The organism is Mesorhizobium sp. USDA 4413 (assembly GCF_056280365.1).
The window spans coordinates 451,955-562,427 of sequence record NZ_JBVPRP010000001.1; the positions used below are offsets into that span (position 1 = coordinate 451,955).

Annotated in this window: 110 protein-coding genes, 1 tRNA gene and 5 pseudogenes (2 of these 116 cut by a window edge); 58 read left to right on the plus strand and 58 right to left on the minus strand. The window is 64.8% G+C overall.

Annotation, left to right across the window (positions count from 1 at the left end; all coding sequences use genetic code 11):
• Positions 1-1,739, minus strand: a pseudogene (locus ACVMIM_RS02270) (NAD-glutamate dehydrogenase) (it extends 3,033 nt beyond the left edge of the window).
• A gap of 128 nt (positions 1,740-1,867) precedes the next feature.
• Between ACVMIM_RS02270 and ACVMIM_RS02275 the strand changes: the two are divergent.
• Together ACVMIM_RS02275 and ACVMIM_RS02280 are read left to right on the plus strand one after the other, a co-directional pair.
• On the plus strand, positions 1,868-2,431 hold the full coding sequence (locus tag ACVMIM_RS02275; RefSeq protein ID WP_476110137.1) for a peroxidase-related enzyme: 564 nt from the start codon (positions 1,868-1,870) through the stop codon (positions 2,429-2,431).
• Positions 2,432-2,671: 240 nt separating this feature from the next.
• Positions 2,672-2,995 (plus strand): YciI family protein, encoded by a 324-nt coding sequence (locus ACVMIM_RS02280; protein ID WP_041004438.1) that lies wholly within the window; start codon positions 2,672-2,674, stop codon positions 2,993-2,995.
• 10 nt (positions 2,996-3,005) lie between these two features.
• Here ACVMIM_RS02280 and ACVMIM_RS02285 read toward each other — a convergent pair whose 3' ends face one another.
• The gene (locus ACVMIM_RS02285) at positions 3,006-3,617 is read right to left on the minus strand and encodes a LysE family translocator (protein ID WP_476110138.1); all 612 of its coding nucleotides are present in this window, start codon (positions 3,615-3,617) and stop codon (positions 3,006-3,008) included.
• A 673-nt stretch (positions 3,618-4,290) separates the two neighbouring features.
• Between ACVMIM_RS02285 and ACVMIM_RS02290 the strand changes: the two genes are divergently transcribed.
• Positions 4,291-4,914 carry a DUF1062 domain-containing protein gene (locus ACVMIM_RS02290; protein ID WP_476110140.1) on the plus strand — a complete coding sequence of 208 codons (624 nt, stop codon included), beginning with the start codon at positions 4,291-4,293 and terminating at the stop codon, positions 4,912-4,914.
• A 50-nt stretch (positions 4,915-4,964) separates the two neighbouring features.
• Here the strand turns inward: ACVMIM_RS02290 and typA are convergent, their stop codons facing one another.
• Positions 4,965-6,794: a translational GTPase TypA gene (gene typA, locus ACVMIM_RS02295; protein WP_041004432.1), complete on the minus strand. Its 1,830-nt coding sequence runs from the start codon at positions 6,792-6,794 to the stop codon at positions 4,965-4,967.
• Positions 6,795-7,008: 214 nt separating this feature from the next.
• Between typA and ACVMIM_RS02300 the strand changes: the two genes are divergently transcribed.
• A complete protein-coding gene (locus ACVMIM_RS02300) occupies positions 7,009-7,278 on the plus strand; it encodes a hypothetical protein (RefSeq protein ID WP_476110141.1) in 270 nt (89 codons plus the stop codon).
• Positions 7,279-7,490: 212 nt separating this feature from the next.
• On the opposite strand, the gene ACVMIM_RS02305 is transcribed toward ACVMIM_RS02300, so the two are convergent.
• Positions 7,491-9,065 carry an alkaline phosphatase D family protein gene (locus tag ACVMIM_RS02305; RefSeq protein WP_476110143.1) on the minus strand — a complete coding sequence of 525 codons (1,575 nt, stop codon included), beginning with the start codon at positions 9,063-9,065 and terminating at the stop codon, positions 7,491-7,493.
• 265 nt (positions 9,066-9,330) lie between these two features.
• Positions 9,331-10,614 (minus strand): MFS transporter, encoded by a 1,284-nt coding sequence (locus tag ACVMIM_RS02310; RefSeq protein ID WP_476110145.1) that lies wholly within the window; start codon positions 10,612-10,614, stop codon positions 9,331-9,333.
• 78 nt (positions 10,615-10,692) lie between these two features.
• Here ACVMIM_RS02310 and ACVMIM_RS02315 point away from each other — a divergent pair, with 78 nt between their 5' ends.
• The 7 genes from ACVMIM_RS02315 (at position 10,693) to ACVMIM_RS02345 (ending at position 19,158) form a co-directional block, all read left to right on the plus strand.
• Positions 10,693-11,301: a TetR/AcrR family transcriptional regulator gene (locus tag ACVMIM_RS02315; protein WP_476110147.1), complete on the plus strand. Its 609-nt coding sequence runs from the start codon at positions 10,693-10,695 to the stop codon at positions 11,299-11,301.
• 44 nt (positions 11,302-11,345) lie between these two features.
• The gene (locus ACVMIM_RS02320; protein ID WP_476110149.1) at positions 11,346-11,936 is read left to right on the plus strand and encodes a hypothetical protein; all 591 of its coding nucleotides are present in this window, start codon (positions 11,346-11,348) and stop codon (positions 11,934-11,936) included.
• A gap of 103 nt (positions 11,937-12,039) precedes the next feature.
• Positions 12,040-14,112: a 3-hydroxyacyl-CoA dehydrogenase NAD-binding domain-containing protein gene (locus ACVMIM_RS02325; RefSeq protein WP_476110151.1), complete on the plus strand. Its 2,073-nt coding sequence runs from the start codon at positions 12,040-12,042 to the stop codon at positions 14,110-14,112.
• A gap of 331 nt (positions 14,113-14,443) precedes the next feature.
• Complete coding sequence (locus ACVMIM_RS02330; protein ID WP_476110152.1) at positions 14,444-15,469, plus strand: BMP family protein; 1,026 nt, start codon at positions 14,444-14,446, stop codon at positions 15,467-15,469.
• A 172-nt stretch (positions 15,470-15,641) separates the two neighbouring features.
• On the plus strand, positions 15,642-17,162 hold the full coding sequence (locus tag ACVMIM_RS02335; protein ID WP_476110154.1) for an ABC transporter ATP-binding protein: 1,521 nt from the start codon (positions 15,642-15,644) through the stop codon (positions 17,160-17,162).
• Positions 17,162-18,217: an ABC transporter permease gene (locus ACVMIM_RS02340; protein WP_476110155.1), complete on the plus strand. Its 1,056-nt coding sequence runs from the start codon at positions 17,162-17,164 to the stop codon at positions 18,215-18,217. The genes ACVMIM_RS02335 and ACVMIM_RS02340 overlap by 1 nt, the downstream gene beginning before the upstream one ends.
• Positions 18,214-19,158, plus strand: coding sequence for an ABC transporter permease (locus ACVMIM_RS02345; RefSeq protein ID WP_476110156.1), 945 nt, complete (start codon positions 18,214-18,216; stop codon positions 19,156-19,158). The genes ACVMIM_RS02340 and ACVMIM_RS02345 overlap by 4 nt, the downstream gene beginning before the upstream one ends.
• Positions 19,159-19,373: 215 nt before the next feature.
• Here ACVMIM_RS02345 and ACVMIM_RS02350 read toward each other — a convergent pair whose 3' ends face one another.
• Complete coding sequence (locus ACVMIM_RS02350; protein ID WP_476110158.1) at positions 19,374-20,141, minus strand: SDR family NAD(P)-dependent oxidoreductase; 768 nt, start codon at positions 20,139-20,141, stop codon at positions 19,374-19,376.
• A 35-nt stretch (positions 20,142-20,176) separates the two neighbouring features.
• Positions 20,177-20,746: a hypothetical protein gene (locus ACVMIM_RS02355; RefSeq protein WP_476110159.1), complete on the minus strand. Its 570-nt coding sequence runs from the start codon at positions 20,744-20,746 to the stop codon at positions 20,177-20,179.
• A 250-nt stretch (positions 20,747-20,996) separates the two neighbouring features.
• Between ACVMIM_RS02355 and ACVMIM_RS02360 the strand changes: the two genes are divergently transcribed.
• The gene (locus tag ACVMIM_RS02360; RefSeq protein WP_476110161.1) at positions 20,997-21,146 is read left to right on the plus strand and encodes a hypothetical protein; all 150 of its coding nucleotides are present in this window, start codon (positions 20,997-20,999) and stop codon (positions 21,144-21,146) included.
• 151 nt (positions 21,147-21,297) lie between these two features.
• Positions 21,298-22,236 carry an LLM class flavin-dependent oxidoreductase gene (locus ACVMIM_RS02365; protein ID WP_476110163.1) on the plus strand — a complete coding sequence of 313 codons (939 nt, stop codon included), beginning with the start codon at positions 21,298-21,300 and terminating at the stop codon, positions 22,234-22,236.
• Positions 22,237-22,255: 19 nt separating this feature from the next.
• Here ACVMIM_RS02365 and ACVMIM_RS02370 read toward each other — a convergent pair whose 3' ends face one another.
• A complete protein-coding gene (locus ACVMIM_RS02370) occupies positions 22,256-23,164 on the minus strand; it encodes a sigma-70 family RNA polymerase sigma factor (protein ID WP_476110165.1) in 909 nt (302 codons plus the stop codon).
• Complete coding sequence (locus tag ACVMIM_RS02375) at positions 23,161-23,487, minus strand: antibiotic biosynthesis monooxygenase family protein (protein ID WP_278049997.1); 327 nt, start codon at positions 23,485-23,487, stop codon at positions 23,161-23,163. Before ACVMIM_RS02375 ends, ACVMIM_RS02370 begins: the two co-directional genes overlap by 4 nt.
• A 273-nt stretch (positions 23,488-23,760) precedes the next feature.
• Between ACVMIM_RS02375 and ACVMIM_RS02380 the strand changes: the two genes are divergently transcribed.
• A complete protein-coding gene (locus tag ACVMIM_RS02380) occupies positions 23,761-23,952 on the plus strand; it encodes a hypothetical protein (RefSeq protein WP_476110167.1) in 192 nt (63 codons plus the stop codon).
• Here the strand turns inward: ACVMIM_RS02380 and ACVMIM_RS02385 are convergent.
• Positions 23,915-24,589 carry a cysteine hydrolase family protein gene (locus tag ACVMIM_RS02385; protein WP_476110169.1) on the minus strand — a complete coding sequence of 225 codons (675 nt, stop codon included), beginning with the start codon at positions 24,587-24,589 and terminating at the stop codon, positions 23,915-23,917. The genes ACVMIM_RS02380 and ACVMIM_RS02385 overlap by 38 nt on opposite strands.
• A 284-nt stretch (positions 24,590-24,873) precedes the next feature.
• On the opposite strand from ACVMIM_RS02385, the gene exbB reads away from it, so the two are divergent.
• The 11 genes and pseudogenes from exbB (at position 24,874) to ACVMIM_RS02440 (ending at position 36,999) form a co-directional block, all read left to right on the plus strand.
• Positions 24,874-25,851: a tonB-system energizer ExbB gene (gene exbB, locus ACVMIM_RS02390; protein WP_476110170.1), complete on the plus strand. Its 978-nt coding sequence runs from the start codon at positions 24,874-24,876 to the stop codon at positions 25,849-25,851.
• A gap of 5 nt (positions 25,852-25,856) precedes the next feature.
• Entirely contained in the window at positions 25,857-26,351 is a 495-nt protein-coding gene (gene exbD, locus ACVMIM_RS02395) for a TonB system transport protein ExbD (protein WP_476110171.1), read from the plus strand.
• Complete coding sequence (locus ACVMIM_RS02400) at positions 26,348-27,325, plus strand: TonB family protein (RefSeq protein ID WP_476110172.1); 978 nt, start codon at positions 26,348-26,350, stop codon at positions 27,323-27,325. The genes exbD and ACVMIM_RS02400 overlap by 4 nt, the downstream gene beginning before the upstream one ends.
• Positions 27,326-27,527: 202 nt before the next feature.
• Positions 27,528-28,622: a transporter substrate-binding protein gene (locus ACVMIM_RS02405; RefSeq protein WP_476110174.1), complete on the plus strand. Its 1,095-nt coding sequence runs from the start codon at positions 27,528-27,530 to the stop codon at positions 28,620-28,622.
• Positions 28,619-29,221: an ANTAR domain-containing response regulator gene (locus ACVMIM_RS02410; RefSeq protein WP_476110176.1), complete on the plus strand. Its 603-nt coding sequence runs from the start codon at positions 28,619-28,621 to the stop codon at positions 29,219-29,221. The genes ACVMIM_RS02405 and ACVMIM_RS02410 overlap by 4 nt, the downstream gene beginning before the upstream one ends.
• A 19-nt stretch (positions 29,222-29,240) precedes the next feature.
• A complete protein-coding gene (locus ACVMIM_RS02415; RefSeq protein ID WP_476117071.1) occupies positions 29,241-30,107 on the plus strand; it encodes an ABC transporter permease in 867 nt (288 codons plus the stop codon).
• Positions 30,108-30,120: 13 nt separating this feature from the next.
• Positions 30,121-31,041, plus strand: coding sequence for an ABC transporter permease (locus ACVMIM_RS02420; protein ID WP_476110178.1), 921 nt, complete (start codon positions 30,121-30,123; stop codon positions 31,039-31,041).
• Positions 31,042-31,092: 51 nt separating this feature from the next.
• A complete protein-coding gene (locus tag ACVMIM_RS02425) occupies positions 31,093-32,736 on the plus strand; it encodes an ABC transporter substrate-binding protein (protein WP_476110179.1) in 1,644 nt (547 codons plus the stop codon).
• A complete protein-coding gene (locus ACVMIM_RS02430; RefSeq protein ID WP_476110181.1) occupies positions 32,726-33,670 on the plus strand; it encodes an acetamidase/formamidase family protein in 945 nt (314 codons plus the stop codon). Before ACVMIM_RS02425 ends, ACVMIM_RS02430 begins: the two co-directional genes overlap by 11 nt.
• Before the next feature lie 8 nt (positions 33,671-33,678).
• A complete protein-coding gene (locus tag ACVMIM_RS02435) occupies positions 33,679-35,487 on the plus strand; it encodes an ABC transporter ATP-binding protein (protein ID WP_476110182.1) in 1,809 nt (602 codons plus the stop codon).
• A 101-nt stretch (positions 35,488-35,588) separates the two neighbouring features.
• Positions 35,589-36,999: pseudogene (locus tag ACVMIM_RS02440) on the plus strand (multicopper oxidase family protein).
• A 126-nt stretch (positions 37,000-37,125) separates the two neighbouring features.
• Here ACVMIM_RS02440 and ACVMIM_RS02445 read toward each other — a convergent pair.
• Together ACVMIM_RS02445 and ACVMIM_RS02450 are read right to left on the minus strand one after the other, a co-directional pair.
• Positions 37,126-37,305: a hypothetical protein gene (locus tag ACVMIM_RS02445; protein WP_476110184.1), complete on the minus strand. Its 180-nt coding sequence runs from the start codon at positions 37,303-37,305 to the stop codon at positions 37,126-37,128.
• Positions 37,306-37,410: 105 nt separating this feature from the next.
• Positions 37,411-37,587, minus strand: coding sequence for a hypothetical protein (locus ACVMIM_RS02450; protein WP_476110186.1), 177 nt, complete (start codon positions 37,585-37,587; stop codon positions 37,411-37,413).
• 253 nt (positions 37,588-37,840) lie between these two features.
• On the opposite strand from ACVMIM_RS02450, the gene ACVMIM_RS02455 reads away from it, so the two are divergent.
• Positions 37,841-40,876 carry an AsmA family protein gene (locus ACVMIM_RS02455; RefSeq protein WP_476110188.1) on the plus strand — a complete coding sequence of 1,012 codons (3,036 nt, stop codon included), beginning with the start codon at positions 37,841-37,843 and terminating at the stop codon, positions 40,874-40,876.
• 186 nt (positions 40,877-41,062) lie between these two features.
• On the plus strand, positions 41,063-41,395 hold the full coding sequence (locus ACVMIM_RS02460; protein ID WP_476110190.1) for a hypothetical protein: 333 nt from the start codon (positions 41,063-41,065) through the stop codon (positions 41,393-41,395).
• 131 nt (positions 41,396-41,526) lie between these two features.
• Here ACVMIM_RS02460 and ACVMIM_RS02465 read toward each other — a convergent pair whose 3' ends face one another.
• Together ACVMIM_RS02465 and ACVMIM_RS02470 are read right to left on the minus strand one after the other, a co-directional pair.
• On the minus strand, positions 41,527-41,970 hold the full coding sequence (locus tag ACVMIM_RS02465; protein WP_040996560.1) for a lipid-binding SYLF domain-containing protein: 444 nt from the start codon (positions 41,968-41,970) through the stop codon (positions 41,527-41,529).
• A gap of 177 nt (positions 41,971-42,147) precedes the next feature.
• Positions 42,148-42,223: transfer RNA gene (locus ACVMIM_RS02470), tRNA-Ala, on the minus strand.
• Positions 42,224-42,447: 224 nt separating this feature from the next.
• Between ACVMIM_RS02470 and ACVMIM_RS02475 the strand changes: the two genes are divergently transcribed.
• Both ACVMIM_RS02475 and ACVMIM_RS02480 read left to right on the plus strand, forming a co-directional pair.
• A complete protein-coding gene (locus tag ACVMIM_RS02475; protein WP_476110192.1) occupies positions 42,448-42,750 on the plus strand; it encodes a YggT family protein in 303 nt (100 codons plus the stop codon).
• Positions 42,750-43,061 carry a DUF167 family protein gene (locus ACVMIM_RS02480; protein WP_476110193.1) on the plus strand — a complete coding sequence of 104 codons (312 nt, stop codon included), beginning with the start codon at positions 42,750-42,752 and terminating at the stop codon, positions 43,059-43,061. Before ACVMIM_RS02475 ends, ACVMIM_RS02480 begins: the two co-directional genes overlap by 1 nt.
• A 3-nt stretch (positions 43,062-43,064) precedes the next feature.
• Here ACVMIM_RS02480 and ACVMIM_RS02485 read toward each other — a convergent pair whose 3' ends face one another.
• The 3 genes from ACVMIM_RS02485 to ACVMIM_RS02495 are packed head-to-tail and all read right to left on the minus strand — an operon-like array spanning position 43,065 to position 45,794.
• Entirely contained in the window at positions 43,065-43,946 is an 882-nt protein-coding gene (locus tag ACVMIM_RS02485) for a MurR/RpiR family transcriptional regulator (protein ID WP_040996492.1), read from the minus strand.
• 7 nt (positions 43,947-43,953) lie between these two features.
• Positions 43,954-45,021 (minus strand): ABC transporter ATP-binding protein, encoded by a 1,068-nt coding sequence (locus tag ACVMIM_RS02490; protein WP_476110195.1) that lies wholly within the window; start codon positions 45,019-45,021, stop codon positions 43,954-43,956.
• Positions 45,022-45,023: 2 nt separating this feature from the next.
• On the minus strand, positions 45,024-45,794 hold the full coding sequence (locus ACVMIM_RS02495) for an SDR family NAD(P)-dependent oxidoreductase (RefSeq protein ID WP_476110197.1): 771 nt from the start codon (positions 45,792-45,794) through the stop codon (positions 45,024-45,026).
• Between the two features lie 173 nt (positions 45,795-45,967).
• Between ACVMIM_RS02495 and ACVMIM_RS02500 the strand changes: the two genes are divergently transcribed.
• From ACVMIM_RS02500 to ACVMIM_RS02515, 4 genes are all read left to right on the plus strand, one after another.
• Positions 45,968-47,200 carry an ABC transporter substrate-binding protein gene (locus ACVMIM_RS02500; RefSeq protein ID WP_040996489.1) on the plus strand — a complete coding sequence of 411 codons (1,233 nt, stop codon included), beginning with the start codon at positions 45,968-45,970 and terminating at the stop codon, positions 47,198-47,200.
• A 105-nt stretch (positions 47,201-47,305) separates the two neighbouring features.
• Entirely contained in the window at positions 47,306-48,175 is an 870-nt protein-coding gene (locus ACVMIM_RS02505; RefSeq protein WP_476110199.1) for a carbohydrate ABC transporter permease, read from the plus strand.
• Positions 48,172-48,999: a carbohydrate ABC transporter permease gene (locus tag ACVMIM_RS02510; RefSeq protein ID WP_476110201.1), complete on the plus strand. Its 828-nt coding sequence runs from the start codon at positions 48,172-48,174 to the stop codon at positions 48,997-48,999. The genes ACVMIM_RS02505 and ACVMIM_RS02510 overlap by 4 nt, the downstream gene beginning before the upstream one ends.
• A gap of 19 nt (positions 49,000-49,018) precedes the next feature.
• Positions 49,019-50,533, plus strand: coding sequence for a M81 family metallopeptidase (locus tag ACVMIM_RS02515; RefSeq protein ID WP_476110203.1), 1,515 nt, complete (start codon positions 49,019-49,021; stop codon positions 50,531-50,533).
• Between the two features lie 87 nt (positions 50,534-50,620).
• Here the strand turns inward: ACVMIM_RS02515 and ACVMIM_RS02520 are convergent, their stop codons facing one another.
• The 6 genes from ACVMIM_RS02520 to ACVMIM_RS02545 form a co-directional block, all read right to left on the minus strand.
• Complete coding sequence (locus ACVMIM_RS02520) at positions 50,621-52,669, minus strand: M3 family metallopeptidase (protein ID WP_476110205.1); 2,049 nt, start codon at positions 52,667-52,669, stop codon at positions 50,621-50,623.
• An 84-nt stretch (positions 52,670-52,753) separates the two neighbouring features.
• Positions 52,754-53,170 (minus strand): nuclear transport factor 2 family protein, encoded by a 417-nt coding sequence (locus tag ACVMIM_RS02525; protein ID WP_278049971.1) that lies wholly within the window; start codon positions 53,168-53,170, stop codon positions 52,754-52,756.
• Positions 53,171-53,179: 9 nt separating this feature from the next.
• On the minus strand, positions 53,180-53,821 hold the full coding sequence (locus ACVMIM_RS02530) for a carbonic anhydrase (protein ID WP_040996483.1): 642 nt from the start codon (positions 53,819-53,821) through the stop codon (positions 53,180-53,182).
• Positions 53,822-53,966: 145 nt separating this feature from the next.
• Positions 53,967-54,728 carry a DUF429 domain-containing protein gene (locus tag ACVMIM_RS02535; protein ID WP_476110207.1) on the minus strand — a complete coding sequence of 254 codons (762 nt, stop codon included), beginning with the start codon at positions 54,726-54,728 and terminating at the stop codon, positions 53,967-53,969.
• Positions 54,725-55,609: a pyridoxal kinase PdxY gene (pdxY, locus tag ACVMIM_RS02540; protein ID WP_476110209.1), complete on the minus strand. Its 885-nt coding sequence runs from the start codon at positions 55,607-55,609 to the stop codon at positions 54,725-54,727. Before pdxY ends, ACVMIM_RS02535 begins: the two co-directional genes overlap by 4 nt.
• A gap of 12 nt (positions 55,610-55,621) precedes the next feature.
• Complete coding sequence (locus tag ACVMIM_RS02545; protein ID WP_476110211.1) at positions 55,622-55,873, minus strand: hypothetical protein; 252 nt, start codon at positions 55,871-55,873, stop codon at positions 55,622-55,624.
• A 219-nt stretch (positions 55,874-56,092) separates the two neighbouring features.
• On the opposite strand from ACVMIM_RS02545, the gene ACVMIM_RS02550 reads away from it, so the two are divergent.
• The 5 genes from ACVMIM_RS02550 to ppa all read left to right on the plus strand — a co-directional run bounded on the left by ACVMIM_RS02550 (position 56,093) and on the right by ppa (position 59,864).
• A complete protein-coding gene (locus tag ACVMIM_RS02550; protein ID WP_278049965.1) occupies positions 56,093-56,737 on the plus strand; it encodes a LemA family protein in 645 nt (214 codons plus the stop codon).
• A gap of 203 nt (positions 56,738-56,940) precedes the next feature.
• Positions 56,941-57,756, plus strand: coding sequence for a TPM domain-containing protein (locus tag ACVMIM_RS02555; protein WP_476110213.1), 816 nt, complete (start codon positions 56,941-56,943; stop codon positions 57,754-57,756).
• Positions 57,757-57,762: 6 nt separating this feature from the next.
• Entirely contained in the window at positions 57,763-58,401 is a 639-nt protein-coding gene (locus ACVMIM_RS02560) for a TPM domain-containing protein (RefSeq protein WP_476110215.1), read from the plus strand.
• Between the two features lie 297 nt (positions 58,402-58,698).
• Positions 58,699-59,208 (plus strand): GNAT family N-acetyltransferase, encoded by a 510-nt coding sequence (locus ACVMIM_RS02565; protein WP_040996476.1) that lies wholly within the window; start codon positions 58,699-58,701, stop codon positions 59,206-59,208.
• Between the two features lie 122 nt (positions 59,209-59,330).
• Positions 59,331-59,864 (plus strand): inorganic diphosphatase, encoded by a 534-nt coding sequence (ppa, locus tag ACVMIM_RS02570; RefSeq protein WP_040996475.1) that lies wholly within the window; start codon positions 59,331-59,333, stop codon positions 59,862-59,864.
• A gap of 60 nt (positions 59,865-59,924) precedes the next feature.
• Here the strand turns inward: ppa and ACVMIM_RS02575 are convergent.
• The 4 genes and pseudogenes from ACVMIM_RS02575 to ACVMIM_RS02590 all read right to left on the minus strand — a co-directional run bounded on the left by ACVMIM_RS02575 (position 59,925) and on the right by ACVMIM_RS02590 (position 64,382).
• A pseudogene (locus ACVMIM_RS02575) lies at positions 59,925-60,874 on the minus strand (ABC transporter permease).
• 3 nt (positions 60,875-60,877) lie between these two features.
• On the minus strand, positions 60,878-61,855 hold the full coding sequence (locus ACVMIM_RS02580; protein ID WP_476110217.1) for an ABC transporter permease: 978 nt from the start codon (positions 61,853-61,855) through the stop codon (positions 60,878-60,880).
• A 1-nt stretch (position 61,856) separates the two neighbouring features.
• Complete coding sequence (locus ACVMIM_RS02585; RefSeq protein ID WP_476110219.1) at positions 61,857-63,320, minus strand: sugar ABC transporter ATP-binding protein; 1,464 nt, start codon at positions 63,318-63,320, stop codon at positions 61,857-61,859.
• Between the two features lie 45 nt (positions 63,321-63,365).
• Positions 63,366-64,382, minus strand: a complete 1,017-nt coding sequence (locus ACVMIM_RS02590) for an ABC transporter substrate-binding protein (protein ID WP_040996471.1) — start codon at positions 64,380-64,382, stop codon at positions 63,366-63,368.
• Positions 64,383-64,575: 193 nt separating this feature from the next.
• On the opposite strand from ACVMIM_RS02590, the gene ACVMIM_RS02595 reads away from it, so the two are divergent.
• The 7 genes from ACVMIM_RS02595 to ACVMIM_RS02625 all read left to right on the plus strand — a co-directional run bounded on the left by ACVMIM_RS02595 (position 64,576) and on the right by ACVMIM_RS02625 (position 73,545).
• Positions 64,576-66,987, plus strand: coding sequence for a glucan 1,4-alpha-glucosidase (locus ACVMIM_RS02595; protein WP_476110221.1), 2,412 nt, complete (start codon positions 64,576-64,578; stop codon positions 66,985-66,987).
• Positions 66,988-67,035: 48 nt separating this feature from the next.
• Positions 67,036-68,049 carry a phosphogluconate dehydrogenase (NAD(+)-dependent, decarboxylating) gene (gnd, locus tag ACVMIM_RS02600; RefSeq protein WP_476110223.1) on the plus strand — a complete coding sequence of 338 codons (1,014 nt, stop codon included), beginning with the start codon at positions 67,036-67,038 and terminating at the stop codon, positions 68,047-68,049.
• 13 nt (positions 68,050-68,062) lie between these two features.
• Complete coding sequence (gene zwf / locus ACVMIM_RS02605; RefSeq protein WP_476110225.1) at positions 68,063-69,439, plus strand: glucose-6-phosphate dehydrogenase; 1,377 nt, start codon at positions 68,063-68,065, stop codon at positions 69,437-69,439.
• 17 nt (positions 69,440-69,456) lie between these two features.
• The gene (locus ACVMIM_RS02610; protein ID WP_476110227.1) at positions 69,457-70,161 is read left to right on the plus strand and encodes an ROK family protein; all 705 of its coding nucleotides are present in this window, start codon (positions 69,457-69,459) and stop codon (positions 70,159-70,161) included.
• A 207-nt stretch (positions 70,162-70,368) separates the two neighbouring features.
• Positions 70,369-70,830: a Ros/MucR family transcriptional regulator gene (locus ACVMIM_RS02615; RefSeq protein WP_476110229.1), complete on the plus strand. Its 462-nt coding sequence runs from the start codon at positions 70,369-70,371 to the stop codon at positions 70,828-70,830.
• 225 nt (positions 70,831-71,055) lie between these two features.
• Positions 71,056-72,156, plus strand: coding sequence for an aminotransferase class I/II-fold pyridoxal phosphate-dependent enzyme (locus tag ACVMIM_RS02620; RefSeq protein ID WP_476110231.1), 1,101 nt, complete (start codon positions 71,056-71,058; stop codon positions 72,154-72,156).
• Between the two features lie 147 nt (positions 72,157-72,303).
• Positions 72,304-73,545 carry an MFS transporter gene (locus ACVMIM_RS02625; RefSeq protein ID WP_476117073.1) on the plus strand — a complete coding sequence of 414 codons (1,242 nt, stop codon included), beginning with the start codon at positions 72,304-72,306 and terminating at the stop codon, positions 73,543-73,545.
• Between the two features lie 105 nt (positions 73,546-73,650).
• Here ACVMIM_RS02625 and ACVMIM_RS02630 read toward each other — a convergent pair whose 3' ends face one another.
• The 7 genes from ACVMIM_RS02630 to hemC form a co-directional block, all read right to left on the minus strand.
• Positions 73,651-73,881 (minus strand): hypothetical protein, encoded by a 231-nt coding sequence (locus ACVMIM_RS02630; RefSeq protein ID WP_476110233.1) that lies wholly within the window; start codon positions 73,879-73,881, stop codon positions 73,651-73,653.
• Between the two features lie 96 nt (positions 73,882-73,977).
• Positions 73,978-74,694 (minus strand): glutamine amidotransferase, encoded by a 717-nt coding sequence (locus ACVMIM_RS02635; RefSeq protein WP_476110234.1) that lies wholly within the window; start codon positions 74,692-74,694, stop codon positions 73,978-73,980.
• Between the two features lie 18 nt (positions 74,695-74,712).
• On the minus strand, positions 74,713-75,192 hold the full coding sequence (locus ACVMIM_RS02640) for a tellurite resistance TerB family protein (RefSeq protein ID WP_476110236.1): 480 nt from the start codon (positions 75,190-75,192) through the stop codon (positions 74,713-74,715).
• Between the two features lie 32 nt (positions 75,193-75,224).
• The gene (locus tag ACVMIM_RS02645; protein WP_476110238.1) at positions 75,225-76,802 is read right to left on the minus strand and encodes a heme biosynthesis HemY N-terminal domain-containing protein; all 1,578 of its coding nucleotides are present in this window, start codon (positions 76,800-76,802) and stop codon (positions 75,225-75,227) included.
• 10 nt (positions 76,803-76,812) lie between these two features.
• On the minus strand, positions 76,813-78,288 hold the full coding sequence (locus ACVMIM_RS02650) for a COG4223 family protein (RefSeq protein ID WP_476110240.1): 1,476 nt from the start codon (positions 78,286-78,288) through the stop codon (positions 76,813-76,815).
• A gap of 104 nt (positions 78,289-78,392) precedes the next feature.
• Positions 78,393-79,166, minus strand: a complete 774-nt coding sequence (locus tag ACVMIM_RS02655) for a uroporphyrinogen-III synthase (RefSeq protein ID WP_476110241.1) — start codon at positions 79,164-79,166, stop codon at positions 78,393-78,395.
• On the minus strand, positions 79,108-80,031 hold the full coding sequence (gene hemC / locus ACVMIM_RS02660) for a hydroxymethylbilane synthase (protein WP_476110243.1): 924 nt from the start codon (positions 80,029-80,031) through the stop codon (positions 79,108-79,110). The genes ACVMIM_RS02655 and hemC overlap by 59 nt, the downstream gene beginning before the upstream one ends.
• A gap of 227 nt (positions 80,032-80,258) precedes the next feature.
• Here hemC and tsaD point away from each other — a divergent pair, with 227 nt between their 5' ends.
• From tsaD to ACVMIM_RS02690, 6 genes are all read left to right on the plus strand, one after another.
• A complete protein-coding gene (gene tsaD, locus ACVMIM_RS02665) occupies positions 80,259-81,344 on the plus strand; it encodes a tRNA (adenosine(37)-N6)-threonylcarbamoyltransferase complex transferase subunit TsaD (RefSeq protein ID WP_476117074.1) in 1,086 nt (361 codons plus the stop codon).
• Entirely contained in the window at positions 81,341-82,369 is a 1,029-nt protein-coding gene (locus ACVMIM_RS02670; protein WP_476110245.1) for an NAD(P)H-dependent glycerol-3-phosphate dehydrogenase, read from the plus strand. The genes tsaD and ACVMIM_RS02670 overlap by 4 nt, the downstream gene beginning before the upstream one ends.
• 17 nt (positions 82,370-82,386) lie before the next feature.
• A complete protein-coding gene (locus ACVMIM_RS02675) occupies positions 82,387-82,683 on the plus strand; it encodes a YciI-like protein (RefSeq protein ID WP_476110247.1) in 297 nt (98 codons plus the stop codon).
• A 93-nt stretch (positions 82,684-82,776) separates the two neighbouring features.
• A complete protein-coding gene (locus ACVMIM_RS02680; protein ID WP_224531891.1) occupies positions 82,777-83,202 on the plus strand; it encodes an EVE domain-containing protein in 426 nt (141 codons plus the stop codon).
• A complete protein-coding gene (locus ACVMIM_RS02685) occupies positions 83,157-83,855 on the plus strand; it encodes a class I SAM-dependent methyltransferase (RefSeq protein ID WP_476110249.1) in 699 nt (232 codons plus the stop codon). The genes ACVMIM_RS02680 and ACVMIM_RS02685 overlap by 46 nt, the downstream gene beginning before the upstream one ends.
• A 50-nt stretch (positions 83,856-83,905) precedes the next feature.
• Entirely contained in the window at positions 83,906-84,331 is a 426-nt protein-coding gene (locus ACVMIM_RS02690; RefSeq protein WP_476110251.1) for a DUF1761 domain-containing protein, read from the plus strand.
• Positions 84,332-84,345: 14 nt separating this feature from the next.
• On the opposite strand, the gene gcvA is transcribed toward ACVMIM_RS02690, so the two are convergent.
• On the minus strand, positions 84,346-85,272 hold the full coding sequence (gcvA, locus tag ACVMIM_RS02695; protein ID WP_476110253.1) for a transcriptional regulator GcvA: 927 nt from the start codon (positions 85,270-85,272) through the stop codon (positions 84,346-84,348).
• A 130-nt stretch (positions 85,273-85,402) separates the two neighbouring features.
• Between gcvA and ACVMIM_RS02700 the strand changes: the two genes are divergently transcribed.
• A complete protein-coding gene (locus ACVMIM_RS02700) occupies positions 85,403-85,663 on the plus strand; it encodes a hypothetical protein (protein ID WP_476110254.1) in 261 nt (86 codons plus the stop codon).
• 83 nt (positions 85,664-85,746) lie between these two features.
• Here the strand turns inward: ACVMIM_RS02700 and ACVMIM_RS02705 are convergent, their stop codons facing one another.
• Positions 85,747-86,343, minus strand: a complete 597-nt coding sequence (locus ACVMIM_RS02705) for a L,D-transpeptidase family protein (protein ID WP_476117076.1) — start codon at positions 86,341-86,343, stop codon at positions 85,747-85,749.
• Positions 86,344-86,429: 86 nt separating this feature from the next.
• Here ACVMIM_RS02705 and ACVMIM_RS02710 point away from each other — a divergent pair, with 86 nt between their 5' ends.
• On the plus strand, positions 86,430-87,113 hold the full coding sequence (locus ACVMIM_RS02710; protein ID WP_040991447.1) for a response regulator transcription factor: 684 nt from the start codon (positions 86,430-86,432) through the stop codon (positions 87,111-87,113).
• Between the two features lie 249 nt (positions 87,114-87,362).
• Positions 87,363-87,819, plus strand: a pseudogene (locus ACVMIM_RS02715) (Crp/Fnr family transcriptional regulator).
• Between the two features lie 81 nt (positions 87,820-87,900).
• Here ACVMIM_RS02715 and xth read toward each other — a convergent pair.
• The 7 genes from xth to tesB all read right to left on the minus strand — a co-directional run bounded on the left by xth (position 87,901) and on the right by tesB (position 96,086).
• Positions 87,901-88,707, minus strand: coding sequence for an exodeoxyribonuclease III (gene xth / locus ACVMIM_RS02720; RefSeq protein WP_476110257.1), 807 nt, complete (start codon positions 88,705-88,707; stop codon positions 87,901-87,903).
• 98 nt (positions 88,708-88,805) lie between these two features.
• A complete protein-coding gene (locus ACVMIM_RS02725) occupies positions 88,806-89,483 on the minus strand; it encodes an outer-membrane lipoprotein carrier protein LolA (RefSeq protein WP_476110259.1) in 678 nt (225 codons plus the stop codon).
• Positions 89,484-89,777: 294 nt separating this feature from the next.
• The gene (locus tag ACVMIM_RS02730) at positions 89,778-92,450 is read right to left on the minus strand and encodes a DNA translocase FtsK (protein WP_476110260.1); all 2,673 of its coding nucleotides are present in this window, start codon (positions 92,448-92,450) and stop codon (positions 89,778-89,780) included.
• Positions 92,451-92,657: 207 nt separating this feature from the next.
• Entirely contained in the window at positions 92,658-92,933 is a 276-nt protein-coding gene (locus ACVMIM_RS02735) for a hypothetical protein (RefSeq protein WP_040996551.1), read from the minus strand.
• Between the two features lie 324 nt (positions 92,934-93,257).
• A complete protein-coding gene (locus ACVMIM_RS02740) occupies positions 93,258-94,586 on the minus strand; it encodes an ammonium transporter (protein ID WP_442920233.1) in 1,329 nt (442 codons plus the stop codon).
• Positions 94,587-94,635: 49 nt separating this feature from the next.
• A complete protein-coding gene (locus ACVMIM_RS02745) occupies positions 94,636-94,974 on the minus strand; it encodes a P-II family nitrogen regulator (RefSeq protein ID WP_006327120.1) in 339 nt (112 codons plus the stop codon).
• A 248-nt stretch (positions 94,975-95,222) separates the two neighbouring features.
• Positions 95,223-96,086, minus strand: coding sequence for an acyl-CoA thioesterase II (gene tesB / locus ACVMIM_RS02750; protein WP_476110263.1), 864 nt, complete (start codon positions 96,084-96,086; stop codon positions 95,223-95,225).
• A 103-nt stretch (positions 96,087-96,189) separates the two neighbouring features.
• On the opposite strand from tesB, the gene ACVMIM_RS02755 reads away from it, so the two are divergent.
• Positions 96,190-97,467, plus strand: coding sequence for a ubiquinone biosynthesis hydroxylase (locus ACVMIM_RS02755; RefSeq protein WP_476110265.1), 1,278 nt, complete (start codon positions 96,190-96,192; stop codon positions 97,465-97,467).
• 72 nt (positions 97,468-97,539) lie between these two features.
• Here ACVMIM_RS02755 and ACVMIM_RS02760 read toward each other — a convergent pair whose 3' ends face one another.
• From ACVMIM_RS02760 to ACVMIM_RS02770, 3 genes are all read right to left on the minus strand, one after another.
• Entirely contained in the window at positions 97,540-98,070 is a 531-nt protein-coding gene (locus tag ACVMIM_RS02760; protein ID WP_476110267.1) for a hypothetical protein, read from the minus strand.
• 114 nt (positions 98,071-98,184) lie between these two features.
• Positions 98,185-98,541, minus strand: a complete 357-nt coding sequence (locus tag ACVMIM_RS02765; protein ID WP_278049928.1) for a YciI family protein — start codon at positions 98,539-98,541, stop codon at positions 98,185-98,187.
• Between the two features lies 1 nt (position 98,542).
• Positions 98,543-98,764 (minus strand): hypothetical protein, encoded by a 222-nt coding sequence (locus ACVMIM_RS02770; protein WP_476110269.1) that lies wholly within the window; start codon positions 98,762-98,764, stop codon positions 98,543-98,545.
• Between the two features lie 252 nt (positions 98,765-99,016).
• On the opposite strand from ACVMIM_RS02770, the gene ACVMIM_RS02775 reads away from it, so the two are divergent.
• Positions 99,017-99,442, plus strand: coding sequence for an OsmC family protein (locus tag ACVMIM_RS02775; protein ID WP_124998336.1), 426 nt, complete (start codon positions 99,017-99,019; stop codon positions 99,440-99,442).
• Positions 99,443-99,658: 216 nt separating this feature from the next.
• Here the strand turns inward: ACVMIM_RS02775 and ACVMIM_RS02780 are convergent, their stop codons facing one another.
• From ACVMIM_RS02780 to ACVMIM_RS02810, 7 genes and pseudogenes are all read right to left on the minus strand, one after another.
• Complete coding sequence (locus ACVMIM_RS02780) at positions 99,659-100,285, minus strand: YceH family protein (protein ID WP_476110271.1); 627 nt, start codon at positions 100,283-100,285, stop codon at positions 99,659-99,661.
• Positions 100,286-100,516: 231 nt separating this feature from the next.
• Positions 100,517-101,297, minus strand: a pseudogene (locus ACVMIM_RS02785) (succinate dehydrogenase iron-sulfur subunit).
• The gene (locus tag ACVMIM_RS02790; RefSeq protein WP_476110273.1) at positions 101,297-101,731 is read right to left on the minus strand and encodes a DUF3052 domain-containing protein; all 435 of its coding nucleotides are present in this window, start codon (positions 101,729-101,731) and stop codon (positions 101,297-101,299) included. Before ACVMIM_RS02790 ends, ACVMIM_RS02785 begins: the two are co-directional and overlap by 1 nt.
• A 2-nt stretch (positions 101,732-101,733) precedes the next feature.
• A complete protein-coding gene (gene sdhA / locus ACVMIM_RS02795; protein ID WP_476110274.1) occupies positions 101,734-103,569 on the minus strand; it encodes a succinate dehydrogenase flavoprotein subunit in 1,836 nt (611 codons plus the stop codon).
• 4 nt (positions 103,570-103,573) lie between these two features.
• Entirely contained in the window at positions 103,574-103,969 is a 396-nt protein-coding gene (gene sdhD, locus ACVMIM_RS02800) for a succinate dehydrogenase, hydrophobic membrane anchor protein (protein ID WP_476110276.1), read from the minus strand.
• Positions 103,969-104,391: a succinate dehydrogenase, cytochrome b556 subunit gene (gene sdhC, locus ACVMIM_RS02805; protein ID WP_278049921.1), complete on the minus strand. Its 423-nt coding sequence runs from the start codon at positions 104,389-104,391 to the stop codon at positions 103,969-103,971. The genes sdhD and sdhC overlap by 1 nt, the downstream gene beginning before the upstream one ends.
• Positions 104,392-104,618: 227 nt before the next feature.
• Positions 104,619-105,137 (minus strand): hypothetical protein, encoded by a 519-nt coding sequence (locus tag ACVMIM_RS02810; RefSeq protein ID WP_476110278.1) that lies wholly within the window; start codon positions 105,135-105,137, stop codon positions 104,619-104,621.
• Between the two features lie 361 nt (positions 105,138-105,498).
• Here ACVMIM_RS02810 and ACVMIM_RS02815 point away from each other — a divergent pair, with 361 nt between their 5' ends.
• A complete protein-coding gene (locus ACVMIM_RS02815; RefSeq protein ID WP_476110279.1) occupies positions 105,499-105,855 on the plus strand; it encodes a hypothetical protein in 357 nt (118 codons plus the stop codon).
• Positions 105,856-105,972: 117 nt separating this feature from the next.
• On the opposite strand, the gene ACVMIM_RS02820 is transcribed toward ACVMIM_RS02815, so the two are convergent.
• Positions 105,973-107,169, minus strand: coding sequence for a GGDEF domain-containing protein (locus ACVMIM_RS02820; RefSeq protein WP_476110281.1), 1,197 nt, complete (start codon positions 107,167-107,169; stop codon positions 105,973-105,975).
• 160 nt (positions 107,170-107,329) lie between these two features.
• Here ACVMIM_RS02820 and ACVMIM_RS02825 point away from each other — a divergent pair, with 160 nt between their 5' ends.
• A complete protein-coding gene (locus tag ACVMIM_RS02825) occupies positions 107,330-107,635 on the plus strand; it encodes a hypothetical protein (RefSeq protein WP_040996388.1) in 306 nt (101 codons plus the stop codon).
• A gap of 62 nt (positions 107,636-107,697) precedes the next feature.
• Here ACVMIM_RS02825 and leuC read toward each other — a convergent pair whose 3' ends face one another.
• The 4 genes from leuC to ACVMIM_RS02845 all read right to left on the minus strand — a co-directional run.
• Complete coding sequence (gene leuC / locus ACVMIM_RS02830; RefSeq protein WP_278049917.1) at positions 107,698-109,107, minus strand: 3-isopropylmalate dehydratase large subunit; 1,410 nt, start codon at positions 109,105-109,107, stop codon at positions 107,698-107,700.
• Between the two features lie 68 nt (positions 109,108-109,175).
• Positions 109,176-109,346 carry a hypothetical protein gene (locus ACVMIM_RS02835; protein WP_476117456.1) on the minus strand — a complete coding sequence of 57 codons (171 nt, stop codon included), beginning with the start codon at positions 109,344-109,346 and terminating at the stop codon, positions 109,176-109,178.
• Positions 109,347-109,506: 160 nt separating this feature from the next.
• Complete coding sequence (locus ACVMIM_RS02840) at positions 109,507-110,157, minus strand: class I SAM-dependent DNA methyltransferase (protein ID WP_476110284.1); 651 nt, start codon at positions 110,155-110,157, stop codon at positions 109,507-109,509.
• Positions 110,158-110,351: 194 nt separating this feature from the next.
• Positions 110,352-110,473 carry the end of an amino acid ABC transporter permease gene (locus ACVMIM_RS02845; RefSeq protein WP_040996383.1) on the minus strand. Its footprint extends 691 nt past the window's final position, so the window shows 122 of its 813 coding nt (coding positions 692-813); its start codon lies off the right edge, out of view — the gene reads right to left on this strand; the stop codon is at positions 110,352-110,354.

The following is a 110,473-nucleotide window of genomic DNA, read 5'->3' on the forward strand; positions in this document are numbered from 1 at the left end:
GATGACGCGAAAGCCGATATTTTCCAGCACCGGCACGCGCCGCGACAGGGCCACCGGACTGCCGAAATGGTAGATCTTCAAAGCCGCCTGGTGCGGCTTCTGGTCGGCATGGCGGTAATAATCGATGGCGATCGGATTGTCGGCGCTTATCTTCGCGATGCGTCCGGCGTCGGCAAGTGCCACGGCGGCCGAGAAGGTGTCGCGATAGCTTTCGGGAAAGCGCGCCGCGATCGCCTTCAGGGCCGGATCGCTCCCGGCCGCCTCCGCGGCTTCGGAGAGCGCGTCCTCCCAGGTCCGCACGATGTCGCGGATAGCCGCTTCGATCGTCGACTGCTCGACCTTCGGCGTCTTGCCGCCGGAACGGCCGATGATGAAGTGCACGCGCGCCAGCCCGCCTTCCGGGAAGGCCGGGTAATAGGCCGACAGCCGGCCCTCGAACACGGTCTTGAGATAGGTGCCGACCTTCTCGCGCACGACGCTGTCATAGCGGTCGCGCGGCACGAAGACGAGGATCGAGACGAAGCGGTCGAACTGATCGACGCGCAGCCCAGTGCCCTGACACGCGGCCGCTCGATCAGCCCAAGAATGGCGCTGGCATGCTTGCGCAGGATGGGAACGGAAACCTGGAACAGCTCGTCGCGTGGATAGCTTTCCAGCACGTTGATCAGCGCCTTGCCCGAATGGTCGTTCGGACTGAAGCCGGACTTGGCGATGATCGTCTCCGCCTTCGAGCGCAGATAGGGGATCTTCATCACCGAGCGCGTGTAGGCGGTCGAGGTGAATAGGCCGACGATGCGCAGCTCGCCCGCCAGCGCGCCTTTCGACGTGTAGGTCTTGACGCCTATGTAATCGAGATAAATGCGCCGATGCACCGACGACTTGGCATTGGCCTTGGTGACGATCAGCGGCTCTGGCCCGTGCAGGAAGGCGCGGATCTCCGGCGTCGTCGTCACCGCTTCGGTGCCGCGCCTCAGCACCAGCACATCGGGGTCCGACAGGATGCCCATGCCCGGTTTGTCCGCGCGCTCCAGATTGCCGCTTTCCTCGCCGCCGATATATTTGAACTCGCGCATGCCGAGGAAGGTGAAATTGTCGTCACGCAGCCATTCGAGGAAGGCGATCGCCTCGGCGACGCTTTTCTTGTCGAGCGGCACGGCCGAATAGCGGAATTCGGAAATCGCCTGGTCGAGGCGCGCGAGCATGCGCTTCCAATCGACGACGGCGGCGCGGACCTGCGAAAGCGTCTTGCGCAGCCGCTCGGTGAGGCTCTTCGCCTGCTCGGCGGTCAGTCGCGGGATATGCACATGGACGACGCTCAGCCGGTCGTGGCTGACATCCTCCTTGCCGCCATCGCCGAGAATCTCGACGACGCCGGCTTTGCCGTGGCGGACGGTAACGATCGGATGGGTGACCAGCGTCGGCTCGCCGCTGGTTTCGGTGATTTCGCCAAGGATGGAATCGAACAGGAACGGCATGTTGTCGTTGACGACGGTGATGACCGTGACCGGCCGGCCGCCGCAGACAACGCCGGAATCCGCCTCGACGGCCACGACGCTTTCGCCCTTCCTGTGCTCGGCGACCGCTTGGGCGGCGAGCTCGCCGGCGCGCTCGAGGTCGGCCACGTCATAGGCCGCGATGTCCTCGGCGGGTGCCCGGGCCAGCAGATAGTCGACAAGCCTTGCGGGTTTTTCCTCTGCTTTCGCGGCCGCTTTCTTCGGCTTGGATTTAACGCTGGCCATGACGCTCAGTCCCTCCCGTCGTATGCTTTTGCGACTATGGTAGCCAGATGAGCGCTGTTTGGCGACAAAGGTTTGACGACGCTTTAAAAAATTCGAACCGACGCCATCGGCCTGCGAGGAGAGACCATATGACCGGCAAAATAACCGCTCTTGACCTTGTCCAGGCGGAGCTCAGCGATGCGACCAAGGCCTATTTCGACAAATGCCGGGAGAAGCTCGGCCTCGTGCCCAATGTGCTTCTGGCCTATGCTTTCGACGAGAAGAAGCTGCGCGCCTTCACGGATATCTACAACGACCTGATGCTGGGCGAGTCCGGCCTGTCCAAGCTGGAGCGCGAGATGATCGCGGTGGTCGTCTCCTCGATCAACCACTGCTTCTATTGCCTGACGGCGCATGGCGCGGCGGTACGCCAGCTGTCGGGCGAGCCGGCGCTGGGCGAGATGATGGTGATGAATTTCCGCGCGGCCGACCTGTCGGGCCGCCAGCGCGCCATGCTCGAATTCGCGGTCAAGCTGACCGAGGAGCCGGCCGGGATCGTGGAAGCCGACCGCGCCGCCTTACGCCAGGCCGGTTTCTCCGACCGCGACATCTGGGACATCGCCTCGACGGCCGCCTTCTTCAACATGTCGAACCGGGTGGCCGCCGCCGTGGATATGCGGCCGAACCCCGAATATCACGCCATGGCGCGGTAGAGGCTCCTGGCCTTACATTAGCACTAGCGAATTTTTCATTGCCCACCGCACCGTTTGGTCCGATGATCAGGGTTGCGGCACGCTCATATCCGGGATTTCGGCGCAGCCGCATATCCAAGATTGCAGCGTAGCTGCATATCCAAGATTGCGGCGGAGCCGCATATCGGGTTGCGGCATCGCTGCACATTGCAAGCGGCGTAGCCGCATGCCGGTTCGACGCCGCCGATAAGGGAGGAGAACATGGCGAAATTTCTCTATGTCTATCACGGCTCCGGCAAGATGCCGACCGATGACGCGGAACGCAAAGCGGCAATGGATGCCTGGACCGGCTGGTACGACAAGCTCGGCTCGGCCGTGGTCGACGGCGGCAATCCGGTCGGCATGTCGAAGACGGTGCTGCCGGGCGGCAGGATCGAGAACAATGGCGGCAGCAACCCGACCGCCGGCTATACCATTGTCGAAGCCAGGGACATCGACGACGCGGTCGCCAAGGCAAAGGATTGCCCGATCCTGATGGACCCCGCCTTCAGCGTCGAGATCGCGCCGATCATCGAAATGATGTGAGACCGGCCGCTTATCGCGCGGCGATCGCCGCGGCCGCGCCCGCCATCGTCGTGGCGCTGACGCGGTTGGCGATCTTCATGGCGCGCTTGCTCTTGAGCAGCCGGCGCGCCTGCGAAGCAGCCAGCACCCAGGCGAGGTCGATGACGACCAGCACAATAGCCATGGTCAGCGTCAGCTCGACCCAGCCGATGACGCTGACCGAGGCAAGGTCGATGATAGTCGGCAGCAGCGCCAGATAAAACATCATGATCTTCGGGTTGCCGAGCGTCACCGCCATGCCGGCGAAGAACAGTTTCAGGGCTGAATCCTCGCGCGGCATCTCGCCTTCCTTGGCCTCGACCGGCGCCGTCCACATCTTGAACGCCAGATAGGCGAGGTAGGCGACGCCTACCCATTTCACGGCGACGAAGGCGTAGTGGAAGGTCTGCGCCACGACGGCCAGCCCGAACACCGCCAGCGACAGCCAGACGGCCTCGCCGATCCACATGGCCAGCAGGAAGGGGAAGACGTCGCGGAACCCCTTCGAGATCACCCGCGCCACGAGTGCTGCAATGGACGGACCGGGCGAGCCGGCGGCGACGAACAAAGCGGCGGCGAAGATCAGCAGCGAGGCAAGATGCATGGGGCGTTTCCTACAAGACAGAGAAGAAAAGATAGCCGATCGGATTAGATTTGACACGCCCAGCAGGCGCGGTCGTTGTTCAAGGCGCCAGTAACTGCCAACGCCGGCGCTGCCCCCTCGTCCGCCCTTCGGGCACGTTCTCCCCGTAAGCGGGGCGAAGGGACGCTCTCATGGCTGCTTTCGCCAATCGCCAGCGTTGCGGGAAAAGCGCCGGCGTCGCGGCCAGCTCTCTTCTCCCCGCTCGTGGGGAGAAGGTGCCGGCAGGCGGAGGAGGGGCAGCGCCGACGCCGACAATTCCTGCTCTTGCCGTCCCCTTGAGCCTTCGCTACAAGACCCGTCCTTACCCATTTTCGAGCATCGCTTTGCCACAGTAACCGCCGGTCTCGCCAACTCCTCTGAGCGCACCGCAGGCGCAGCCATTGGCGCGTCTGCTCTATTTCACGTGTTCTTCAGACGGCGGTTCGAGACCGGTTTGGCATTGCTGAGCCGCTGTCGTGCGCAGTCCGCGCCGACCGCCTGGCACCACCAACACAGTCTTCGCCACGCCGTGCCCCCCAAAGAGCATGATCCCGAAAAGTGGTATCCGGTTTTCGGAAAAGATCATGCTCAACAAGAAAGGGCATCTCGGATATCGCCGGCCTGACGGACTTCCCGACGGGAAGGGCCTGCCGGCATGTCTACCTTGCATGTCCATTGGACGATCGCGCCCGCAATCGCGCCTCGACCTCTCATCAACTGCAACCGCTGCGGCGGCCTCAGATCATACCGATGCAGCGAGAAATTCCGCGTCAACGCCAATGGCAAACGCATCGACGTGTGGCTGATCTACCGCTGCGTCGACTGCGACAATTCCTGGAATTTCGCCATCCTGGAACGGCGAACCCGCCGCGACATCGAGCCGGCGCTGTTTACGGCGCTCGAATGCAACGATCCGGCGCTCGCGCACCGCTTTGCCTTCGATGCCGCCGCGCTGCGCAACAGAGCCGGGCGGGTCGAGGAATTTGCCGACGTCACGGTCGATAAGGCGCTGCTGGACGGCGAACCCGGACAGGCGAGCGCGCTCCGGCTCGAGCTTCGGCTCGAGGGCGCGACGGCTTTGCGGCTGGACCGCTTGCTTGCCGGCGAGCTCGGCCTTTCGCGGTCGAGGCTTCGAGCCCTGGAGGACCGAAGGCGGCTGACCGTCGAACCGGATGGCGCCAGGACCTTGCGCAAGCCGGTGCGCGACGGCGTGGCGATCCATATCGATCTGGCCGGGGAGGCGGATCGCCGCGCTATCTTGTCGGCCGCGTGCCGCTGAAAGAAAAAGAGGGAGCGGACGCTCCTCTTTTGAATCCTTCTCTGAAAAACCTACGCCGCGCCCATCACCTTGGCGGCCTTTTCGAAACGCTTGCGCTCGTTCGGGTCGAGATAGAGCTTGCGCAGACGAATGGTCTTCGGCGTCACCTCGACCAGCTCGTCGTCCTGGATCCAGGCCAGCGCCCGCTCCAGAGTCATCCGGATCGGCGGGGTCAGCTTCACCGCCTCGTCCTTGCCGGCGGCGCGGATGTTGGTGAGCTTCTTGCCCTTGAGCACGTTCACTTCGAGGTCGTTGTCCCTGGAGTGGATGCCGATGATCATGCCCTGATAGACCTTGACGCCCGGATCGATGATCATCGGGCCGCGGTCTTCCAGGTTCCACATGGCGTAGGCGACGGACTCGCCCTGCTCGTTGGAGATCAACACGCCGTTGGTGCGGCCGGGCAGCTCGCCCTTATAGGGCTCATAGGCGAAGAACAGCCGGTTCATCACCGCGGTGCCGCGGGTGTCGGTCAAAAGCTCCGACTGGTAGCCGATCAGGCCGCGCGTCGGGGCGTGGAAGACCAGACGCTGGCGGTTGCCGCCGGACGGGCGCAGCTCGACCATCTCGGCCTTGCGCTCCGACATCTTCTGCACGACGACGCCGGCATGCTCCTCGTCGACGTCGATGACGACCTCTTCGACAGGCTCCAGCAGCTGGCCGTCATCGCCCTTCTGCATGACGACGCGCGGCCGCGACACGGCGAGCTCGAAGCCCTCGCGGCGCATCGTCTCGATCAGCACCGCGAGCTGCAATTCGCCGCGGCCGGAGACGAAGAAGGAATCCTTTTCGGCCGATTCCTCGATCTTGAGCGCGACATTGCCTTCTGCCTCGCGCAGCAGGCGGTCGCGGATGACGCGGCTCGTCACCTTGTCGCCCTCGGTGCCGGCAAGCGGGCTGTCATTGACGAGGAAGGACATGGTCACGGTCGGCGGGTCGATCGGCTGCGCATGCAGCGGCTCGCTGACGGCTGGGTCGCAGAATGTGTCGGCGACGGTGCCCTTCGACAGGCCGGCGATGGCCACGATGTCGCCCGCTTGCGCTTCCTCGATCGGCTGGCGCTCAAGGCCGCGGAAGGCGAGGATTTTCGAGATGCGGCCGGCCTCGATCTGCGTGCCGTCGTGATGCAGCACCTTGACTGCCTGATTGGGCTTCAGCGTGCCGGACTCGATGCGGCCGGTGATGATGCGGCCAAGGAAGGGATTGGCCTCCAGGATGGTACCGATCATGCGGAACGGGCCGGGATGGACGGTCGGCGCCGGTACATGCTTGACGACGAGGTCGAACAGCGGTGCGAGGCCCTGATCCTTCGGGCCTTCCGGATTTTCCGAGACCCAGCCGTCGCGGCCCGAACCGTAGAGGATCGGGAAGTCGAGCTGCTCGTCGGTGGCGTCGAGCGCGGCGAAGAGGTCGAACACCTCGTTGACCACTTCGACATGGCGGGCGTCCGGACGGTCGATCTTGTTGATGACGACGATGGGACGCAGGCCCACTTTCAGCGCCTTGCCGACGACGAACTTGGTCTGCGGCATCGGGCCTTCGGCGGCGTCGACGAGCACGATTGCCGAATCCACCATCGACAGGATGCGCTCGACCTCGCCGCCGAAATCGGCGTGTCCGGGCGTGTCGACAATGTTGATGCGGGTGCCCTTCCAGTCGACCGAGGTCGCCTTGGCCAGGATGGTGATGCCGCGCTCTTTTTCGAGGTCGTTGGAATCCATGGCGCGCTCTGCGACGCGCTGGTTGTCGCGGAAGGCGCCGGACTGTTTCAGGAGCTGGTCGACCAGGGTGGTTTTGCCATGGTCGACATGCGCGATGATCGCGATATTGCGGAGGTTCATGTGTTTGGTCTCGGGAACGTTGCAGGCGGCAGGCTTAAAAAGCGCCGCCTTTTTCGGTTGCGCGGCTCATACAGGGTTTTTCGCAATTGCGAAAGGGGAGGCCCGCCCCCAAATAAACGGTCACTGATTCTTAAACGTCTTGGTGTGAAATGATTCTGTTAACCAAGGCGGAACCTTTGAGGGGCCGGGCAATTTCATGTTCATGACCGATCAGATGTCCAGATTGCGTCCGGTTTTCGCGTGGGCAGCGCTTGGCGTGCTGCTTGCGGCTGGCGTTGCGCAGTCGGCGACGGCTCTGCGAGAGAGCAGTTCCATCCAGCCGCCCGACACCAGGACCGCGCAGCAGATGTTCGCCGACGCCCCTGACGGCGTCGACCCGATCGTCACTGGCCCGGTCAGCGCCGCCTTCAAGCAGCGGCAGAAGGACGCCAACTGCGACACCGCGGTCTGGCCGAACGTTCCCCGGGCTTGTTATCCGGACTAACGCCCTCATCGCCTTTGAGTTCTGAGCCGCCGCGATGCTTTCTCACGGCGCAGACCTTGTGACTCGGGGCCTACGGGTGTTGAGATTCAGGTCAGGCCGAGCCGAGGACGATGGCTTCCGAGAACCGGAGCGGAGCGTACGTTAAGTACGTGAGCACCGGAAGCGCAGGAAACCATCGTTCGCAGGCCAGCATCACTTGAATACAACGCAGCCTAAGCCGACCGCACCGGGTCGAGCGTCACCTTGTAAAGCTCGTTGTCGTCGCGATCCATCAAGCGCACCGTCAGCTGCTCCGTGGCGCCGGAAATATCGACCAGCCCGAAAAACTGCAGCCCGGCCGACGGCGGCAGGTTCTGGCCCTGCTCGGCGGTCGGCGCCTTGATGAATTTCAGCTCCGGCCCGAAGGTCATGTCGAGGTCATTGGGGCCAAACGTGCCGGCATGGATCGGGCCGGAGACGAATTCCCAGAACGGGTTGAAATCCTGGAACTGCGCGTTGTCGGGGTTGTAGTAATGCGCCGCGGTGTAGTGCACGTCGGCGGTAAGCCACACCGTGTTGGTGATGCCGGCATTCTTGATGAAGCGCAGCACATCGGCGAATTCGAGCTCGCGGCCCTTCGGCGCGCCATTGTCGTTGTTGCTGACGGCCTCGAAACCGACCTTCTTCGCCGCGTCGTCCCAGACGACCAGGCTGAGCGGCATGTCGGCGGCAATGATCTTCCAGGTCGCCCTGGAATTGGCCAGCTCGCGCTTCAGCCATTTGGACTGCTCCTCGCCGATCATGCGCGACTTCGGCGTCAGCGTTTCGTCCAGATTAGGACCGTTGGGGCCGCGATAGGAGCGCATGTCGAGGAAGAACACGTCGAGCAGCGGCCCATGCGAGATCTTGCGGTAGACGCGGCCCGGCTCCGACGGCTCGTAGCGGATGGTGGTCATCTCATGGAAGGCGCGCGCCGCCCGGGCCGCCAGCACATGGATCGACTTCTCCTTGTAGCGGTTGTCGGCGGTCAGGTCCTTCGAGTCCGACCAGTTGTTCAGCACCTCGTGGTCGTCCCACTGGTAGAAGGTCGGGCAGATGGCGGAGAGGGCGAGAACGTGCTTGTCCATCATGTTGTACTTCCACTGGTCGCGATACTCGTCCAGTGTCTCGGCGACCTTGCGCTTGCCGTCGATCATGACGACGTTCTTCCACTTGCCGCCGCCGGGCAGGTCGACCTCGTCCTTCAGCGCGCCGTCGGCATAGATCGTGTCGCCCGAATGCAGGAAGAAGTCCGGCGTGTGCTTGGCTATGGTCGAATAGGTCTTCATGCCGGTCTCGTCGATGCCCCAGCCCTGGCCGGCAGTGTCGCCCGACCAGGCGAAGCGCACGTCGCGCTTCGACGACGGCGCGGTGCGGAAGCGGCCGACGATCGGCTCGGAGACGGCATTGATGTCGGAAAGATCGGCGGCAATCATGCGGTAGAAGATGTCCTGGTCGGAGGCGAGGTCGGTGAGCAGCCGCTTCACCGTGTAGTCGCTGGCGGGCGACGTATCGAGCGCAGCCAGCCGCGTGGCATTGGCGAAGCTTTCGGTGGTCGACACTTCATACATCACGCGCGCCGGGCGATCGGTGCGGGTCCAGACCATGCCCGACGTCGCGTCGACGTCGCCGGACTGGACGCCGTGCGTGAAGGCCGGGCGCTGATTGGCGCGGGAATAGTAGGGCAATGCCAGTCCAGTGGCGCCGACAAGGCCGAAGGCGCTTGCCGAGGTGACGAAAGCGCGGCGGGTAAGGGAAAGCTTGTTCATGGCGGTCTCCGGATGGCTTTGAACGGGACCGCCAAGCTCTCGCCTCAATGTTTCAGGCGCATATCGGAACCATGAAGTTTTGATAACAAGCCACAGAACTGTGGAGGCTATCACCTACGCCGGAAGGCGCGTCGAGATTCGGGTCAGGACGAGCCGAAAACGGCGGTCTCCGAGAACCGGAGCGGAGCGTACTTAAAGTACGTGAGCACCGGAAGCGCAGGAGACTGCCGTTTGCAGGCCGGCCTCACCCGAATATCGACACGCCTTAAGCCGCCTGCGGCTCCGGCTCGAACGCCGGCCTATCGGTGTTGATCAGCAGCGAGATACAGGCCGCCGCGATGCCCGTCATGCCGGCGATCAGGAAGGCGAGCTCGTAATTGCCCTGCAGCTCGCGCATCGTGCCGCCGAAGGCAGCGGCAGCCGCCGCGCCCACCTGGTGGCCGGCCACGATCCAGCCGAACACGATCGGCCCGCTGCGGTCGCCGAAAGCCTCGTTGGCGAGCCTCAATGTCGGCGGCACGGTGGCGATCCAGTCGAGCCCATAGAGCACGGCGAAGATGACCAGGCTGGTCGCCGAGAAGCCGGAATAGGGCAGGTAGATCAGCGACAGGCCGCGCACTGCGTAATAGACGCCGAGCAGCTTGCGGGGATCGAAACGGTCGGTCAGCCAGCCGGACAGCGTCGTGCCGATCAGGTCGAAAATGCCCATCATCGACAAGAGCCCGGCCGCCTGCACCTCGCCGATGCCCATGTCGCCGCAAAAGGCGATGAGATGGGTGCCGACGAGGCCGTTGGTGGTGAACCCGCAGACGAAGAAGGTGGCGAACAGGTACCAGAACACTCGGGTAGCCGCCGCGCGGCGCAGCGTGGTCAGCGTATGCGCCAGGAAATTGCCCTGCGATGCGGGTGACACCGGCGGTATGTCGTCGGCATCGGCGCCGTAGCGAACCTGGCCGATCGAGGCGGGACGCTCGGGCACCAGCAGGAAGACGAACGGGATCAGCGCGGCCGTGGCAAGCGCCACGGCGATCGCCACCGGCTTCCAGCCGCCGCTTTGGGCCAGCGAGGCGATGACCGGCAGGAACACCAGCATGCCGGTGGCGCTGGAGGCCGACATCAAGCCCATCATCAGCCCGCGATTGGTCTTGAACCAGCGGTTGACGATTGTTGCGCCGAGCACGCTCGCCACCGCGCCCGAACCGATGCCGGAAAACACGCCCCAGGTGATGAAGAGATGCCAGGGTTGCGTCATTAACAGGCTGAGCGCCGTCGATCCCGACATCACCGCCAGCGCGCCAAGTAGCGTGCGGCGCAGCCCGATGCGTTCCATCAGCGCCGCGGCGAACGGACCGGTGAGGCCATAGAGCAGGATGCCGATGCTGGCCGCCCAGGAGGTCACGTCGCGCCGCCAGCCGAAGCTTTCCTCCAGCGGAACCATCATCACCGAGGGGGCCGAGCGAAGCCCTGCCGCGATCAAAAGACAAAGAAAGATGACGGCAACCACCACGAATGCGTAGCGCTGGCCAAACGGACGGGACTGGGCTATCATGTTACTGACCGGTACGTTGCAATGCGATAGCACCATACATACGTACCGGTCAGTAACATTGTCAAGCGAGTTGTTTGCATGTCATCGGACAATAAAATTGAAGCGTCGTTGAGCGCCGCGCCCGCCCCCAAAGCGGCGGACAAGATCCTGGACGTGGCGCGCGACCTTTTTTATCGCGAGGGCATCCGGGCGATCGGCGTCGACGAGATCGTCAAGCGCGCCGGCGTCACCAAGCCGAGTCTCTACCGCAGCTTCCCGTCCAAGGACGAGCTTGCCGCCTCCTATCTGCGCAAATACGACCGTGAATTCTGGGAACGCTTCGACGAGGCCGTCGATGCGCATCCCGGCGATCCGCGCGCGCAGATCATCGCTTTCCTGACCCGCGTCGGCAAACGCACGCAAAGGCCTGACTATCGCGGCTGCGGCATGACCAACGCGGCGGTGGAATATCCCGAGCGCGGCCATCCCGCACGGGTGGTGAGCGAAAACAACAAGCAGGAATTGCGCCGGCGCCTGCGCGCCATGGCGGCGGCGATGGGCGCCGCCGATTCCGACACGCTGGGCGATGGCCTGCTGCTGCTGATCGAGGGCGCGTATATCAGCGGCCAGCTTTTCGGTCTGGGCGGCCCGGCGGCGGCGGTTGCCCGTAACGCCGACCTCTTGATCGAAGCCAGCTTGAAGAAATAGCAATTGAAGCTACGCTTCCGGCAACCTGAACGGAGTTGCCAACGATGCGTGCTCTCGTCATCCCCCTTGCCCTCGCCGGTTTCTGCCAGGCGGCCCAGGCCGGCGACATCTCCAGCGCCTACACCGATCTCGACTGGAAGAAGGATTGCGTGACCTATGCGCAGGCCGCGGAAGGCGACGGCGACTGGGCGAGCCTCGTCTGCTCCGGCTATCGCGGCTACCCGGTGCTGATCGGCTACGACGACGCACGCGAATCCGTCTATTATGGCTTTCCGTCCGACGACATGACCGCGGTCTGGGAGAGCTTCACCGCCTTCAACGGCTCCGGCCCGAAGGTGGAATGGCACATCGAGACCAATGGCGATGTCGCCATTCCGTTCGCCGCCATCCATCGCCGCTCGGTCAGCAACCCGGAAGACGAGAAGAAATCGATCGAGGTGCTGGTCGTCGCCAAGGTGGCGCAGCCGGAAGAGCACCAAGGCTGCACGATCGGCCTGGTTTTAGCCACGGGCAACGCGCAGGCCAATGACCTGGCGCGCAAGCTTGCCGACGAGAAGGCGAAAACCTTCGCCTGCGGCAAGGACAAGCGCGAAGTGATCGGCGACGTTCCGCCCTTCGGTCGCGTGGACAACTGACCGCTCCCGGTCAACCATTGGGCCAGGGCCGGATCGGGTTTCCCATTGGCCGGCGGGCCTAGTAAACCCTTCAGCGGTTGCAGCCGTTCTCGGGAGGTTACGCTTGTCCAGTTCTGTCAGCGTCGCGAACGAGAACGGCGTGGTGGTGGTCACCATCGACAACCCGCCGGTCAATGCGCTGAGCTTTCATGTCCGCAAGCCGCTTTATGACGCGCTTGCCGCGCTGCGCGACGATCCTGCCGCGAGAGCGATTGTCATCGCCTGCGCCGGGCGCACCTTTGTCGCCGGCGCCGACATCACCGAATTCGGCAAGCCGATCGCGCAGCCGGAACTGCGCGCCATCGTCGCTTTACTAGAAACCATCGCCAAGCCGACCGTCGCCGCCATCCACGGCACGGCGCTGGGCGGCGGGCTGGAGCTGTCGCTCGGCTGCCATTTTCGCGTCGCGGATGCCGGTGCAAAACTCGGCCTGCCGGAAGTGAAGCTAGGCCTTCTGCCGGGCGGCGGCGGCACGGTACGTTTGCCGCGCTTGGTCGGCGCCCTGAAGGCGCTCGGCATGATCGTTTCCGGAACGCCGATTTCGGCCGGCGACGCAAAGACGGCCGGTCTTGCCGATGCGGTTGTTGACGGTAATCTATTGGAGAAGGCCGTTCGTTTCGCCCGCGAAATGGCTGATCGGGGTGGCCCGTTCGTGCCGGTGCGTGACCCCGATGACCGCCTGGCCGAGATCGATCTTGTCGCTTTCGAAGCCCAAGCCGCCGGTCTGGCCAAAAAAGCCCGCGGGCTGGAAGCCCCGCTTGCTTGCGCGGAGGCCGTGCGCAACGCGATCACCTTGCCTTTCGACGAGGCGCTTGCCGCCGAGCGGCTACTCTTCCAGAAACTCGTTTCCGGCGACCAGTCGCGCGCGCAGCGGCACCTGTTCTTCGCCGAGCGCGAGGCGGCGAAGGTGCCCGGCAACGACCTGCAGAAGCGCCGGATCGAACGCGTCGGCATCATCGGCGCCGGCACGATGGGCGGCGGCATCGCCATGGCCTTCGCCAATGGCAGCCTCCCTGTGACTTTGCTCGAGACCAGCGAGGAGGCGCTGCGGCGCGGCCTGGCGACCATCGAGAAGAACTATGCCGTCTCGGTCAGCCGGGGCTCGTTGACGGAAGAGGCGAAGCAGCAGCGGCTCGGCCTGTTCAAGGGCAGCACCGACTATGCCGACCTCGCCGATTGCGATTTGATCGTCGAGGCCGTGTTCGAGGACATGGCGGTGAAGAAGGAGGTGTTCGGCAGGCTCGATGCAATCGCCAAAGCCGGCGCGATCCTCGCCACCAACACCTCCTATCTCGATGTGAATGAAATCGCCGCCTCGACCTCGCGTCCAGGTGACGTGCTCGGCATGCATTTCTTTTCGCCGGCAAATGTCATGAAACTCCTTGAGATCGTTCGCGCCGAAAAGACGGCGCCCGAGGTGCTGGCGACGGTGACCGATCTCGCCCGGCGCATCGGCAAGGTGGCGGTCGTCGTCGGCGTCTGCCACGGCTTCGTCGGCAACCGCATGCTGGCCGCGCGAGGTTCAGAAAACGAGTTCCTCCTGCTGGAAGGCGCGACGCCGAGCCAGGTGGACAAGGCATTCACCGATTTCGGCTGGCCGATGGGACCGTTCCAAATGGGCGACCTTGCCGGACTCGACATCGGCTGGCGCAACCGCAAGGCGCGCGGCCAGACGGCGGTGATTGCCGATACGTTGTGCGAGCAGGGCCATTTCGGCCAGAAGACCGGGCGCGGCTGGTATCGTTACGAGAGCGGCTCGCGTGAGCCGGTTGCCGATCCGGAGGTCGAGGCGCTGATCCGGGCGAAGGCGGAGAAACTCGGGATCGCCCGGCGCGAGATCGGCGCCGACGAGATCATCGAGCGCACGCTCTATCCGCTGGTCAACGAAGGCGCGAAGATTCTCGAGGAAGGCATCGCCGCGCGCGCGTCCGACATCGATGTCATCTGGGTCAACGGCTACGGCTTCCCGATCGGCAAGGGCGGGCCGATGTTCTGGGCAGCGCTTGAGGGCGGGCCCAGGATCGTCGAGCGGCTGGAGCATTGGCACCGGCAAACGGGACGGCCGATCTTCGAGCCGGCGCCGGCGTTGAGGCGGTTTGCCGAGACGGGATCGTGGGAGGGTGCCGGCGCCCGGTAATTTCGTCATTCCAGGGCGAAGCGAAGCGGAGACCCTGGAATCCATGCCGTTTCGTCAAACGAAGAATACAACGGTGCAGAGCAAGCGTTGGCACAGCCGTCGATCGTTCTGCACCGTCGCGGCTCTCGAATGTCACGGCATGGATTCTATGGTCTGCGCGCGTCGCTTCGCTCCTTGCTCCGCCATAGAATGACGAAGATAAGGATCGCCCATCCGTCGTCGCCACCAAATTTGACCATGTGGACAAATCTCAGGCGCCGTTCCATAGTTCTGGGCGTCTGACATTTGGAACGGCCGGCTCGACACGGCTGTCGAACAGAGGGGCACTTCAATGGAAAACCAACATAGCAAAACACAACGCGCCGGCCTGTCGCGGCGCAACGTGCTGGAACTCGGCGCGCTTGGCCTCGCGGCCACCGTGCTGCCTGGCGCGGCCGTCGCCAAGGACAAGAAGCTGAAGGTGGCGGCGATCTTCGCCACGCCGATCGAGGAGCCGTGGGACAACCAGATCCATGTTGCCCTGCAGAAGGCCGAGAAGGAATTGGGCATCGAATACAAATGGTCGGAAAAGGTGCAGACCGCCGACTTCAGCCGCGTGATGCGCGAATATGCTCAAGGGGGCTATCAGTTGGTGCTGGGCGACGCCTTCGCCGCCGAGCGCGAATCGCGCCGCACGGCCAAGCAGTTCCCGAAGACCGCGTGGCTGTTCGGCTCCGGCGCCGGGCCGGCCGAACCCAATTTCGGCGTCTTCGACAACTGGATCCACGAGCCCGCCTATCTCTCTGGCATGATCGCCGGCAAGATGTCGAAGTCCGGCACGATCGGCGCCGTCGCAGCGATGGGCATCCCGGAAGTGAACCGGCTGGTCAACGCTTTCTTTGCCGGCGCCAAGGAGGTCAACCCGAACGTCAAGAAGAAGGTCGCCTTCATCGGCTCCTTCTTCGATCCGCCCAAGGCCAAGGAAGCGGCCGTGGCGCAGATCGATGCCGGCGTCGACGTCATCTATGCCGAGCGCTTCGGCGTCATCGAGGCGGCGGTCGAGAAGAAGATCTACGCCATCTCCAACATGTCCGACCAGTCGAGCCTCGGCCCTGATACGGTCATTACCGGGCCGGTTTGGGACATGTATCCGACGGTCGAGCAGGCGATCAAGCTGGTCAAGGCCGGCGTCTTCACCGCGCAGGACTATGGCGATTTCTCGCGTATGGCCAAGGGCGGCTCCTATCTCGCGCCCTACCATAAATTCGACAAGACGCTGCCGGCGGACGTCAAGGACCTGGTCGAGAAGAAGAAGGCCGAGATCCTGGAAGGCAATTTCCGCGTCGACGTCGACGAGAACACGCCGGTTTCGGATTGACCTTTACCCTCCCCCTTGTGGGGAGGGTCGATCCGCGAAGCGGAGCGGGGTGGAGGCCTTAGACGCCGCACCCCCGCCCCGTCTCACAATCTCCGCTTCGCTGCGATCGTGAGCCGAGCCTCCCCACAAGGGGGAGGGTAAAGAATCGCGCCATTCTCACTGGGATTCACCCTTGTCCGCCCCACTTATCGAAATGCGCGGCATCACCAAGAGCTTCGGCGCCGTCAAGGCGAACGAGGGTGTCGATCTCAGCGTCGCGCCCGGCGAAATCCTCGGCCTTTTGGGCGAGAACGGCGCCGGCAAGACGACGCTGATGAACGTGCTGTTCGGCGCCTATGCGCCGGATGCCGGCGAGATCCTGGTCGAGGGCAGGCCGGTCGCCATCCACAATTCGGCCGACGCGCTCGCCGCCGGCATCGGCATGGTGCACCAGCATTTTCACCTCGCGCCGCGCCTCACGGTGCTGGAGAACCTCTTGATCGGCATTCCCGGCAAATCCGGCCGCATCGACCGTGCGCGCGGGCTTGCCCGGCTCACCGAAATCAGCCGGCAGTACGGGTTGAGCCTCGATCCGAACCTGCCGGTGTCGGCCCTGTCGGTCGGCGAACAGCAGCGGCTGGAGATCATCAAGGCGCTGTTTCGCGGCGCGAAGCTTTTGATCCTCGACGAGCCGACGGCGGTGCTGGCGCCGAGCGAAGTCGACGGCCTGTTCGCTGCCTTGCGCTCGATGGCGGCGCAAGGGCTCGGCATCATCTTCATCTCGCACAAGCTGAACGAAGTCAGGGCGCTTACCCATCGCTGCGTCGTGCTGCGCCGCGGCAAGGTCGCCGGCCGCGTCGACCATCCTGCGGAAACCACCTCGGCGGAAATGGCAAGACTGATGTGCGGCCATGAGATCGTGCCGCCGGTCAAGGAGGCTTCGACGCCCGGCGCTTCCGTGCTGACGCTCGACGGCATTTCCACCACCGGCCATGCCGGCACGCCGCTGCGCGAGGTTTCGCTGTTCGTCCGCGCGGGCGAGATCCTCGGCATCGCCGGCGTCTCCGGCAACGGCCAACGGGCGCTGGCCGATGTAATTTCCGGCATGCTGGCGCCCAAGACCGGCACGATGACGATAGCCGGCAAAAAGGTTGCGCAATTCTCGCCGCGCGAGCTGCAGGCGCTGGGCCTCGGCCGCATCCCGGAAGACCGGATGACGACCGGCCTGGTCACCAACCTGCCTTTGGCCGATTCCATGGTGCTGCCGCGCATCGGCACCGAGGCCTTCAGCCGCAAGGGCTTGCTCAACCCGGCAGCGATCCGCGCTTTCGCCGAAGCGCAGATCGAAGCCTATGACATTCGCTGCCCCGGCCCGATGGTGCGCGCCGGCGCGCTCTCCGGCGGCAATCTGCAAAAGGCGCTGCTGGCGCGCGAGCTCGCCTTCGATCCCAAGGTGCTGATCGTCTCGCAGCCGACGCGCGGCCTCGACATCGGCGCCGCCCGCTTCATCCACGAAAAATTCCTGGGCATGCGCGCCAAGGGCTGCGGCATCATCGTCATAGGCGAGGACCTTGAGGAATTGCTGATGCTCTCGGATCGCATTGCGGTGATGTATGAGGGCCGCATCGCCGGCACGCTTCCCAGCGCGGACGCCACTGTCGCTAGGCTCGGCCTGATGATGACCGGCGCCGGGCACACCGGGGAGGCGGCCTGATGTTTCGCCTCGAAGCCCGCACGTCGACGCCCGCCTGGTTCAACCTGGCCCTCCCGCTCATCGCGATCGCCGCCACCCTGGTGCTCTGCAGTGGACTGATCGCCGTAGCCGGCGCCGGCGTCGTCGAAGCCTATGGTGTCATGCTATCCGCCTCGCTCGGCGACAGCTATGCCATCACCGAGACGTTGGTGCGCGCCGCCCCGATGATCTTCACCGGCCTGGCGGTGGCGATCGCCTTCCGCGCCAAGTTCTGGAACATCGGCGCCGAGGGCCAGCTGCTCGCCGGCGCGGTGGCGAGCTGCTTCGTCGGCGCGATCCCGATGCCGGGCTACCTCGCCATGCTGTTGATGGCGCTGGTGGGCGCGGCTGCAGGAGCGCTCGTCGCGCTGGTTCCGGCGACATTGCGCGTCAAATTCAAGGTCGACGACGTGGTCAGTTCGCTGCTGCTCAACTCGGTCATCTATTACGCGCTGATGGCGCTGATCGAAGGGCCGTGGAAGGACACCTTCTCCGGCTACCCGATCTCGCCGCCGATCGAGGATTCCGCCAATTTCCCGGTGCTGATCGAAGGCACAAGGCTGCATCTCGGCGTCGTCGTGGCGCTGATCGCGGCGCCGCTCTGCTGGTTCCTGATCGCGCGCACCACACTCGGCTTCCGCATCCGCGTCACCGGCGAGAATCCGGAAGCCGCCCGCTATGGTGGCATCAACGTGCAGCGCGTGCTCATCTCCACCGCGCTGCTCTCCGGCGCGCTGGCGGGCTTGGCCGGCGTCGGCGAGGTCGGCGGCGTGCACTTCCAGGTGATGAGCGACATCTCGCCGGGCTACGGCTATTCCGGCATCGTCGTCGCGATGCTTGCCAGGCTCAACCCGCTCGGTGTGGTGCCGGCGGCGATCTTCCTGGCCGCCGTCATGACCGGTGCCGAAGCGATGTCGCGCGCCACCGGCGTGCCCGCTTTCCTGAGCGACGTCATCCAGGGCACGGCGCTGCTTGCCATGCTGGTGGCGCTGCTCTTCACAGCCTACCGCATCCGCCGCGTAGGAGCCTCTGCATGAGCGCGGTGTTCGAACAGATCTTTCAGGTCGGCTTCCTCGCCGCCATCATCCGCATTGCCACACCGCTCGCCGTCGCCACGCTGGGGGAAATGTTTTCCGAGCGGGCCGGCGTGCTCAATCTCGGCATCGAAGGCATCATGCTGTTGTCGGCGATGGCCGGGTTCACCGCAGCGAGCTTGAGCGGCAGCCTATGGCTGGGCGTGCTGGTGGCGGTGCTGGTCGGAGCCCTCATGGGCGCGCTGCATGCGCTGTTCACCGTGGCGCTGGGCCTCAGCCAGCATGTCTGCGGCATCGGCGTGACCTTGTTCTGCTCGGGTCTCGCTTATTTCCTCTACCGGCTGATCTTCGGCCAGCAATCGGTGCCGCCGAGCATCGGCGGCTTCAAGCCCGTGCCGATCCCGCTGCTCGCCGACATTCCGATCCTGGGGCCGGCCGTGTTCAACCAGTTCACGCTGGTCTATCTGGCCATCATCGCCGTCCCGCTCGCCGCCTTCGTGCTCTACCGCACGCCATGGGGGCTCTCGGTGCGCATGGTCGGCGAGAACCCGCGCGCTGCCGATTCCGCCGGCGTCAGTGTCATCGCCACGCGCTTCCAGGCAGTGATCCTCGGCGGAGCGCTGATGGGGCTCGCCGGCGCCTTCCTCACCATGGCGCAGTTCAACGCCTTCACCTTCGGCGTCGTCTCCGGGCGCGGCTGGGTGGCGATCGCCCTGGTCGTGTTCGGCCGCTGGGACCCCTGGCGTTCGGCGGGCGCCGCGCTGCTCTTCGCCTTCGTCGACGCGCTGCAGCTCAGGATGCAGGCGAGCGGCCTCGGCCACATCCCCTACGAAGCGTTCCTGATGCTGCCCTTCATCTTCACCATCGTCGCCATGGCCTTCATGTCGCGCAACGCGGTCGCGCCCTCGGCGCTGCTGAAGCCGTTTAGAAGGGAAGAGCGGTAGTGCCCGTTCCTCTCCCTCCGGAGGGGGGAGAGAGGTGGCGCTGCGAAGCAGCGACGGAGTGGGGGAACCACCTGGCAACCGCCGCCGACGGACATCGAAGGGGGCCGCGGCGCGAGAATCTCCCTGCGCCGCGTCAAGGGGCGACCCCCCACTCCGTCGAGCTGCGCTCGACACCTCTCCCCCGATCGACGGGGGAGAGGAAAGGGCGCCAGGCCTCAAATCGCCGTGAACGCGTTGTCGACGAACAGATGCGCGCCATTGACGAAGCTCGATTCGTCGCTGGCCAGGAACAGGGCGGCCTTCGCCACTTCCTCCGGCTCGCCGATGCGGCCCTGCTGCGCGGCCATCGCAGCGTCCGAGACGTCCACGCCGAGCTTGCCGAGATCGGCCACCTCGCGCAGTCCGTGCGGCGTGCGGATGAAGCCCGGGCAGACAGCATTGCAGCGGATGTTGCGGTCGCGGAACTCCACCGCAATGGCGCGCGCGAACATGTGGCAGGCGCCCTTGGTGGTGTCATAGAGCACTTCGTTCGGCGTCGCAGCCACGGCCGAGATCGAGGAGGTGCAGACGATCGAGCCGCCGCCGGCGGCAATCATGCCGGGCAGCACCGCGCGCGTCATCAGGAACATCGAACGGACGTTGACGGCATGCAGCCAGTCCCACTCCTGCAAGGTCGTATCCAGGAACGGCTTGATGACGATCGTGCCGGCATGGTTGAACAGCACCGTGACCGGGCCGAGCTTTGCGGTGGCCGCCTTCACCGCCGCCTCGACCTGCGCCTCGTCCGAGACATCGGCCACGAAATGCTCCGCTATATGGCCCCGCGCCCGGATCGCCTCGGCGGTCTTGCCGGCCGCTTCGCCATTGCGGTCGATGATCGCCACCTTGGCGCCTTCGGCGGCAAACAATTCCGAAGCCGCCCCGCCCATGCCCGTCGCGCCGCCCGAAATGATGGCGACCTTGCCCGCCAGCCTTCCACCCATGTTGCTCTCCGCCCTATTCCTGACGATGTGGGATGTTAGTCGGCTTCGACAACGCGGCAAGCTCGAAAGCCAAAGACCCTACTCATTTTCGCCGCCCGCAGGGCTTGCGTCAGGCGGTCGCTCAAGAAAAAAATTCGGATCAACGGCGGACTCACCCACAGATCGGGCCCGTCGAACACCGATGGACTGACAGCAACCTCATCGTCATGCATCTTCATGCTTTTGTCGCCAAGCACCCTTACCAGCGGAGAATGCTCGGGCAGGAAAGTATCTTTCCGCTCACCGATGTTGAGACAAAAATATTCTCCCTCCACCGGCGTGTGGCGATCATGCTGGAAGAGCTTGATCGGATAGAGAGAGGAATGGCCGAGATCGAAGCGCCGCAGCACGTCGGCGCAGGCCGCCGAAACCACCACTGCGCCCGCAGCAAGCACGAGATCCGCCTGTTTCTTTTCTTTCTTGTCCGGATACTCGGCGAAAATCTGCTTCGGGAAATGCTCGGCCGACATCCGTTCGCCTGCCTCGTTCAACTCGGCCATCTGGCCCAGGTTCATTCCCGTCGGCAACGGATCGGCGGTAAACCCTTTGATGCGTGACGAGTCCATGAAGGCCCTGCTGGCCCAAACCCTTGCATTCTGAGACTTCAGCATATGCAGCGGTAACCCCCCAAGTTCCAGCGCAGGCAACTTCGTCTTAAAGCGGACCAAGCCGAAAGGCAAAGAAGCCCGTAACCTGAGGTACTGAAAAACCCGTCCGGCCCCACTTCGTAGAACATCGTTCCAAAAATCGCCGAAAAATAGCACTCGACAAAGTCTACTATCTTTATAGATTAATGGTCGCGACGGAGGATCGACCATGTCCTGCATTCAGAACGCCCAACGCAAAGGTCAGAGGCTTTCCGCCGACCAGAGCTGGAGGCCCGCCTATGGCGGCACGTTCGCCTACCTCGTCTTTGCGCTTGCCTTCGTATTCACGGCTGCCGTCGTTTTCGGGATCATCCCCTGACCGGATCGGGGGCCAGGGGTCCCGCCGTCCAAAAATCCGAGTTGAGTAATTGGAGCTGAAGACCGGCCACGGGTCGGCGGCTGTCGCGCGCCGGCGAGATGGATCTATTCGGGCTCGGAGCGGGGCGCCCAACGTGATGGAGGAGATGGCAATGCCGATCGAGTTCACGCATGTTCCAGGCAAGCCTGCCAATGGCAGCTTCTTCTATGATTTCGCCGAAACCGCGACCAAATTGTCGCTGATCGAGGACGCCGGTTTCCGCAAGCTGGTGGTGGACGATCCGGCCGGCCTGCTCACCAATATGGACATCGCCGCGCAGACGCTCGACCGCACGGGCTCGCTCGAGGTGGTGCTGACGCATTGGGCCGGCGTGATAGAGCCGATCGAAGCGGCAAGGCAGCTCGCGGCGCTCGACCGTCGGGGCGGCGGCCGCCTCTCGCTTCGCATGCTGAGCGAGCCGCTGGAAGACAGCGATGGCGAGGCGCGGCCGGTCGCCCACGGCGTGGTCTGGCAGCGCATCGACGAATATCTGGTGCTGTTGAAGCGCTTGTGGTCGAACGACACGCCCTTCGACCATGAAGGCGCCTTCTACAGCGTCCGGGGCGGCTTCGTGCCGCGCAAGGGCCCGCATGGCGCCGATCTGGCCATTCGGCTCGGCGGCCAGTCGGGCACCGCGCTGAAGGTCGCCGGCCGGCACGCCGATGTCTTCGAGCTGGCCGCCGGCTCACCCGGCGAGGTGAGGCAACTGATGGAGCGCGCGCGCCGCGCCGCCGCCGAGCACGGCCGCGCCGGCAGGCTGCGCTTCGCGCTGCCGGTACGCATACATCCGGACGGCTGGACCGGCGCCCCGGATCACAAGGCTGTCGAGATCGCCGGGCCGCCGGCGCGGCTCGCTCTGACGCTTTTGCCTTATGCAGCGCTCGGCATCGAGGAGTTCATGATCGGAGGCATCGACTGCCCGGGCGAGATCGCCCGTATCGGGCGCGAGACGATTGCGCTGGTCGCGAATTCGCTGGCGCGCCGCGAGGCCGAGATTCCGCGGCCGGGAATGCTTGCGTCCCGGCCCTTCTCTGATATCCACCCTTGCTGACACCGATTAAGCCCTACGGCTAGGATGAGTAATCCAGGCCGTCCATCACGTAATCCGCGAACAGGAAGTCGCGGATGCCGGCGATCCGGCCGTTCTCCCAATCGATGAGGATGAAATAGCGCGGCGGCCCGTCCGGACGTTCGGGGCTGGTGACCAGGATGGCGGGCCGGCCTTCGACAAGTCCGGTCTTGAAATGCCAATGCGTTTCGTCGGCATAGCGGCCGAAATAATTGCCGACATATTCCTTGCCGTCGGCGCGCAAGCGGTTGACCAGCTCCAGCTTGACGTCCTCGGCCAGCAGGCCGCGCAAGGCATCGAAGTCCCGGGCGTTGAAGGCGGCCACATAGTCGCCGAGGCGGTGCATGTCCTGCCGGTCGAGCGCCGGGCGGGGCGGCGCCATGCTGGGTGCGGCCGCCAGCTTGCGCAGGTTCTCGCGACCCCGCTGCAGCGCGCCCTTGATCGCCGTGTCGGAGGTTTCGAGGATTTCGCCGATCTCCTCCAGGCTGTTTCCGAGCACGTCCTTCAGCACGACCGCGCACCGTTGCGCCGGCGGCAATTGCATCAGCTCGGCCAGGCTCGCCTCGGCGGCGATGCGCGCATCCAGCGCCGAATTCTCGTCGGCGATCGTATCGATCTCGACCTCGCTTTCGCGCCCCCGCAGGCGGGTCCGCTTGCGCAGGAAATCCAGCGCCGCATTGTGCGCGATGCGGAACAGCCAGGGTTCGGTCTTGTCGGGCATGTCGCCATTCCTGATCGCCAAGAAGCCTTTGGCCAAGGCTTCCTGCAGGATGTCTTCGCCATCGATGACCGATCCGACCATCCGCGACGCGTAGCGGTGCAGCTTGGCCCTCAGGCCGGCGGCCTCGCGCTCGAAGGCGCGAAGCCTGGTTTCGGTGGCCGCAATCGACTGATCCTGCGAACCGGTCACGCGTCCCCCTGGCTCTCTACGCCGCCCGTATGGGAATAGGTGGTGTGGCCCATCATGCTCTCGCCGGCGGCCAGCTCGACGACGCTCTTCATGTAATCGGCGAAGCGGGGATCGCTGCGGAAGGCCGCGATATCCTCCGCCGAACGCCATTGCGAGATGTTGGCGACCTTGCTGCCGTCGCCGCCGACGATCACGGACGACGACAGCGAGCCCGGCTGCTTGCTGAAGAAGTTCCTCGTTCCCTCGGCGAGCGTCTCGGCAAGTGCCTGCTGCTTGCCCGGCTTGGCGGTGAAGACGTTGATCAAGGTCACTGTGGTCGACATGGCTTGGCTCCGTTTGTCCTGATGGCGGAGGCCGTCGCGGCTCTCGCACCCGTTACGACCCTCAAGACGAAGCCGGAACCGAAAACGGAACGGTGCATGCAAAAAGAATTTTCGGCAATCGATCAAATGTCGCGACCGGAAGCTGCCATGGACCTATCGGGCGGCCCGTGCATTCAGAAAAAAATTTCTCCTCACCATTCCAACAGCCATCCCTGTTTCGTCTTGGTGAGTGCGCCGGGCTTGTGACGCCGGCATCAACCAAGGGGAAAGCAAATGTCGATCCTGTCATCCATCGGGCGCATCGCGACCGAATATGCAGCAACCCGTGCCCGCTACCGGGCAGCGCGGACGCTTTATCTGCTGCCGCTCGACATCCGCAAGGATATCGGCTGGCCGGAACTCGGCGATCCGCGCGATCCCGAGGTCGTCAGTCCGCCCCGTCCGCGAGTCGTGATAGCGCGGTGATGACGGCCGCCGACTCCGCCAGCGCGCCAAAGACGCCGTCCTCGACCGTCACCATATGCAGGGCGGCCTCGTGAGCCCTTTGGTCGCCGCTGGCGCAGGCGTCCGAAATCGTCAGGCACTGGAAGTTGCGGTCGCAGGCCTCGCGCAACGTGGTGTGCACAGAAACATCCGTCGTGCAGCCGGTGAACAGGAGGTGCGTTATGTCCCGCGCGCGCAAAACGAGCTCCAGGTCCGTATAGGTGAAGGCGCTGTTGCAGGTCTTGTCGATGATAATGTCCTGCGGCGTCACGTCGACATCTGCGGAGATCTGGAAGCCCGGGCCGGAGCGCAGCAGGATATCGGTGCCGTCGAGGCCGGCCCGCTTGCGGCGCCATTTTTCGTAAGGCGTCATGTCGGCCATGTCGGCGCGGTAGCCTTGCCTTGTGTGGATGATGGTGAGTCCAGCGGCGCGTGCCGCGCCAATCAGCCGGTTGACCGCCGGCAGGATGGCTCGCAGCGGCGAAGGATCGTAACCCTTCCTGGCGAAGTAGCCGTTCGGCGACAGGAAATCCTCCTGCAGGTCGATCACCAGCAGCGCCGTGCGCTGCGGTTCCAGCCTGCCGTCATAGGGAAAGTCGAAGGGTGTCGCCTTGATCATCGGTCGCCTGCTTTCGAGCGATCCGGAAAAAGTGCATAGCGGTTTTCCGTCCGCAATTGCACACAAAGCTAAAATTGGTTGCTCCATGCGCAGCGTGTCCAGCAACCGACCTGCGGTCCAGGCCCGCAGCGTACCCGAGCGGGTATCGTAAATTGTTGAGCCGCATAGTCATCTTTATAGTTGACTCGCAATGTCATGTTTCATAGTCAACCGGCATGGCCGCTTGGCGTCTTTATGGTATGCCCGGCGGCCACCGCATTGCGATGATGAAGCGAGGACGAGCCTTGTCCCGGAACGGTCTTTTCGCGGCGCTGGCCGCGTCCCTCATTCTTTCCACCGGCATCGCCAAGGCACAAGAACAGCCTGCGACGCAGGCCCAGCAGTCGGCCGCACCCGCCGTGCAGGCTCCGGTCGAGCCGGCTCCGGCAGCGCAGGCACCGGCTGCTCCAGTTCCGCAAACATCGGCGGCGCAGGCGCCCGCTCCCACGCCGGCGGAGCCAAGCGTCCAGCCGGCTCCGAACGGCGCCACGGGCGAAGGGCCTTCCATCTCGCTGACCCTGCCGTATGACCTGTCGCCCTGGGGCATGTTCATGAATGCCGACATCGTCGTGAAGGCGGTCATGGTCGGGCTGGCCTTCGCGTCCCTGGTCACCTGGACGATCTGGCTCGCCAAGTCGCTGGAGGTCTTCGGTGGCAAGCTGAGAGCCCGCCGCGCCGCAGATGTCATCGGCAATGCCGCGACGCTGATGCAGGCCGGCCGGGAACTTGGCCACAGCGGCGGTCCGGGCGCGCTTCTGGTGCGGGCAGCGGAAGAAGAACGGGCGCTTTCGGCCGGCGCGCTCAACCATGCTTCGGGCGACGGCCTGAAGGAGCGCGTCGCCTCCAGGCTTTCGCGGATCGAGGCGGCGGCGTCCAGGCGCATGTCGCGCGGCACCGGCCTGCTCGCCACCATCGGCTCGACGGCGCCCTTTGTCGGCCTGTTCGGCACCGTTTGGGGCATTATGAACGCTTTCATCGGCATCTCGCAGGCGCAGACCACCAATCTGGCGGTGGTGGCGCCGGGCATTGCCGAGGCGCTGCTTGCGACCGCGATGGGCCTTGTCGCGGCCATTCCGGCGGTCGTCATCTACAACGTCTTCGCCCGCTCGATAGCCGGCTACAGGCAGATCCTCGCCGACGCCTCCGCCGGCGTCGAGCGGCTGGTGAGCCGCGACCTCGATTTCCGTACGGTGCCGCCGGCAGCGGCGATCGCGGCGGAGTAGCGGCGATGGCGGCGCGCATTCGCGAGACTTCCGGCGACGATCTCGAGGAAAGCCACGACATCAATGTCACGCCGTTCATCGATGTCATCCTGGTGCTTCTGATCATTTTCATGGTCGCGGCGCCGCTCGCCACCGTCGATGTCGATGTCGACCTGCCCGGATCCACCGCGACGCCGGCGCCGCGCCCCGAGACACCTTTGTTCCTGACGCTGAAAAGCGATCTCACGCTGGCGATCGGCAATAACAGCGTGCCGCGGTCGGCCTTTGCCGGGGTGCTCGACAGCCGCACCAAGGGGGACAAGCAGACGCGCATCTTCCTGCGCGCCGACAAGACCGTGGGCTATGGCGAGCTGATGGAGGTGATGAATCTTTTGCGCGCCGCCGGCTATCTGAAGGTCGCGCTGGTCGGCCTCGAGAGCGCCGGCGGGCAGGCTATGCCAGGAACCGCTGCGACCGGCGCGAACACCGCCTCGGCGCCGGGTGGAAGCGGGGCGCCATGACCGTCACCGCTCTTTCCCAGCCGCGCTTCGGCGCGCGTGAGGCCGGTCTGTGGACGAGCGCGGCCGCGATCATCCTGGCCGCGCATGTGGCGGTCGCCTATGCGGTGCAGAATTTGAGTTTCGCCGACATGCCCGATGGCGGCCCGCCGCCGGCGCTGGCGGTCGAGATGGCGCCGCTGCCCGTCGCGCCCGCCGTGCCGGAAGAGAAGGCGATGCTGGACACGGTGACGCCGGAGCCGCCCGATGCAGCGGAGGAGACGGTAAATCCTGTCGACGTAAAACCGGTGACTGATCCGGCGCCGGTGGCGGAGCAGGCAGAGCCCGTCACCGAACGGCCGTCCGATGCCGACGATGCGCAAGAGGCTGAGGAGGCTCCTCCGGCAACGGTTGCGGCGCTGAGCGAGCAGCCGCCGCTGGACGAGGTCGTGCCCGATCCTGTTGAGGCGATCGCGCCCGATGTCGCCATTCCGCTGCCGCAGCCGAAACCCGTGGAACCGACGATGAAGGCCCAAAAGCCCCTCGAACCCAGGAAAAAGACCGAGAGGAAACCGGTCGAGAAGCCGAAGGAACGCATCAAGAAGGAAAAGGCGGCGCCACCGAAGGCGACGATCACCGCCAGCATCGACGCCAAGACGGCGGCGAAGGCCGCGGCGCCACAGTCCTCGAACGCGGCGCCCCGTTCGAGCGTCAGCCCGTCACGCTGGAACTCCAGCCTGGCGGCGTGGATCAGGCGGCACACCCGCTATCCGAGCGCGGCGCGCTCCAGGCGGGCCGAGGGCACGCCGAGCGTGACCTTCACGGTCGACACCTCCGGCCGTGTGGTCTCGGCCAGGCTGGCGCGATCCTCGGGCGACAGCGATCTCGACCGCGCCGCGCTCGGCGCACTACAGGGCGCGTCGGTGCCGGCGCCGCCGGCCGAACTCGGCGCGCGCGTCACACGCACGGCGCCGTTCGTGTTCAGCCTGCGGGACTAGAGCAGTTCCAGGAAGAGTGTGGAACGGTGAAACGCTCCTAGAGGGCGCGTCCGGCCGCTCAAACTTTCGGGCTTGACTGATGGACGGTAGGGAATAGGGTAGCCAACGAAAATACCGGCTTTGGTTGCCGGGCGGCAACAATGCCTCGTATGCCACGCCTGCCGGCGCTGGCTGCGGGGCCTTTTTCGTTTTGGGACATCGTTTGAAACGGCGTATCGAGATCGGCGTCCTCTATTCGCGGTCGGGGAGCTACCAGCTCATCTCGGATGCCTGCCGCGCGGGCGCGGCGCGGGCGATCGCCGACATCAATGCCGACCGCCAACACGATATCGAGCTCGTTCCGGTCGAGCGCGACCCGCAAAGCAACGCCGACCGATATGCGACGCTCTGCGAGGACATCTTCCGGACCAGCAGCGCCCGCCATGTGATCGGCTGCGTCACCTCCTGGAGTCGCAAGGAGACGATTCCCGTGCTGGAGAAGGCGGGCGGCATGCTCTGGTATGCCTGCCCGTATGAAGGGTTCGAGGCCAACGAGCACGTCGTCTACATGCATGCCTGCCCGAACCAGCATCTGGTGCCGTTGATGGCCCATGTCGCGCCCCGCTTCGGCGCCAACGGCTTCCTGCTCGGCTCGAACTACATATGGGGCTGGGAGATGAATCGCGTCGCGCGCGACCTGATCGCTGACGCCGGGGGCAAGGTGCTCGGCGAACGCTATCTGCGCATCGGCGAGACCGACGTGTCGCGCCTGATCGACGAAATCCGCGTCACGCGGCCGAATTTCATCCTCAACAACCTGATCGGCACCTCGTCCTATGCCTTCCTGGCCGCATATCGCGAGCTGGGGCGCGAGGATGCGGCCTTTAAGCCTGACGCCTGCCCGGTGATCTCGTGCAATCTCACCGAAGGCGAGCTGCCGGCGATCGGCGAAACGGGCAAGGGCCATCTGTCGGCCGGGCCCTATTTCGCGCCGCGTCCGGCCGCCTTCGCCTCGTCCTTCGAGGCCTCCGCCTATGCCTCGGTGCAAGTGATGGCGGATGTGCTTTCCGGCGATCCCGATGCCGGTCCCGCCGAATTCTCGAAAGCCTTCGCCGAACGCCGCTTTGCGACGCGGCTGGGGCCGATCGCCATCGACCCAAACACCCAGCATGCGACGCTGCCGGTGCTCATCGGGCGCATTGCCGACGGCTTCTTCGAGGTGGTGAGCCGCGAGGAAGAGGTGGCGCCCGATCCCTATCTCTCGCGCTACGATCCGGCCAAGACCTTCGGCCATCCGCGGCTCAGGGTGGTGTCGTGAGCCGCGCCGCGCGCATCCCCAATCTCGGCGGCGCCAAGGCCTTCGTGCTGCATCGTCCGCACACCACGGTGCAGGCGATCACCCGGCAATTGTCGGCGATCGGCCTCGAGGCGGCCGAGTGCTGGCCGCATCTGCCGGCGGAGGCGCTGGCGGCGGATTTCGTCTTCTTCGACGCCGATCTCGGCTTCGACGAGCAGTTCCCGTGGAAGCCCGGCGAGGCGCCGATGCCGCTGGTGGCGCTGATCGGCTCGGAAGCGCCGGGCCGCATCGAATGGGCGCTGTCGCACAATGCCGACGCGCAATTACTGAAACCGGTGGGCACCGCCGGCGTCTATAGCGCGCTGCTCATCGCGCGGCAAAGCTTCGAGGCGCGAAAGCGGCTTGCCGGCGAGATCGCGGCGCTGCGCCAGCGCGTCGGCGAGCGCCAGACCATCGTGCGCGCCGTCGCGGCCCTCTCGAAAGGCAGCGGCGACGACCGCGCCTACGCGCAGCTCAGGTCGCTGGCGATGAGCTGGCAGATCAGCGTCGAGGAAGCGGCGCGGCGCATCGTGGCGATGACCGAAGCGGAGGACGGCGATGACCAATCCCATCGCGCCTGACCTTCCGGCGGCCGGCCGGATGCCGGCAAAGCCGCGCGCCGGCGTCTGGCGCCGGCTGGTCAAGCGGCCGCTGGCGCTGCTCGGTCTCGTCATCGTCGCCATCGTGCTCGCCGGCGCCATCCTCGCGCCATGGCTGACCGGCTACGATCCCAACGAGCAGATGTTCGACGGCCTGACGCTTGAAGGCTCGCCGCTGCCGCCGAATGCCAAATTCTGGCTGGGCACCGACCTGCTCGGCCGCGACCTCCTGACCCGCATCCTGTTCGGCGCCCGCACCTCGCTGATCATCGGCATCGTCGCCAATGGCGTGGCGCTCCTGATCGGCACGCTGGTCGGCGTCACGGCGGGTTATTTCCGCGGCTGGATTGGCAGCGCGCTGATGCGCTTCACCGACCTGATGATGGCCTTCCCGGCGCTGCTGCTCGCCATCTGCCTGGCGGCGGTGTTCGAGCCGAGCCTCTGGATCGTCGCCATGGTGATCGCGCTGGTCAATTGGGTGCAGACCGCGCGCGTCATCTACACCGAAACCTCCTCGCTGTCCGAGCGCGAGTTCATCGACGCCGAGCGCACCATAGGCGCGAGTGCGCCGCGGATTCTGATCCGCCACATCCTGCCGCATCTCCTGCCGACCATCATCGTCTGGGGCACGCTCGGCATCTCGACCACGGTGCTGCTCGAAGCCACGCTCAGCTATCTCGGCATCGGCGTGCAGCCGCCGACGGCGTCCTGGGGCAACATCATCTTCGAGAACCAGACCTATTTCCAGGCGGCGCCCTGGCTGGTGTTCTTCCCCGGCGCTGCGATCCTGGCGCTGGCGCTGGCCTTCAACCTGATCGGCGACGCATTGCGCGACATCCTCGACCCGACGCAGAGAGGGCGGGAATAATGGGGAGCCGGTCATGATCGCCTATCTCGGCCGCCGGCTCATCCAGTCGCTGCTCATCCTGCTCGGCGTCTCGCTGATCACCTTCGCGCTGCTCTATCTTTTGCCGGCCGACCCGGTGCGCCAGATCGCCGGGCGCAGCGCCACGCCCGAAACGGTGGAGAACATCCGCCGGCAACTCGGCCTCGACCAGCCCTTCATCGTCCAGTACTGGCACTATCTCAGAAGGCTCATCGGCGGCGATCTCGGCCGCTCCTACATCCAGCGCTCGGAAGTCACCGAGCTGATCGTCTCGCGGCTGCCGGCGAGCCTGCTTCTGATGGTCGGCGCCATCCTGTGCGAGCTCACGATCGGCCTCACCATGGGACTGATCGCTGCCGTCAGGCGTGGCAGCGCCACCGACCAGACCTTGATGGTCGCCTCCTTCGTCGGCGTCTCGGCGCCGCAATTCGTCGTCGGCCTGCTCCTGCTCTACGTCTTCGCCGTCAGGCTCGGCTGGTTCCCGATCGGCGGCTACGGCAGTTGGCGCCACCTCGTGCTGCCTTCGCTCACCATGGGCATTCTCGGCGCCGGCTGGTACGCGCGCATGATGCGCTCGTCGATGATCGACGTGCTGCGCCAGGACTATATGCGCACCGCCCGCGCCAAGGGCCTGGCGCGCGGCGCCATCCTGTTTCGCCATGCGCTGCCCAACGCCATCCTGCCGGTCGTCGCCATGATCGGCATCGACATCGGCGTCTTCATGGGCGGCATCGTGGTGGTCGAAAGCGTGTTCGGCTGGCCCGGCATCGGCCAGCTCGCCTGGCAGGCCATCCAGCGCGTCGACATCCCCATCATCATGGGCGTCACGCTGGTCTCGGCCTTCGCCATCGTGCTCGGTAACCTTCTGGCCGACATCATCGCGCCCTTCATCGATCCCAGAATTAAACTGAGATGAGCATCAAGCTGAGATGAAAATGAAAAACAACCAGAGAAAGGGAACACTGACATGAGACGTTTTCTGGCATCCACCGTGGCCGCGTCGGCGCTTGCGCTGATGCTCGGCATGGCCAGCGCGCGCGCCGACGACGCGGTCGACCCGAACATCAAGCAGGGCGGCGCCATCACCATCACCTACAAGGACGACGTCGCCACGCTCGATCCTGCGATCGGCTATGACTGGCAGAACTGGTCGATGATCAAGAGCCTGTTCGACGGGCTAATGGACTATGAGCCCGGCACCACCAAGCTCAAGCCCGACCTCGCCGAGAGCTACGAGATCTCGCCGGACGGCAAGACCTTCACCTTCAAGCTGCGCCACGGCGTCAAGTTTCACAACGGCCGCGAGATGACAGCCGACGACGTGAAATACTCGCTCGACCGCGTCACCAATCCGAAGACGCAAAGCCCGGGCGCCGGCTTCTTCGGATCGATCAAGGGCTATGACGATGTCGCCGCCGGCAAGGCCGACAGCCTCTCCGGCGTCACCGTGGTCGATCCCTATACGGTGAAGTTCGAGCTGACCCGGCCGGACGCCACCTTCCTGCATGTCATGGCGATCAACTTCTCGCATGTCGTGCCGAAGGAGGAGGTCGAGAAATACGGCGCCGACTTCGGCAAGCATCCGGTCGGGACCGGCGCCTTCAAGCTCGCCGAATGGACGCTCGGCCAGCGCATCGTCTTCGAGCGCAATCCCGATTACTGGCACAAGGGCCTGCCGCATCTCGACAAGATCACCTTCGAGATCGGCCAGGAGCCGATCGTGGCGCTGCTGCGCCTGCAGAAGGGCGAGATCGACGTGCCCGGCGACGGCATCCCGCCGGCCAAGTTCCAGGAGGTGATGAACGATCCCGAACAGAAGGCGCGCGTCGTGGTGGGCGGACAGCTGCACACCGGCTACATCACCATGAACACCACCATGGCGCCCTTCGACAACGTCAAGGTGCGCCAGGCCGTCAACATGGCGATCAACAAGGATCGCATCGTCCAGATGATCAACAACCGCGCGGTGCCGGCCAACCAGCCGCTGCCGCCCTCGATGCCCGGCTACGACAAGGCCTATAAGGGCTACGCCTATGACGTCGCCAAGGCCAAGGCGCTGCTGGCCGAGGCCGGCCATCCCGACGGCTTCGCGACGCAGCTCTTCGCAATGAACACCGATCCCAATCCGCGCATCGCCCAGGCGATCCAGCAGGACCTGGCGGCAATAGGCATCAAGGCCAGCATCCAGTCGCTCGCCCAGGCCAACGTGATTGCCGCCGGCGGCGACAAGGCCGGCGCGCCGATGATCTGGTCGGGCGGCATGGCCTGGATCGCCGACTTCCCGGATCCGTCCAACTTCTACGGCCCGATCCTCGGCTGCGCCGGCGCGGTGCCGGGCGGCTGGAACTGGTCGTGGTATTGCAACAAGGACCTCGACGCCAAGGCCGCCGAGGCCGATTCCGTCGTCGATCCGGCCAAGTCCGCCGATCGCGAAAAGATGTGGAGCGCGATCTACGACAAGATCATGGAGGACGCGCCCTGGGCGCCGGTCTTCAACGAGCAGCGCTTCACGCTGAAATCAGCCCGCATGGGCGGCGCCGACAACCTCTATGTCGACCCGGTCCATATCCCGATCAACTACGACAATGTGTATGTGAAAGATGTGCAGTAACTGCGACTACACCATCCACGGGCGCCATCACCATTTCGGCTGGGACAATTCCTTCGTCCCGGCCGAGCGGGTGGCGCCCGGTTCGACCATCGAGTTCCAGTGCCTGGATTCGTCCGGTGGGCAGCTCAAGGCGGACAGCACGGTCGCCGATGTCGCCAAGCTCGACTTCGCCACCGTCAACCCGGTGACCGGGCCGATCTTCGTCGAAGGCGCCGAGCCGGGTGACGCGCTGAAGGTGACGATCGAGATGTTCAAACCGTCCGGCTTCGGCTGGACGGCGAACATCCCGGGCTTCGGCCTGCTCGCCGACGACTTCAAGGAACCGGCGCTCAACATCTGGAAATACGATGCCGCCTCGCTCGAGCCCGCGCTCTTCGGCAAGAACGGGCGCGTGCCGCTGAAGCCGTTCGCCGGCACGATCGGCAACGCGCCGGCTGAGATGGGGCACCATTCGGTGGTGCCGCCACGACGCGTAGGCGGCAATCTCGACATCCGCGACCTCGCCGCCGGCACCACGCTCTATCTGCCGGTGGAAGTGGCGGGAGCGCTGTTCTCGGTCGGCGACACCCATGCCGCGCAGGGCGACGGCGAGGTGTGCGGCACAGCGATCGAAAGCCCGATGGACGTGGTTATGAAACTCGACCTGGTGAAGGACGCGCGGCTGAAGACGCCGCGTTTCATCACGCCCGGCCCGGTGACGCGCCATCTCGACGCCAAGGGCTATGAAGTGACGACAGGCATCGGACCCGACCTGATGACGGGGGCCAAGGAGGCCGTCAGCCAGATGATCGACCTGCTTGCCGGCCGCTACAAACTCGACCCCGTCGATGCCTATATGCTGGTCTCGGTCTGCGGCGATCTCCGGATCAGCGAGATCGTCGACATGCCGAACTGGGTGGTGTCGTTCTACTTTCCGCGCTGCGTGTTTGAATGAGCGCAGGCGTGGTCGACGAACACGCATATGCCGCTGCAGAGGTGGCCTTGGGGCCGGTGCTCGAAATCACCGGCCTCTCCGTCGGCGTGCGCGGCGACGATGGCGAGCGCGAGGTGGTGTCCGGCCTGTCGCTGTCGCTCAAACGCGGCGAGACGCTGTGCATCGCCGGCGAGTCCGGTTCCGGCAAGTCGATGACGGCGCTGGCGATCATGCAATTGCTGCCGCAGCCGGCCGGCCGCATCGTTTCCGGGACGATCCGGCTCTTTGACAAGGATCGCGGCGCCGTCGAGCTGACGGCCCTCGACGAGCGCCGCATGCGCGACATCCGCGGCGATCGCATCGCCATGATCTTCCAGGAACCTATGACCTCGCTCAATCCGGTGCTGTCGATCGGCCGGCAGCTCACCGAATCGATCGAGGCGCATACCGGTCTTTCCCATGCCGAGGCGCAACGGCGCGCGGTCGAGGCGCTGAAGGCGGTTCGCATTTCCGAAGCCGAAAGCCGGCTGAAACAATTTCCGCACGAATTGTCGGGCGGCATGCGCCAGCGGGTGATGATCGCCATGGCGCTGGCGCTCGAGCCCGACGTGCTGATTGCGGATGAGCCCACGACGGCGCTGGACGTCACCGTGCAGGGCGAGGTCCTTGAGCTGCTGCGCGACCTGCAGCGCCAGCACGGTACCAGCGTCATCCTGATCACCCACGACATGGGCGTCGTTGCCGAAATGGCCGATCGCGTCATCGTCATGCGCAATGGCCGCATGGTCGAGGAAGGCGCCACCGCCGATATTTTCGCGAGGCCGCGGGCGGCCTACACGCAAGAGCTCCTCGCGGCGGTTCCGCGCATCGGTGCGGGCGCGGGGCGGCGAAACACGGCCGAGGCCGAGCGCGCGGCCGGGCAGGACAAGGTGGCGGTGGTGAACGACCTCCATGTCCGCTTCGACCTGCGCGGCGGCTTCTTCGGCCGCGTCAACCGGCGGGTGCATGCGGTCGAAGGCGTCAGCTTCTCGATCGCGCCGAACGAGACGCTGGCGCTGGTCGGCGAATCCGGCTGCGGCAAATCTACCACCGCCAAGGCGCTTGCCGGCCTGGTGCCCTATACCGGCGGCGTGACGATCGGCGGCCGCGAGCTCTCCGGACTTGCCGGCGACGCGCGCAAGGCGGTGCGGCGCGACGTGCAGATGGTGTTCCAGGATCCTTACGCCTCGCTCGATCCGCGCATGCGCGTCGGCGATCTGGTGGCCGAGCCGCTGCTCATCCACGGCATCGGCTCAAGGCAGGAACGCCGCGAACGCGTGGCCGCCTTGTTCGAACGGGTTGGCCTGTCGCCGGGACAGATGGAGCTTTATCCGCATGAATTCTCGGGCGGCCAGCGCCAGCGCATCTGCATCGCCCGGGCGCTGGCGCTCAGGCCGAAGCTGATCATCGCCGACGAGAGCGTGTCGGCGCTCGACGTGTCGGTGCAGGCGCGCGTGCTCGATCTGTTGAAGGAATTGCAGCGCGAGTTCGGCGTCGCCTATCTCTTCATCTCGCACGACATGGCTGTGGTCGAGAACATCTCCGACCGCGTCGCCGTCATGTATCTCGGCCAGATCGTCGAGATCGGCAGTCGCGACCAGGTCTTTTCCAACCCCCGCCATCCCTACACGCGGCGGCTCATCGAGGCAGTGCCGGTTCCCGATCCGTCACGGCGGCGCACCCGCTTTGCCCGGCTCGATCGCGAAATTCCGAGCGCGACCCGGCGGATTGGCGAAACCGTGCCGAAGCTGCTGCTGAAGGATTTCGGCGGCGGACATCTCGCCGCCGTTGCAGATTGACAGGCGTCCGGAGCGGCGATCTGCCCTTTTCGGGAACTGTTTCGGGAACGGCGCGAATGGTGATAAAGCCTGACGCAGCCACTCATCTATTCGGGAATCCAATGCCGGCCCTCACACGCCGCAAACTCCTGCTAGGCGCCGGTGCGGCCGGTGCGGCCGGCATCGGCCTTTCCGCTGCCGGCAAATTTGCCGGCTGGGCGGCGCCGAAGCCCGAATCGCTAATTCTGAAGACCGCGAGCATCGAGGCGCAACTGATGGAGGGCGCGCCGACGAAGAATGTGCTGACCTATGGTGAAGCGGGTCCGCCGCCGGTAATCCGGATGAGGAAGGGCGAGCCGTTTGCCGCACGTTTGATCAACGGCATCGACGATCCGACGACCATCCACTGGCACGGCATCCGCGTTCCCAACAAGATGGACGGCGTGCCGTTCATGGTGCAGCCCTACGTCTATCAGGGCGACCATTTCGACTATGCCTTCACGCCGCGCGACGCCGGCACCTTCTGGTACCATCCGCATTGCAACACGCTGATCCAGATGGGTCACGGCCTCACCGGCGTGATCGTGGTCGAAAACGATCGTGGTCGAAAACCCGAACGATCCGGTCTTCGACGTCGAGATGGTCGTCAACCTGCGCGACTGGCGGCTCGGCGACGACGGCCAGTTCATCGAGCCGTTCAGGCCGCGCGACGCGGCCAAGGCCGGCACCTTCGGCACGGTGCGCACCGCCAATTGGCAAAGCCAGCCGCAATATGACGCGCCGGCCGGCGGGCTGGTGCGGCTGCGCGCCGCCATCACCGACGTAACCCGCATCTATGCCTTCCGCGTCGACGGCGCCGAGGCGGCGGTCATCGCGCTCGACGGCAACCCGGTGCCGCAACGGTTTACGCCTGATGCCTTGCAGCTTGGACCCGGCCAGCGGCTGGAGCTTGCCATCCGCATGCCCGACGAAGAGGGCGCGATCGTCAGCCTGCGCGATGTCCGGGGCACCAAGCCGAAAATCCTGGCGACGCTGCGTTCGGTCGGCAAATCGCTGAAGCACGATCTGCGCGATCTCGGCCCGCTGGAAGCCAATCCCGTGGCGGAAGTCGACCTGACCAGCGCCACGCGGATTCCGCTGGCGCTGAGCGCCACGGCGGAAAACGTCGCGGCCGACAGCATTTGCGGCTCGCTCGGCTACAGTTTCTGGGCGATCAACAAGGTGCCGTGGCCCGGCGACACGTCCGACCCGACCGCGCCGCTCGCCGAACTGAAGCTCGGCCAAAGCTACATCATCGACATGGAGAACCTCACGCCGCACGCGCACCCGATCCATTTGCACGGCATGAGCTTCAAGGTGCTCTCGTCATCGACTAGGGCAGTGCAGCCGCTTGTCTCCGACACTTATCTCATCCAGCCCGACGAGAAGGTGCAGCTCGGCTTCGTCGCCGACAATCCCGGCGACTGGCTGCTGCATTGCCACATCATCGAGCACCAGAAGACCGGCATGACGAGCTATTTTCGGGTGGTGTGAGCGCATTGGCGCAGCAACTCCAGGAAAAGTGTGAGCGGTTTTCCGTCCGGAATTGCGTAAAAACCAGGGAGATAGAGTGATTCGCCGTTTCCTTGAAACGGTGAAACGCTCTAGGACTCCGCCGTGTCAGCGTCCTCCGGGGTGAATGGCGCCGGGTTCCTTTTCGGAGGCCTCGGCCGAAACACGCCGCCCCATATCTCCGCGGGTTTCGGGCGGCGGCGCATCCATCAGGTTTTTGACCTTGGCATTGTTGTGCGCGTGAATGACCGCGCGGCTGAAATGGAGCAGGATTCCAAGCACTGACATTGGCATTTCCTCCATTGAGATGGCTGACATGTCGCTGTCGTATGGCGTGGCGGATCTGGATCAGGAAAAGCCCCTCGCCGCATTGGAACGAAGGGCATGGCTCGCTCAACGCGTGCCGGCGAAGACGATCTGCGCGAGCCGCGCCTTTTCGCGCGTGCCCGGCGCCGCCTCCCAGCCGATATCCTTCTGCAGCTCGGGCGACAGGCTGTTCATAAGGCTTCTGGCTTCGGCGTCGTTATGCTGGCGCATGATGGAGCGGCCGAGATTTCCAAGCATGGACATTTCGCATTCCCCTGTTCCGTTGAGACGGCGTCTGCGCCGTCGGATACGGAATGAATGCGCCCGGTCCGTTTCGCGGCAATGGCGTGGAGGAGAGCCGATCGTTTCCAAACGCGCGGGCTTCGAAACATTTGCATCCGAATGGCTTGGCTATGAGGGCCCGCGGCGAAGCCCGTGATTCGGCAGGATTCAGTCGGGCGCCGGAAGCATGTATGTTTAACGATACTGATTCTTCCGATCATTTTGGCTGGTCGATGTGAGAAAAATCGTCGCTGCACTCACCGTAGCTGTTGTTCTTGTCGTCGGACTGCTCTTCCTTCTGCCCGCTCTTGTTTCAATCGACTGGGTTCGTGCCGAATTGAGCCGGCAACTGTCATCCGCGACCGGAATGACAATTCGGCTGGACGGACCTGTGAGATTGTCGCTGCTGCCCAAGCTAGCGGTGGTCGCGGACGATATCTCGCTCTCGACCGCCACGGGCGACATCGCGATATCCGCTCCGCGGTTCTCGACGTCGATAACGCTGTCGTCGCTTTGGTCGAAAAAGCTTGAGATACAGTCCGTCGCGCTGGCGGATCCGGCAATCGCGCTCGAGGCTTCGGCAAACGCGGCGTCGCCTGCGGAACCGAAGGATGTTCAGGCTGATCCCTTCGCGGCGATTGTCGATACGCTCGAGCGGCTGGCGATCAACCAAGTGACGATAACGAACGGCACCCTTACTTCAGGCGCGTCGGCCGGCAACGCCACAGCGACGGCGATCGACGCCGATCTGAGGGTTCCGGACCTCGACCGGGAGGTCTCGTTTTCGCTGGCCGGCACCAGCGGCGGCCGTCGCATTGAAATGAGCGGAAGCCTTTCCGCCCTGCGGCCTATCCTGAAACGGCTGCCGGCCCAGATCGCCATCGAGGCGCGGCTCGACCCGGCGCCGGTTGCCAAATTCTCTTCACTGCATGCGAGCGGAGAGATTCAGCTCAACGGCGACGGCAGTTATCAGATCAGGGGCGGAAAGTTCGATGTCGGCGACCAGAGCTTCCAGATGGACGCGCTCTTTCAGCCCGGCGCGAGGCACCGCTTCTTCGCCGACCTGGCGGCGAAGCGTGTCGATATCGACGCCTTGAGCGATATCGGAAAGGGTGGTTCCAGCGCCGGCAAGGATTCGGCCGGCTCCGGCGAGCCCGACCTAGCCATGCTGTCTGCTTTCGACGCCGACATCAGCGTTGCGATCGACGAACTGGTCAGCGGCAAGATAAGGGCTTCCGACGTCCAACTCGCCGCAACGCTGCGGGACGGGCATCTCGAGGCAAGGCTGGAGCACTTTGGCCTCGACGCGGGAAACCTCACAGCGAAAGCCTCGACGACTGTCGCTGAAACACCTCCCACCATACGGGGCAATATTGCGAGTTCAGGGCTCGACATCGGCTCGATAGCGAAGCTTGCCGGACAATCCGTGCCGTTGTCCGGCAAGCTGACCGCCGATATGGGGTTCGCTTTTCGCGGACTCACGGCGCAGCGCATCCGCAGCAGCGTCAATCTGCAGGGAACGGTCGGGATCAGGCAAGGCAAGCTTCCGCTTGCAGCACTTGCCGATGCCCGAACGGCCGACGACATCACCGGGCTCAATCTTGACGCGAAGGTTCACGATATCGGCAAACCGGTCGATGTGATGGGCAAGCTCGCCTGGCGGGGACAGGCCGTGACGTTCAAGTCCCAGGTCGCGCCCGCATCCTTTCTGGCCGGCGGCTCCGTTGCCGATGCATCCGGCCCGATCAGCCTTTCGGTTTCCTCCAAATACCTCGAGGGCAGCATAAGCGGCGTTGCCGGCGGCAGCGGCACGTTCAAGGGTCAGGTTTCAGTCACATCGGTCTCGGTCGACAAGCTCATGCAATGGCTGGGACAAGGCGCTTCCCCCGGTCTGCAAGATTTTGCCTTCAAAGGCGAGGTGGACGTCGGGCCAGGGCAGCTTTCCTTTCAGAAAGCCGCTGTTGCCTTGAACGGCGTCAAGGCATCGGGCCAGGGCTCGATGAAACTTGGGGAGCCGCTCAACATCCGGACGTCGCTCAAATTCGCGAAGCTTGACTTCGCGGCGTTCGCCGGCGGCGGCGCGGCCGGGGCGGGCGGTAAGCAGAAGCCGAACGGCGCCACCGACGCGCCGGTCGATCTCTCCTTCCTCAAGGGAATTGATGCCAAGGTGGATATCCAGGCCGACAAGCTCGGCTATGGAAAAGTCTTCGCCGGGCCGGTGGCGACCGCCCTGACGGTGGCGGATGGGAAGGCTCACCTGACCGTGCCGCAAAGCCCCTTCTACGGCGGCACAATTGCCGCGGAAATGACAGCCGACGGCTCCGGCGACGCCGCTTCCCTGGACCTGAACACGGCGATAGCCGGCGCGGCCGCGGCTCCCTCGCTCCATGATGCAGCGGATTTCGACCGCATCGAAGGAACGCTCAATGCAACGGTCGCGGTTTCAGGTTCGGGAAAGACCACGCACTCGCTCGCCCGTTCCCTCGGCGGCAAGGCGGCGGCAAAATTCAGCGACGGCGCCTTCCGCGGCATCGACATAGCGGAGGTCTACAACAATTTGGTCGGGCTGCTTGCCAGTGGCTTCAAGCAGGATCAGGCCAAGAAGACGACGTTCACCGAGCTCGGCGCCTCATTCGGCATCGCGAACGGCGTCGCGCAGACGACGGACATCAGCCTGCTGGGCCCGCTGGTGCGAATGGACGGCTCGGGCAAGATAGACCTCGCCGACCAGACGCTCGACATCCGCCTCAACCCGCGCGTCGTTGCCTCGCTTGCCGGGCAGGGAGGCGACGTCTCCGTGAAGGGCATCGGGGTGCCGATCGTGGTTCAAGGCCCGCTGTTCGCGCCACGCGCCTATCCGGACCTGAGCGCATTGGCTAAAGACCCGCAGAGCGCGCTTGACATGTTGAACCGCTTTGGGCTGCCGACCGGGAAACTCAATCTCGACAAGCTGATCCCCGGCCAAACGGGCTCGAACGGCGACGGTTCCGGCAAGGGAGCGGCGGATCTGATCGGCGATCTTCTGCGCAACGCCGAGCCCCGGCCCAAAGCGCCGCCCGCAGCTCCGGAACCCGCCGTGGCGCCCGACAATGGCAATGCGGAAAACGCTGCGCCGCCGCCAACAAGTTCGGACACCAGCGGCGAGACCGAAGCCGAGGCCGCCACGCCGGCGGCCGAACCCGCTCCCGCCGACGCGCAAGCCGCTCCTGCCTCACCCGAAACGCCGAAGAAAGGGGAAATAGACACGCTTCTCGATCAGTTGGCGAACTAATTCCCGACACGGGGATTAGACAGCGGTCGCTCTCGTGACCTTAGCCTGACGGCTTCGGGCATGCCGGCGTAGCATATGATCTAACGCTCATATGTGCGGCCGAAAATCAAAGTGATCTCGGCCGCCGCAAATCGCCCCCAATCAGGACGTTCTTCCGGCCTTAATCTGCACAGATAGGAGAGGCCGATGAAATTGTCCGTTCTTGCCCTTGCCGGGACCATGCTGGCGGTAGTGCCTGCGGTCCAGGCGGCGCCGATGATCGGGGTGCCGGCCAGAAATAGCCTGGTGCAAGAGGCGCATGTCACATGCGCTTATCTGACCGAGGATGGCTATTGCGTGCGGCCGCACAAGAAGCACAAATACTGGAAGCGCCACCACTACCACCGGCCCGTTTACCGCACCTATGAGCCGCAGCCGGACGAGTATTACTGGCGCTATCAGCGTCCGAGGCCGATTATCCGGGTCGTTCCCGACTACCCGCCGCGGGACGAAGACAATTGGGATGATTGGGACGATTGAGGCCCCTGAGGCCGAAACCAGCCTTTCGCGCGCCAAGCCGGCTGCTTGCGCGCCCCTTGCCTCCCGCGGCCGGCATCCGGCGCCCAGGCAGCGCGTTTTTGCCGGCCCATCTTAAGCGGGCGATGCGCCTTCTACCGCTTCAGCGCAATGCTCATTCCGCTGAGATCGGCATTGACCTGCAGGCCGACCTGCCTGCCGGTGAGCTCGAGCTGGGCGCCCTTGTCATTGGTCATGACGATCACCTGGGCGCCTCTGCCCAGCGCGCCGCCGCCGCCGGCCGCGCCGTAGACGCCCGTCACATCGCTGGCGCGCCGGATGTGCCGCACCCTGCCCTGGAAATAGGTCTTGGACGCGCCGAAGGCGAGGCCGCCCGAGATGCCGCCGATGGAGATCGGATAACGTTTGCCATGAAAAGTCAGCGTGCCCTCCCCGCCGGAGCCGCCGATGAAGAAGGCCGCCTTGTAGACGGAAAAGCGGATCGTGCCGCTGTCGGCATGCGCGGCGCTGGTAATGCTCACGCCCGCGGCCGCGATTGCCGCGATCGCGACGGAACGGAATTTGGATGAAATCTGCATGATCGAAACCTCCTCGGGCATCGCCGCTTACCCAGCCGGCCGGGGCATATCAGCTTCAAAACTATAGCTGAACCGTCTTGCCCCGCCATTGGTTCCAAGCACGCGGCCCGAAATCCTGCGGTCACGAAATGGCGAGCGGGGGAGGCCAAAACCCAATGAGCACATGCTCGTGCTGGCTGGTGGAGCTGAGGGGGATCGAACCCCTGACCTCATCATTGCGAACGATGCGCTCTCCCAGCTGAGCTACAGCCCCGTTCCAGCGGATGGGCTTGTATCGGTCGTGGCCGTTTCATGTCAAGGCGAAAGACCGGGCGAAAGACGGGCCGGCCACAAGCGCCGTGGCCGGGCGGGCCTTGCCTGCTCGCCGCGTCCGCGGGCCTGCCCGCACACCACGGGCGTTGCCTGCACGCCAAGCCCTGCGGGCCTTGCCCGCACGCCAAGCAATGGCTACATGTCGGCGACAATTTGGAGACCGGCATGATCGCCCTCATTCAGACCATCGTCATGGCGCTTGATATCTATTGGTGGATCATCATCGCCTCGGCGATCTTTTCCTGGCTCTACGCGTTCAATGTCGTCAATTCGCGCAACCAATTCGTCGGCAGCGTGGGCAACATGCTCTATCGGCTGACCGAACCGGCGCTGCGCCCGATCCGCCGCTTCATGCCCGATCTTGGCGGCATCGACATTTCACCGATCATTCTGCTTCTGATCATCTTCTTCATCCGGCAGCTCCTGATCACCACCGTCTGGTCCTGGGTGGTGGTGGCCGGCGGCTGATGGGCTCGCCGTTTCGGCTGCGCGAGAACGGCATCGACCTCTTCGTGCGGCTGACACCGAAAGCCGCGCTCGACCGGATCGACGGCGTCGAGACCGCCGCCGACGGACGCAGCCATCAAAAAGCGCACGTGCGCGCCGTGCCGGAGAACGGCGCCGCCAACACGGCGTTGGAGCGAATGCTGGCCAAGGCACTGGGTGTGCCCGCGTCGGCCGTTTCGGTGGCCGCCGGCGGCACCTCGCGGCTGAAGACGCTGCGGGTCATAGGTGAGCCGGCCGCGCTCATGAAAAGCGTCGAGGCACTTTCCAAGTAGCCTTCAATCCCCCAGCGGCAGCTTCGGGTCGTCCACCTTCAGCGTGTTCACACTCTGCTTGATGCGGCGCAGGTTCTCCAGCACCTTCGGCCCTCGCGATTCCGCGACCGTGGTGGCGATCATGTCGACGATGGCCAGAAGCGCGTAGCGCGACGAGGTCGGCTTGTAGATGTTGCCGTCTTCGACCGGCTGCAAAAAGATCACCGTGTCGGCGACCTTGGCCAGGGCCGAGTCCGGCGCCGTGATGGCGACGGTGGCGGCGCCATATTGCTGGGCGACCTCGACGGCTTCGATCACCGAGCGCGCATAGCCCGAGACCGAGAAGGCAAGCAGCGTCGTCTCCGGCGTCGCGACGGCGGCATACATGCGCTGCAGCTGGCCGTCGGTCTGAGCGAGCGCCGAGAGACCCAGCCGGAAGAGCCGGTTCTGCATCTCGGTCGCCATCATCGAGGAAATGCCGCCGGAGCCGATGCAGAGCACATTGCCGGAAGCGGCGATGCGCGCAGCGACATCCATCAGCGTCGTCATGTCGAGATTTTCGCTGGCGCGCTGGATGGCGGCGATCGCCGCCTCGGTAATCGCCGAGGCGATGCGCTGCTCGCGCGCGTCGCGGCTGAGCGGCTCCGGCGACAAATATTGCCCGCCGATGGCGATCGCCTGCGCCAAATAGAACTTGAAATCGCGCAGGCCCTCGCAGCCCAGATTGCGGCAGAAGCGAGTGACCGTCGGCTCGCTGACGCCGACGCGCGCGGCGATCTCCGAGATCGCCGCCTTGGAGGCGAAATCGAGGTCGGAAAGCACCAATCCGGCCAGCCGGCGGTCCGACTTGGTGCCGTCCTGCGACATCAGTTGCAGGCGGGTGATGATGTCGGCCGGGCTCTTCATCGTCTTCTCACAGCGGCAGGCCGGTCGCCTTGTCGAAGAGATGGATGTTGCGCGGGTCGACGCTCACCGGCAGCCGGTCGCCCGGCTTCACCTGCAGCCGATCGCGGAACACGGCCCGCACCGTGTCGTCGCCGACGGAGCCGTAGACATGGGTTTCCGAACCGGTCGGCTCCACGACATCGACCTTGATGGCGAGGGCATCGTCGCCGGCGTCGACGACGAAATGCTCGGGCCGGATGCCCGCCTCGACCGTCTCGCTGCCGGAAGCAGCCGTGCCGGAAAGCGCCAGGCGGCCGCCGCCGCTGGTCTCGAACCAGGACTTGGCTCCGGCGGTCTTCAGCGCGCCGGAGACAAAGCTCATAGAAGGCGAGCCGATGAAGCCGGCGACGAACTTGTTGGCCGGCCTGTCGTAGAGCTCCAGCGGCTGCCCGACCTGCTGAATGCGGCCGCGGTCCATCACCACGATGCGGTCGGCCATGGTCATGGCCTCAATCTGATCGTGGGTGACATAGACGATGGTCGATTTCAGCCGCTGGTGCAGCGCCTTGATCTCGGTGCGCATCTGCACGCGCAATTGCGCGTCGAGATTGGAGAGCGGCTCGTCGAACAGGAACACCGACGGCTCGCGCACGATGGCGCGGCCCATGGCGACACGCTGACGCTGGCCGCCCGACAACTGCCTTGGATAGCGATCGAGATAGGAGAAGAGGTTAAGCACGCCCGAAGCCTTCTTCACCTTGTCGTCGATGGCGTCACGAGTCTCGCCGCGGACCTTCGGGCCGAAGCCGATATTTTCCGAAGCCTTCAAATGCGGGAACAGCGCATAGGACTGGAACACCATGGCGATGTTGCGCTTTTGCGGCGGCAGGTCGTTGGCGCGCGTACCGCCGATGACGAGGTCGCCGGAGGTGATCGTCTCCAGCCCCGCCAGCATGCGCAAAAGCGTGGACTTGCCGCAGCCGGACGGGCCGACCAGCACGACGAACTCACCGCTTTTGATTTCCAGGTTGACGTCCTCGAGAATTTTGTGCTGGCCGAAGGATTTCGACAGGTCGCGGAACTGGACGTCGGTCATGGTCACGTACCCAATATGTCGTCGATGAAAGGCAGGTAGCCTGCCGTCAGTCCGGCATCCACGGGCACCACGGCACCTGTTATGCCGGAAGCGCGGTCGGAGGCAAGGAAGGCCACCGCTTCCGCCACTTCCGAAGCATTGACGATGCGGCCGAGCGGATAGAGTCGCTTCAGCCGGCCGAGGATTTCGGGGTCCTTAGCCAGACGATGGTCCCAGGCGGCGGTGCGGATCGAGCCTGGGCACACGACATTGGCGCGCAACCCGCTGCGGCCGAGCTCGACGGCGATCGATTTGGCATAGGCGTTGATGCCGGCCTTGGCGGCCGCATAGGCCGGATTGCCGAAATGCGCGATGGCGTTGACCGAGGAGATGAAGACGACGCTGCCCGAGCCGCGCTTGGACATCGCCTTGATCAGCGGATCGGCGAAAGTCATCACGCCGGTCAAATTGAGGTCGAGCTCCTGCTCTATTCTGTCCGCCGTCAATGCTTTCAGTGTCTCGGCGCGCGTCCAGCCGGCATTGTTGATCAGGATGTCGGGAACGCCGTCTCTGTCGAGCAATGCGGGGATCGCCGCTTCGATCGAGACCCGGTCGAGCAGGTCGAAGACGTGGCGCGAGGCGATATGCGGACTGGCCAGTGCCTCCACCGACTGGTCGCAGCCGACGACGCGCGCGCCGCGCCCGGCCATGAGCTCGACGATCGCCGAACCGAGGCCGCCGCCGGCGCCGGTGACGACCACGGTCTTGCCCTCGAACTCGGCTGTCGAACCCACGCTATGCGCTCCTCCACCCCTCATTTTGAGCCACTAAGCTAGCCAAGCAAATGTAATTAAGCAACATGATTATCCGCTTGCATGGCGCGGAATCATGGATAATGTAGGAAAGTAACATAAATCCTGCGCACATAAGAGTCAGGCGCCCACGGGGCATCAATGGGAGAGATCAGATGAGCCTTGCGAAATGGACTGTCGGCCTGTTGGCCGGAATGAGCATGCTGGCTTTTGCAGCACCAGCCGATGCCGGCGAGGTGCGCGTCACCGTTGCCGAATACAGCGCCAAGACCGGCCCCTACTTCGAAGAGGTGAAGAAGGAATTCGAAGCGGCCAATCCCGGCATCACCATCAAATATGAAGTGGTGCCGTGGGACGTGCTCTTGCAGAAACTCACCACCGACATCACCGCCGGCACCAATGCGGACCTCTCGATCATCGGCACGCGCTGGCTGATCGACTTCGTGCAGCAGGATGTCGCCGAGCCGCTCGACAGCTACATCACGCCCGAGTTCAAGGACCGCTTCATCGACACCTTCCTGCAGCCCTCGATCATGGACGGCCACACTTACGGCTTGCCGATCGCCGCCTCGGCGCGCGCCATGTATTACAACAAGGAGCTGTTCGAGAAGGCCGGCATCGCCAAGCCGCCGGCCACCTGGACCGAGCTGCAGGAGGACGCGCGCAAGATAAAGGCGGTCGGCGCCTTCGGCTATGGCCTGCAGGGCAAGGAGATCGAGACCGACGTCTATTACTACTATGCGATGTGGTCGTTCGGTACCGAGATCCTCAACAAGGATGGCACGTCCGGTTTGGGCACGCCCGGCGCGCTCGAGGCAGCCAAGCTCTACAAATCGATGATCGACGAGGGCCTGACGGAACCCGGCGTCACCTCCAATAACCGCGAGGACGTGCAGAACCTGTTCAAGCAAGGCAAGGTCGGCATGATGATCACCGCGCCCTTCCTGTCCAACCAGATCAAGGAAGAAGCGCCGAAGCTGAAATACGGCGTCGCCGCCATTCCGGCCGGGCCGACCGGCGCGCGCGGCACTTATGGCGTAACCGATAGCATCATTATGTTCAAGAACTCCAAGAACAAGGACGAGGCCTGGAAGCTGCTCGATTTCCTGTTCACCAAGGAGCAGCGCGCCAAGTTCACGCAGGGCGAAGGCTTCCTGCCGGTGAACAAGGAAGAGGCGAAGATGGACTATTACGTCAACAACGCCGACCTCGCCGCCTTCACCGCGTTGTTGCCCAACGCCCGCTTCGCGCCGGTCATCCCGGGCTGGGAAGAGATCGCCCAGATCACGTCGGACGCCATGCAGAAGATCTATCTCGGCAGCGCCACGCCGGAAGCGGCCCTGAAGGATGCGGCCGACAAGGCGAACGCGGTGCTGAAGAAGAAATAAGGGCGTATCTCCCTGCGCCCGTGGCGCGCTCCACTTCGTCGGAGCGCGCCACATCTTTCGGCCGGTGCAAAGCCATCTTCACTGCAACACGGTGCCATCCAGCCGATGCAAAGCCGGATCCTGCCCTACCTGCTGACGCTGCCCAGCCTGCTCCTGGCGGCGGTGGTGATCTTCTGGCCGGTCTGGGACCTTGTCCAGATATCGACGCATGATGTGAATCGCTTTGGCCAGCTTCGCGAATTCAGCGGCCTGACTAATTTCTCGGCGCTTGCCGCCGACCCGGATTTCGTCGCCGCTCTCTGGCGCACCGGGCTGTGGACGGTGCTGGTCGTCGGCGGCGCGCTGCTTCTGTCTATCCCGGTGGCGATGATCCTCAACATGGATTTCTACGGACGCGGCCTCGCCCGCGTCATCATCATGTTGCCCTGGGCGGTATCGCTGACCATGACCGCGGTGGTCTGGCGTTGGGCGCTCAACGGCGAAAGCGGCATGCTGAATTCGGCGCTGATGAAACTTGGGCTTATCAGCCAGAACATCCAATGGCTGGCGAGCGCCGAGACCGCCTTCCCGATGCAGGTGCTGATCGGCATCCTGGTGACGGTGCCGTTCACCACCACGATCTTCCTCGGCGGCCTGTCCTCGATCCCCGACGATCTCTATGAGGCGGCCGCGCTCGAGGGCGCGACGCTCTTGCAGCAGTTCCGCGAGATCACCTTTCCGTTGCTGAAGCCGTTCATCAACATCGCCATCGTGCTCAACACTATCTATGTCTTCAACTCCTTCCCGATCATCTGGGTGATGACTCAAGGCGGGCCGGCAAACTCGACCGACATTCTGGTCACACATCTCTACAAGCTCGCCTTCCGCATCGGCAAACTGGGTGAGGCTTCCGCCGTGTCGCTGGTGATGTTCGCCATCCTGCTCGTCTTCACGATGATTTATGTGCGCCTGGCCATGCGAGAGCAGCGCGCATGAGAAACGGCAAGATGAAACGCACAATCATCGCCTGGCTGCTGCTTCTGCCGCTGATCATGGTGACGATCTTTCCCTTCGCGGTGATGTTCCTCACCGCGGTCAAGCCGCGGCCGGAGGTGCTCTCACCGACTTGGTGGCCGAGCGAGTTTCACTGGTCGAACTTCGCCGACATGTGGGTGGCGACCGGTTTCGGCCGGGCGCTTGCCAATTCGCTCTATGTCTCGGCGCTGGCGACGATCGGCGCCATCCTGATTTCCGTGCCGGCAGCCTATGCCATGTCGCGCTTCCGCTTTGCCGGCTATGGCGCGTTCCGCCAGTTCCTTCTGATTTCGCAGATGATCTCGCCGATCGTGCTGGTGCTCGGCCTGTTTAGGCTGATGGCCGCCTGGGGGCTGGTCGAAAGCCCGACGGCGCTCGGCTTCATCTACATGGCCTTCAACGTCGCCTTCACCGTCTGGATGCTGCAGAGCTATTTTGACACCATCCCGCGCGACCTCGAGGAAGCCGCTTGGATGGAGGGGGCCGGCCGCTGGCTGACGCTGCGCAAGGTCTTCCTGCCCCTCTGCCTGCCGGCGATCGCGGTGACGGCGATCTTCACCTTCATCAACGCCTGGAATGAGTTCGTGGTCGCGCTCACCATGCTGCGCAGCCAGGAAAGCTACACGCTGCCGATCCAGGTTTTCTCGCTGGTCGCCGGCCGCTATACGATCGAATGGCACCATGTCATGGCGGCCACGCTCTTGGCGACGCTGCCGGTAGCGATCCTCTTCATCTGGCTGCAGCGCTACCTCGTCCGCGGACTGGCGCTCGGTGCCGTCAAGTAGCAGCAATCACGGAGTTTTCATGCGCGTCTTCACCGCCTCGCTGGCGACGGAAACCAACACCTTCTCGCCGGTGCCGACCGACCGGGCCTCCTTCGAGATGGCGTTTTACGCCGGTCCGGGAAAACATCCGGAAACGCCGACGCTGTGCTCCTCGCCGATCGTGGCTTTGCGCAAGCGGGCGGACAAGGACGGGCTGACTGTCATCGAAGGCACCGCCACCTGGGCGGAACCCGGCGGCCTGGTACAGCGGCAGACTTACGAGGCGCTGCGCGACGAGATTCTCGACCAGCTCAAGGCCGCCTTGCCGGTCGATGCGGTGATCCTTGGTCTGCATGGCGCCATGGTGGCGCAGGGCTATGACGATTGCGAAGGCGACCTGCTGGAGCGTGTCCGCGCCGTCGTCGGCCCGAATGTCGTGATCGCCTCCGAGTTCGATCCGCACAGCCACCTGACGCCGAAACGTGTGGCGGCCTGCGATGTCATGGCCTATTTCCTCGAATTCCCGCACACTGATTTCTACGAGCGCGGCGAGCATGTCGTCGAGCTCGGCCTCGCCGCGGCGCGCGGCGAGATCAAACCGGTGATCTCGACCTTCGACTGCCGTATGATCCAGGTGCTGCCGACCAGCCGCGAGCCGATGCGTTCGTTCGTCGACAGGATCAAGGCGCTGCATGGCAAGGACGGCGTGCTGTCGGTGTCGGTCATCCACGGCTTCATGGCCGCCGATGTGCCGGAGATGGGCACCCGCATCCTGGTCGTCACCGACAACGACAAGGAAAAGGGCGACCAACTCGCCGAGACGCTGGGACGCGAGCTCTATGCGCTGCGGGAAAAAACGGCCATGACGATGCTGTCCGCCTCGGCCGGTATCGAGCAGGCGCTTGCAGTGCGCTCGACGCGCAAGGACAAGCCGGCGGTGATCGCCGACATCTGGGACAATCCGGGGGGCGGCGTGCCGGGCGACGGCACCACCGTGCTGCGCGAGTTGCTTGCGCGTGGCGTGACGAAGGTCGGCGTGGCGACGATCTGGGATCCGATCGCGGTCACCTTCTGCCACGCCGCCGGCGAAGGTGCGGTCATCGACCTGCGCTTCGGCGGCAAGGCCGGTCCTCAAGCCGGCGAACCGATCGACGCGCGCGTCATCGTGCTGAGGGCAGTCAGCGAAGGCTGGCAAAGCTTCGGGCCGAGCCGTGTGACGCTAGGCCCATCGGCGGTGGTGCGGATCGAAGGCACCGAGGTCGACGTCATCTTGAACACCAACCGCACCCAGACTTTCGAGCCGGATGTCTTCTCCAACATCGGCATCGATCCGCTGTCGAAAGACGTCCTCCTGATCAAGTCGACCAACCATTTCTACGCCGGCTTCGCGCCGATCGCCGCCGAGATCATCTATGTGGCGGCGCCGAGTTCCTATCCGAGCAACCCGGCGGTGACGGATTACAGGAAGCTGAACCGGCCGATCTGGCCGAGGGTGGCGGATCCTTGGAGCACTTCCCCTTCTACCCTTCTGGGAGAAGGTGGATCGGCGCGATAGCGCCGAGACGGATGAGGGGTGTTCCAGCGGAGTGAGACGCTGGCGTTCCGTCGCCTTCTCCCCACAGGGGAGAAGGGGGAAGCTGCGCTACACCAGCCCCCTCTTCACCATCATCGCCTCAGGCGAAGGCATCTTGCCGCGGAAGGCGGTGTAAAGCTCCTCCGGATCCTTCGACCCGCCCGCGGCATAGATGTTCTTGCGCAGCCGCTCGGCGAGTTCCGGATTGAAGGCATCGCCCGTCTCCTCGAAAGCCGAGAAGGCGTCGGCGTCGAGCACTTCCGACCACATGTAGGAATAATAGCCGGCTGAATATCCGTCGCCGGCGAAGACATGGCCGAAATGCGGAGTGCGGTGGCGCATCGCGATCGTGTCCGGCATATGCAGTCTTTCCAGCGTCTCGGCCTCGTAGCGAAGCGGCTCGGCAGGCGCGTCCGGCCGCGCGTGATAAGCCATGTCGATCAGCGCTGAGGCGGTGAACTCGACCGTGGCGAAGCCGGCGCCGAAGGTGCGGGCGGCGAGCATCTTGTCGAGCAGCGCCTTCGGCATCGGCTTGCCGGTCTTGACGTGCAGCGCATGCTTTTCCAACACCGCCGGCACCGTCAGCCAATGCTCGTAAAGCTGCGAGGGCAGCTCGACGAAATCGCGGCTGACAGAGGTGCCGGAGACCGACGGCCAGGTGACGTCGGACAGCATGCCGTGCAGGGCGTGGCCGAACTCGTGGAACAACGTCTTCGCCTCATCGACCGACAGAAGCGCTGCCTCGCCGGCTGGCGGCTTGGCGAAATTCATGATGTTGTAGATCACCGGCTTGGCGCCTTGGCCGAGCTTGTAGCCGGACTTGAGTGCGCTCATCCAGGCGCCGGAGCGTTTGGAGGGCCGCGCGAAATAGTCGGCCAGGAAGAGGCCGCGTTCGCTGCCATCGGCATTCTTCACCACGAAGACGCGCGCATCGGGATGCCAGGCGGCAATGCCCTTCTTTTCCTCGAAACTGATGCCGAACAGGCGTGTCGCCACATCGAAGCAGGCCTCGATGACACGCTCGAGCTGCAAATATGGCTTCAGCTCAGCCTCGTCGAAAGCGAATTTCTCGGCGCGCAGCTTCTCCTGGTAGAAGCGCCAGTCCCAGGCCGCGAATTTCTCGTTGCTGCCAGCTTCCGCCGCCAGCCGCTCCAGTTCCTTCTGGTCGGCGGCCGCTTTCTCCAGCGCCTTTTCCCACACCGGATCGAGCAGATCGTGCACGGCCTTCGGCGTCTTCGCCATCGTGTCGTCGAGCTTCAGCGCCGCGAAGGAATCGTAGCCCAGGAGCTTCGCCTTCTCGGCGCGCAGCTTCAGCATGTCGCGCACGACATCGGTGTTGTCGGAGGCGCCGCCATTCTGGCCGCGCATGATGAAGGCTTTGAACGCGATCTCGCGCAGGTCGCGGCGCTCGGAGAAGGTCGAGAACGGCTCGTAGATCGAGCGCGACAGCGTCACCGCATAGCGGCCTTTCTGGCCGCGCATCTCGGCCGCTTCCGCCATGGCGCTCTTCAGGAAGTCGGGCAGGCCGGTAAGATCGGCCTCGTCGAGGAACAGCGCCCAGTCGCGCTCGTCGGCGAGCACGTTCTGGCCGAATTTGGTGCCGAGCGAGGAGAGCTCCTCGTTGATGGCCGCAAGCCGCTTCTTGCCTTCGGCGTCGAGCTTCGCGCCCGACCGGACAAAGCCCTTCCAGGTCTTCTCCAGGACGCGCAGCGTTTCGGGATCGAGCTTCAGGCTGTCCCGCCGCTGGTAGAGGTCATCAATGCGGGCAAACAGCTTCTCGTTCATCGAGATCGCCGAGAAATGCCTGGACATCTTCGGCGAAACCTCACGCTCCATCGCCTGGATGGTGTCGTTGGTGTGGGCGCCGGCGCGGCACCAGAAGATCGACGAGACATGGTCGAGCGGCTCGCCGGCGAGTTCCAATGCGGCCAGAGTGTTCTCAATGGTCGCCGTCTCGCTGTTGCCGGCGATCGCGTCGATCTCGGCCTGATGCGCCGCAAGCGCCGCGTCGAAAACCGGACCGAAATCATTGTCGCCGATGCGCGAGAAATCCGGCAGGCCGAGCGGCCCCTGCCAGACGGTCAGCGGATGGGCGGCGAGGTCGACGGTTTTTGACATGGGCGAATCCAACAGGGAGTTTCGATAGGCGGAGGGCAGCCCCGATGTAGGGCGGCGCCGCGTGCAGCGCAACTCAGGCTCGCCTCAATAGGCGCTGCAGTCCTGCGCCACCGCCGTCTGCGTGCTGGCGATAATGCGGCCGCCGGCGACGGTGAAAGTCTCGCGCATCAGCGTGTCGTTGCTCGGAAAATCGTAGCAGGCGAGCACCGTGGTCTCACCGTTCTCGCTCTTTTCGATGCGATGACGTATCGCCGCGCCTGCGACCGCGCCCTGCCATTCGTCGATCGAGGCGATGAAATCCTCTTTGGTCTGGACGACGCCGATATCGTCGAGCTTCATGCGCACGTCATCGGCAAGCAGGTCGGACAGTTCGGTGCGGTCGGCGACCAGCAGCGCCGAATACCAGCGGTCGATGATGGCGCCATCATCGGAGCTGGCGCGGACGGTTGTCGATAGCAGCAACGCCGCCGCAAGAAAGCTCCTCCACCGGTTCCGGTGCATCACCCCTCCTTAGAGCTCGGGCCGCTCGAAATCGCCGGTTTCCTTGTTCATCACCCACAGCTCCCCGGTCGAGATGTCGAACCATGCGCCGTAGAGCGAGAGCTTGCCCTTGCCCTCGAGGATCGAGACGCAGGGAAAGGTCCTGAGATTGGCGATGGAGTAGCGGACGGAAATACGCTCCAGCGCCGTCTGGCGCTCGGTTGCCGTCATCATGGTGCTGGAGGCCACGGTCTCGGCGGCCGGCGCGATCAGGCTCATCCATTTGCCGATGAAGTCGCCGGGCGACAGCGGCGAGGAATTGGTGTCGAGCGCGGCACGGATACCGCCGCAGCGGCCGTGGCCCATCACCACGATGTTCTTGACCTTCAGGCTCTGCACCGCGAATTCGAGCGCGGCCGAGGTCGAGTGGTATTCGCCGTCCGGCTCGTAGGGCGGCACCAGATTGGCGACATTGCGCAGCACGAAGAGCTCGCCGGGACCGGCATCGAAGATCGCTTCCGGCGCCGAGCGCGAATCGCAGCAAGCGACGATCATCGTCTCGGGCGCTTGGCCCTCGCGCGCCAGCGAGCGGTAGCGCCCGCTCTCGGTGAGGTAGCGGCCATTCATGAAGTTGCGGTAGCCGGTGATCAGGTGCTCGGGCAGATGCGGCATGGCGGCGGAAGCCTTTCCGGGTTTGAGGCGGCAAGGTCGTGGCGATCGGAATGCCTGTAGCGGCAAAAGCCCGCCGCGAGCAATGCAGAATTGTCGGCACTGGCGACAAAGCTATGCATCAAGCGGCAAAAACAATGATTCGATGTCAGGCCCAGATAGCGACCGGGATGCCGAAATGGTCCACCAGCGGCGGATCGGGCGAAGGCAGCGCTTCGCCCCTGGCGATACGTCCGGCAATCAGCATCATCGCCGCCGCATCGAGCAAGTCGTCACTCGCAGCACCCCGTGGCGGCGCCTGATCGAGGAAGCGCTTCTCGTAGCCATGCCGGCAAAGCAGCGCCTTGCGCTCTTCCATGCCGGCCGGGTTGACCGCGCCCTTGATCTTCTTCGGCAGCGCCATCGCCGCGCCGCCGTTCAGCCGGCAGAAGGCGACCTCAGGATGGGATTCGAATATGCGGTGACGCAATTCCGGCCTTGCGATCAGCAAGGCGTCGATCTCGCGGATCTTCGAAAAGATCCCGAAGGCCTGGATGGAAACGCCGCGCCGCGGATCGGAGGTCTCCATCGCCACCGCGCTTGCGCGCCGATGCGCTTCATACCAGGCCTCGACGGTGGTGAAGTCGCTGGTGTCGGCATAGAGCGCCGCGCGCGAGGGGATGGCGAACACGCTCGATTGCCGCGCCCCGAGCAGCGGCCGCACCAGCGCTTCCGGCCCGCGGCCGCCCTTGCGCGAAAAATCCGGCAGGCCGATCGGCATGTCGACGGCGATGGTGGCATCGGGCAGCGCATCGAGCAGCGCCTGGAAGCTCGGAAAGACCGTGACCGACGGCGCGGCGTTTGCTTCCCGATGGACGGCGATCCAGCCGGCCTTGCAGCCGTCGACGCCGGCCAGCCCACCTGGCGTCACGCCCGCTTGTCCCGCCCGGGATGGAGCAGATGGCGCAGCTGCACCATGGCCATGGGATGCGAAAGGCTCTGCGCGTCGGTTTCGAGCTGCAGCTCGTCGCCGCCGCGCTTGGCTGTGCGGGCGAGTATCTCGTAGACGGCGGCGGTGGTCGATTGCAGCGCCTTGACCGGCGGCTGGCCGGAGAGAACGCGCGCCAGATAGACCGCGGCCGTCAGGTCGCCCAGCCCGTTCGGCGGCCTCTCGATCACGCGGTGCTCGGCAAGCAGCGCCTGGCTGCCGTCGAGCAGGAAATTGCCGGTGCCGCCGGTCATCATCGCCGGCGCCGAGGTCACCAGCATGGTCGACGGCCCGGCATGAAGCGCGGCCGCCGTCACCGTCTTGATGTCGGGCAGCGGCGCGCCCGCCATCCATTCCAGCTCATAGCGGTTGGGCGTCGCGATATCGGCGATCGGCATCAATCTGTCGCGCATGGCGACGGCCGTCGGCTCGGGCACGTAGAGCCCGCCGGAATCGCCCATCACCGGATCGCAGACGTAAAGCGCCTTCGGCGTCTTTTCCTTGACGGCGGCGACCAGCGAGGCGACCGCCTCGGCCTGGCCCGCCTCGCCGAGATAGCCCGACAGCACGGCCCGCACCTCGCCCAGCCAGGGCGCCCGCTCGAGATCGGCCATCAGCGCCTTGAACTGGTCGAGCGGCGGCACGATGCGGGTTGCGCGGCTGTGCCCCGGATGCCAGGGCAGAATGACGGTGGGCACCGCCCAGACCGGGAAACCAAGCGTCTCCAGCGCGAACACCGCCGCGCGGTTGCCGACAGAGCCGCGGGCGACATGGCTGGAGATGACGATGACCGCGCGCGGCGCGTCGGTTTTTTCTGCATTCATGGAATCTGAATCCTAGCCGCCACGCGTGGCGGCATACACCAGCCAGACCAATAGCCCAATGGCTATGATGACGCCGAGCGTTCGGCCAATGCGGGTTCCCCAATATTCGATAGGATCGGCGCGGTCGGCGTCGGCGGCGGTTACATGCTCGCGCGCATGCTTCGCCGTGCGGCTTATGAACGAAGCGCCGCCCGGCGCCGTCTCGCGCGCCACGCGTTCGAGGATGCGGCGCGATTCGGTCTCGTCGTCCCGGCGCTCGGCCATGGCAATTGCCCTTTCCTGCCCACAGCTTAGAGTAATTCCGGGAAAAGTGCGAAGCGGTTTTCCAGCCGGAATTGCGTCAAACCAAAAAAGGCGGAATCTCGTTCGCTCGATCATTCACAGTGGCTCGCGCCAGGGCGGGAATCGGGTCATCGACCGGACATTTTCTTACGCGTGGATTGTGGTAATGCTTCGCGTGCAACTTCTGTCGAGGGACCATTCATGATCACCGAGCGCCTCTCACTGTCCTCTCCTTTCCGCAGCCTCCCCGCCTTCCTGATGATGGTTTTCGTGCTGCCGCTGCTTGCCGGCTGCGGCTATAACACCATCCCGACGGCCGAGGAGAACGCCCATGCGGCCTGGAGCGAGGTGCTCAACCAGTATCAGCGCCGCTCCGACCTGATCCCGAACCTTGTCGAGACGGTCAAGGGCTATGCCTCGCATGAGAAGGACACGCTCGACGCGGTCGTTCAGGCGCGCGCCAAGGCGACACAGATCACGGTGACACCGGACACACTGAAGGATCCCGAAGCGCTGAAGAAGTTCCAGGACGCTCAGGCTGGCCTGACCAGCGCGCTGTCGCGGCTTATCGCGGTGTCGGAAGCCTATCCCGACCTCAAGGCGAACCAGAATTTTCTCGCGCTGCAGGCTCAGCTCGAAGGCACCGAGAACCGCATCGCAGTGGCGCGGCGCGACTACATCCAGGCGGTCAGGGACTACAATCTGACGCTGAAGACCTTCCCCTCGGTGCTGTGGGCGACCTTCTGGTTCCGCGGCAACCAGCCCTTCGCGAACTTCACCGTCGAGGAGGACAAGATGCAGGTGCCGAAGGTCGATTTCGGCACGGGCACCAAGCAGGGCGGGTGAGAGGCTCGGCTGAAAATTAATCGAGCTTGCAGGCCTTGAGTTCCTTCACACCCTCCTCTGTCCTGCCGGACATCTCCCCCGCAAGGAGGGAGATCGGGCATCATCTCTTCTTTTGCCAATTTTCGGCGTCCGAAGGAGCGGGCCGGCGGCGAAGCTGTCAATTTCCCCCCTTGCGGGGGAGATGGCCGGCAGGCCACAAGGGGGTGCGCCGAAGCGCCTTCGTCGGTGTTTTGCTCGCCCTTTTCCTCCTCCCCCTCGCCGCCCTCGCCGCCGACCTACCTGCGCTGACCGGCCGCGTCGTCGACAATGCCGGCATCATCGATGCCGGCACGCGCGCGGCGCTGACCCAGAAACTCGCCGATTTCGAAACCAAGGGCTCCGACCAGATCGTCGTCGCCACCATACCCAGCCTCGGCGGCGAGGAGATCGAGCCTTACGCCAACCGGCTGTTCCGCTTCTGGAAGCTCGGCCAAGCCAAGGAAAACAACGGCGTGCTGCTGCTGGTGGCGCCGAACGACCGCAAGATGCGCATCGAGGTCGGCTACGGGCTGGAAGGCACGCTGACCGACCTGCACACCAAGCTGATCATCGAGAACGACATGGTGCCGGCCTTCCGTGCCGGCGACTTCTCCGGCGGCATCACCAAAGCCGTCGACGACATGATCATGGTGCTGGAGGGCAATCCCGAGGAATTGGAGGCGCGCGGCAAGCGCAACGAACAGGCGCCGTTCAACTCCGACGACCTTTTCTTCGCCATCTTCATCACCATCTGGGCGCTGATTTTCTTCGGCGGCATCGCGGTGACGGTGCTGCCGCCGATCTTCGGCCAGAAGATCGGTCCCGGCCGCTATCGCTGGCTCGGCATGACTTTCGATCAGAACCGTCGCTCCTCCTCCGGCGGCTGGTCATCGGGTGGCGGAGGCTGGTCGTCAGGCGGCGGAGGTTGGTCCTCCGGCGGCGGCGGATTTTCCGGCGGCGGCGGCTCGTCGGGCGGCGGCGGCTCTTCGGGAAGCTGGTGAGGCATCATGGCAACGCGACCGATCAGCGCCGAGGACCATGACCGCATCGCCGAGGCGATCCGGACGGCCGAGTTGAAGACCGACGGCGAGATCTACTGCGTCGTCGCTCGAGTCAGCGACGGCTACTTCTTTCCGGCCGCTTTCACGGCGACGATCGGCCTGTTCATCGCCAGCCTTGCCGTCGCCTACGGGCTGGAAAGCTTGTGGCTGACCATCCGGCTGCCGCATTTCGTGCTGGCGCAGCTGCTGGCCTTGGCTTCGGTGTTCGCCCTGCTCTGGTTCCTGCCCGCCTTGCGCATTCATTTCGTGCCGAGACGGCTGCGCTATCAGGCCGCGCACGCCAATGCGATGAAGCAGTTCCTGGCCCGCAACGTCCATCGCACAAGCGCGCGCACCGGCGTGCTCATCTTCGTCTCCATCGCCGAGCGCTATGCCGAGGTCGTCGCCGACTCAGGCATCGACGCCAAGGTCGGCCAGCATGTCTGGGACGGCGTCGTGCGCGACCTGACGAAACACGCCGGGGACGACCGGTTGGCGCACGGCTTCATCAAGGCCATCGAATCGGTCGGCGCGGTGCTCGCCGAGCATTTTCCGGTCACCGAAGGCGACACCAACGAACTCGACGATCATCTGGTCGAAATCTGACGAGTTCCCGCATTGGGATTTTGACCGGTCGACTCTGTCTGCATTGGCGGCATGCCTTGGAGATTGGCCGAAACGCCCATCGCGATCGTCATTCTAGGGCGGAGCAGGAGCGAAGCTCCGTCGCGAAGACCCTAGAATGACGACGTTGGGGCGGCTTCAACAGTCCCCGGCGTTTCCGCCGATTTCACCGAAATGAAGGCCTCGTCGTCAGAAGCGCCTTTCGCCTGTGCGAAAGCGTCGAGGCCTGTTGGGGGGACTCTTTGCAATCGGACGAGGCGGGTTTATGGTTAACCAATCATGAACACGCTCACGATCGATATCAGGAAGGCAGAACCGCGCGACGCGAGCGCCATCGCCGAGGTGCACCAGCAGGCCTGGCGCGGCGCCTATTCGGGCATCATCCCGCACCGCACGCTGACCTCGATGATCAACCGTCGCGGCGTCGACTGGTGGGCAAACGCGATTCGCCGCGCGACCACCGTGCTGGTGGTCGAGATCGGCGGAACGGTCGCCGGCTATGCCACGATCGGCAAAAACCGCGCCCGCGAGCTCCGCCAGCAGGGCGAGATCTACGAACTCTATCTGCGGCCGGAATATCAGGGCATCGGGCTTGGCAGCCGGCTGTTCAAGGCGGCCAAGGCCAGGCTCGCCGACCATGGCCTGCGTGGCCTTGTGGTGTGGGCGCTGGAAGACAATCACAACGCCTTGGCCTTCTATGCCGGCAATGGCGGCCGCGATATCGCCGAAGGCGTCGAGGTCTTCGAGCAGAAGGCGCTGAAGAAAGTGGCTTTCGTCTGGAATGACTAACCTCGCCTAGGTTACAATCCATCACAAACTGTGCGCTTCCATGGGCGTTCAGTGCTATTCGCCGCATTGCACCATGACGCTTCGCCCGCTATCGGTCTTGCAATCGAGAGAGGGATTTAGCCATGCGTATCGAAGCCGTGCCCACCGGGAAGAACCCGCCGGACGACATCAACGTCATCATCGAGGTGCCGATCGGCGGCGAGCCGATCAAGTATGAGATGGACAAGGAAGCCGGTACGCTGTTCGTCGATCGTTTCCTGCACACCTCGATGCGCTATCCCGGCAATTACGGCTTCGTGCCGCACACGCTGTCGGGCGACGGCGATCCGATCGACGTTCTGGTCTGCAACACGCGCGCGCTGGTGCCGGGCTGCGTCATCAATGTGCGGCCGATCGGCGTTCTGATCATGGAAGACAATGCCGGCCAGGACGAGAAGGTGATCGCCGTCCCCTCGCCCAAGCTGACGCTGCGCTACGAGAACGTCACCGAATACACGCATCTGCCCGAGATCACGCGCCAGCAGGTCCAGCACTTCTTCGAGCACTACAAGGATCTCGAGCCCGGCAAATGGGTCAAGATCGAGGGCTGGCACGATTCCAAATACGCCAAGAAGATGATCGTCGACGCGATCGCCCGGGCCAAGGCGGCCAAATAGGGGTTGTTGTTTGTCGCAATTCCGGACGGAAAACCGCTTCACACTTTTCCTGGAATTGCTTTAGCGCACCGCCTTCTCGCCGCCGGCCGCGGTGATCACACCGACAATGATCAGCCCGGTCAGCACCAGCCGCACGCCGGCGCTGACGCCGAATGTGTTGAGCATGGTGAGCAAGAGCACCAGGAACAGCCCGGCGCCCCAGACGCCGGGCACATTCGCCTTGCCGCCCGCGACCGAGGTGCCGCCGATGACCACGACCGCGATCGAGGCCAGCAGATATTCGTTGCCGATGTCGACATTGGCGCCGCGGAAATAGCCGGCAAGCAGCGCCCCGTCTATGCCGCCCAGCGCGCCGCACAGCGTGTAGGTGAGGAAGCGGATGCGGCCGACATGGACGCCGGCGAGCCATGCGGCGCGGATGTTCTGGCCGATCGCCAGCACCGAACGGCCATAGATCATGCGCTGCAGCGCAAGTGCCGCGCCGATGGTGAAGATCACCGTCAGCATCGCCAGCACGGGGATGCCCAGCACCTGCCAGTTGGTGAAGTCGGCGAAGCCCGGCGGCGGCTTGATCTGCAGGCCGCGGCCGTAGCTGATGTCGACCGACTGGATGATGAAGCTTGCCGACAGCGTCGCGATGATCGGCGGGATGCGCAGCGCCCAGATCAAGAGATAGTTTATGGCGCCGATCGCCGCGCCGGGCAGGCGAGTGCTGCGAGCAGCCCGACGAGGATCATGGAATCGCTGCCGCCCATCACCTTCATGGCGACCGCGCTGGCCAGCCCGATATTGGCCGGCAGCGACAAATCGACATTGCCGGGTCCCAGCGTGATGACGAACATCTGGCCGATGCCGACGATGACCGTGAAGACGGCAAGCGAAAGCGCTGCCGTGACCATGCCGCCGGCACCGTAACCGCCCGTGAAGGCAACGGTTGCCAGCCAGACGACGAGCGCACCGGCGAAGGACCAGATCCAGGGTTTTTCGAGCACCATCCGAACCGAAGTCATCGCTCACCGCTCCCTGCGGCTGATCAGCACCCGCGCCGCCAGCACGATGATCAGGATCGCGCCGTTGGCGGCCACCTGCCAGTCCGGCGGAATGTGCATGAAGGTCAAGAGCGGCGAGGCGGCCAAAGCCAGCGTCAGCGCACCGATGACCGCGCCGATCGGCGACACGCGCCCGCCCACGAACTCGCCGCCGCCGAGGATGACGCCAGCGATCGAGAGCAGCGTGTAGCCATTGCCGATATTGGCGTCGGCCGACGTGGTGATGCCGATCAGGGCCATACCGGAAAGCACGCCGAACAGGCCGGTCAGCGCGAACAGCACAATCTTGGTCCTGAGCAGTGACCAGCCGGCGCGCCGCAGTGCCGCGGCATTGCCGCCCGAGCCGCGCAGAATGACGCCGTAGGAGGTGCGCATCAGGCCGAAATGCACGACCGCGGCGATCAGCAACGCGGCAAGGATCGGGAACGGGATGTAAGGCGGCTTGAAGGAGATGATTGCCAGCAGCCAGTCCGGCGCCTTGCCGCCGGGCTTGGGTAGGATGAGGATGGCAAGCCCCTGCCAGACGAAGCTCATGCCGAGCGTCACCACGATCGACGGCAGATTGCGCAGATGGATCAGCGCGCCGAGCAGTGCATAGACGCCGATCGAGCCGAGCAGCACGAGAATGCCCAGCAGGGGCGCCTCCCTCAGCCATGTCGCGGTGACGCAGCCGACGAAGCCGACGAAAGTGCCGATCGAGAGATCCAGCTCATTGCCGGCGATGACGAACATCTGCGCGATCGTCGCCAGCGCGATCGGGATCGCCAGGTTGAGCATCAGGTTGAAGCCGAAATAGCTGATGGCGCGCGGATTGAGCCAGGCGATCGCCATCAGCACCAGCGCCAGCGACAGCGCCGGCAGCAGGCTGCGCAGCATGCGCGCCCGCGCCGCGCTGCCGCGCGGCGAGGTTCTGGGGACCGTGCCGGGAGCGAGCGCGGTCATCTCAGGCCGCATCGCCGAACGAGGACTGGATGATCTTTTCCTCCGTCAGTTCGTCGCGCCGCAGATTGGCGACGATGCGGCCGTTCTTGAAGACATAGACATGGTCGCAATTGTCGAGCTCTTCGGTCTCGGTCGTGTACCAGAGGAAGGTTCGGCCCTTCGCGGCCTCCTCCCGCACGAGGTCATAGACTTCGAGCTTGGTGCCGATGTCGACCCCGCGCATCGGATCGTCCATCAGCACGATCTCGGCGTCGGAGCCGAGCGCGCGGGCAAACAGCGCCTTCTGCTGGTTGCCGCCCGACAGCGAATAGATGTTGTTGTTCATGTCGGGTGTGCGGATGCCGATCTTCTTCTTCCAGAACTCGGCGAGCTCGGCCTCGCGTTGAGGGGAGATCAGCAGACCCTTGCGCAGCCTGGCCAGCGAGCGGATGCCGATATTCTGCGCGATCGACCATTGCGAAAAGATGCCGTCCGACTGGCGGTCGCCGGCGACCAGCGCGACGGGCGCGGTGACCTCGATGCCGGCCTTGGCCCGAGAGGCGGCCGAGAAGATCGCCAGCAAAAGGTCGGTCTGACCGTGACCGGCAAGCCCGGCAAGGCCGATGATCTCGCCGGCGCGGGCGACAAGCTCCTTGTCGTCCTGCTGCCTGGCCGGGCGCGCGCGAACCCTGAGCGCGCCGGCCTCGATTTTCCGGGCTTCGGCCGCGGCCTTCTGATGTCCTTCGGCGCCGCCCATGGCGGCGACCAGTCTGTCGCGGTCAAAAGCGCTCGCGGCATCGGCCGCAACCACCTTGCCGTCGCGCATCACCACGATGCGGTCGGCGTGCTGCAGCACCTCGCCCAGCACATGCGAGATCAGGATGCAGCTGCCGCCCTGCTCGACGAAGCGGCGCACGAAGGATAGGAGCTGGCCTGCGGTATGCGCGTCGAGCGAGGAGGTCGGCTCGTCGAGGATGACCAGATGCAGCGGCTCGCGGGTCAGCGTGAAAGCGCGCGCCACCTCGACCATCTGGCGCCGGCCGATCGACAGGTCGCCGGCGATGTCGTCCGCCGAAATGCCGTGGCCGGGGAAGATCTCGTCGAGCTTGGCGCGGATGAGATCAGCGGCCTTGCGCCGCCAGCCGAAGCCGGCAAGCGAGGGATGGTTGATGCGGGTGTTCTCGGCGACGCTGAGATTGGGGCAGAGCGACAGCTCCTGGAAGACGCAGCGTATGCCGAGCTCCAGCGCCCGCGCCACCGAATAGCTCGCCTCCTGATTGCCGCGCACCGCGATCTGCCCGCCATCCGGCCGCAGCGTGCCGGCCACCATATGCATCAGCGTCGACTTGCCGGCGCCATTGTGCCCGACCAGCCCGACGCATTCGCCGGCGCCGACATGGAAGTCGACGCCGTTAAGCGCCCGAACGGCGCCGAAATGTTTTTCGGCGCCGTTGAGCCTGACGATATCCGCAATAGCCTGAAGCATCCTCAACTTTATCCGGTTGCCGATGCGGCTGGCAATGTCGCGCCGCTATTGCTTGATGTTGGCCTTGATGGCCGCGATGGCGTCTTCCTGCGTGTATTCATGCGTGGCGACGCCACCTTCCTTGATCTTCGGCAGCGCGGCTTCGAAATCGTCCTGGGTGAAGGCAAGATACGGAACCAAGAGGTCGTGCGGCACGTCCTTGCGGCCGTCGAGCACCTGCTGCGCCACCCAGAAGGCGAGCGTCGACACGCCGGGCGCGATCGAGGCCGACCAGGTCTGGTAGCCGTCCTTGTCCTTCTGCTCCTTCCACCACTTCAACTCGTCCTGCCGGTTGCCCATGATGATGGTCGGGCGCGGCTTGCCGGCGGCGGCGAAAGCTTGCGCCGCGCCATAGCCGTCACCGCCCTGGTCGACCACGCCGACGATCTCTGGCAGCGAAGGCAAGATGGTCGCCACCGCCTTTTGCGCCGTGGTCTGGTCCCAGTCGCCGGTCACGGAACCGACTATCTTGAACTCGGGATGGGCCGCGACGCCTTCGAGGATACCGGCGTGGATGGCGTCGTCGATCGAGGTGCCGGCGAGCCCGCGGATTTCGAGCAGGTTGCCGCCCTTCGGCTGGAACTTCGCCATCTGCTCGACTTCCTGCTTGCCCATGTCCTTGAAGTCCACGACAACCCGGTAGGCGCAGGGCTCCGTCACGATACCGTCGAAGGAGACGACGACGATGCCGGCGTCGCAGGCCTGCTTGATGGCGCCGTTCAGCGCATCCGGCGAGGCGGCGTTGATGACGATGGCGTCATAGCCCTGCAGGATCAGGTTCTGCACCTGCGCGGCCTGCGTCGGTACTTCCTTGTCGGCGGTGGTGAAGACGTCCGCCGCCGCGACCACCTTGTCTTCGACCGCCTTCTTGGTGACGATGGCGTAGCTGTCGAGCATCGCCTGGCGCCAGGAATTGCCGGCATAGTTGTTGGAGAAGGCGATCTTCTTGCCGCTGGTGTCGGCGAGCGCCGTGCCCGAGGCGAGCATCGCCGCGAATGCACTTAAAACGAGCAGTTTCTTCATATTTTTCCTCCCGGGGTTGCTGATCTTAATGGATGGTCGTAACGCGAATGCCTGTTTTTTATCTATTGTCAGACAAATTCAGACGAACCGCAAGCTGTCAACTGCAAAGCATTGGCACTGCCCGATCAACTTGCGGTGCGACGATTGAAAAGACGGCGACTCCTGGTCTAGGAACGCGGCAGGAGGCCAATGCATGGCAGTGACGCCGACCGTTGCTCAAGGCGCGCCCGGAATTCCCGCACGCTGGACGTCAAGCGCCAAGAGCGGCGTCGGAACCGCCCTTTCGGCAAAAAGCCCGCTCTGGTTCACAACCAGCCACGGCATCCTGAACGAGATCTATTATCCGCGCCTCGACAGCGCCTGCACGCGCGACCTGGGGCTGATCGTCACCGGTCCCGGCGGCTATTTTTCCGAAGAGAAGCGCGATGCGGCCCACACTGTCGAGTCTTTCGAGGACGGGGTGCCTGGTTACCGGCTGACCAACATCGCTTCCGATGGGGCCTACCAGCTCGAGAAGCGCATAGTTACGGACTCCAAACGGCCTGTGCTGCTGCAGGAAACCAGTTTCACCGCGCTCAAGGGCCAGGCGACCGACTATCGCGTCTACGCGCTGCTTGCGCCGCATCTCGTCAACGCCGGCATGGGCAACACGGCGTGGATTGGCGAGCACAAGGGGCAGCGCCTTCTCTTTGCCACCGGACGTGGCGTCTCGCTGGCGCTTGCCTCCTCGTTGCCTTGGCGCGCCTGTTCGGCCGGCTATGTCGGCTTCTCCGACGGCTGGCAGCAACTGCACGATAGTGGCGCGCTCGATCCTTCCTGTCATACAGCCGAAAACGGCAATGTCGCACTCACCGGCGAGATCGGCTTTTCGACCGGCAGGACGGTTGCTTTGCTGGCGCTCGGCTTCGGCGCTTCACCCGAGGAAGCCGCCGACCTTGCCCTTGGAAGCCTGAAACAGGGCTTCGAGCCGGCGGCGAAGACCTATGTCGACAATTGGCGGGCGTTCCAGGCAAGGCTGGAAAAGCTCGACCGCCGCGCCGCTTCCGGTCTGAACTCTTACCGCGCCAGCACGGCGGTGCTGGCGACGCATCTGTCGATCGCGCGGCCCGGCGCCGCCGTCGCCAGCCTGTCGATCCCCTGGGGTTTCAACAAGGGCGACGACGATCTCGGCGGCTATCATCTCGTCTGGCCGCGCGACCTGGTCGAGACGGCCGGGGGCTTCCTCGCCGCCGGCGACGGCAGGCAGGCGCTGCAGATCCTCACCTATCTGCGCTCGATCCAGCAGCCGGACGGCCACTGGCCGCAGAATTGCTGGTCCGACGGCACCGCCTATTGGCCCGGCATCCAGATGGATGAATGCGCCTTTCCGCTGCTGCTTGCCGACGCCCTGCGCCGCGCCGGCCATCTGCCGAAGTCGAAGCTCGCCGACTTCCTGGCGATGATCGAGAACGCGGCCGCCTATGTCGTGCGCAACGGCCCGGTCACGGGCGAGGATCGCTGGGAAGAGGATGCGGGCTACAGCCCGTTCACCCTGGCCGTGGAAATAGCCGCATTGCTCGCAGCCGCCGACATGCTCGACGCCAGCGGCAAAAATGAGCCGGCAAACTATCTGCGCGAGATCGCCGATTGCTGGAATGATCAGATCGAGCGCTGGACCTATGTGACCGGCACGGAGGCCAGCACCAGGGCGGGAATCGAGGGATATTATGTCCGCATCGCGCCGCTCGACGACGGCGGCGCCGCCTCGCCGAAGGACGGCTTCGTTCCGATCAAGAACCGGCCGCCTGGCGACACCGACAAGCCGGCCGAAGCCATCATCAGCCCGGACGCGCTGGCGCTGGTGCGTTTCGGGCTCAGAGCCGCGGACGATCCGTGCATCTTGAACACTGTCAAGGCGATCGACGCCGAACTGCGCTGCGACCTGCCGCAAGGCCCGCTCTGGTACCGCTATAACGGCGACGGCTATGGCGAGCACGAGGACGGCGCGCCTTTTAACGGCACCGGCCGCGGAAGGCCGTGGCCGCTGCTTGCCGGCGAGCGCGCCCATTACGAGCTGGCCGCCGGTCGCAAGGACAAAGCCGCGCAGCTGCTGGAGATCTTCGAGCGCTCGGCCGGCGTGGGCGGTCTCCTGCCCGAGCAGGTCTGGGATCGCCGCGACATGCCGGAGCGCGAATTGCGACTGGGCGCCCCTTCCGGCAGCGCCATGCCGCTGGTCTGGGCGCATGCCGAGCATATCAAGCTGTTGCGCTCGCTGCGCGACGGCGCCGTCTTCGACCTGCCGCCGCAGGGCGTCGAACGCTACATCAAGGGCAAGACGGTCTCGCCGCTGCGGATCTGGCGCTTTAACCACAAGGTCCGCTCCATTCCGGCCGGCAAGACGTTGCGCATCGAATTGTCGGCGCCCGGAGTCGTCCATTGGAGCAGCGACAAATGGCTGACGGTGCAGGACAGCAAGACGGTGGAGAACGCATTCGGCATCCATCTGGTGGATTTGCCAGTTAACCGCCTGGAGCCGGGAACCACCATCGTCTTCACTTTTTTCTGGCCCGAGGCGATGCGTTGGGAGAATGTCGACTTCAGCGTCGGCATTAACGCTCAATCGTGATCCGGCAGGGCCATACTTCTCCTTCCTCAAGCAATCGGGATGAAAACCATGCAGATCGGAATGATGGGACTGGGCAGGATGGGCGCCAACATGGTGCGGCGCCTGATGCGCGACGGCCATGAATGCGTCGTCTACGACATCAATTCGGCAAGCGTTGCCGGCATGGTCAAGGACGGCGCCATTGGCGCGGCCTCGCTGGAGGAATTCGTCGCCAAGCTCGCCAAGCCGCGCTGCGCCTGGCTGATGCTGCCGGCCGCGATCACCGGCAAGATCGTCGACCAGGTCGCGGCGCTGATGGAGCCGGGCGACATCATCATCGACGGCGGCAATTCCTATTACCGTGACGCCGTCGACCAGGCGGCCAAGCTGGCGGTGAAGGGCATCAACTTCGTCGATGTCGGCACCAGCGGCGGCGTCTGGGGCCTGGAGCGCGGCTATTGCCTGATGATCGGCGGCCCCGACGAGGCGGTGAAGCATCTCGATTCGGTCTTCGCCACGTTGGCGCCCGGCGCCGATGCGGGCGCCAACCCGTCCAAGGATGCCGGCACGGCGCCCTTCGGCTATCTCCATTGCGGCCCGAGCGGCGCCGGCCACTTCGTCAAGATGGTGCATAACGGCATCGAATACGGCGTCATGGCCGCCTATGCCGAAGGCATGAACATCCTGAAGTCGGCCAATGCCGGCAAAAGGCAGCGCACCGCGGACGCCGAGACCAGTCCGCTCGAAAGCCCGCAATACTACCAGTTCGACATCGACCTGCCGCAGGTCGCCGAGGTCTGGCGGCACGGCAGCGTCATCGGCTCCTGGCTGCTCGATCTCACCGCCGGCGCGCTGAAGAACGACCCGACGCTCGCCCAGTTCGGCGGCCGGGTCTCCGATTCCGGCGAGGGCCGCTGGACGCTGAAGGCGGCTATCGACACCGGCGTCCCGGCCCCTGTGCTGTCCTCCGCGCTGTTCGACCGCTTCTCCTCGCAGGGCGAATCGCAGTTCGCCGACAAGCTTCTGTCCGCCATGCGCTATGCCTTCGGCGGCCATGTCGAAAAGCCGATGACCGGCGCGTGAGGGGAGAGACTGCATGAGCCAGGAGAGGTCGGACACGCTGGTGCTTTTCGGAGCGACCGGCGACCTTGCGCATAAGAAGATTTTCCCGGCGCTCTACCAGATGGTCGCCAAGGGGACACTGACCGAGCCGGTGATCGGCGTCGCCTTCGAGCCTTGGGAGCTGCCCAAGCTGGTGGACCGTGCGCGCGACGGCATCGTCACCGCGCTGGGCGCGGTCGACGACAAGGTGTTCTCCAAGCTCGCCTCGCTGCTGCGCTATGTCAGCGGCGACTACCGCGACAGCGCGACCTTCGAGAAGCTGAAGACGGCGCTGGGTTCCGCGCAGCGGCCGCTGCACTACATGGCGGTGCCGCCGACCATGTTCGAGACCGTCGTGCAAGGCCTGGAGCAGTCCGGCACCGCGCGCGGCGCGCGGCTGATGGTCGAAAAGCCCTTCGGCCATGACCTGCAGTCGGCGCGCTGGCTGAACCGGGTGCTGCATCTGGTCTTCGACGAACAGTCGATCTTCCGCATCGACCATTATCTCGGCAAGGAAGCGATCCAGAATCTGCTCTATTTCCGCTTCGCCAACTCCTTCCTGGAGCCGATCTGGAACCGCAACTTCGTCGAAAGCGTGCAGATCACCATGGCCGAGGATTTCGGCGTCGAGGGCCGCGGCAAATTCTATGACGAAGTCGGCTGCATCCGCGACGTCATCGAGAACCATTTGCTCAACATTCTGCTGCTTCTGGCCATGGAGCCGCCGGTCGGCCGCTCGGCCGACGACCTGATCGACGAGAAGGTGCAGGTGCTGCGCGCCATTCGCACGCTGACCAAGGACGATGTCGTGCGCGGCCAGTTCGACGGCTATCTGGCCGAGCCGGGTGTCAGGCCGAACTCGCCCGTCGAGACCTTCGCTGCGGTGCGCTTCTTCGTCGACACCTGGCGCTGGCAGGACGTGCCTTTTTTCATCCGCGCCGGCAAGAACATGCCGGTGCACGCGACCGAAGTGATCGTGCGACTGAAGCGGCCGCCGCTCGACGTCTTCGATCCGATCAAGCCGGGCGACGCAAATTATGTGCGCTTCCGCATCGACCCGCAGGTGGCGATCTCGATCGGCGCCCAGCGCAAGGTCGCCGGCGACGACATGATCGGCGAGCAGGTGGAACTGACCGCGCTGGATGACACCAAGGGCGACATGCCGCCCTATGAGCGGCTGATCGGCGACGCCATGAACGGCAACGGCCAGCTCTTCACCCGCCAGGACGCCGCCGAGCTTGCCTGGCGCATCGTCGGTCCGGTGCTCGGCGACACCACGCCGCCGGCGATCTATGCGCCCAAGACCTGGGGACCGGCCGACGCCATGAAAGGTTTCGGCCCGCCGGACGGCTGGATCAATCCGACCAAGTAACTTCCGGGGAGGACGGAATGGCGAAGGCAGCGAAGAAAGCCGCGGCAAGCAGCGATCCGGTCGTGCTCGCCATCGATGTCGGCGGCTCGCATGTGAAAATCCTCACCAGCGCCGGCGGAGAGATGCGCCGCGTCGCGTCCGGACCGAGCCTCACCCCCGAGCAGGTCGTCGCTTCGGTCAAGAAACTGGCAGAGGGCCTTGACTACGACGTCATCTCGATGGGCTATCCCGGCCCCGTGCGCGACAACAAGCCCTCGCTCGATCCCTTCAATCTCGGCAAGGGCTGGAACGGCTATGATTTCACCGCCGCCTTCGGCAAGCCGGTGAAGCTCGTCAACGACGCGCTGATGCAGGCGATCGGCAGCTATGACGGCGACCGCATGCTGTTCCTCGGCCTCGGCACCGGCCTAGGCGCCGCCATGATCATCAAGAATGTCGGCCAGCCCATGGAGCTTGCCCATCTGCCCTATAAAAAGGGAGCGACGTTCGAGGATTACGTCGGCGAACGCGGCCTAGTGAAGCACGGGAAAAAGAAGTGGCGCAAATACGTTTTCGACGTGGTCGACAGGCTTCGCGCCGCCTTGCAGCCGGATTATGTCGTGATCGGGGGCGGCAATGTCGACAAGCTCGATGAATTGCCTGAAAAATCCCGGCGCGGCGACAACACTCGCGCTTTCGAGGGCGGATTTCGTCTATGGCGCGACAAGGCTCTGATCATCTGATATTGTTACATTTCAGTATAATTGTTCAAAACACCGTGTATTGACGCGACAAAACGTTGCGTCGGGCAGATTTGCCGACTAGGAATTCGCCGGCCTGCGGCCCCTGCGGCTTTTCAGAATTCGCCAACAACGCTCGCAGCGCTTTGATTTACACACAGCGAAAGCCGGATCGGTTTCGCGGCCTTGCGGCAGAAATGGAGGGACTACGTGGACGAGGACATCAGCACAGCCAAGGAAGTCGACCTGCTCGAGCTCACCGCTCACATCGTATCGGCCTATGTCGCGAAAAACCGCCTGCCCGCTTCGGACCTGGGCGGACTGATCGCCAGCGTCGCCTCATCGATCGGCGGGATCAGCCAGCCGGTGGAACCCGCCGCGCCCCCGCCGGTCCCTGCCGTCAATCCCAAGCGCTCGGTGACTCCGGACTACATCATCTGCCTCGAGGACGGGAAGAAGTTCAAATCGCTGAAGCGCCATATCGGCGTGCATTTCGGCCTGACGCCCGAAGCCTACCGCACCAAATGGGGCTTGCCGGTCGACTACCCCATGGTCGCGCCCAACTATGCGGCCTCGCGCTCGCAGCTCGCCAAGTCGATCGGCCTTGGCCGCAAGGCAGAACCCGAGCCGGCGAAACCCACCAAGGGCAGGAAGGCCAAGGCGCCCGCCTGAAATAACCCGCCTGCACCAATGGTTTAAGCAAGCCTGCCGAGGAATCCGCCTTGGCAGGCTTCCTGCTTTTATGGCTTGGATATGGCGAGCAATTCCAGGAAAAGTGTAAAGCGGGTAGGCTCGGCGCCTCGCCGTAGCCTTCCGTCCGGAATTGCGTAAAAACAAGAAATGGAGCGATTTGCCGTTTCCGCGAAACGGCGAGGCGCTCCAACGGGGGAACCGGCCATGAATTATGCCAGGATGCTGATCGAGGTGGAAGCGCCGGAGGAATACGGCTACGACCGCATCCGCTACAACCTTTCCGAAAGCTCGATCGCCGACCAGAAGCTCTCCGACATCGGTCTGGCGCTGCCGGACCTCACCTTGTTCTATGGCGAGCATCGCGGCGACAAGAACTTGCGGGCGCTGATCGCCGCGCAGGACCGGGGCCTTTCCCCTGACGATGTGCTGGTGACCGCCGGCGCGGCCGGCGCGCTGTTCATCATCGCTACCGCGCTGCTTTCGGCCAGCGACCATCTCGTGGTGGTGCGGCCGAACTACGCCACCAATATCGAGACGCCCAAAGCAATCGGCTGCGCCATCTCCTATGTCGATCTCGATTTCGACCAGGGCTTTGTTCTCGACATCGAACGCGTGAACGCGGAGTTGCGGCCGAACACCAGGCTGATCAGCGTCACCTGCCCGCACAACCCGACCGGCGCGATGATGACGCGCGCCGATCTCGACGCGCTGGTTGCGCTTGCCGACAGCCGCAAATGCCGCCTGCTGGTCGACGAGACCTATCGCGACCTCTCTTATGGCGAGCGCCTGCCCGCAGCAGCCTCGCTCAGTCCCAACGCCATCAGCGTCTGCTCTCTGTCCAAGGCCTTCGGCATTCCGGGCATCCGCATAGGCTGGCTGCTGACCCGGGATCCGGAGCTGCAGGAAACTTTTCTCGCCGCCAAGGAGCAGATCGGCATCTGCGGCAGCGTCATCGACGAGGCGATCGCCCGCACCGTGCTCGAACGCCGTGATCCCTTCCTGGCCTCGCTCCTGCCGGACATGGCCAGGCGCCGCGACATAGTGCAAGGCTGGATCGACGGCGAGAAGCTGGTCGATTGGGTGCGGCCGCAGGGTGGCGTCGTGGGGTTCCCGCGGCTCAACGTCGATGCTGGCTTCGACCTCGACCGCTTCTACACCAGGCTGCTGGAGGAGCACGGCACCTATGTTGGCCCCGGCCACTGGTTCGAGATGCCCAAACGCTTCTTCCGCCTCGGCTTCGGCTGGCCGACGGAAGCGGAACTGCGCGGCGGGCTGGCGGCCATCTCGGCCGCGGTGAGGGGCTGAGTCGGTTTCACGGCAAAAAATTCGATTTCTTTGATCCAGCGCGGATTTTTTGCGCGCATGGCAAGACGAACTGGGCTAAGGGTTGCGGCCGGACCAGCGCCCACCGTGGAAGTGCCCCGCCGGCCATTGTCGCAACGGGGCCCTCGAATCATGACCGTCGAAGCAACGTCACCAGACCAGCGCTACGCCGCGTTCCGGCACCGCCCCTTCCTCAGCTACTGGACGGCGCGCTTCCTCACGACATTCGCCACCATGATCGTGTCGGTCGCCGTCGGCTGGCAGGTCTATGACCTGAGCCGCGATCCGTTCGACCTCGGCATTGTCGGCATCGTCCAGTTCCTGCCTTCGCTGCTTCTGGTCCTGGTCACCGGTGTCGTCGCCGACCGCTTTGGCCGCCGGCTGATCATGACGCTGGCGACGCTGGTCGAGGCCGGCTGCGCCCTGGCGCTGCTGCTTCTGACGCTGCGCGGCCTGAGCAGCCCGCTGCCGATCTTCATGGTGCTCGTGATGTTCGGCATTGCGCGCGCCTTCTACGGCCCGGCTTCGTCCTCGCTGTTCGCCAATCTCGTGCCGCAGGAAGACTTCGCCAACGCGATCGCCTGGAACTCGTCGGCCTGGCAGACGGCAACCATCGTCGGCCCGGTCGCCGGCGGCCTGCTCTACGGCATATCGGCGGAAGTCGCCTACGCCACCGCCGCCGTGCTGATGCTCGCCGCCGCGCTGCTCATCTTCACCATTCCCAAGCCCGCCCAGCAGACGGCCACCGACAAGCCGACGATGCAGACGCTGTTCGCCGGCTTCGGCTATATCTGGGGCGAGAAGATCGTGCTCGGCGCGATCTCCCTCGACCTCTTCGCCGTGCTCCTGTCCGGCGCCTCGGCGCTGCTGCCGGTCTACGCACGCGACATATTGGAACTCGGCCCCTGGGGTCTCGGCCTGCTGCGCTCGGCGCCCGGCATCGGCGCCATCTGCGTCGCCGTCTGGCTCGCCGGTCATCCGATCCGCGACCATGCCGGCAAGATCATGCTGGGCTTCGTCGCCTTGTACGGCGCCTCGATAGTGCTGTTCGGCCTGTCGACCATCACCTGGCTGTCGATCGTGGCGCTTGCCCTGCTCGGCGCCACCGACATGTTCAGCGTCTATATCCGCGAGACGCTGATCCAGCTCTGGACGCCTGACGATGTGCGCGGCCGCGTCAACGCCGTCAACCAGGTCTTCGTCGGCGCCTCCAACGAGGTCGGCGAATTCCGCGCCGGCACCATGGCAGCGCTGATCGGCACGGTTCCTGCCGTGGTGATCGGCGGCATCGGCGCGATCGCGGTCGCCGGATTGTGGGCCTATCTGTTCCCCGCGCTGCGGCAGGTAAGGCATCTCAACAGCCGCAACTGATTGGGCGGTGGATCAGGCCGACGGCACGCATCGGCCGCCATGGAGTACGGGGCTTGTAGCTAAGCTACGATGGCACCGACGCGGAAGCTCAGGTCGGGAGCAAATTTACTCCGAAAAGCTCACGCTCACGCCGCGCTGCCGGAAATATGCCTGCATCAGCTTGCGGCCGGCGCGGTTGTTCTGCACCAGCCTGGCCGGATCGAACACCGCCTGTTTCTTCCCCTCTCGTGCCAGCACGGCCTTGAGTGCCGCGATATGCGCGTCGAGGTCGGCATTGTCGGCTCGGAGTGAGGCATAGATATTTTCGGTCGCCTCGGCCACGGTCAGTTCGCTCACAGCTGTCGTCCTTTGATTGTTCGGGCGGCGCCTTAGCACAGATTCGCGGCTCCGCCGAGACCGACGCGACGCCGCTCAGGGCAATCGGCTTTTGCTCTATCCCACAGCTGGCCTGCCGAAGATCACCTGCAAGAACTCACCCAGCCAGCGCTTGAGGTGCATGTCCCAGATCAGCCTGCCGCCGAGATGGTCGCGGCCGGGCTGGGCGCCGGGCAATTCGAAGCGATGCGCGCCGCGCACCACCCAGCGCTGCATCATCACCCTTGTCAGCTCACCATGGAACTGGATGCCCCAGGCATTCTCGCCGTATCGAAACGCCTGGTTAGGATAGGTTTCCGCCGTCGCCAGCAGCGTCGCATCCTTTGGCAGCGAGAAGCCTTCGCGATGGAACTGGTAGACCATCTCCGGCCAGTGCAGCAGTTTCTTGCCGGCCTCGGTCGCTTTGATTGGATACCAGCCGATCTCGACCAGTCCTTCGCCATGGCCCTCGACCTTGCCGCCGAGATGGTTGGCAAGCATCTGCGCGCCGAGGCAGATGCCGAGGAACGGCCGGTTCTCCTTCAGCGGGATTTCCAGCCAATCCGTCTCGCGGCGCACGAACTCGTCTTCGTCATTGGCGCTCATCGGCCCGCCGAAGATGACCGCGCCGGCATGACCATCCAGCGTGCAGGGCAATTCGTCGCCCAATGGCGGCCGGCGGATGTCGAGATCGAAGCCTTCTTCCAAAAGCATATGGCCGACGCGTCCGGGGCTCGACGTCTCCTGATGCAGCACGATCAGGATTTTTGGTCTCGGCCTCGGTCTGGGTGGCATGGAAGGCGAAGGGTCCTGTTATTCGTCGCTCGACTTGCCCTTGGCGCCGGGCACCTCGGCCGCCGCCTTGCGGCGCGCCTCGATGCGGTCGCGGCGCTCGACGCCGATCAGCTCGGCGACCCGCCAGACGGTGTTGTCCTCGAGCTCGTCAAGCTCGCCATCGGCATAGACGATTTCCCACATCAGACCGATGAAGGCCTTCCGCGCCTCGGTGTCGAGGTGACGCTTGAGCACGCTGGTGAAGGCGTAGAGGTCGATGGCCTCATTGTCGGCGCGCTCGCCGGCTGCCGCCAGCGCATCGAGCTCCTCGCCGCTCACCGAATAGGTCTCGGCCAGGATCTGCTTGAACCGCTCCCATTCGACGTCCTGGCGCACGCCGTCGGCATTCATCACATGGTAGAGCAGCGCCGAGGCCGCGACGCGCGGATCATCGGCGCTCGGCTTGGCTTCGCGACCTGCCGGCAGATCCCTCAGGAAGGACAATACGCGCTCGAACATCGATGTTTTTTCCCTGCCCACCAAACCCGGCCTCAAAACAAACGAAACCGGCGCGGCGATTTTTCCGGTTGTTCTTCCGGCGCGACACCCGGATCGTCCGGCAGAGGCGGCAGCTCCGGACTCCGCCCATTGGTTCCGGGCTCGCCGACGGCTTCCGCAACGGCCGCGTCCTTCTCGCCGCCATTCGCCGGCGCCGGGGACGGCTTCTCGGCCGCAGCATCGGCAACGATGTCGATCGCCTTCTCGGCGACAGGCTGGACAGGCGGCGCAGCGGTGATCGCCGGCACCACAGCATCCGCGTCGCTGTCGATCAGCTGGCCGAGCCGCTCCATCGGCGCGCGCCAGGTGAAGGCGTCGAGCTTGCCGGTGACCGGCGACACCGGCGCCCAGCGCTCGGAGATGACGCCGTCGGCCACCCAGGCCGGATCGCGCGGCGCGCGCACCGCTTTGGATAGCAGCTGCCGCACCTTGCCCTGGTCGCCGGTCTCGGCCTCCTCTATGTCGGCGAGCAGAAGATAGGCGCCCTCGCGGCGATCCATGCGGATCGCTGCCTCCGCCTCGCGCCGCGCGGTGGCGAAATCCTGCGCGTCGAGCGCCGCGCGCGCCACGGCCATCGACGATTCGGCATGGTTCTTCTTCAATTCCTGCAGCTTCTTCGCCCGGTTGAGGCGGTCGAGCACGGCGTCGCCCGGCCTTGCATGGGTGTAGAGCTCGGCGATATCGGGATGCGGCTCGGCCTTCCAGGCGGTCTCCAGGATCTTGGAGCCCTTGCGCACGTCGTTTTGCCGGATGACCAGATCGGCGGCGATGACCGCCGCCGGCGCGAAATCGGGCGCCAGCTTGTTGGCTTCGAGTGCCGCCGTGCGGGCGGCGTTCGGGTCGCTGTCGACCAGCGCTTGCGCCTTGGCGGTGAGCAGCACGGCGCGGCGGCGGTTGGCCGCGTCGCGCTCGATCTGTTTGGTCGATTTCTGCGCCTCGACCAGCTTCAGCGCGCCGTCCCAGTCGCCGCGTTCGGTCAACTCTTCGAGGGTCGATTCCGCTGCCCAGGCAAGCTGCGGCGCCACTGCGGCCGCGCGGCCGGCATAGTGGCGCGCGGCATTGCGGTCGCCGAGCCGCTCGGCCTCCAGATAAAGCCCGCGCAGGCCGAGCAGCCGCATCTCGGGATCGTCGAGCATGCGCTCGAATTTCTCCCGCGCGCCCTCATGATCGCCTTCGAGCAGCGAGGCCTGCGCGTCGAGCAGGTTGATGAGCGGCTCCCGGTCGGAGCTGATCAGCTTGGCCGCTTCCTTGGCCTTCTTGCGCGCCAGCGCGCCGTCACCGGCGCCGGCGGCGATCATGCCGGTCGACAACGCCTGATAACCACGGTCGCGGCGGCGCACGCGGAAATAGCGTGAGATCGTGTAAGGGCTGTTCCACAGCGACTTGATCAGCCACCAGACGATCATCACCGCGGCGACCACGGCGACGATTGCCACCGCCGCAACCATCAGTGTGACCTGGTATTGGTAGCCGTTGAAGGTGACGATCATCTCGCCCGGACGGTCGGCCAGCCAGGCAAAGCCCAGCCCCAGCGCGAAGACGACGGCGAGGAAGACGAGGAGGCGGATCATCTTGTCGTCCTCACGCCTTCGTCGCGCCGGCAATCAGCGCTTCGAGCTGCTTTTCGACCTCGAGCCGCGCCTTAAGTTTGCCGGCAAAATCGGCGCCGGCGCCCTTCGCGGCGTCGGGCAGCGTGTCGTATTCGCTGAGGGCCTTGGCATAGTCGCCCTGGTTGACCGCCACTTCCATACGGGCCACGGTTTCCGGGACGCCCTTGCCTTCAATGGCGCCGACCGGGCGCACCTTGACCAGCGATTCCGCGCTCGACACCAGGCTCTGGAAGAAGCCGGCATTCTGGTCGACGGGCTTTGCCGCCTCGACCATGGCATTGGCGGCGGCATCGGCCTCCGAAGCGATGGTGGCGCGGGTCGGCACGCCCTTCTCGGCATAGGAGCGCAGCGCAGCGAGTTCCGGCGCGTCCGGCGCGATCGCCGCGAACGTGTCGAGCTCGGTCGCGAAGGGCGCGCCGCGGTCGAGTGCCGACTTCAGCGCCGACGCGGCGATCGCCAGCGCGATCTTGGGCTGCGAGGCCTGCGCTTCGACCTTGCCGGAAAGCTGCGACATGGACTGCTCCAGCGCCGCGATCCGGCCGTCCTCGGCCTTGGCCGCGTCGGCGGTCGACTTCACCAGCGCGTCGAGCCCGGCGATCTTCTCGTTGAGCGGGCCGAGATCGACGGGCGCCGCATTGCCGTTCTTCCGCAGCTCGGCGACGGCCGTCTCGATCTGGCCGACCTTGTCGACGAGCGCCTTGAGCGCGGAGGCGTCGCCGCTCTGCCCAGCCGAGGATTTCAGCGCCGCGACATCGGTCTTGACCTGCTCGAGCGCCGAGGAAAGACCATCGACCTTGGCCGAGGCCCCGCTGTCGCCGCTTTCCTTCAGCGCCGCGATTTCGCTTTTCAGCGAAGCGATCTCGCCATTGACCCCATCGAGCGATCCTCCGTTCGATCCCGGCGCGCCAATCAGTCCGACGGCCTGCAAAAGGCCGGCGCCGGCAAGCGCGATCACCCCGCCGATGACGCCTGCGGCGATGGCGTTGACGCCGGTTCTGCGCGGTGGCTGCGGCACGCGGTCCTCGCCCCATGTCTCACTTCGCGTCTCGCTTGGCTTCGTGGTGGAGGCGCCGGCGCTGGCCGTGGAGGCATCCTCGAGATTGTAGTCGAAGCCCTTGGGCTGGCTCTTCGATGCATCGGAACCGCCGGGATATGGCTTTTCCGGCTCGTCCTTGCCGGTCTCGGGCTTGTCGGCCGTCGCCTGGGCGGCGTCGCTATGCTCCCAAGGCTCGATATCGGCCTGCTCGGCATGGATCGGCTCTTCCGGCGCTTCCGGCTGCGAAGCAGCGGCCGCCTCTTCCGCCTTCGCCTCGTCGGTCTGCGCGGTGCTGGCCTCGGCCTTGGCGGCATCCTCGTCGGTGATTCGCGAGACGGCGCCGGGCTCGAGTTCGATGGTCGCCGGCTCGCGCCGGGTCTTCGAATGCCGCATCTTCGGCGTCTTGACCATGCTTGGGCTCCGCAAATTGGCTTGAGGATGGATCAACGGGTCAGAGCGTCAGGATGCTCTAGCACATCACCAAGCGGTGAAAAGGGGCGGTGTGATGACGCGGCTCAGCCGGGCAGCGACAAAAGGGCCAGCAACGCATCTTCCTCGGGTTTGGATGCGATGCGAACCCTGTTACCGGCAACCCTTTCCATCGGCCCCCCAACCCGGGCAGAGAGCGCCAGGAATTCCGTTTTTGCAAAGAGATGCCCCAGCGTCGGCCGCGCCATCAGGCCGACCAGCACCGTGCTGGCCTTGGCCGAATAGAGCAGCGCGGCATCGATCGATCGGCCCGACAGGCGGTCGGCCACCTCTGCATCGCCATAGTCGATCGCTGTTGTGTCGTAGGTCTCGATCGCCTGGACATGCACACCCGCCATCGCCAGCCGCTGCTCGAACACCGGGAAGCGGACGCGACCGCATAGATAGACGATTGCCTTGCCGGCAAGATCGCCTGTGATGGTGTCTGCCAGCGCCTCCGCATCGCCCGGACCCTCCGTGACAGCGAGAAATCCCGCCACGCGGCAGGCTTCGGCCGTCCTTTTCCCGACCGCGTGGCAAGGCAGGTCCGCAAGCGCCGCGACCAGCGCTTTCGGTGCATGCCGCACCGCATTGGCGCTGGTGACAGCGACCGCGACGGCATCGCCGCCGATGCTCGCTTCGACTGGCAATGCGCTCGTCTCGGTTAAGGGCAGCAAGACCGGCTGGAATCCTAGGGCTTCGAGGCGTCGTGCCGTGAGCGACGCGCCAGGCTCCGGCCTCGTCACCAGGACGCGGACCATATCAGGCCCAGCCGTCGAAGAATTTAGCGCCGGCCCTGGCGCGAACTGTGCGGGCGGCATCGAGGCCGATCTCCGCCGCATCCGCAGCCTCGCCTTCCAGCCGGACCTCATGCGATTCCGTGCCGTCGGGCGAGATGATCAGCCCGGCGAAGGAGAGTTTTTCGCCGGCTACCGTCGCATGACCGGCGATGGGCGTGCGGCACGAGCCGTCAAGCGCGGCCAGGAAGGCGCGCTCGCAGGCGAGTGCCTGGCCGGTCGGCACATGATGGATCGCCGCCAGCATCTTCTCGACGTCGCGGTCGCCGATGCGCGTTTCGATGCCGATCGCGCCCTGGCCTGGCGCCGGCGGAAAACCCTCGAGCGCCATCAGGTCGGTGACGACATGTTCGAGGCCAAGCCGCTTCAGCCCGGCATAGGCGAGGATGGTGCCTTCGGCGACGCCTTCGTCCAGCTTGCGCAGCCTGGTCTGCACATTGCCGCGGAAGATCACCACGTCGAGGTCCGGCCGCATGCGGCGGAGCAGCGCCTGGCGCCGCAACGACGACGACCCAACCGTGGCGCCATGCGGCAGGTCGGCGATCCGCTTCACCTTCTTGCCGATGAAGGCGTCGCGCGCGTCCTCACGCGGCAGGAAGGTGGAAAGCTCCAGCCCGTCGGGCAGCACCGTCGGCATGTCCTTCGACGAATGCACCGCCATGTCGATGCGGCCGTCGAGCAGCGCCTCCTCGATTTCCTTGGTGAACAGGCCCTTGCCGCCGGCTTCCGAGAGCGGCCGGTCCTGGATGCGGTCTCCGCTGGTCGAGATCGGCACCACCTCGAACGCCTGCTCGGGTAGGCCATGCGCCTGCATCAGCCGCGCCCGCGCCTCATGCGCCTGGGCCAGCGCCAGCGGGCTTCCGCGTGTTCCGATTTTCAAAGTTTGCATGGCGCGCGGTCCGTGATAACCCCCGAGTGACTCGAGGTCTGTCGAGATTCAGGTCAGGCCGAGCCGAAAATGGTGGGTTTCGAGAACCGGAGCGGAGCGTACTTTTGGGTACGTGAGCACCGGAAGCGCAGAAAACCGCCATTTGCAGGCCCGCATCACCTGAATATCGGCAGACCTCCTATCTAGTAAACGCCGGTCAGACAACCTTCATGGACAGCGACCAATTGATCCGCGTTCTGGGCATTGAGACGAGTTGCGACGAGACGGCGGCCAGCGTGGTGGCGCTGGACGGCGCCGCCGCGCCGAAGATCCTGTCCAACGTCGTGCTCAGCCAGATCGAGGAGCACGCGGCCTTCGGCGGCGTCGTGCCGGAAATCGCAGCGCGCGCCCATGTCGAGGCGCTGGACGGTATCGTCGAGGCAGCACTTGCCGATTCGGCGGTGTCGCTGGACGAGGTCGACGCCATCGCCGCCACCGCCGGCCCCGGCCTGGTTGGGGGATTGATCGTGGGCCTGATGACTGCCAAGGCGATCGCTGCGGCCGCCGACAAGCCGCTGATCGCCATCAACCACCTTGAAGGCCACGCGCTGACGGCACGGCTGACCGATGGGCTCGATTTCCCTTATCTTCTGCTGCTCGTCTCCGGCGGCCACACCCAGATCGTCGCGGTGCGCGGCGTCGGCGACTATCAGCGCTGGGCAACCACCATCGACGACGCGCTGGGCGAAGCCTTCGACAAGACGGCAAAGATGCTCGGCCTGCCCTATCCCGGCGGACCGAATGTCGAGAAGACGGCGGCAGGCGGCGACGCAGGCCGCTTTGCCTTCCCGCGCCCGATGAAAGGCTCGGCGCAGCCCGACTTCTCCTTCTCCGGCCTGAAGACGGCGGTGCGCCAGGCGGCAACGGCGATCGCGCCGCTGAGCGACCAGGACGTCGCCGACATCTGCGCCTCCTTCCAGGCGGCGGTGGCTGACGCGCTGGGCGACCGTGTCGGCCGCGCCCTTGCCCGCTTCCGCCAGGAATTCCCGGGCCAGGCAAAGCCGGCGCTGGTCGTCGCCGGCGGCGTCGCCGCCAACCGCACCATCAAGGCGACGCTTGAAGCGCTGTGTTCGGAAGCGGGCTTCGCCTTCGTGGCGCCGCCGCAAAAGCTTTGCACCGACAACGCCGCGATGATCGCATGGGCCGGCATCGAGCGGCTGCGCGCCGGCATCGTCGACGAGAATGCTGCCGATTTCGTGCCGCGCTCGCGCTGGCCGCTCGACAGTGTTTCGGCTCCCTTGGTCGGCTCGGGCCGGCGCGGTGCCAAGGCATGACCAAGAAAGGCATCACCAGCAAGGAGAGCAAAAGTCCTGCCAGCGGATGGCGCGTCGCGGTGCTGGGCGGCGGTGCCTGGGGCACGGCGCTGGCGCTCGCCATGTTGCGAGCCGGTCATTTCGTCCGCCTCTATGCGCGCGACCAGGACACCGTCGCCGCCATCGATCGCGGCGAAAACCCGCGCTATCTGCCGGGGATCACGATCGAGCCGGGCATCGTCGCCACCAGCGACATCGCCGCGGCGCTCGGCGGCGCCGACTGCGTGCTCGCCGTCACGCCGGCGCAGTCGCTGCGCGCTGTGCTCGCCTCTGCGCGCAGCCATGTCCCTGCAGGCGTGCCGCTGGTGCTCTGCGCCAAGGGCATCGAGCGCGATACCGGGGCGCTGCTGTCGGCGATCGTCGAGGAAAGCCTGCCGGACAATCCGGTCGCGGCGCTCTCTGGTCCGAGCTTCGCGAGCGACGTCGCGCGCGGCCTGCCGACTGCCGTCGTGGTCGCCGCCCGCGAGGCGGAATTGGCCGCCGAGCTTGCCGCCCGCTTCTCGGCCGAGAACCTGCGCTGCTATTCCAGTGACGACCTGATCGGCGTCGAGGTCGGCGGCGCGCTGAAGAACGTCTTTGCTATCGCCGCCGGCGCGATCACCGGCGCCGGGTTAGGCGCCAGTGCCCAGGCCGCCATGGTGACGCGCGGCTTCGTCGAATTGCGCCGCCTCGGCGCCGCCTTCGGCGCGAAACCCGAGACGCTGATGGGGCTTTCCGGCCTCGGTGACCTGCTGCTCACCTGTTCTTCCGCGCAGTCGCGCAATTTCGCCTACGGCCTGGCGCTCGGCCAAGGCAAGCCGCTCGCCGGCCTGCCATTGGCCGAAGGCGTGCCGACGGCGGGCATCGCCGCCCGCATCGCCGCCGAGCGCGGCATCGAGGCGCCGATCATCTCGGCCGTCGCCGCCATCCTCGACGGCAAGGTGACCATCGGCCAGGCGGTGACTGCGCTGATGACGCGCCCGCTCAAGACCGAAACCGACATCTGAATGATCGGAGTTGAAAAATGCTGTTTGCGTTGATTTGCAAGGACAAGCCCGGCAGCCTGCAGCTGCGCGTCGACACGCGGCCGGCGCATGCGGCCTTCCTGGAGGGCCTGATCGCTGAGGGCAAGCTTGCCTTTGCGGGTCCCTTCCTCGACGCAGACGGCAAGCCGGACGGCAGCCTGGTGATGATCGAGGCGCCGGACATGGCTGCTGCCCAGGCGCTCGCCGCCGCCGATCCCTACGCCAAGGCCGGCCTGTTCGAAAGCGTGCAGATCCGTCCGTGGAACTGGGTCTTCCAGAAGCCCGCCAGCGCATGATCGTTCGCTGCTCTCGCCGCGGCGACGGCGAGAGAGTAAGCATAGACGGGAATGCCATGCGTGGCGGTGCGACAAAGCGATGGGACAAACGATATGAATTACTGGCTGTTCAAGTCCGAACCTTCGGTCTTTTCCTTCGAGGCGCTGAAGGCCAAGGGCAAGGCCGGCACGCAATGGGATGGCGTCCGCAACTACGCCGCCCGCAACAACATGAAGGCCATGCAGATCGGCGATCTCGGCTTCTTCTATCATTCCAATGAGGGGCTCGACATCGTCGGCATCGCCGAGGTCTGCGCGCTGGCGCATCCCGACACCACCACCGACGATCCGCGCTGGGAATGCGTCGATATCCGCGCCTATAAGGACGTGCCGAAGCCGGTGACGCTGGAGCAAGTGAAGGCCAACCCCAAGCTCGCCGACATGGCGCTGGTCCGGCTCGGCCGGCTTTCCGTGCAGCCGGTGACGCCGGCCGAATGGAAAGAGGTCTGCCGCATGGCCGAGCTCAACCCGGCGCCGTGAAACGACTTACGCCGAAAAGCGCGAAGACCTTCATCCTCGACAACACGGCGCTGATGGCGCCGCCGCATGTGCCGGAAGTGCTCTTGCACCTCGCCGACGAAGCGCATGATTTGTGGCTGCGCACCGAGGAGGAACTGGCCGAGATCGGTCTGCCGCCGCCCTTCTGGGCCTTCGCCTGGGCCGGCGGCCAGGGCCTCGCCCGCTATGTGCTCGATCACCCCGGAACCGTGCGCGGCAAGCGGGTGCTCGACTTCGCTTCCGGCTCGGGCCTCGTCGCCATCGCCGCGGCGAAAGCAGGCGCTGCGCAAGTCATCGCCGCCGACATCGACCCGTTCTGCGAGACGGCAATCGCCATCAACCTCGAAGCGAACGGCATTGAAGCGCAATTCCTCGGCACGGATTGCGTCGGCACCGACGATGGCTGGGACGTCGTGCTCGCCGGCGACGTCTTTTACGACAAGGCCTTCGCCGACAGGCTGCGGCCCTGGTTCACGTCCCTGAAAGCGCGCGGCGCCGAGATCCTCGTCGGCGATCCCGGTCGCGCCTACCTTCCCGAGACCGGGCTGGAACAGCTTGCCGTCTACCAGGTTCCGGTGACGCGCGTGCTGGAGGATGCCGAGGTCAAGCGCACGACCGTCTGGCGCCTTGCTTGACGCGACCAGCGAACAAGCGTTCCATCGCATTTCGATCTGGAGGGGAAAGCATGGATTTTTCGGTCGTGAACTGGCTGGCGGTGATCGCCGCCGCCGTCGTCGCATGGTTGTTCGGCGCCGCCTGGTATATGAGCCTGAGCAAGCCCTGGCTGAAAGCGGCCAAGCTCGACCCGGCCACCATGCAGCGCTCGGTCGTTCCGTTCGTCATCAGCTTCATCGCCGAGCTCATCATGGCGCTCGTGCTGACACTCGTGGTGGGCGCCATAACCGGCGGCGAGCCGAACCCTGTGGCGGGATTGCTGTTCGGCTTCGTGCTTTGGCTGGGCTTCATCGCCACCACGCTTGCCGTCAACCATCGCTATGAAGGCTTCGGCTGGGCCCTGACGCTGATCGATGCCGGCCACTGGCTGGGGGTGATGCTGATCATCGGCGCCATCATCGGCTGGTTCGGCGCGCCCGCGGCGCCAGCGGGCTGAAGCTAGAGACGGCGCTACCCCGCGTCCGCGTCTTTCGCCACCTCGCCCAGCAGCCATTCGCGGAAGGCGATGATCCGCGCATCGTCCTTGGACGCCTCGGGATAGACCAGGAAATAGGCGAATTCCGGCGCGACCTTGATGCCGAGCTCGAAGGGCCGTACCAGGCGCCCTTGCGAAAGATCGTTGGCCACCATGGCAAAGTCGGCGAGCGCCACCGCATTGCCGTCGAGCGCCGCCTGGGTCGCATCGGTCGAGGACCCGAAGACGAGCGTGCGGCTGTCGTCGAAATCGTCGACGCCGGCCGCGTGCATCCACATGCTCCAGTTAGGCCACGTCACGCCTTGCCGCGACCATTCGATATGCGCAAGCGTGTGGTTGAAGAGGTCGCGCGGCTCCTTCAGCGGCGGACCTGAGGCGAGCAACGCCGGACTGCAGACCGGGATGATGACGTTCTCGAACAGCCGGTGCGCGATGATCCCCGGATATTTGCCGGTGCCGAAGCGGATGCCGACATCGACATCGTCGCGCTCGAAATCCCTGACGTCGTAGGTGATGTCGAAGCGCAGCTCGACGCCGGGCTTCTGCCGGCGGAAGTCGTCGACGCGGCGCATCAGCCATTTCGTCGCGAACTGGGCGTCGAGCGTCACCTTGAGCAGCGCCGTGCCGCGCGTCATCTTGCGGGCGCGGCTGACGGCGCGGTTCAGCAGGTCGAGCGCGTCGACCGAGGCCTCCAGCAGCACACTGCCCGCCTCCGTCAGCCGGATGGTGCGGCTGGTGCGCGTGAGCAGCACCAGGTCGAGCTGATCCTCGATTTCCTTGATCTGATGGCTGACCGCCGCCGGCGTTAGGCCGAGCTCGTCCGCGGCGCGGGTGAAGTTGAGATGCCTGGCGGCTGCCTCGAACGTCCTCAGCGCGCGCGTTCCCGGCAGCAGCTTGGACATGCCATCTCCAAATAAAACTTGATGATCAGAAAAGAACTACTCGTTTCCCGTTTGTTTTTCAATCCGGCATCATGGCTTCATCGAAAACACCATAAAACCGGATTTGATCCGGAGAACACGAGATAAAGCCATGTCTGAGATCGCCCTGAAGCCCTGCACCCCCCTTGAATCCCCCTCCAGCCTCACCCTTTGGCTGCGTTCAGCCCGCGATTGGCTGCGCCAGGCCCACGTCGCCGCCAGGCTGCCACACGACTCGGTCGATGACCTCTCCGACAGCCAGCTGCGCGACATCGGCGCCGAGCGCCGGGATATTTCGAAGACGATGGATCGAGAGCTTCGCGAGATTGGGCTGCTCGGCACGGGCTGGCAGCAGCCGGGAAAGAGGCAGTAGGGATTAGGCAGTAGGCATTAGGAAAGGACACACCTACTGCCTACTGCCTACTGCCTACTGCCTACTGCCTACTGCCTACTGCCCTACCTCACCACCTTCACCACCGTCCTGTCCGACAGCAACGGAAGCAGCCTTGCCATGGTCCGCGCCGTCACCGCCACGCAGCCTTGGGTCGGCGTGAAGCCCGGCCGCGCCAGGTGGAAGAAGATCGCGCTGCCGCGCCCGCGCCGGCGGGGCGCGATGTTCCAGTCGAGCACCAGGCAGACATCGTAGAGCCGGTCGTCGCGCTTCATCCGCTCGTGGCTCGCGCCATAGGGGATCTTCACCGGACGGTTGTAGTTGCGGTCGTCCGGCACCTCGCACCAGCCGAGATCCGGGCCGATGGGCGCCATCGGCAGCCTCGTCCGGCGCCCGGCCGCAAACTGATCGCCCCGGAAATAGCCCGACAGGATGCGCATCGACGCCAGCGGCGTCGCGCCGTCCCCTTCATGCTTGTTGGCGGTGATGCCGCTGCGCCCCAGCGCGCAGGGAAACACCGTTTTGCCGGCTTGCAGGAAGCCTTGCGCGGGGTTGCCGGGGCGCGCCCGCACCAGCAAAACGCTCAAGCCCTTCGGCAAAAATGCGCTCGCCGCATTGCGCGCGCGTTTTTTCTTGTATGATCGTGTCACGGAACAAATCACTGTGATCGGCTGTTGCGCCGGTGAGCTTCCGCATAAATGGGGGGAGGTCAACTGAATATTCTTTTTAAAACAACGGATTGATATCCATGACATCACGCACCATCCTGATCGTTGATGACGACGACGACCTGCGCGCCACCCTGGTCGAGCAGCTGGCGCTTTACGAAGAGTTCGACGTCCAGCAGGAATCGACCGCCGCAAAAGGCGTTGCCGCCGCGCGCGGCGGCGTTGTCGACCTGCTCATCATGGATGTCGGCCTGCCGGACATGGACGGCCGCGAGGCGGTGAAGATCCTGCGCAAGGGTGGCTACAAGGCGCCGATCATCATGCTGACCGGCCACGATACCGATTCCGACACGATCCTGGGCCTAGAGGCCGGCGCCAACGATTATGTGACCAAGCCTTTCCGCTTCGCAGTGCTGCTCGCGCGCATCCGCGCCCAGCTTCGCCAGCATGAGCAGAGCGAGGACGCGACCTTCTCGGTCGGCCCCTACACCTTCAAGCCCAGCCAGAAGCTGCTGATCGATCCGCGCGGCGCCAAGGTGCGGCTGACCGAGAAGGAAGCCTCGATCATCAAATATCTCTACCGCGCCGACCAGAAGGTGGTGACGCGCGACGTGCTGTTGGAAGAGGTCTGGGGCTACAATTCCGGCGTCACCACGCACACGCTGGAGACCCATGTCTACCGGTTGCGCCAGAAGATCGAGCGCGATCCGTCCAACGCCGAAATTCTTGTGACGGAAAGCGGCGGCTACAAGCTGGTTCCTTAAACATTTCATGATCCAAGAAGTGTGAAACGGTTGGGCTCGGCGGCTTCGCCGTAGCCTTCCGCCTGGAATTGAGCCAAAAGAGATAGAGCGGTCGGGCGGAACCGCTTCGGGTACGATCCTGGTGCTGGAGGGTGACGGGTCGGCTCGTTGCACGCATCGCACGATGCACGGTGGAGCGTTTCTCGCGTGCCCAGAAGGGCGCCCGCTCCAAAGGAGGGATTGGACTGACCGCTCGGGGACAAAGCTAGGATGGCACTGGATGACGACATCCGCATCCTGTCCGGCGTGAAGCTTTTCCAAGGCTTCACGCAGGAACAGTTGCGCCTGCTCGCCTTCGGCGCCGAGACCACCGTGCTGCAGGCCGACCATAAGCTCTACCGCGAGGATGACGTCGCCGACTCTGCTTACATCGTGGTCAGCGGCTTGATCACGCTCTATCGGGAGCTCGGGGGCCGAACGCGTCCCGATCGGCACTGCGGGTCCAGGCACCATGCTGAGCGAACTGGCGCTGATCGCCGACACCAACCGGCTGACCAGCGCCTCCGCCGCCGTCGATTCGGAAGTGATCCGATTGAGCCGCAAGATGTTCCATCGCATCCTGGAAGAATATCCGGAGATCGCGGTGCTGTTGCATGACCGCATCCTGGAGGAATTCCAGCAGATGATCGCCCGCATCGAGGAACTGGCGCCGCGGTTTACAGAGTAGGGCCCGACGAAAGGCCCGAGAGCTTCGTCATTCAGGGCGGAGTAAGGAGCGAACGCCAGCGCCGCCCTATCCCGCAGCGCTTCAATCCAATTCGAATCGCGCGATCACCGGCACATGGTCTGACGGCTTCTCCCAGCCGCGCGCCGCCTGCAGGATCTCGTAGCCTTTGAAAGCCGGCACCAGATTGGCGGAGGACCAGACATGGTCGAGGCGTCGACCGCGGTTCGACGCCTGCCAGTCCTTCGCGCGGTAGCTCCACCAGGTGTAGAGTTTCTGCTCGGCCGGCACGTTGAGTCGCATCAGGTCGACCCAGCCGCCGGCCTTGCGCATCGCCTCGAAACTTGTCGTCTCGACCGGCGTGTGGCTGACGACGTTGAGCAATTGCTTGTGCGACCAGACGTCGTGCTCTTGCGGCGCGATGTTCAGATCGCCGACCAGGATCGACGCGGACGATTCGTCCCCGCTTGCCGGCACACTGTTCATCTCATAGACGAAATCGAGCTTGTGCCGGAATTTGCGGTTGATCTCCGGATCCGGCTCGTCGCCGCCGGCCGGCACATAGAAATTATGGACCAGCACCGATTTGCCGCCTGCCTGTACCCTGACCGACAAGTGCCGGCTGTCGTCGATCTCGCAGAAACGCCGCTTCTCGACCAGCTCGATCGGGCGGCGCGCGACGGTGGCGACGCCGTGATAGCCCTTCTGGCCATGGAACAGGATGTGCTCGTAGCCTGCCTTGCGGAATGCCTTTTCCGGAAACAGCTCGTCGGGCACCTTGGTTTCCTGGAGGCAGAGCACGTCCGGCGCGTGCTCCTTCAGCAGCCGCTCGACGATCGTCATGCGCAGGCGCACGGAGTTGATGTTCCAGGTGGCGATGGTGAAAGACATTCAGGCGAGGTCCGGGACGGCAAAGCTCGCCGCACTAGTGCCAGCCGCCTACCGGAAAGACAAGCTCGGCTGTGGATCTCGGCCGCTTCGGCGCCGGCTTATCCGCCGGATCGCTCCCTGCTATTCAACTCTCTGTTCGCCGTGTAGTCGATCGCGAACGTGTCGGCCGGGATGCTGACTCCTTCCTTGACGTTGAAGATCATCACCGTCGTATCCTTGCCCTGTGCGTCCGTGATCGTCCACTGGCGCAGTTCGTAGGTTTTCGGATCGAACATCATGGTGATCGTCGCATTGCCGAAGACCGACTTGTCGGAAAGCTTGATAGTGGTGAGGTCGTCCTCTTCCTTGACGGCCTTGACGCGCCCGCCGGAGAGGTCGATCCGGTCGTCGAGCAGCAGCTTCAGCGGCGTCTTCGACAGCGGGTAGAGGTCGGAGGTGTTGAGCTTCTTGTTCAGGATCACCACCGACTTGCCGTCGGAGATGACGCGGAAATTCGAGGAACCGTCATAGTTGAAGCGGATCTTGCCCGGCCGCTCGAGGAAGAACTTGCCGCCGGTCTGCTCGCCTTTCGGGCCGAACTGAACGAACTCGCCGCTCATCGACTTCACCGAGGAGAAATGGTCGGCGATCTTCTGCGCCGCCGGCGGCACGGCGGCCTGCGCGGCGGCCACGAGCTGATAGCCCGGCACGAGGTTGAGCGCGGCGGCTCCGCCAAGCATCAGGCCGAGGCCGAGGACCTGGCGGCGGGTGAGGGCGAATTCGGTCTGGGTCTTCATGCCGGTCACTTTCTGTGATTCGTGTCGCAGCAGTTTCTGGACTCCCACTAGGGCCTAAGTTTGGCGGTGCGCGACAGGCCCGCCGCCTAAGCGCGGACAACTGTCCGTCGCACGAAACGCGCCAGACGATTTCCGGTTGCCTGCTGGCGCCGTTGGTTTGTCGGGATTCAGGTCACGCCGAGCCGAAAATGGTGGCTGTCGAGAACCGGAGCGGAGCGTACTTTTCGTACGTGAGCACCGGAAGCGCAGGAAGCCGCCATTTGCAGGCCGGCCTCACCTGAATATCGATAAACCCTAGAATTTGTCCTCTTCGGTTGGCACCAGAATCTCGCGTTTACCGGCATGGTTGGCCGGGCCGACAATGCCTTCCTTCTCCATCTTCTCGATGATGGAGGCGGCGCGGTTATAGCCGATGCCGAGCCGGCGCTGGATGTAGCTGGTCGAGGCCTTGCCGTCGCGCAGCACCACCGCCACCGCCTGGTCGTAGGGATCGTCGGAATCCTCGAAATTGCCGCCGCCAGCGCCGCCGGAGCCGCCCTTCCCCGACGGGCCGTCCTCGTCCTCTTCCTCGTCGTCCTCGGTGATGGCGTCGAGATATTCCGGCACGCCCTGCAGCTTCAGATGCCCGACGACCTTCTCGACCTCGTCGTCGGAGACGAAGGGGCCGTGGACGCGCTGGATGCGGCCGCCGCCGGCCATGTAGAGCATGTCGCCCATGCCGAGCAGCTGCTCGGCGCCCTGCTCGCCGAGGATCGTGCGGCTGTCGATCTTCGACGTCACCTGGAAGGAGATGCGGGTTGGGAAATTGGCCTTGATCGTGCCGGTGATGACGTCGACGGACGGGCGTTGCGTCGCCATGATGACATGGATGCCGGCGGCGCGCGCCATCTGCGCAAGGCGCTGCACGGCGCCTTCGATATCCTTGCCGGCCACCATCATCAGGTCGGCCATCTCGTCGATGATGACCACGATATAGGGCATCGGCTCGAGATCGAGATCCTCTGTCTCGTAGATCGCCTCGCCGGTCTGACGGTCGAAGCCTGTCTGCACCGTGCGCGAGATCTTTTCGCCCTTCTTCTCGGCCAGTTGCACGCGGGCGTTGAAACCGTCGATATTGCGCACACCGACCTTGGACATCTTGCGGTAGCGGTCCTCCATCTCGCGCACGGTCCATTTCAGCGCGACGACAGCTTTCTTTGGATCGGTGACGACCGGCGTCAGCAGATGCGGGATGCCGTCATAGACCGAGAGTTCCAGCATCTTCGGGTCGATCATGATCAGCCGGCATTCCTGCGGCGTCAGCCGGTAGAGCAGCGACAGGATCATGGTGTTGATGGCGACCGACTTGCCCGAGCCGGTGGTGCCGGCGACCAGCACGTGGGGCATCTTGGCGATGTCGACGATCACCGCCTCGCCATTGATCGTCTTGCCGAGCGCCAGCGCAAGCTTCGCCTTTGTCGTCTCGAAGTCGCGGCTGGCCATGATCTCTCTGAGATAGACCGTCTCGCGCTTGGCGTTGGGCAGCTCGATGCCGATGGCGTTGCGGCCGGGCACGACCGCGACGCGGCAAGCGATCGCGCTCATCGAGCGGGCGATGTCGTCGGAAAGGCCGATGACGCGCGAGGATTTGATGCCCGGCGCCGGCTCGAGCTCGTAGAGCGTGACGACGGGACCGGGGCGGACATGGATGATCTCGCCCTTGACGCCGAAATCCTCCAGCACGCCTTCGAGCAGCCGCGCGTTCTGCTCCAGCGCATCCTTCGACAGGCTTGGATCCTTGGCGACGTTCTTCGGCTCGGACAGGAAGTGCAGCGACGGCATCTCGAACGCGTCGGAGCCGATGAGCGAGGTCTGCGCCTCGCGCTGGATGCGGGCACCCGGCACCGGCCGCGCCGCTGGCGCCTCGACGCGGGTCGCGGCATCGGAGCGGAAGTTCCGCACCTTGGCCGGCGCGCCGCGCCGCTGGACGGGCGCCTCGTCGTCGAAGTCGTCGAGATCGACGTCTTCGTCCTGCTCGTTGAAAATATCCTGGTCGGCCGGATCGACCGACGCGCTGCGGTCGTTGACCAGGGCGGCGAAGAATTCCGGCTCGACGCGGGCGCGGCCGCCCGGGCTCATCCGGCTTTCGGCGAACTCGGCCGATTCGACCCGCTCGGCGGCGCGCCGCCAGGCGCTGGCCTTGGGCTCCATCGGCGGTTCGAACTCGTCGCGCTCCCGCCTGCGACGCTCGGCGCGGCGGTGCAGGAAGGCGCGGAACGACAGCCACCAATGGGTAACGGCGCCGAGCGCGAGTATCCCCTCGTCGCCTTCGTCCTCATCCTCGTCGAACAGCATCTCGTCCTGCTCGCGCGGATCGGGTTGGGCAGCGCGCTCCATGACGGCAAAGCCGTTCTTGCGCGCGATCAGCGCCGAGCCGTAGCCGAACAGCCACAAGGTCGGCGCGGCGAGGATAACCGCTATGATCGTCGCGAATAGGCCTTTCGGATAACCGCCGACCGCGATGCCCGGAATCTTCAGCACCATGTCGCCGAAGACGCCGCCGAGCCCGGTCGGCAGCGGCCAGGTGTTGGGCGGCGTCATGCAACCGGCAATGGCCGCGGCTAAAAGCGCAAAGCCGAACCAGGCAAAGCCGCGCTTCGGCAATTTGTCGACGCCACGCGCGGAGAACAGGAGGAAACCCCAGATCACCGCCGGCACCAGCCCCGCGACGGCGGCAAGGCCGAAGAACTGCATGGCGAGGTCCGAGAACACCGCGCCGGCATAGCCCATGGCGTTGGTGACGACGTTGCTGGTGGCGTGGGAGAAGCTCGGGTCGGCGACGTTCCATGTGGCCAAGGCCGCGACGCCGAAGGCGGTGAACAGGAACAGCCCGGCGCCGACCAGCCGCCCGACCTGGCGCCGTGCGAATGCCTGGATGCCGTGCCCCGTATCGGTCAGCGCGAGCGGTGCTGAAGCGCCTGAACGCATGCTCTTCCCCGTAATCGTTGCCTGGCCGGGCGCATGGCGCATTCCGGCAGATTCGAGCGCCAGACTATCGGGGGGAAGGTTAAGGCCGCATTAACCATGGGTCTTTACCGGCCCGGCTCCAACAAAGATGGCAGGCCTCGCGGCCCGCCACCCATGCATCAAACGGCTAACCGATCGGACCCGTTAGGACCCGACCCCGTCCGTTGATCACTTGTGACCGGCAAACATGTTCAGGTTGGCGCAGAACTCGGCGTGAGGCTTGCTCATCGCCGCGTCCTGACACTCCTTCATCATCATGTCCTGCTTGTCCTTCGGCGTCGCCGCCCAGGCCGCCTTGAAGTCGGCCTCAGACTTCATGGTCTTCATGCTGGAATCGGTGAAGAATGGGGCCATGTTGTCCGGCTCGTCGAGAGCACCGGCAAGTGCAACGCCGCTGATCATCGAAAGAGCCATTGCTCCCAGCAAGATATTCTTGATGTTCATCAGGTGGTTCCTTCCCTTTTGTTTGGCGGGCGTCTTGATGACGCCCGCCATCCCAGTACGGAAACTCGAAGGCCGATGTTTCACGCCGACGCGATCAAGTGAACGTGATCGAAACGGCTTGGATGCTCGCCCGACAAAAAAGGAGGCCCGGAAGGTTCTTCCGGGCCTCAAGGCGTGAGCCCCTTTCGAGAGCGTCACGACGGGATCTTGGGAGGAAATTCCGGGCCGGCGGGAGGAGGATCCGCCGGCCCTCAGCGCAATTCCAGGAAAAGTGTGAAACGGTTTTCCGTCCGGAATTGCGCCAGAGCAAGCTGCAAGCGGGCCTTACGGCACCACTTCGCCATGCTGGGTGACGTCGAGACCTTCGACCTCTTCCTGGGTCGACGGACGCAGGCCGACCAGCGCCTTGACGATATAGAGGATCACGAAGGTGGCGATTGCCGTCCACAGGATGGTGAAGACGATGCCATAGAGCTGCTTGGCGACCGAGGCGTCCTTGCCGAGCGCGTTGATAGCCGGATCGGCGAGCGCGCCGGTGAGCAGCGCGCCGACGATGCCGCCGACGCCGTGCACGCCGAACGCATCGAGCGAGTCGTCATAGCCGAACGCATGCTTGAGCTTGACGGCCGAGAGGTAGCAGACGACACCGGCGATGATGCCGACGATGAAGGCGCCGGTCGGGTTGACGAAGCCGGAAGCCGGGGTCACCGCGACGAGGCCGGCGACGGCGCCCGAGATGATGCCGAGAACCGAAGGCTTCTTGGCGACGATCCATTCGGCGAACATCCAGGCCAAGGCCGCGGCAGCGGTAGCGACCTGCGTGTTCATCATCGCCGCGCCCGCAAGGCCGTCGGCGGCGAGCTCGGAGCCGGCGTTGAAGCCGAACCAGCCGACCCACAGAAGCGAGGCGCCGATCACCGAATAGACCAGGTTGTGCGGCGCCATGTTGGTGGTGCCGTAACCCTCGCGCTTGCCGAGCACCAGCGCGCAGACCAGGCCGGCGACACCTGCGTTGATGTGGACGACCGTGCCGCCGGCGAAGTCGAGGACGCCGGCCGAGCCGAGGAAGCCGCCGCCCCACACCCAGTGGGCGATCGGCGCGTAGACGAAGACCAGCCACAGGCCCATGAAGATGAGCAGCGCCGAGAACTTCATGCGCTCGGCGAAGGCGCCGGCGATCAGCGCCGGAGTGATGATGGCGAAGGTCATCTGGAACATCGAGAAGACGAATTCAGGGATATTCGCCACGCCCGGCGCCCACAGCGTTGCGGTGGTGATGCCGTGATGGAAGAATTTCGTGAAGCCGCCGATATAGGCGTTCGTGGCGCCGCCGTCGGAGAAGGCCAGCGAATAGCCGAACATGAACCACAGCACCGTCACCAGGCAGGTGATGGCGAAGCTCTGCATGATGGTGGCGAGCACGTTCTTCTTGCGCACCATGCCGCCATAGAACAGCGCAAGGCCGGGAATCGTCATCATCAGCACCAGCGCCGTCGAGGTCAGCATCCAGGCGGTGTTGCCGGTGTCGAGCGCGGGCGCCGGCGCGGCGGGCGCGGCAGCGGTGGCTGCCGGGGCGGCCTCCTGCGCGATGGCGGCGACGGTGCTCATGGCCACGAGCGCAAGCGAAGCAGCCGCGCGTCCCGTCGTCTTCAAGGGGGAAGGAATATTCATTGAACTCTCCGTTGGAATGGATGGTCGCCGCTTAGAGCGCGTCGGTGTCTGTTTCGCCGGTGCGGATGCGCACTGCCTGGTCGATGCCGAAGACGAAGATCTTGCCGTCGCCGATCTGGCCGGTCTTGGCGGCTGCCGTGATGGCTTCGACGGCCTTGTCGACCATGTCGGCGCCGACGGCGACCTCGATCTTGATCTTGGGCAGGAAGCTGACCGCGTATTCCGCGCCGCGATAGATTTCCGTATGTCCCTTCTGACGCCCGTAGCCTTTGACTTCGGTGACGGTCAGGCCCTGGATGCCGACGGCGGTGAGCGCTTCGCGCACCTCGTCGAGCTTGAACGGCTTGATGATTGCCATCACGATTTTCATAAGGTTTCACCCTTTGCTTGTTGCGGTCCCCCGCGATTGCACACCTTCACCGATCCCGAGGAGCCGGAGAGTGCACGACAGGATTCAAGCTCCGTGCCAAATGCCGAGGCACGGTGTTAACCTATTGTAGACAAAGAGAATGTGCGGCCGGTGCACACTAAACGTGCGCAAGGGCGTCAGGACACCTGATTAAGAAATAGGCAAATTTTCAAAAATGCCCGTTTTCTAGGCTTGAGCTGGAAGCCGGCTCAGCGTTTCAGCCGGATAAGCCCTTCCTGGGCGACCGAGGCGATCAGGGTTCCGTCGCGCGCGAACAGCGAACCGCGCGTGAAGCCACGCGACCCTTGCGTCGACGGGCTGTCCTGGTTGTAGAGGATCCAGTCGTCGAGCGAATGGCTGCGATGGAACCACATGGCGTGGTCGAGGCTGGCGGCCTGGATATCGCGGTCGAAGATGGCCCGCCCATGCGCGAAGGTCGAGGTGTCGAGCAGCGTCATGTCGGAGAGATAGGCGAGCACGGCCGCCTGCATCGCGCGGTCGTCCGGCACCGGGCCGGTGGTGCGGATCCAGATGTTCTGCTGCGGCTCCAGCTTCTCGCGGCTGGTATAGTGCTTCAGCATCACCGGCTTCATCTCGATCGGCCGGTCGCGCTCCCAGTAGCGCCTGATGCCTTCCGGCACCGCCTCGCCGAACTTGCCGAGCAGCTCGCGCTGCGAGAGCAGCGTGTCGGGCGCCGGCACGTCGCGCGGCATCGGCAGCTGATGCTCGAGCCCGACCTCGTCCTGCTGGAAAGACGCCTCCAGCGAGAAGATTGCCTGTCCGTGTTGGATCGCCACGACCCGGCGCGTGGTGAAGGAGCCGCCGTCGCGGATGCGGTCGACCTCGTAGACGATCGGCAGCTTGGTGTCGCCGGGCCGCATGAAATAGCCATGCAGCGAATGCGCGTGGCGCTCCGGCTCGACGGTGCGCTGCGCGGCGACCAGCGCCTGGGCGATGGTCTGCCCGCCGAAGACCCGCTGCCAGTCGACCTTGGGGCTGCGACCACGATACAGATTGTGTTCGAGCTGCTCGAGGTCGAGAATGTCGAGAAGCTCGTCCATGGCCGCGGTCATGTTTGAAATCCTTCAAGGATGTGCCATGGCCGGTTTCGGACAGGACGCGCAGGCAGTCAAGGCCGCAAACGGCAGCCGGCCGAAGCCATGAAAGGATGATGCCATGGTCGACCGCAAGCCGAGGGAAGCGGGGGCGAACGAGGGCCGCGAGGCGCCGCTCGACGTGCTCATCGCCGGCGCCGGCTATGTCGGCCTCACCGCGGCCGTGTCGCTGAAGCAGGCGCGGCCGGGCCTCGCCGTCGCCATCGTCGATGCCGCTCCCGCCGGCGTCTGGCAGAAGGACGGCCGCGCTTCGGCCATCGCGGCGGCGGCCAGCCGCATGCTGGATCAGCTCGGCGTCTGGGAAGAGATCGCGCCGGAGGCGCAGGCGATCACCGAGATGATCATCACCGACTCGCGCGCCGCCGACCCGGTGCGTCCGGTGTTCTTGACCTTCGACGGCGAGGTGGCGCCCGGCGAGCCTTTCGCCCACATGGTCGCCAACCGCGACTTGAACGGCGCACTGCGCCGACGCGCCGAAAAGCTCGGCATCGACATCATCGAGGGCATGGCGGTCAGCGCCTTCGATGTGAATGGCGCCGGCATCACCGTGCATCTGGCAGACGGCGCGACGCTCAAGGCGCGGCTGCTGGTTGCCGCCGACGGCGTCAATTCGAAATTGCGCGACATGGCCGGCATCAAGACAGTGAAGTGGGAATACGGCCAGTCGGGCATTGTCTGCACGGTGGCGCATGAGCGTCCGCACAATGGCCGCGCCGAGGAGCATTTCCTCCCTGCCGGTCCTTTCGCCACGCTGCCACTGAAGCCGGACAAGGACGGCACCAACCGCTCGTCGATCGTCTGGGTGGAGCGCACGGAAGACGCCAAGGCGCTGGTCGAGGGCGACGAGTTCGTCTTCGAGCACGATCTGGAGCAGCGGTTCGGCCTGAAGCTCGGCGAGATCCGCGTTGCCGACAAGCCGCGCGCGTGGCCGCTCGGCCTGACGCTCGCCCGCGCCTTCGTCGCGCCGCGCATCGCGCTCGCCGGCGACGCCGCGCACGGCATCCACCCGATCGCCGGCCAGGGCCTCAATCTCGGCTTCAAGGACGTCGCGGCGCTCGCCGAAGTGGTGGTCGAAGCCGATCGGCTCGGCCAGGACATCGGCGCGCTCGATGTGCTCGAACGCTACCAGCAATGGCGCCGCTTCGACACGCTGCAGATGGGTGTCACCACCGATGTCTTGAACCGGCTATTCTCAAACGACATCGGCCCGCTGCGCGCCGTGCGCGATCTCGGCCTCGGCCTGGTCGAGCGCATGCCCAGGCTCAAGGATTTCTTCATCCGCCAGGCCTCGGGCCTCTCCGGCGACACGCCAAGGCTGCTGAAGGGGGAGGCGATCTGAACGATTGGCGCAAGAGCGCGAGGGATGTCGGCCAATCACGAAGGCAGACGATCCGATCGTCGCCGTTTCAATTCAGTTCACCTCGAAGCCCAGCTTCTGCCGCAGCCTCAGCATCCGCTGGTCGGCGATCCTGAGGCTCTGCTCGCCGCCTTGAGCGACGCGGTTCAGCATCCTGAGCAGGTCGTCGCGCTCATGCGGATCGAGGCGCTCGCGCAGGAACGGCGCCAGTTTGTCGATGACGATGGTCGTGTCGTCGATCTGCGCGGCGGCCCATTTGCCGTAGACGACCGCCTCGTCGGTCTTCTTCGGATTTTCCGCGATCTGCGCGATCACCTCGCGGATGACGCCTTCGCGCTGCGGCAGGATCGGGCCATGCTCGGCAACGATCGCGGTGATCAGCGTCGCGGCCGCTACCACCGGATCGTCGATCGCCGTCAGTGGCGAAAGTGCTGCCTGCTTGCGCAGCTTCTTCCGGCGAATGTTACCTTGCACGCGTCCGATGACATCGGCGACCTCGTTCGCCGCGTCATTCATCACCTTCAGCCGATACCACCAGAAGGCAGCCGCGCCGAGCACGCCAAGCAAAGCGATCAGGAAAGGCATGCCGAATTCCCCCGAAATCCGGGCAACGATAGGAGAAGTGGAGCATCGCTTCAACAAGCGACAATCGCGACGATGAACAAATCCCAAAGTATACGCCGTCATTATACGCCGCCGTCATGACCCTGGTATGTCGTAGATCGCCCTGACCTCGACGGTACCGAGCTCGGCCAACGGAACGCGGTCGGCGATTGCCAACGCTTCGTCGAGATCCGCCGCCTCGACCATGAGAAAGCCCAGCAATTGCTCCTTGGTTTCGGCGAAGGGGCCGTCGGTCACCAGCCGCTTGCCTTTGCGCCGCCTGAGCGATTTCGACATCTTCACCGGCTGCAGCGCCTGGGCGACGATCAGCTTACCCTGTCCCTCCAGTTCCCTGTCATAGGCCAGCGAATCGGCATCGAGCTTGGCCGATTCCTGCGGGCTAAGCGCGAAGAGGTCCTTCTCCTCACCGTAGACCAGCAGCACATATTTCATATCAGTTCCCTTCCTGTGATGAACCATAGGAGGCGACAGCGACGCTGTCAGCCTTACCTCTGGTGGCCGCCGCATAGTCGAGCAAGCATGCCCCGACCCCGATAATGGCCACGACCGCCATCAGCCGGCCGAAGCCGAGCGCCGGCGGATCCAGCCAGAAATCTTCCGGCCGCTGGACCTTTCGGCCGGGGCGCCTCCAGATTGCGAAAAACAGATTGTCCATCCTGACCTCCTTCGGCCGTAACTCATTGGCCGCCCGCAGGACGGTCCAGCGGCCCGGAAGCCGACATTTCTGCGCGCATATTTTCGAGAATTTTGCCGCGGCGCTGCCCAGGGCTGGCGGGAGGCATTTCTGATCAGGCCGACCTCACCCGAATATCAGCACACCGTGGATGGTCTTCCGCCGCGCCCGCGCTATAGTCACCGCGAGCGCCGGCGCCCGCCGGCGAAAACCCCGACAAGGCAGGAGGACTCCATGGACCGCACCGCAAACGCCGTCTGGAAAGGCAATCTGAAGGAAGGCAACGGCACGCTGGACACGCAAAGCGGGACCTTGAAGGGCACGCCCTACTCCTTCAAGGCGCGCTTCGAGGACGAGAGCGGCAAATCCGGCACCAATCCGGAAGAGCTGATCGCCGCCGCCCATGCCGGATGCTACGCCATGCAGCTGTCGCACTTCCTCGCCGAAAACGGCACACCCGCCGCCGAGCTCGACGCCAAGGCGGTGGTGACGCTGGTGCCCGGCACCGGCATCACGGGCAGCGCCATAACCCTGGTCGGCAAGGTGCCGGGCATCGACGCGGCGAAGTTCAAGGAACTGGCCGAGAAGGCCAAGGCCGAATGCCCGGTGTCGAAGGCACTGGGGGCGATCAAGGTGTCGCTGGACGCACGGTTGGGGTGATGCAGATTGCGGGGGCAGCGATTCTTCGCCCCCTCTCTGCCCTGCCGGGCATTCCCTCTCAAGGGCTCTCAAGGGGGACATCGGATGTCGCGTTGGCTTTCGCCAATCGCCGGTGAAAGAAGGGCGTCGGCGCCGGAACTGCCAATCTCCCCCTCGAGGGGGAGATGTCCGGCAGGACAGAGGGGGGCGCTGTCCCGCCGACATTTCCCGTAGTGGCTAGCCGCCCAGCGCCTCTATCTTCGCCCGCAATGCCGCGACTTCTTCCTCCAGCGCCTTGACCCGCGCTTCAAGGTCGGAGTCTGCCGGCGCCGGCGACTGCCAAGGCGCCGCCACGGCGGCTGCTTCCACCGGCCCGCTCAAGAGATGCACATAGCGCTCCTCGCGCTGCCCGGGCGCGCGTTCGAGCAGCTGGATCAGCGGCGGCCGGCGGCCGATCATCAAATCGAGATTGTCGCGAAGCTCCTCGATCGAGGCAAAGCGCGTCATGCGCTCCGAACGGGCGAGCAATTCATGCGCCGTCTGCGCGCCGCGCAGGAGCAAGAGGCCGACGACGGCGATCTGCGGCGTGGTCAGCGAAAAGCGCTGCGCCATCAGATGCTCGTAGCGCTCGACGCGCGAAGCGAAGGCCTGGCGCACCAGGCCTTTCTGCTCGAGCGTGCTCAGCGCCCGCCGGACTTCCGTCAGCTCCAGCGCCATCACCGGCTCGCGCGCCGTCTTCTGGTTGGCGGCCTGATGCGCGCCGTTAAGCGTCAGCGGATAGACGTCCGGCGTCAGCTCCTTCTTCTCGATCAGCGAGCCCAGCACGCGCGCTTCGACGGCGGAGAGAAGGGGGAGATCGGTCATTGGGTTGGTATCCTTTTGGCGCTGGAGGGACAGCACCCCCCTCTGGCCTGCCGGCCATCTCCCCCGCAAGGGGGGAGATCAGCAGTTGCGGCGCCGCTCGCCCCTTGTTGCAATGTCGGAGATTAGCGAAAGCCGTGATGACAGCCAATCTCCCCCTTGCGGGGGAGATGTCCGGCAGGACCGAGGGGGTGTGAAGGACGCTGCTTTCGGGATTGTCGCGAGCGATCAAGCCTAAACGCGGCGCTCCACCATCATCTTCTTGATTTCCGCGATCGCCTTGGCCGGGATTGAGACCCTTCGGGCAGGTCTGCGCGCAATTCATGATGGTGTGGCAGCGATAGAGCCGGAACGGGTCTTCCAGATTGTCGAGCCGTTCGCCCGTCGCCTCGTCGCGGCTGTCGATCAGCCAGCGATAGGCCTGCAGCAAAGTGGCCGGGCCGAGATAGCGGTCGCCGTTCCACCAGTAGCTTGGGCAGGACGTCGAGCAGCAGGCGCACAGGATGCATTCATAGAGCCCGTCGAGCTTCTCACGATCCTCATGGCTCTGCAGCCATTCCTTGGCGGGCGTCGGCGAGACCGTCTGCAGCCACGGCTGGATCGAGGCATGCTGGGCGTAAAAATTGGTGAGGTCGGGCACAAGGTCCTTGATCACGGCCATATGCGGCAGCGGATAGACCTTCACCGCGCCCGAAATATCCTCCGCGCCCTTGGTGCAGGCCAGCGTGTTGGAGCCGTCGATGTTCATGGCGCAGGAGCCGCAAATGCCTTCGCGGCAGGAACGGCGCAGCGTCAGCGTCGGGTCGATCTTGTTCTTGATCCACAGAAGCGCGTCGAGAACCATCGGGCCGCAATCATCCATGTCGACGAAGTACGTGTCCATGCGCGGGTTCTCGTCGTCATCCGGCGACCAGCGGTAGATGCGGTATTCGCGCAGGTTCGTCGCGCCCTCCGGCTTCGGCCAGGTCTTGCCCTGCTTGATCTTGGAATTCTTGGGAAGCGTGAGTTCGACCATTACCTGCGGTCCTTTCGGATGACGAGCTTCAGCCCGGACCAGATTTCGTTGACGGCGGCGACCTTGACGTCGACCAGGTCGCGCTTCAGCGCCTCGGCGCGGATCACGTCCTCGGTGACGTCGGTCGGCACTTTCGATGCTTTCTTCGGCCAGGAGACCCAGACCATGCCGTCGCGCTTGATCGCCGTCTCGATGTGGGCCAAGCCGTCCTCGATCTCGGCGCGCTGCCGGGTGAAGGCGTGCACCGCATCGTATTTCCGGCTGCCCGAGATCGCCGACCACTGCGGCAGCCGATCGACCTCGGCGAAGGACACCGCTTCAGCAAGGTCGACGAGCTCCGGCGGCAGCGCGATGAAGGCAGCGACCATGCCGTCCTTCAGGCCGAGCTTGGCCGGAAGGGGCGTGCCGGAATATCCCGCGGCCGCCAATGCCATGGTCAGTAGACCCTCGCCTTCGGCGCGATCTTGGCCAGGCTGATGCCGCCGTCCGTCTCTGCCAGCAGCGGCTCGGTATGCACCGGCCGGTAGGTGAGCGTCACCGTGCCGTCTCCGCTGAGATGCGCAAGCGTATGCTTGCGCCAGTTGGCGTCGTCGCGCTTGTCGAAATCCTCACGCGCATGCGCGCCGCGGCTCTCCTTGCGCGCCTCGGCGCCGTAGACCGTGGTGATGGCATTGGCCATCAGGTTTTCCAGCTCCAGCGTCTCGACCAGATCGGAATTCCAGATCATCGAGCGGTCGGTGACCTTGATGTCCTTGAGCTCGCCCCAGAGTTCCGAAATGCGCCTGCAGCCGTTCTCAAGTGATTCCTGCGTGCGGAATACGGCGGCGTCTTCCTGCATGGCGCGCTGCATTCTCTCGCGCAGCACCGCCGTCGGGATCGAGCCGTTGGCGTGGCGCAGCCGGTCGAAGCGCTCCATGATCTTTTCAACCGAAGCGTCATTGGGTGACGGGATCGCCGATTTGCGGTCGATCACCTGGCCGGCGCGGATGGCGGCCGCCCGCCCGAACACGACGAGGTCGATCAGCGAATTCGAGCCGAGCCGGTTGGCGCCGTGCACCGAAGCGCAGCCGGCCTCGCCGACGGCCATCAGGCCGGGCGACACGCGGTCGGGATTCTCTGGCGTCGGGTTGAGTGCCTCGCCCCAGTAATTGGTCGGCACGCCGCCCATATTGTAATGCACCGTCGGCAGCACCGGGATCGGCTCCTTGGTGAGGTCGACACCGGCGAAGATCTTGGCCGATTCGGAAATACCCGGCAGCCGCTCATGCAGCACGGCCGGGTCGAGATGATCGAGATGCAGGAAGATGTGGTCTTTCTTCTTGCCGACGCCGCGGCCCTCGCGGATCTCCAGCGTCATGCAGCGCGAGACGACGTCGCGCGAGGCAAGGTCCTTGGCCGACGGCGCGTAGCGCTCCATGAAGCGCTCGCCCTCGGAATTGACGAGATAGCCGCCCTCGCCGCGCGCGCCTTCGGTGATCAGGCAGCCGGCGCCATAAATGCCGGTCGGATGGAACTGCACGAACTCCATGTCCTGCAGCGGCAGCCCGGCCCTGGCCGCCATGCCGCCGCCGTCGCCGGTGCAGGTATGCGCCGAGGTGGCGGAGAAATAGGCGCGGCCATAGCCGCCTGTCGCCAGCACCACCATCTTGGCCGAGAAACGGTGGATGGTGCCGTCGTCGAGGTTCCAGGCGACGACGCCGGTGCAGGTGCCGTCCGGTTCCATGATCAGGTCGAGCGCGAAATACTCGATGAAGAACTGCGCGTTGTTCTTCAGCGACTGGCCGTAGAGCGTGTGCAGGATGGCGTGGCCGGTGCGGTCGGCGGCGGCGCAGGTGCGCTGCACCGGCGGACCGTCGCCATAATTCATCATGTGGCCGCCGAACGGTCGCTGATAGATCTTGCCTTCCTCGGTGCGCGAGAACGGCACGCCGTAATGCTCGAGCTCGTAGACCGCAGCCGGCGCCTCGCGCACCATATATTCCATCGCGTCGACGTCGCCCAGCCAGTCCGAACCCTTGACGGTGTCGTACATGTGCCACTGCCAGGAATCCGGGCCCATGTTCGACAGCGAAGCGGCGATGCCGCCCTGCGCGGCAACGGTGTGCGAGCGGGTCGGGAACACTTTGGTGATGCAAGCGGTGCGCAGCCCCTGCTCGGCCATGCCGAGCGTGGCGCGCAGCCCGGCGCCGCCGGCGCCGACGATCACCACATCGAATTTGTGATCGACAAAAGTGTAGGCGGAAGCGGTGCCGGCGGTATTTGCGTTGGCCAAGACGTCAGCCTCCGAATGCGAGTTTGAGCAGGGCAAACAGCGAAACGACGCCGACTGCTACCGAAAAGAATGTATTGAGAGCGATCAGGGCCAGCTTCATGCCTTCGCCATGCACATAATCCTCGATGATCACCTGCATGCCGATGCGCATATGATAGAGCGGCGAGATCAGCACCAGCCCGAGCATGACCGCCACCAACGGGTTCGCAAGCGCCGCCCGCACATCCGCGTAGTCATGGCCGTTGACCGCGATCAGGAAGCCGACGAAGAACAGGATCAAAGGAATGTTGGCGATCGCCGTCAGCCGCTGCCGCCAGAAATGCCCGGTGCCCTCGCGGGCCGAACCGAGGCCGCGGACCCTCGCCAGCGGCGTGCGCATGTCGGTGTTGTTCGCGCTCATCAGAAAGCTCCCCGCGCCATGTAGCCGGCGATCCAGATCAACAGCGTGAGCACGATCGAGCCGGCAAGCGTCGCCCAGGCGATCCTCGATGCGGTATGTTTTTCCAGTCCAGCCCCGGTGTCCCAGATGAGGTGCCGCAGCCCGCCCAGCATGTGGTGCATCAGCGCCCAGGTGTAGCCGAAGAGAACCAGCCGGCCGATCCACGAACCAAAGGCCCAGTTGACCCAGTCGAAGGCGGCCTGCGAGCTCGCGGCGGCGATCAGCCAAGCCGCCACCAGCAGCGTTCCGAAATAAAGCGCGCCGCCGGTGATGCGGTGGATGATCGACATCGTCATCGTGATCGGCGGCCGGTAGACCGTCAGATGCGGCGAGAGCGGCCTTTCACGTCTGGCAACTGCGCGGGTGGCTGGTGATTTGCTCATGGCTGCCCCAGTTCGGCGTCCCGGATTCCGCTACCGAGAAGCAGCGTTTTCCGCCCCTCATATATGGCTCCGGACAGGCGGTTTCTAATGCGCTTTTTGCACCGCGTCAAAGCGGGAAAATCGTTTTGGAAACGTCATTTAGTCTGACAAATTGGCGGTCGCGCGCTTCAATCGATTAGCGGCTGTTTCGAAGCCGGCGCAGCGTTCGCTGCAGTGCAACAGAAGGGCTATCGCCGACAGGTCTGCGGCGTCGATCCCCTCTTCATCACCAGCGCTTCGCGTCCGTCGATCACGATTGCGTCATGCGTCGCCGCTTCCTGGTAACGACTGCTCTGGTTGGCGGGCGAGGCCGCGAATTCCTCGGCCGTGCCATCCGGACGGACCACACGCAACGACGAGCCGAGATTCTGGATGGTGATCATGCCGCCATTGCCGCATCTGTAGGTGGCCGTGCCGATGCCGGATCGTGGCACAGTAAGGTCGGTGACGATCTTGGTCGCGGGCGTTGCAGGCGTCTTGGTCGTTGCAGGTGCCGGGGCCGTCGGTATCGGGGCCGACCCGGGTATCGGGGGCGTTGCAGCTGCCGCCGGCGCCACAGGTGCGGCGGACTGCGGGGCCGGAGCAACCGAGGCGGCGGGCGGCGCGGCATTCGCCGCCTTCGGCGCGCCGTCCTGCGGCACGCAGGCCGAGGCCGCGAAAAGCAGCGGGATGGTGATCGACACCCGGACCCTGTGGCCAAAGCTCATGCGCTGCCCTTTCATGCGCGGCACGCTACAGCAATTCCGGGAAAAGTGTGAACGGCTGGGTTCGGCGCCCTCGCCATTGCCTTCCGTCCGGAATCGCGTCGAAACAAAGAAAGGCGGTTGCCTTTTCCGTGAATCGGTGGACCGCTGTAGACACGCGGCGCCGCAAGATCAAGTTCACGCCGAGTCAGCCCAGCTCCGGACCGCCTCGCCGCCTGGGAACCCGGCCCTCCAAAAATTAACCATGTTCCTTAAGAGCCGGCGCCCCATAGCCTGCCGCCTCTTAACAAAGGTTAAGAAAGGGTTAATTTCCGATTCGAACCGGAATGCGGGCGCGACCTCGCGCCGATCAAGGGAGAGCGACATGCGTTCGAATTCAGTGCGGGCAGGCATTGCCGCCGCGGCGCTGGCAGGGCTGGTGACGGCGATCGCCGCGCCGGCCGAAGCCGGCTTGCGCCATCACGACCGCGTCTATGCCGATTCCTTCGGCAATCTCGTCATCGACAGCGCCGCCGGCTACAAGCGCATCATCGTCGGCGAGGGCAAGCTCGCGAAAAAACTTTCCGAATACACCGGCGCCGGCCAGCCGGATGTCGTTTATGACGACGCGGACGAGGTCGGCGCGCCCGGCTGCTACCAACCGCCGGTGCTGGTCAAAGGCCGCTCCTATATGTACGGGCTTTCCGACGGCGAGATGCCCAATCTCAGCCCCTGCCGTTGAAGGTAACCGGCGCTTGACGGCGCCGCAGCGCGCCTGACCCGCGCACACAGTCGTAGCGTCATCTCCAAGCATACGGCGACTTCGCCGTAACCTTGCCGCCGCGATTGTAGATTTGCCTCAGCCGACGGCGAACGGCTCGGCAACGAAGGCGGCCTCGGGCCTCTCATATGAGAGCCGCACGCTGTCGCGGCCGTTCTTCTTGGCCTTGTAGAGCGCCTCGTCGGCGCGCCGCATCAACGGCATCAGCCCTTCCCTGCCGGAGCGGGCGGCGACGCCGAAGCTCGCGGTGACTCTGATGCCGGCAGGCAGGCCATCGATCGCGCCGGCCGAATAGACGGCACGGATCGCTTCGGCGAAGAGCCTTGCCGAGGCAAGGTCGCTCAGCGGCAGAATCACGGCGAACTCTTCGCCGCCGATGCGGCCGGCAGCCCCGCGCGCGCCGGTGGCGGCGCGCAGCTTGGCGGCGAAGTCGGCGATTACCCGGTCGCCGGCCTCGTGTCCGTGCTGGTCGTTCAGCGCCTTGAAGTGATCGAGATCGGCCAGCACCAGGGCGACGGGAAACCCCGCCTTGCCGCACTGGTCGAGCAAGAGGGTCGCCCGCTCCTCGAAACCGCGGCGGTTGAGGATCCCCGAGAGCGGATCGGTATGGGTCTCGGTCTTCAGCGCCTTCATCACATCGAGCGCCGCGGCCGTGAACAGGCAAAGCGCGATCAGCAGCGACAGCAAGGCGTGCGACAGCAGCGCCGTCGTCCAGTAGGACGAGCCGTAGAAGCCGTCATAGCTGGGGAACGGCCCATGCGCGATGACGACGATCAGCGTGCGGGCAATGAAATTCAGCGCGGAAAGCAGCGACAGCGCGAACAGGATCTTTTCGGTCGGACCGTTGTGGCGCACCGTTCTGAGTTCCGCGGCGACCAGCAGGCTGAGCGCGCCGAAGCCGAAATTCATGACCAGCACGCGCCAGGTGAGGTCCGGCTGGACGAACATGAACCAGATGAAGGCCGCGAGCCCGCCGCCGGTCACGATGCCGATGCCGACATAGGGCACGCGCCGCCCGTAGCGCGCGATAATCGCGCTGGAGAGGCAGCAGGCCGCGATCGTGAAGCAGATGTTGGAAACGAGCTTGGTCAGCGCCACGCCGATCGGAAGCGTGAAATACTGCAGCAGGAAACCCGGCGCCGACAGGCAGTAGCTCGCGCCGAGCGCCGCCAGATACGGACGATGGCGCTGATAGGACCACAGCAGGAGGAACGCAGCGCCGAGCGCCAGCGCTATCGTCGGATTGAGCAGCGCTATGAGCAGACCGGTGTCCAAAGGACCGCGACTTTCCCAACTTACCCAAGGGGAGATATAAGGGGGCAAGCCCAAACAAGCGGTTAAGCCCCCGATAGACCCATCGCGTGCCACGCGGAACCGGCCCGCCGGAGCGGCGTTGTCCGGCCAGACAAGAGACGCCAGACGGGAGACGATCGAGATGGCCGACACGATCACTTTGACGAACCACGATGAAATCCGCTCCTGGGCGGCGGCGCGCGCCGGCTTCCCGGCCATCGTCGACGTGTCGCCAGAGGCCGGAACGCAGGCTATGCTGCGGCTGGTTTTCGGGCAGAACGCCTATGAGGACACCGACCGCCCGGAGCGTCCGATCAACGCCGGCGGCTACGAGCTCGTGGAGTGGGACGAGTGGTTCAAAATCTTCGACGAGCGGAAACTGGCATTGGTCGTAGCCGCTGATCAGCCCGGCCGGCGCGAGGAGTTCCACGAGATCATTCGCAGGTAGATCGCTAAAAGCAAAGGCCCGGACGTCCTGTCCCGGGCCTTTGTGAGCTTGCGGCTGGGCCGTTACTTCCAGTCGCGGATGTCGACGAAATGGCCGGCGATCGCGGCGGCCGCCGCCATGGCCGGCGACACCAGGTGCGTGCGGCCCTTGAAGCCCTGGCGGCCTTCGAAATTGCGGTTCGAGGTCGAGGCGCAACGCTCATGCGGCTTCAGCCGGTCGTCGTTCATGGCCAGGCACATCGAGCAGCCCGGTTCGCGCCAGTCGAAGCCGGCGGCGAGGAAGATCTTGTCGAGGCCTTCAGCCTCCGCCTGCTCCTTCACCAGGCCCGAGCCCGGCACGATCATGGCGTTGACACGCGGATTGACCTTCTTGCCCTCGACCACCTTGGCGGCGGCGCGTAGGTCCTCGATGCGGCCGTTGGTGCAGGAGCCGATGAAGACGCGGTCGAGCGCGATATCGGTGATTTTGGTTCCGGGCGTCAGCCCCATATAATCGAGCGCGCGGAGCTTCGACATACGCTTGGTCTCGTCCGCGATCTCTTCCGGATTGGGCACGATGCCCTGCACGGAGACGACGTCCTCCGGCGAAGAACCCCATGAGACGATCGGCGGCAGCTTTTGCGCGTCGAGCACGACGACCTTGTCGAAATGCGCGCCCTCGTCGGAATGCAGCGTCTTCCAATAGGCGAGCGCCGCATCCCAGGCGGCACCCTTCGGCGCGCGCGGCTTGTCCTTGACATAGGCGAAGGTCGTCTCGTCCGGAGCGATCAGGCCTGCGCGGGCGCCGCCTTCGATCGACATGTTGCAGATCGTCATGCGGCCTTCCATCGACAGCGAGCGGATCGCTTCGCCCGCATATTCGATGACGTAGCCGGTGCCGCCGGCGGTGCCGATCTCGCCGATGATGGCGAGGATGATGTCCTTGGCGGTGACGCCTTCCGGCAGCTGGCCGTCGACGCGCACCAGCATATTCTTGGCCTTGCGCTGGATCAGCGTTTGCGTCGCCAGCACATGCTCGACCTCCGACGTGCCGATGCCATGCGCCAGCGCGCCGAACGCGCCATGCGTGGAAGTGTGGCTGTCGCCGCAAACGATGGTCATGCCCGGCAGCGTGAAACCCTGCTCGGGCCCGATGATGTGGACGATGCCCTGGCGGACGTCGTTCTCGGAATAATAGTCGATGCCGAAATCCTTGGCGTTCTTGGCCAGCGCCTCGACCTGGATGCGGCTCTCCTCGTTCTTGATGCCGAACTTGCGCTCGGGCGAGGTCGGCACGTTGTGGTCGACCACGGCCAGCGTCTTTTCCGGATGGCGGACCTTGCGGTTCGACATACGCAGGCCTTCGAAAGCCTGCGGGCTGGTGACCTCGTGCACCAGATGGCGGTCGATATAGAGCAGGCAGGTGCCGTCGTCCTGGCGGTCGACCGTGTGGTCGTCGAAGATCTTGTCGTAGAGGGTGCGCGGTGCGCTCATGTGCGTAAATCCGTCGATATGAGAAATGGGAAAAGCCGGCGCGGCTTTCAGCCGGCGAGCGACTTCGATCAGACGGCCAGGCTAAGTCGGCTGGTGAGCGCGCCACAGACCCGCGCGGCAAATCGCGACGGCAGGCGCTTTCTGTCCTGCAGCACGAAACCCTTATAGGCCGGATCGCTGAAAAGCTTTTCCATGGCGGGGTAGATAGCAATGTTTTGGCTTTTCGGCAATTGCGCCAACTTCCCCTTCTCCCCTTGGGAGAGAAGGTGGATCGGCGCGGTAGCGCCGAGACGGATGAGGGGTGTTCCAGCGGAGTAGGACGTCGGCTTTCCCTGGAGCACCCCTCATCCGGCCGCTGCGCGGCCACCTTCCCCCACAAGGGGGAGGGGAAGTTGGCGCTCACCTCACCTCGAACACGAAAGTCTTCACCAGCGCGTCCGGATCGCCGATCGCGTAGCAGCGGAACCACGGGCTCTGCTCGACCAGGCGCCATTGCCTCGCCTCTGTCAGCTCGTCGAACACCGCGTGGAAGCCGCCGCTCTCGAACACCTGGTCGCGCACCGTGAAGATGGCGTGGCCGCCGCTCTTGGTGATGCGCACCAGCTCGTGCAGGCCGGAAGCCGGCGCATGGCCGATGGTGAAGACACCGGTCGAGAAGAAGGTGCGGAAATGCCGGTCGGGCCAGGGCAGAGGACCGCCGAGCATCGCTTTCTTCAGCTCGCTATAGGCCGGCTTGCCGCCCGCCTGTCGGCTGCCGGCGATCTTCAGCATGTCGTCGGAGAGGTCGAGCCCGGCAATGTCGCCATAGCCCAAGGCCTTCAGCGACGGCCCCGACAGGCCCGTGCCGCAGCCGGCGTCGAGCAGCGGGCCTTCGCCCGCCGGAACATGCCGCGCCACCCAGGCGGTGATCAGGAACGGCAGGAGATAGCCGAGCGAGGCGGTCTCGCTGTCATAGGTCGCGGCCCAGTCGGCATAGGCCTTGGCGAGCCCTTCCGGCGAGTCGGCCGAATAGACGGAATCCAGCGCCGCATTGGCCTTGTCGAAATTCATGAAACAGTCCTCCCGGGCCTTATGGCGTGTTGAGATTCGGGTCAGGCCGAGCCGAAAATGGTGGCTTTCGAGAACCGGAGCGGAGCGGACATTCGGGTCCGTGAGTACCGGAAGCGCAGAAAACCATCATTTGCAGGCCGGCGTCACCTGAATATCAACACACCCTGGACCGTAGCGCGGACTTTTGCTGCCCGCTATTCCTGATGCTGGCGACGCAGCCGCTGCTCCAGTGCCCGCAGCGCCAGCGACAGGCCGACGGTCAGGATGAGATAGATATAGGCGACGATCGAATAGGTCTCGAAGAAGCGGAAGGAGC

What these genes read in the sequence shown, in the direction of transcription:
- ACVMIM_RS02585 (WP_476110219.1), bottom strand. Translation starts at nt 63,320, where the DNA reads ATGCTTCAGGCTATTGCGGATATCGTCAGGCTCAACGGCGCCGAAAAA.
- ACVMIM_RS02790 (WP_476110273.1), bottom strand. Translation starts at nt 101,731, where the DNA reads ATGGCATTGGCGGCCGCGGGATATTCCGGCACGCCCCTTCCGGCCAAG.
- leuC (WP_278049917.1), bottom strand. Translation starts at nt 109,107, where the DNA reads ATGAGCGCACCGCGCACCCTCTACGACAAGATCTTCGACGACCACACG.
- ACVMIM_RS02640 (WP_476110236.1), bottom strand. Translation starts at nt 75,192, where the DNA reads ATGTTCGAGCGCGTATTGTCCTTCCTGAGGGATCTGCCGGCAGGTCGC.
- ACVMIM_RS02425 (WP_476110179.1), top strand. Translation starts at nt 31,093, where the DNA reads ATGAGACGTTTTCTGGCATCCACCGTGGCCGCGTCGGCGCTTGCGCTG.
- ACVMIM_RS02305 (WP_476110143.1), bottom strand. Translation starts at nt 9,065, where the DNA reads ATGAACAAGCTTTCCCTTACCCGCCGCGCTTTCGTCACCTCGGCAAGC.
- ACVMIM_RS02300 (WP_476110141.1), top strand. Translation starts at nt 7,009, where the DNA reads ATGTCCAGATTGCGTCCGGTTTTCGCGTGGGCAGCGCTTGGCGTGCTG.
- zwf (WP_476110225.1), top strand. Translation starts at nt 68,063, where the DNA reads ATGAGCCAGGAGAGGTCGGACACGCTGGTGCTTTTCGGAGCGACCGGC.
- ACVMIM_RS02525 (WP_278049971.1), bottom strand. Translation starts at nt 53,170, where the DNA reads ATGCACCGGAACCGGTGGAGGAGCTTTCTTGCGGCGGCGTTGCTGCTA.
- ACVMIM_RS02460 (WP_476110190.1), top strand. Translation starts at nt 41,063, where the DNA reads ATGAAATTGTCCGTTCTTGCCCTTGCCGGGACCATGCTGGCGGTAGTG.
- ACVMIM_RS02690 (WP_476110251.1), top strand. Translation starts at nt 83,906, where the DNA reads ATGGATTTTTCGGTCGTGAACTGGCTGGCGGTGATCGCCGCCGCCGTC.
- ACVMIM_RS02415 (WP_476117071.1), top strand. Translation starts at nt 29,241, where the DNA reads ATGCCGGCAAAGCCGCGCGCCGGCGTCTGGCGCCGGCTGGTCAAGCGG.
- ACVMIM_RS02545 (WP_476110211.1), bottom strand. Translation starts at nt 55,873, where the DNA reads ATGGCCGAGCGCCGGGACGACGAGACCGAATCGCGCCGCATCCTCGAA.
- ACVMIM_RS02760 (WP_476110267.1), bottom strand. Translation starts at nt 98,070, where the DNA reads ATGCCTTTCCTGATCGCTTTGCTTGGCGTGCTCGGCGCGGCTGCCTTC.
- ACVMIM_RS02580 (WP_476110217.1), bottom strand. Translation starts at nt 61,855, where the DNA reads ATGACCGCGCTCGCTCCCGGCACGGTCCCCAGAACCTCGCCGCGCGGC.
- ACVMIM_RS02480 (WP_476110193.1), top strand. Translation starts at nt 42,750, where the DNA reads ATGGGCTCGCCGTTTCGGCTGCGCGAGAACGGCATCGACCTCTTCGTG.
- ACVMIM_RS02290 (WP_476110140.1), top strand. Translation starts at nt 4,291, where the DNA reads ATGTCTACCTTGCATGTCCATTGGACGATCGCGCCCGCAATCGCGCCT.
- ACVMIM_RS02350 (WP_476110158.1), bottom strand. Translation starts at nt 20,141, where the DNA reads ATGGGTGGAAGGCTGGCGGGCAAGGTCGCCATCATTTCGGGCGGCGCG.
- ACVMIM_RS02345 (WP_476110156.1), top strand. Translation starts at nt 18,214, where the DNA reads ATGAGCGCGGTGTTCGAACAGATCTTTCAGGTCGGCTTCCTCGCCGCC.
- ACVMIM_RS02565 (WP_040996476.1), top strand. Translation starts at nt 58,699, where the DNA reads ATGAACACGCTCACGATCGATATCAGGAAGGCAGAACCGCGCGACGCG.
- ACVMIM_RS02840 (WP_476110284.1), bottom strand. Translation starts at nt 110,157, where the DNA reads ATGAATTTCGACAAGGCCAATGCGGCGCTGGATTCCGTCTATTCGGCC.
- ACVMIM_RS02595 (WP_476110221.1), top strand. Translation starts at nt 64,576, where the DNA reads ATGGCAGTGACGCCGACCGTTGCTCAAGGCGCGCCCGGAATTCCCGCA.
- ACVMIM_RS02735 (WP_040996551.1), bottom strand. Translation starts at nt 92,933, where the DNA reads ATGAACATCAAGAATATCTTGCTGGGAGCAATGGCTCTTTCGATGATC.
- ACVMIM_RS02620 (WP_476110231.1), top strand. Translation starts at nt 71,056, where the DNA reads ATGAATTATGCCAGGATGCTGATCGAGGTGGAAGCGCCGGAGGAATAC.
- ACVMIM_RS02485 (WP_040996492.1), bottom strand. Translation starts at nt 43,946, where the DNA reads ATGAAGAGCCCGGCCGACATCATCACCCGCCTGCAACTGATGTCGCAG.
- ACVMIM_RS02825 (WP_040996388.1), top strand. Translation starts at nt 107,330, where the DNA reads ATGGCCGACACGATCACTTTGACGAACCACGATGAAATCCGCTCCTGG.
- ACVMIM_RS02685 (WP_476110249.1), top strand. Translation starts at nt 83,157, where the DNA reads ATGGAAAGAGGTCTGCCGCATGGCCGAGCTCAACCCGGCGCCGTGAAA.
- ppa (WP_040996475.1), top strand. Translation starts at nt 59,331, where the DNA reads ATGCGTATCGAAGCCGTGCCCACCGGGAAGAACCCGCCGGACGACATC.
- sdhD (WP_476110276.1), bottom strand. Translation starts at nt 103,969, where the DNA reads ATGAGCGCGAACAACACCGACATGCGCACGCCGCTGGCGAGGGTCCGC.
- ACVMIM_RS02380 (WP_476110167.1), top strand. Translation starts at nt 23,761, where the DNA reads ATGTCGATCCTGTCATCCATCGGGCGCATCGCGACCGAATATGCAGCA.
- ACVMIM_RS02815 (WP_476110279.1), top strand. Translation starts at nt 105,499, where the DNA reads ATGCGTTCGAATTCAGTGCGGGCAGGCATTGCCGCCGCGGCGCTGGCA.
- ACVMIM_RS02610 (WP_476110227.1), top strand. Translation starts at nt 69,457, where the DNA reads ATGGCGAAGGCAGCGAAGAAAGCCGCGGCAAGCAGCGATCCGGTCGTG.
- ACVMIM_RS02450 (WP_476110186.1), bottom strand. Translation starts at nt 37,587, where the DNA reads ATGTCCATGCTTGGAAATCTCGGCCGCTCCATCATGCGCCAGCATAAC.
- ACVMIM_RS02400 (WP_476110172.1), top strand. Translation starts at nt 26,348, where the DNA reads ATGACCGTCACCGCTCTTTCCCAGCCGCGCTTCGGCGCGCGTGAGGCC.
- typA (WP_041004432.1), bottom strand. Translation starts at nt 6,794, where the DNA reads ATGAACCTCCGCAATATCGCGATCATCGCGCATGTCGACCATGGCAAA.
- ACVMIM_RS02700 (WP_476110254.1), top strand. Translation starts at nt 85,403, where the DNA reads ATGTCTGAGATCGCCCTGAAGCCCTGCACCCCCCTTGAATCCCCCTCC.
- ACVMIM_RS02285 (WP_476110138.1), bottom strand. Translation starts at nt 3,617, where the DNA reads ATGCATCTTGCCTCGCTGCTGATCTTCGCCGCCGCTTTGTTCGTCGCC.
- ACVMIM_RS02775 (WP_124998336.1), top strand. Translation starts at nt 99,017, where the DNA reads ATGGACCGCACCGCAAACGCCGTCTGGAAAGGCAATCTGAAGGAAGGC.
- ACVMIM_RS02490 (WP_476110195.1), bottom strand. Translation starts at nt 45,021, where the DNA reads ATGACCGACGTCCAGTTCCGCGACCTGTCGAAATCCTTCGGCCAGCAC.
- ACVMIM_RS02530 (WP_040996483.1), bottom strand. Translation starts at nt 53,821, where the DNA reads ATGCCGCATCTGCCCGAGCACCTGATCACCGGCTACCGCAACTTCATG.
- gnd (WP_476110223.1), top strand. Translation starts at nt 67,036, where the DNA reads ATGCAGATCGGAATGATGGGACTGGGCAGGATGGGCGCCAACATGGTG.
- ACVMIM_RS02505 (WP_476110199.1), top strand. Translation starts at nt 47,306, where the DNA reads ATGCAAAGCCGGATCCTGCCCTACCTGCTGACGCTGCCCAGCCTGCTC.
- ACVMIM_RS02360 (WP_476110161.1), top strand. Translation starts at nt 20,997, where the DNA reads ATGTCCTGCATTCAGAACGCCCAACGCAAAGGTCAGAGGCTTTCCGCC.
- ACVMIM_RS02590 (WP_040996471.1), bottom strand. Translation starts at nt 64,382, where the DNA reads ATGAAGAAACTGCTCGTTTTAAGTGCATTCGCGGCGATGCTCGCCTCG.
- ACVMIM_RS02315 (WP_476110147.1), top strand. Translation starts at nt 10,693, where the DNA reads ATGTCATCGGACAATAAAATTGAAGCGTCGTTGAGCGCCGCGCCCGCC.
- ACVMIM_RS02680 (WP_224531891.1), top strand. Translation starts at nt 82,777, where the DNA reads ATGAATTACTGGCTGTTCAAGTCCGAACCTTCGGTCTTTTCCTTCGAG.
- ACVMIM_RS02645 (WP_476110238.1), bottom strand. Translation starts at nt 76,802, where the DNA reads ATGATCCGCCTCCTCGTCTTCCTCGCCGTCGTCTTCGCGCTGGGGCTG.
- ACVMIM_RS02280 (WP_041004438.1), top strand. Translation starts at nt 2,672, where the DNA reads ATGGCGAAATTTCTCTATGTCTATCACGGCTCCGGCAAGATGCCGACC.
- ACVMIM_RS02510 (WP_476110201.1), top strand. Translation starts at nt 48,172, where the DNA reads ATGAGAAACGGCAAGATGAAACGCACAATCATCGCCTGGCTGCTGCTT.
- ACVMIM_RS02320 (WP_476110149.1), top strand. Translation starts at nt 11,346, where the DNA reads ATGCGTGCTCTCGTCATCCCCCTTGCCCTCGCCGGTTTCTGCCAGGCG.
- ACVMIM_RS02650 (WP_476110240.1), bottom strand. Translation starts at nt 78,288, where the DNA reads ATGGTCAAGACGCCGAAGATGCGGCATTCGAAGACCCGGCGCGAGCCG.
- ACVMIM_RS02520 (WP_476110205.1), bottom strand. Translation starts at nt 52,669, where the DNA reads ATGTCAAAAACCGTCGACCTCGCCGCCCATCCGCTGACCGTCTGGCAG.
- ACVMIM_RS02725 (WP_476110259.1), bottom strand. Translation starts at nt 89,483, where the DNA reads ATGAAGACCCAGACCGAATTCGCCCTCACCCGCCGCCAGGTCCTCGGC.
- ACVMIM_RS02430 (WP_476110181.1), top strand. Translation starts at nt 32,726, where the DNA reads ATGTGCAGTAACTGCGACTACACCATCCACGGGCGCCATCACCATTTC.
- ACVMIM_RS02770 (WP_476110269.1), bottom strand. Translation starts at nt 98,764, where the DNA reads ATGGACAATCTGTTTTTCGCAATCTGGAGGCGCCCCGGCCGAAAGGTC.
- ACVMIM_RS02780 (WP_476110271.1), bottom strand. Translation starts at nt 100,285, where the DNA reads ATGACCGATCTCCCCCTTCTCTCCGCCGTCGAAGCGCGCGTGCTGGGC.
- ACVMIM_RS02375 (WP_278049997.1), bottom strand. Translation starts at nt 23,487, where the DNA reads ATGTCGACCACAGTGACCTTGATCAACGTCTTCACCGCCAAGCCGGGC.
- ACVMIM_RS02385 (WP_476110169.1), bottom strand. Translation starts at nt 24,589, where the DNA reads ATGATCAAGGCGACACCCTTCGACTTTCCCTATGACGGCAGGCTGGAA.
- ACVMIM_RS02330 (WP_476110152.1), top strand. Translation starts at nt 14,444, where the DNA reads ATGGAAAACCAACATAGCAAAACACAACGCGCCGGCCTGTCGCGGCGC.
- ACVMIM_RS02275 (WP_476110137.1), top strand. Translation starts at nt 1,868, where the DNA reads ATGACCGGCAAAATAACCGCTCTTGACCTTGTCCAGGCGGAGCTCAGC.
- ACVMIM_RS02710 (WP_040991447.1), top strand. Translation starts at nt 86,430, where the DNA reads ATGACATCACGCACCATCCTGATCGTTGATGACGACGACGACCTGCGC.
- sdhC (WP_278049921.1), bottom strand. Translation starts at nt 104,391, where the DNA reads ATGAGCAAATCACCAGCCACCCGCGCAGTTGCCAGACGTGAAAGGCCG.
- hemC (WP_476110243.1), bottom strand. Translation starts at nt 80,031, where the DNA reads ATGCAAACTTTGAAAATCGGAACACGCGGAAGCCCGCTGGCGCTGGCC.
- ACVMIM_RS02515 (WP_476110203.1), top strand. Translation starts at nt 49,019, where the DNA reads ATGCGCGTCTTCACCGCCTCGCTGGCGACGGAAACCAACACCTTCTCG.
- ACVMIM_RS02810 (WP_476110278.1), bottom strand. Translation starts at nt 105,137, where the DNA reads ATGAGCTTTGGCCACAGGGTCCGGGTGTCGATCACCATCCCGCTGCTT.
- ACVMIM_RS02420 (WP_476110178.1), top strand. Translation starts at nt 30,121, where the DNA reads ATGATCGCCTATCTCGGCCGCCGGCTCATCCAGTCGCTGCTCATCCTG.
- ACVMIM_RS02745 (WP_006327120.1), bottom strand. Translation starts at nt 94,974, where the DNA reads ATGAAAATCGTGATGGCAATCATCAAGCCGTTCAAGCTCGACGAGGTG.
- ACVMIM_RS02765 (WP_278049928.1), bottom strand. Translation starts at nt 98,541, where the DNA reads ATGAAATATGTGCTGCTGGTCTACGGTGAGGAGAAGGACCTCTTCGCG.
- ACVMIM_RS02730 (WP_476110260.1), bottom strand. Translation starts at nt 92,450, where the DNA reads ATGCGTTCAGGCGCTTCAGCACCGCTCGCGCTGACCGATACGGGGCAC.
- tesB (WP_476110263.1), bottom strand. Translation starts at nt 96,086, where the DNA reads ATGACCGCGGCCATGGACGAGCTTCTCGACATTCTCGACCTCGAGCAG.
- xth (WP_476110257.1), bottom strand. Translation starts at nt 88,707, where the DNA reads ATGTCTTTCACCATCGCCACCTGGAACATCAACTCCGTGCGCCTGCGC.
- ACVMIM_RS02465 (WP_040996560.1), bottom strand. Translation starts at nt 41,970, where the DNA reads ATGCAGATTTCATCCAAATTCCGTTCCGTCGCGATCGCGGCAATCGCG.
- ACVMIM_RS02500 (WP_040996489.1), top strand. Translation starts at nt 45,968, where the DNA reads ATGAGCCTTGCGAAATGGACTGTCGGCCTGTTGGCCGGAATGAGCATG.
- ACVMIM_RS02445 (WP_476110184.1), bottom strand. Translation starts at nt 37,305, where the DNA reads ATGTCAGTGCTTGGAATCCTGCTCCATTTCAGCCGCGCGGTCATTCAC.
- ACVMIM_RS02340 (WP_476110155.1), top strand. Translation starts at nt 17,162, where the DNA reads ATGTTTCGCCTCGAAGCCCGCACGTCGACGCCCGCCTGGTTCAACCTG.
- ACVMIM_RS02670 (WP_476110245.1), top strand. Translation starts at nt 81,341, where the DNA reads ATGACCAAGAAAGGCATCACCAGCAAGGAGAGCAAAAGTCCTGCCAGC.
- ACVMIM_RS02550 (WP_278049965.1), top strand. Translation starts at nt 56,093, where the DNA reads ATGATCACCGAGCGCCTCTCACTGTCCTCTCCTTTCCGCAGCCTCCCC.
- ACVMIM_RS02355 (WP_476110159.1), bottom strand. Translation starts at nt 20,746, where the DNA reads ATGGACTCGTCACGCATCAAAGGGTTTACCGCCGATCCGTTGCCGACG.
- ACVMIM_RS02675 (WP_476110247.1), top strand. Translation starts at nt 82,387, where the DNA reads ATGCTGTTTGCGTTGATTTGCAAGGACAAGCCCGGCAGCCTGCAGCTG.
- ACVMIM_RS02635 (WP_476110234.1), bottom strand. Translation starts at nt 74,694, where the DNA reads ATGCCACCCAGACCGAGGCCGAGACCAAAAATCCTGATCGTGCTGCAT.
- ACVMIM_RS02365 (WP_476110163.1), top strand. Translation starts at nt 21,298, where the DNA reads ATGCCGATCGAGTTCACGCATGTTCCAGGCAAGCCTGCCAATGGCAGC.
- ACVMIM_RS02755 (WP_476110265.1), top strand. Translation starts at nt 96,190, where the DNA reads ATGGTCGACCGCAAGCCGAGGGAAGCGGGGGCGAACGAGGGCCGCGAG.
- ACVMIM_RS02475 (WP_476110192.1), top strand. Translation starts at nt 42,448, where the DNA reads ATGATCGCCCTCATTCAGACCATCGTCATGGCGCTTGATATCTATTGG.
- pdxY (WP_476110209.1), bottom strand. Translation starts at nt 55,609, where the DNA reads ATGAATGCAGAAAAAACCGACGCGCCGCGCGCGGTCATCGTCATCTCC.
- ACVMIM_RS02655 (WP_476110241.1), bottom strand. Translation starts at nt 79,166, where the DNA reads ATGCCGCCCGCACAGTTCGCGCCAGGGCCGGCGCTAAATTCTTCGACG.
- ACVMIM_RS02560 (WP_476110215.1), top strand. Translation starts at nt 57,763, where the DNA reads ATGGCAACGCGACCGATCAGCGCCGAGGACCATGACCGCATCGCCGAG.
- gcvA (WP_476110253.1), bottom strand. Translation starts at nt 85,272, where the DNA reads ATGTCCAAGCTGCTGCCGGGAACGCGCGCGCTGAGGACGTTCGAGGCA.
- exbD (WP_476110171.1), top strand. Translation starts at nt 25,857, where the DNA reads ATGGCGGCGCGCATTCGCGAGACTTCCGGCGACGATCTCGAGGAAAGC.
- ACVMIM_RS02310 (WP_476110145.1), bottom strand. Translation starts at nt 10,614, where the DNA reads ATGATAGCCCAGTCCCGTCCGTTTGGCCAGCGCTACGCATTCGTGGTG.